A 115343-nucleotide genomic window follows, 5' to 3' on the forward strand; every position below is an offset into this window, starting at 1 on the left:
ATGCATTGGGTGGCTGAATTAGAGATCGGCGCCTGTTTTATCTATATATCTAAGAGTTGGAGTTCTATAATGTCTCTAAGTGTTGAAGCGAAAGCTAAAATTGTTGCTGATTATGGTCGTGGCGCAAACGACAGTGGTTCACCAGAAGTTCAGGTAGCCCTGCTGACTGCACAAATTAACCACCTGCAAGGCCATTTCTCCGAGCACAAAAAAGATCACCACAGCCGTCGTGGTCTGCTGCGTATGGTTTCTCAGCGTCGTAAGTTGCTGGATTATCTGAAGCGTAAAGACAGCTCACGTTATACTCAACTGATTGCAAGTTTGGGTCTGCGTCGCTAAGTCGATGAGTTTCAGGAGAAAGGGGCCAAATGTGGCCCCTTTCTTCTAGGATTAGACAATAAATAGCAGTATTATAGAACACTAGTTTTTGGGCCTTCTGGTGCAGAGGTTCGCGCGGCTAATGAAAGTATTGATGGGGTAGCGGTTGTTTTTCATGACTAATGCTTTGTTAAGTCAGGACTTTCATTAGTCGCGAGGATGCAGTTAGAAGAAAGTAAAAGTTAGTCCTTTGAAGCAAATGCTTGATGGACTCGTATGAAAATAAAGGAAAATAGCTTGCTAAATCCGATTGTTCGTAAATTTAAGTATGGTCAACATACCGTGACGTTAGAAACCGGTATGATGGCTCGTCAGGCAACGGCCGCTGTAATGGTAAACGTTGATGACACCGCAGTATTCGTTACCGTTGTGGGCGCAAAGAAAGCAAAAGAAGGTCAATCGTTCTTCCCATTAACCGTTAACTATCAAGAGCGTACCTACGCTGCTGGTCGTATCCCTGGTGGTTTTTTCCGTCGTGAAGGCCGTCCTAGCGAAGGCGAAACACTGATTGCTCGTCTGATTGACCGTCCGATTCGCCCTCTGTTCCCAGAAGGTTTCCTGAATGAAGTTCAGGTTATTGCGACCGTAGTTTCTGTAAATCCACAGGTTAGCCCGGATATCGTGGCAATGATTGGTACTTCTGCAGCATTAGTGCTGTCAGGTATTCCATTCAATGGCCCTATTGGTGCTGCACGTGTTGGTTTTATTAACGATCAATATGTTTTGAACCCAACCACTGACGAGCTGAAAGAGAGCCGTCTGGATCTGGTGGTTGCAGGTACCCAAAGTGCAGTACTGATGGTTGAGTCTGAAGCGGCATTACTGAGCGAAGAGCAAATGCTGGGCGCAGTAATGTTTGGTCATGAACAACAACAGGTTGTGATTGACAATATTAATTCGCTGGCGGCAGAAGCTGGTAAAGCCAAGTGGGTATGGCAAGCACCTGAGACTAATCAGGCGCTGTATGCTCAGGTTGAAGCATTAGCCTCTGCCCGTTTAGGTGATGCGTATCGTATTACTGATAAGCAAGAACGTTATGCTCAAATCGACGTGATTAAAGCTGACGTAGTTGCTGCCCTGTTAGCGCAAGATGCTGGCTTAAACCAAAGCGAAATTGGCGATATGTTGAGCAGCATCGAGAAGAACGTAGTTCGTAGTCGCGTATTGCGCGGTGAGCCGCGTATCGATGGCCGTGAAAAAGATATGATTCGTGGTCTGGATGTACGCACTGGCGTATTACCACGCACCCATGGTTCAGCACTGTTTACTCGTGGTGAAACTCAGGCTCTGGTTGTGGCAACGCTGGGTACAGCCCGTGATGCTCAAAACATTGATGAGTTAACCGGTGAGCGTACCGACAGCTTCCTGTTCCATTATAACTTCCCTCCGTACTCTGTAGGCGAAACCGGTATGGTTGGTTCACCTAAGCGTCGTGAGATTGGTCACGGTCGCCTAGCGAAGCGCGGCGTATTAGCCGTGATGCCTGACCAGACTGAATTCCCATATACTGTTCGTGTGGTATCAGAAATTACTGAATCTAACGGTTCATCTTCTATGGCTTCTGTTTGTGGTGCTTCATTAGCACTGATGGATGCAGGTGTGCCAATTAAAGCTGCCGTTGCGGGTATCGCAATGGGTCTGGTGAAAGATGATGAAAACTTTGTTGTTCTGTCAGATATCCTTGGTGACGAAGATCACCTAGGTGACATGGACTTTAAAGTAGCCGGTAGCCGCGAAGGTATCTCTGCACTGCAGATGGATATCAAAATTGAAGGTATTACCCGTGAGATCATGAAAGCGGCTCTGAATCAGGCTAAAGGTGCACGTCTGCACATTCTTGGCGTGATGGAACAGGCTATTTCTGCTCCACGTGGTGATATTTCTGAGTTTGCTCCACGTATTCACACCATCAAGATTAATCCTGAGAAAATTAAGGATGTCATCGGTAAAGGTGGTGCGGTAATCCGTGCTCTGACTGAAGAAACTGGTACGACTATCGAAATCGAAGATGACGGTACAGTGAAGATTGCAGCCGTTGACGGTGATAAAGCTAAACATGCTATTCGCCGCATCGAAGAGATCACTGCTGACGTTGAAGTCAATCGTGTTTATTCCGGTAAGGTTACTCGTATTGTTGACTTTGGTGCTTTCGTTTCTATCGTTGGCGGTAAAGAAGGTCTGGTGCATATTTCTCAAATCGCAGATAAGCGTGTAGAGAAAGTATCAGATTACCTGCAAATGGGTCAGGAAGTTCAGGTGAAAGTGATGGAAGTTGATCGTCAAGGCCGTATTCGCTTAAGTATTAAAGAAGCGACCGCGCCGAGTCAAGAAGCTCCTGCCGCATCTGAAGAGCAATAACGGTAATATTTATTATTACTGTAATTAATTACACGGTGTCTTGTTGTTGTATAATGACAAGTCACCATGTGTATGACTGGGACAGGGAGTTCTTGTGTAAAAGCAAGTGGATGGTAGGATACCTATCCCATGTTTGTCTCCGGGAGTTGAAATGAAGCCTATTTTGCGCTGGTGCTACATTGTGGCAGCAGTCATTCTGTTGACAGGCTGTAGTAGCCTTGAAGGGCGTAAATATGGCGTTTTGGCAATTCCATTGCAGCCAACGCTGCAACAGGAAGTGATGTTGGCACGCATGGAACAGATCCTTGCGAGCCAAGTCTTATCAGGTGATGAAAGAGCGCAGCTATTGTATGAGCGTGGCGTATTGTTCGACAGTCTTGGACTGCGGGCATTAGCACGTAATGACTTTTCGCAAGCGTTAATGATTCGTCCTGATATTCCAGAGGCATTCAATTACTTAGGAATATATCTGACGCAGGGCGGCAACTTTGATGCTGCTTATGATGCGTTTGATTCTGTATTAGAGCTTGATCCAACTTATAACTACGCGCGTTTAAACCGAGGGATTGCCTTGTATTATGGCGGTCGCTACATTTTAGCGCAGGATGATCTGCTGGCGTTTTATCATGACGACCCTAACGATCCTTTCCGGTCTCTGTGGCTATATTTAGCTGAAAAAGAGATTGATTCAGGCAAAGCAAAAAAGGCTCTTGAAGAGCATTATGCTAAGGCTGAACGAGGTGAGTGGGGCTGGAATATTGTGGAGTTCTACCTGGGTAACATCAGCGAAAAAACGCTGGTTAGCCGCTTACAGGCAGAAGCAACGGATAACACTTCGCTCGCTGAGCATCTCAGTGAAACTGACTTCTATTTAGGTAAACACTACCTGAGTCTGGGGGACAAGAACACCGCCGTGGCGTTGTTCAAACTGACGGTTGCCAATAATGTACATAACTTTGTTGAGCACCGCTATGCACTGTTGGAATTAGCCTTGTTCGGGCTAGAGCAAGACGACCTATCAGAATCGGATAAAAAATAGACTGACGATTAAGTAAAATTGGCCTTGCGTGTCTTGATGGCAAACGAGGGCGGTTTTTCTGTTCGTTTTTTAATCTAATTTGAGCTGGTTCACACTTTTAAATGAAAATGACTGAGTATTTTCTCAATAAGGTATGTAGACTGGCCGCCATTTTTAGTGAGGCACGTGTACATGTCTGAGATAGAAACCTCTTTTGCTGATTTAGGCTTATCAGCACCTTTATTAAAAGCATTGACCGATATGGGATATGAAAAACCATCCCCGATTCAGTCTGCTTGTATTCCACACCTGCTGGAAGGTCGCGATGTATTAGGCATGGCGCAAACCGGTAGCGGTAAAACGGCGGCGTTTGCATTGCCGTTTCTTAACAATATTCAAGCCGATATGGCCTGCCCACAGGTTCTGGTATTGGCACCAACCCGTGAATTAGCTGTTCAGGTGGCGGAAGCCTGTACTGAATACGCTAAAAATATGTCGGGTGTTCGCGTAGTTGCCCTGTACGGTGGTCAGCGCTATGACGTTCAACTGCGTGCTTTACGTCAGGGTCCACAAATTGTAGTAGGCACCCCAGGTCGTCTGTTAGATCACCTGAAACGCGGTACATTAGATTTATCTAAACTGAAAGGTTTAGTGCTGGATGAAGCTGATGAAATGTTACGCATGGGCTTTATTGAAGACGTTGAAACCATCATGGCGCAGATCCCGGCTGAACATCAGACCGCACTGTTCTCTGCTACCATGCCGGAAGCAATTCGTCGTATTACCCGTCGTTTCATGAAAGATCCGCAGGAAGTTCGCATTCAATCCAGCGTCGTGAATACGCCCGCTATCAGCCAGAGTTACTGGACGGTATTTGGTATGCGTAAAAACGAAGCGCTGGTTCGTTTTCTGGAATCTGAAGATTTTGACGCGGCGATTATCTTTGTTCGCACCAAAAATGCTACGTTGGAAGTTGCTGAAGCATTAGAGCGCAGCGGCTATAACAGCGCCGCGTTAAACGGCGATATGAATCAGGCTCTGCGTGAGCAAACTCTGGAGCGTCTGAAGAATGGTCGCCTGGATATTCTGATTGCTACTGATGTTGCTGCACGTGGTTTAGACGTCGAACGTATCAGCCTAGTTGTAAACTATGACATCCCAATGGATTCAGAGTCTTATGTTCACCGTATTGGTCGTACTGGCCGTGCGGGGCGTGCAGGCCGTGCATTACTGTTCGTTGAGAACCGTGAGCGTCGCTTACTACGCAATATTGAACGTACTATGAAAATTACTATTCCTGAAGTTGATTTGCCTTCAGGTGAGCTGTTAAGCAAGCGCCGTTTAGAGAAGTTTGCTACTCGCGTTAGCCAGCAACTGGAAAGCAGCGATTTGGATCAATATCGTGCGCTGTTGGCTAAATTACAGCCGACGGAAGAGCAGGACATTGAAACACTGGCAGCTGCACTGCTGAAGATGGCTCAGGGTGAACGTCCATTGATTCTGCCACCGGATGCGCCAGCCGATCGTCGTCCTCGCCGTGAAATGCGCGATCGTGACGATCGTGGTAGCAACGATCGTTTTGGTCGTCGTGAACGCGATAACAGCAACAGTAACAGCCGCGAGGCACCACCACGCCGCGAACGTCGTGACGTTGGCGAAATGGAGATGTATCGCATTGAAGTGGGTCGTGATGATGGTGTTGAAGTTCGCCATATCGTTGGTGCTATCGCCAATGAGGGAGATATCAGCAGCCGTTACATCGGTAACATCAAATTGTACGCCACTCATTCAACGATCGAGTTGCCAAAAGGGATGCCTGGAGAGCTGTTACAGCACTTCACCAAAACGCGTGTACTGAATAAACCATTAAATATGCAACTGATGGGTGATGCACCTGCCAGTGAGCCTCGCCGTGGTGGCGGTGGTCACCGTGATGGTGCCCCTGCTGGTGGTGGTGAGCGTCGTCCTTTTAATGGTGAACGTCGTTCTTCTGGCAATGGTGGCGCGGGTCGTGGTCGTGATGGTCAATCCCGAGGTCCACGCCGTGAGGCTGGTAACGGTAACCGTGAAGGTGGCAATAGCGCCCCACGTCGCCGTTCATATTCTAGTAATGAATAAGATGTAATGGTCTATGGGTAAAGGTTTGTAAGCCTTTATTCATTAAAAATTACATAAAAAGCACCAGTGATGACTCTCATCTGGTGCTTTTTTTTATTATGCTATTATATAAATAGGAGTATTCACCTATTGCCATTATTGATGGGTTTAATCTGATATTAAACTGAAGCCTGCATATAATGAGGTGAAAGGTTTTGTTTAATTTGTATTTAATTTACGGATAATTAACACATGAACATAGAAAAAAACATTTTAGCTATTCCTGCATTACCTATTATTCAAAGTACTGTTGTAGCATCAGCTCCGACCTTTGGCGGTGGACGTCATGATGGCCATATGAATATATTATGTGCATTAGTTCGTGGCGATAAGACACCAGAAGAAGTAGCTAACTACTTAAAAGACAATGTTATTGATACTTCTAACGATAAATCATTCTCGTTATTTGTTGGTGAGCGTCGTCCAGAGCAAGATGCGGCCTGTGCAGCGTATATTGCTTCAACCGTCTTAATCACGCCTAATTTTGCTGAATTTTTGGAGCCTACGTCAGATAAATCTGACGACAATAAAGATGGCAAGCAAGAGTTCGCCATTAACCAAGAACGTCTCAATGCGTCATTAACCACTAAGTTGGCCGTCGCTTTGGCTAACGTTGATATATTTTCTTTGATTGCCCGAATTTTACCGGAGAAACTTACGGTTGAAGCTTACCGTACTGAAATCGCTCGTCTGTTTGGTTTATTAGCGCCAGTATATATGGAGCGCGTTCAAGCTTATTTTCATAATGGCTTAACTTTCAACTTATTACAGATGCAGAACAACCAATTCACTTTTACCAGTTCAAATGGTTATGTGTTCAATTTTGATATTAACGGTTTGAGCCTGAAGTTAGGTGGAATCAACTGGTATGGTCGCGGTCAGTTAATGGGTCAGGATCACTTACTGAATGTGGATTACTTCACGCCAAAAGTAGCTGAGTTACTGAAATAATTTTTACGGTAACAATCGCAATAAAAAAACGGCCTTTGTGCCGTTTTTTATTGCGATAAACTTTGCTGAATTACACAAATACATCACAGTTTTTTTACATGTTATTGGGTAAAATAACGCGGCTCTGATGCTAACAGCTCAGCGTCTGTTCGTTACTTAATACTGCAATACATCAATTCTTATCTTGTTTGTCGCCTTCTGGCTGGCAAGTGCTGATACTGTTCCTGATTAAGATTGATTTATCACTATTGAGAACAATTATTTATTTAAAATAATTTTTTCAAGGATAAGAAATCTATGCGTTGGCAAGATTTTAAAACCCAGTACCTGATAAAGTTCTGGGCCCCTCTCCCTGCGGTTATTGCAGCGGGTATTCTTTCTACTTACTACTTTGGTTTAACCGGTACTTTTTGGGCGGTAACGGGTGAATTTACCCGCTGGGGTGGCCATATTGCTCAGCTATTTGGTGCCGATCCTCAACAATGGGGTTATTTCAAAGTGATTGGTCTTGAAGGAACACCGCTGGATCGAATTGATGGCATGATGATTATTGGTATGTTCGGTGGCTGTATTGCTGCTGCACTATGGGCCAATAATATTAAGCTGCGTTTACCACAACATCGGGTCCGTATTTTTCAGGCGGTACTGGGGGGCATTATTGCTGGTTTCGGCGCTCGTTTAGCGATGGGCTGTAATTTGGCTGCTTTCTTTACCGGTATTCCACAGTTTTCACTGCATGCCTGGTTTTTTGCGCTGGCGACGGCGGTGGGCTCTTACTTCGGCGCTCGTTTTACCTTGTTACCGATATTTCGGATACCGATCAAATTGCAAAAGGTCAGTGCTGCATCACCATTGACTCAAAAACCTGCTCAGGCTCGCCGTCGTTTTCGCATCGGTATGATTATTTTCCTGTTGATGGTTATCTGGGGAATGGTGGAGATGACCAGCAGCCCTAAACTGGGTATTGCGATGCTGTTTGGTCTGGGGTTTGGCTTACTGATTGAACGGGCTCAAATCTGTTTCACATCGGCTTTCCGCGACCTGTGGATCACCGGGCGTACTCATATGGCGAAAGCTATTATTATCGGTATGGCGGTAAGTGCCATTGGTATCTTCAGCTATGTACAGATGGGGGCTCATCCAAAAATTATGTGGGCTGGGCCAAATGCGGTATTGGGTGGCTTGCTGTTTGGTTTCGGTATTGTATTAGCGGGCGGCTGTGAAACTGGCTGGATGTATCGTGCCGTTGAAGGACAAGTTCATTATTGGTGGGTAGGTATAGGTAACGTTATCGGTGCAACTATTCTGGCCTATTATTGGGACGATATCGCCCCGGCGCTGGCGACCAACTATGACAAGGTAAATCTGCTTGATACTTTTGGTCCTTATGGTGGTCTGTTAGTTACCTATATTTTGTTAGCTTTAGTCTTTGCTGTCATGCTGTGGTGGGAAAAACACTTTTTTGCCAAAAAGAATGCCCAAAGCGCCATTTCTCTTGATACCAGTAAGGACGTCGCATGAGTCACGATAATCTAAATATAGTTCCGAATTACCGTTTAGATATGGTGGGTGAGCCTTGCCCTTATCCTGCGGTTGCAACATTAGAAGCGATGCCTCAGTTAAAGGCAGGGGAAATACTGGAAGTGATCAGTGATTGCCCGCAATCCATCAACAATATTCCTCTTGATGCCAAAAATCATGGCTATGAGGTGTTGGATATTCAGCAGGATGGGCCAACTATTCGTTATTTAATCAGAAAATAGTCGGAAACAACGGGGCAATGATGATGTTTCACATTGCCCCGTTAGTACGTCGGATTTAATTCACCACGTTTTGTGGTTTACTGGCGATGAAGTGCTTCAGGTTGTTGACCGTAATTTCCATCAGGCGCAGACGAGCTTCTTTTGGCGCCCAGGCAATATGAGGCGTAATAATGCAGTTACGGGCATTAAGCAGCGGGTTATTTTCTGACGGCGGTTCGACGGACAGTACATCCAACCCTGCACCGGCAACTTTTCCACTGTTCAATGCATCAGCCAGATCTTGTTCGACGATTAACCCACCACGCGAGGTGTTAAGCAGCATTACACCGTCTTTCATTTTGGCGATATTACTCTGATTAATCAGACCGGTGTTTTGTTCTGTCAGCGGGCAGTGCAAACTAATTACATCCGACTCCGCGAGCAAATGATCTAACGTAACGACGCGTAAATTAGGTTGTTCAATGCTTTTGTTCTGGCTCGGGGTGTACACCAGAACTTCCATGCCCATAGCCAGTGCTATTTTGGCAAAGGCCGACCCAATTCTACCATAGCCAATCAAACCTAATTTTTTACCCATCAGTTCTATTAACGGTGAATGCCAGTAGCAAAAGTCTATACTGTTTGACCAGCCACCGGAGCGTGCATCGCTGCTGTGTTCGCCAACGTGGTGACATAGTTCCAGTAATAGGGCTGTGCTTAACTGAGCAACTGCCATAGTGCTGTAACTTGGCACATTACATACCGGAATATCGTTTTGACGAGCCGCTTTAATATCTACAATGTTATAACCGGTAGCTAATACACCAATCATTTTAATCGAATGGCATTGTTCAATTGTCTGCTGGCTAATCGGTGTTTTATTGGTTAATACAATGTCAGCGTCACCAATTCGTTCGACAATCAGTTCTACGGGAGTGCGGTCGTAAACCGTTAACTGACCCAGTTGTTCAATATCAGTCCAAGAGATATCTCCTGGATTAAGCGTATGACCATCTAAGATAACTATTTTCATCATTTACCAGATACCAGAATGTCCATTAATATTGAAAGTGATAATAGTGTTTGCTCCTATTGTTGTCTATCCACGATTCCTGACGTTACTTAGATAAATCAACCGAGATTTCCGCAATGAGTTCAAAAGAATGCATACGTGCAGGGTGGTCGAATATCTGCCCGTTAATCATGATCTCATCTGCATTGGTCTCTTTTAGCAAGTTTTGCAATCCGGTACGCACACCATTTTTATCGCCGATAATCGACAGGCTCAGTGTATGGTTAGCGCTGTAGAGTTCATGTTTGGCCACTACTGAATTAATATCTTCTACCGGATGTGGCAATGGGCCCGGTGTCCCACGCAGCATATTGACAAAGTTTTGTTGTAAAGAGGTAAACATATACTCAGCCTCAGCACGGGTATCAGCTGCAATGGCATTAACGCAGACCATGGCGTAAGGTTTTTTCAGATCGGCGGATGGCTTGAACTCACGACGATATAGTTCCAGCGCCTGTAGCATCATCTCTGGAGCAAAGTGGGAGGCAAAAGCGTAAGGTAATCCCATGCGCGCAGCCAGTTGAGCGCCATACAAGCTTGAACCTAACAGCCAAACGGGAACTTGTAGTCCTTGGCCTGGAATCGCTTTTATGGTTTGAGTCGGCTTTTCATCGTCAAAATAGCTTTTCAACTCGGCAATATTAGCCGGAAAGTTCTCTGAAGCGTCATGATCGTTACGGCGCAGGGCTTGTGCGGTTTCCTGATTGGTACCGGGAGCTCGCCCTAAACCCAAATCAATACGGTCAGGATAGAGGGATGCTAAGGTGCCAAACTGTTCGGCAATCACCAACGGTGAATGGTTAGGTAACATCACTCCACCGGCACCGACGCGAATGGTTGACGTCGCTCCGGCAATATAACCGACCAGTACGGAGGTCGCTGAACTGGCAATACCGGCCATGTTATGGTGTTCGGCCATCCAGTAACGATGATAACCAAGACGTTCTGCCAGAATGGCCAGCTCTTTTGAGCGAGTGAATGCTTGAGGAATAGTGCCACCCTGAACAATGGGTGAAAGATCAAGCACTGAAAGTGGTATGCTGGAAGAATTAGACATGCTGGTAATCTCCGTTATCGCTATTATTTAATAGATTGTCTCGCCGGGTTATGCCAACTGAGAGTGATACGAACTGATTAGCTGTTCCAATTTGGCCCGATTAGTTTTACCCGAATCGATTTTTACGTAGGCAGACTGTTCTTCCGGCACAATGACCACATCATTCACGCCGGCAACCATTTTTAGATGGCTTTCTAGCAGACCGTCTTGTAACGCAGTTTCAGGTAATTCAATACGCAGGCTACTGACGTAAGGTGGTTGCTTCATTGTGGTGCTGAGTATCAACCACAACGCACAGAGTACAATGCAGCCAATAAATACGGTACTGGTTCCGTTAAGGCCAAATAACCATCCACCCAAACTTCCGCCGATAGCCACACCAATAAATTGACTGGTCGAATAGACACCCATCGCTGTCCCTTTATAACCCGCAGGCGCTTCTTTACTTATCAGCGAAGGTAAGATGGCTTCCATGATATTGAAAGCAATAAAAAATAGCTGAACACCGACAAAAATAGTCCACAGGTGTTGCCCGCTGGAAAAAAGTATAGACTCTGAAATAAGAAGCAGTGCGACGCAGGTTAAAAATACTTGCTTCATCTTACGTTTTTTTTCCGCAATTATGATGAAGGGCACAACTGCGACAAAAGAAACCAGCATAGTGACCAGATAAACCTTCCAGTGATCCGCAGGCATAAAACCAGCGTTTTCCATCGCGGCCGGTAGCGCGAGGAAGGTTGCCATTAGCAAGGTATGTAGGCAGAGAATGCCAATATTCAGTTTCAGTAAACGTTCGTTTCTGAGCACTTTACTAAAACTGCCTTTTACCATACCGGATTCCCGATTTAACACATGGCCGGAAGGATTGGGGATCAGGGTTAGTGTTAGTACTATTCCCGCCAGTGCCAGTATGGCGATGCCCCAGAACAGTGTATTAAGGCCGAAAGCATGAGTAACAATGGGGCCCAGTACCATTGCAATGGCAAAAGTAATTCCGAAGCTGACGCCGATAAACGCCATAGCTTTAGTGCGGTTTTGTTCTCTGGTCAGGTCAGAAAGCAGAGCCATAACGGCGGCGGCAATAGCGCCTGAGCCTTGTAGTGCACGCCCCAGAATTATGCCCCATATTGAATCACTCAAAGCAGCAATCATGCTGCCGATAGCAAAAATCAACAGTCCACCAACAATCAGAGGCTTACGGCCAACTCGATCGGAAATTAGGCCAAAAGGGATCTGGAAAATAGCCTGTGTCAGGCCGTAGATGCCAATGGCAAGGCCAATTAGCGGTTTGGTCGCTCCGGCCAGTGCCATACCGTAAGTGGTAAGAACTGGCAGTACCATAAACATTCCCAGCATACGCAAGGAGAATACTAACCCCAGACCAAAGGTTGCCCGGCGTTCTCCCGGAGTCATTGCATAATCGTTCATATCACCTCAAATCACTTCGCGTCCACTGCCGGAATTGTCTAACTGAAAACGAACAGCCTGTTGTTATTTTTATTCTGCTACTGATTAATTAATCCATTGGATTATAGCGTTGAATAGAATAGTGGTAAGCAGAATGAATTGCTTTATATTTCTGATAAAGATTGAGGTAACGACAAGATTTAAGATTAGATTAGCGACAGCACACTCAAGCAAGCGGCTGCCGCCATGTTACGGTAATTACGGCCAGACGAAGGTAATCAGAGACTCCGGTGCTGCCACCTGAGAATAGTCTACCGACATCATGATACTTAACGTGGTGATCGCCACAATGGAGAAGATGAACAGCTTTCTTGCCCAAATTTTGTTATCTGTCGTTTTATAACCGGTTAAAGCCATAATCAACCAGCCAAAGCCGACGACTGCCGCAACAAACAGATAGCTATAACCTGCATAACCGCTGATGGTTAACATCAGGGTCGCCACAATAAAACCGATGATATACAGCGTAATGTGATTTTTGGTCACGGAAATCCCGCGTTTTACCGGTAGAACCGGAATCGACGCCGCCAGATAATCTTTATAGCGGAAAATAGCGATAGCGTATGAGTGAGGCATTTGCCACAGGCTGAAGATCACCAGCAGAATTAATGCCCCGGTATCAAACTGATTGCTCACCGCACAGTAACCGATAACCGGCGGAGCGGCACCAGACAGACTTCCTACTAGAGTACCGTAAACAGACTTACGTTTCAGATACAGACTGTATAGCCCCACATAAACCACGAACCCTAACAGAGCAAACTCTACCGCCAGTAAATTGGTATAGACGTAGAGCAAGACAAAGCCAGCCATTCCCAGCAGACAAGCATAGAGAATAGTGATGGCAGGAGAGATTAACCCCTGAACCAGAACCCGGTTCTTGGTTCTTTCCATTAGGCAATCAATGTCTCGGTCAATATAGTTATTAAACACGCAGCCGGATGCTACCACCAGAGAAACGCCGATAATGGTGGCAAACAGCAGGGAGAAGTCCACATTGCCCTGAGAGGCGAGCAGGAACCCTCCAATGACTGAAATCATATTGCCAAAGATGATTCCCGGTTTGGTGACTAACAGATATTTCTTAATCATCTGAGTCGCTCTTAGTGAACCATCATGTTGATATTAAGGTTGTACATAATCCATAGTGAACCTACAACGACGATGGCGATTATCAATCCGGTGAATACCAGAGCGACAAAGTTCCAGCCGCCCTCTGATTTTGTGTTCATATGTAAGAAATAGACCAAATGAACCACAATCTGGACTACGGCAAACAGGGAGATAGCCACGGCAAGCGTTGCCGGAGTGGCTGCCTCCGTCATTACCATCCAGAAAGGAATTGCCGTCAGAATAACTGAGAGCACAAACCCGATAAGATAAGACTTAACTGAGCCGTGGCTTGCGCCGGAAGCGTCTACAGCGGTATGTTTCATTTAGATTGCTCCCATCAGATAAACCACGGTAAACACGCAGATCCAGATAACATCCAAGAAGTGCCAGAACAGGCTAAGGCACATTAAGCGCGCATTGTTTTTCGGTGTTAACCCCTTTTTGGCAACCTGAATCATCATGATGGCCATCCAGATCAGACCCAGCGTAACGTGCAGTCCGTGCGTACCAACCAGAGTAAAGAATCCTGATAAGAAGGCGCTGCGTGATGGGCCATAACCTTCACCGATCAGCAGATGGAATTCATTAATTTCCATGCCGATAAAGCCAAGACCGAACAGGAAAGTGATGGCTAACCAACCAATAACCTGACTCTTTTTACCCTTGTACATCGAAATGATAGCCATACCGTAAGTAAAACTACTTAATAACAGCAGGGCGGTTTCACCGATAACATAAGGTAGTTCAAAAATATCTTTGCCTGATGGACCATCGGCAATGCCGGTAGCCAGTACGGCATAGGTGGCAAATACCGAGGCAAACAGAATACAGTCGCTCATCAGGTAGATCCAAAAACCGAATACGGTCTTGGCTCCACTGTCGTGATCGTGGTGCTCATGCCCATTAACGTGAGCGTGAGAATTGATCAAGGTATCAGTTGCCATGATTTACCCCTGCCTGGCTTAATTGTTCAAAACGCTGATTTTCGATTTTTTCAATCTCTTCAACAGGTACGTAGTAGTCGGTATCATCGTTGAATGTATGAGCAATATAGACAACCGCCATACCGATCAGACCAACGATAGCCATCCACCAGATTTCCCAGACCATGGCAAAACCAAACACCACGCTAAAGGCTGCAATGATGACGCCAGTGCCGGTATTTCTTGGCATATGAATTGGCTCGTAGCTTGCCGGGCGCTTATAGGCAGTACCGTCATCTTTCATATCGGAGAAAGCGTCAATACCTTTAATCACCGGAAGATGCGCGAAGTTATAGAACGGTGCAGGAGAGGAGGTTGCCCACTCCAACGTACGGCCACCCCATGGATCGCCAGTGACATCTAGGTTTTTCTTACGGTCTTTGATACTAACCAGTAACTGCAGGATTTGGCAGCCAATACCCAAAGCAATCAATACTGCACCGAAGGCGGCTACGACAAGAAGTGACGTCCACTCAGGTTGCAGGCTGTAGTTCAGACGACGGGTCATACCCATAAAGCCCAGAATATACAGCGGCATAAAGGCAACGAAGAAGCCGATAATCCAGAACCAGAAGGCGTATTTCCCTAAAGTTTCGTTCAGTTTGAAACCAAAGGCTTTCGGGAACCAGTAGTTAAAGCCAGCCAGACAGCCAAACACCACACCACCAATAATAACGTTATGGAAGTGAGCAATCAGGAACAGGCTATTGTGTAGAACCATGTTGGCACCCGGTACCGCCAGCAGAACGCCGGTCATACCTCCTACGGTAAAGGTCACCAAGAAGCCCAAGGTCCACAGGATGGGGGTGGAGAACTTAATACGGCCCTGATACATGGTAAACAGCCAGTTGAAGATCTTCACACCGGTCGGTATGGAGATAATCATGGTGGCAATACCAAAGAAGGCATTCACATTGGCACCTGCACCCATAGTAAAGAAGTGGTGCAACCAAACGATAAAGGAGAGCAGGGTAATAGCGACTGTTGCCCATACCAGAGAAGTATAACCGAACAGTCGTTTTTTACTGAAGGTTGCCACTACTTCAGAGAAGATACCAAAGCAAGGCAGAATCAGAATATAGACTTCCGGGTGACCCCAAGCCCAGATCAGGTTGACGTACATCATCTGGTTACCACCGAGGTCATTGGTGAAGAAGTGGAAATCCAGATACCGGTCAAGGGTGAGCATAGCGATGGTGGCGGTCAGAATCGGGAACGCCGCAATAATCAGTATGTTGGCACACAGCGCAGTCCAAGTGAAAACCGGCATCTGCATCATCTTCATGCCAGGAGCGCGCATTTTTAGAATGGTCGCAAAGAAGTTAACCCCGGTAAGTAACGTACCGACCCCGGATATCTGTAGACTCCATATCCAGTAGTCGACCCCGACCCCCGGATTATAGACCTTACCCGAGAGCGGCGGATAAGCCAGCCAGCCGGTTTGTGCAAATTCACCCACGCCAAGAGAGATGTTAATTAACACCACACCAGCCACGAACAGCCAGAAACTCAGGGAGTTCAGGAATGGGAATGCCACGTCGCGGGCACCGATTTGCAGCGGAACCACAATGTTCATCAAACCAATAACGAACGGCATCGCCATGAAGAAGATCATGATCACGCCGTGAGCGGTAAAGATTTGGTCATAGTGATGCGGGGGGAGGAAACCTTCCCCACTGGTGGCCGCAGCCACGGCTAACTGGGTTCGCATCATAATGGCATCGGCAAAGCCACGCAGCAACATGACCATCGCTACCAGAATATACATGACACCAATTTTTTATGGTCCACGCTAGTGAGCCATTCGTTCCACAACCATTTCCATTTACCTGCCCAAGTAATCAGAGCGAGCAGGGCTATCCCACCAATAACGATGAGGCCAACGGCACCCATAATAATCGGCTCATGGTAAGGAATCGCTTCAAGTGTTAATTTTCCTAACATCGTTTATTCCTCGCCTCCAGAATGATGTGAGTGCTTGCTGGTATCCATTTTCATATATTTATTAATAATATCGAGATACAAACCAGACTTAACCGTTGAAAAATACTCAACAGCATTGTTTTCGCTTGGTTTAGCAAGTTGATTGTAATCTTCCCATTGAAGTTGATTCGGGGATTGTTTAACTTTTTCAACCCATTTATCAAAGTCTTCCTGAGAAGTAACAATAGCGTTGAACTTCATTCCGGAGAATCCTTTACCGCTATAGTTAGCTGACATGCCCGGATAAACGCCTTTTTCATTCGCGACCAGATGCAGGATATTTTGCATGCCGCCCATGGCGTAAATCTGGCTACCCAGACGAGGAATAAAGAAAGAGTTCATGACGGTATCGGAAGTAATTTTAAATTTTACCGGTACGTTCTCTGGGAAAGAGAGTTGGTTAACCGAGGCAATACCGAGATCAGGATAGATAAATAACCATTTCCAATCCATGGAGACCGCTTCAATGGTAATCGTTTGGGCTTCACTTGGAATCGCCTGACTCGGGTCAAGTGCATGGGTACTTTTCCACGTTAACGTCCCCAATACCAAGATGATGACGCAAGGAATACCCCAAACGACCATTTCAATTTTATTTGAATGGCTCCAGTTAGGCGTATATTTAGCCTCTTTGTTTGATTCGCGATATTTCCATGCAAATAGAAAAGTCATAATGATAACGGGAATTACAACGATCAGCATCAGAAGGGTAGCCGTGATGATCAGGGATTTTTGTTCCATCCCGATCTGGCCTTTAGGATTCATCAGCGCCATATCACAGCCGGTGAGCAGCAAAGCTACGAGGCCGAGCATTAACACTTTAGAAAACTTATTGCATTGTTTGAGTCTCATTGAACGACCTCATGACAAAGTACATAAGCGCTTTGTGGTATTGAGAACCGATAAAAATAGGTTCTGGGTGTGCGGCAATTTTATGGAAAAGTTACAAATATGTAAATATCATTAAATCGTTGTCATCAAATGATATGAGTTTGTTGTGGCCCAATTGAGCGAATGATGTGGATTTTTCTAATTAATTAGGAATAAAACCCTGTTTTAAAGAGGTGATTTGATCTATTTTCTATCAAAAATCGTTAAATATTATTTATTGCAGTTTTTTGTATTACAGACTAAAAGGTTATACCTAACGTGTTAAATTTGTTAAAAATAGATATGGCTGGTGGATCGCGATATCCTTCACCATAAAGCGCATTATCTTAGATTGAAAGTAAACACTATCAAATAGATAGTTTATATCTATGAGGATACTGTTGAATGGTTATTTATTCTTCTTAGCGCTATTAGCGCTAACATTATGACGACGCCCGGTAGCCAAACCCACCCTAGTTCTGACTGAATAACCGCAATGCCATTAGGCTTCAGGTACTGTGTCAGTTGGAATGGTGCAACCTTGATCACCTGAATCGGTGCAAAAAAACGCTCTTCTGACCAAGGCCATAACCAACCGACGCCCATTCCCCCGGTTGTGAGGGAATCCAGTACGCTGTGAGATAACAGCGAAACGGTTAGAAACCCCCAAATTCGTCGGTAGCCAACCTTAAAAACATTTTTGAATAACAGCGCAAGAGTCGGCAGAGTAAAAGCAAACAGCAGAGAGTGGGTAAAACCCCGATGGCCAAAAGCATTAGCGTAGGCGATACCAAATTTAAAGGCGAGTACATCCAGATCGGGAATCATTGAGAAGGCAATACCGGTCATAAGTAACGCCGGTGGAATTTTACGCGATCCTAATCCGATACCCAAACAGATAGGGACGGCGGCATGGGTGACAATCGTCGGCATATCAACATCCTGAAAAAACTTGTTACAAGCATAGGTAACTGAGGTTATGAGGCTCAGAATAAATACCTTATGTGAAGCAGAGATGAAGTGATTTGATTTTCTGCGTGTGTTTTTATGCGTTGTGTAGCACATTCGCAATAAATCGATTTCTTATTGGCGCACAGAAAAGGTAGTGCCGTTAGTCAGGCTGATGATTGATAGCGTATTAATCTGACAGCCAGACCTTACGCATTTCTCTGGCAAAGGTTTCTAGGTTTTTCGGTGTTCTGCCCGTAAGCAGCTCAACTTCATTGGTTAGTCGCGTTTCTGCGCCTCCGGCAATCATGGTATCCAGCGAAGCTAATGCGCGTGCGTAATTTTCATTCATTCCCTGAGCGACAAAACGTTTGGTCAGGCCGCCTTCTGTTAGTTTGATATGGTCTATCTTCAGCCCGATTGCCGAACTGATAATTTTTGCCACATCACAATAAGAAAGCGCTTTAGGGCCGGTAATAACTACATCCCGGTTTAATGAATCATGGCGTAGCAGCGCAGAACAGGCAACGGCAGCAATATCGCTGGTATCCACAAATGGAACTCGCCCATCAAAGGTGGCGGAATAGATACGGCTTTCATCCAGAATGGAGGACATATGATACTCCTCTGAAAAGTTCTGCATAAACCAGGTTGGACGCAAAACGGCCCATTCAGGCGTATTTTGTTTCAGATAGCTGTGCACCGTTCCAACCATTGGGCCTCCTTCTTCCAATAGGGAGGCGCTGAGTAATACAAAACGTCGGATACCCTGTTTAAGGGCAAGGTCAATAAAGGGTCGCATTGCGGTTAGCGGTTCAGCCACATTAGGCGGTGCCACCAGATAAACCGCATCAATACCCAGTAAAACATCAGCATGGTTAAGTCTGTTGCTCCAGTCAAAGCGTACCGCCTGATGCCCGTAAATTGATGAACCAGAACGTGAAGCAATGACGCAAGAATGTCCTGCATCTTTTAACTGTGCTGCGATACGCCGGCCGGTCTTACCCGTTCCGCCGGTAATAAGAATGGTAGGGTCAGTCATGATGAACGCTCTCTGTAACCTGAACTTATTGCCAGTGATTGGCCTAGTAAAGTATCGGAATGGTGAGTAGGCACGAAGCCAGCGCTAATTTGAACATAGCAGAAAAACAGGAAAGATCGACTCTGTAGCCCCATTATAGGGGGATATATACGTTAAGATTTGTGTCGATTATGTCTGTATTAGGGGTTATTCGACTGTAGAGTAACGAATATTACTTTCAGGATATCGGCAAACTTAACAAATCGACATCAATGAAGATTCCGACCGTCAAGACACGGTGTTTAAGTTGGCACTGAGAGCGGTCGGTAAACCGCCTGTACTCAATTCTGGAGAGTGTCGGCCTACCTTTCCTATGGGTTGTCATCAAACACTTTACGGGCCAGCGCGAGTGCTGTTGGATCTTAGTCTTCCATCAGCTCTAGCCCGGCAATGCGTTTCCAGTACCCATTACAGTCAGTATGATTTTGCAGTTGCAGCGGCGACTGACCCTGCCCGTTATTGCGAAACTGGGTAATAAGCTCTAGCGTATCGTGGCCCTGTGGTGATAGGCGAACGATATCGACTAGTCCATTCATCTCTTTCAAATTGTTGCCAAGGTTATAGCAATAGCCACTTTGCGTCTGAATGCCGTTTAGCACAAACACCTGCTGGTTTTCCTGAGAGATAACGTTGCGGCCTGTTGGGTAGTTAATACAGCAAGTCTCACATTCATCTTTCGGTCGGTTTTCTGAACGCGCGGTAAAGCAACGGGCAGAATAGGCCAAAGGCAGATGACCGTAGCTGAAAACCTCAACTTCAAATTGACGGCGAATACCCAATTCTTCGCATTGGTTCAGCAAATTGAATAGCCAATCACGAGAGAGTTCCACCGGCATACACCAACGAATCATTCCCTGTTTGAGCAGTGAACGTAGGGTATAGGCGTTATAACAGTTGAGTGCAGGGCCAGCGACGTAGGGTAATCCATACTCGGCAGCCATGTTGACGGCTCCAAGATCGTTAGCCTCAATCAGAAACTCACCATTTTCGATATAGCGTTTTAGCTCGGTTAATTCAGACGGTGCCTGAATAAGCGCCAGTGTGGATAACACGACTTGCTTACCTGACTGCGCCAGCGTTTTAGCCAGATCCAGCCAGTCATTAACCTTCATTTCACGACGTTTACTGCAAACAGACTCGCCTAAATAGATAATATCCGCGCTGCTTTCCATTGCTGCATGGTAGAACGCTTCGGTTTGGTTTTTAGGCCAGTAATAGAGCAGAGGCCCCAGAGAATATTTCATTGTTGCCTCCTATTATTGCCATTTACGGTGATAAGCACCTAGGGTTGTTTGGGTACCCTCGGACATAGAACCCAGGGTGTCCATCCAAGATTTTTCTACGCTGAAGTTCTGTGGATCTGCCAGACAGCGATCGATAGCCTGACGCCAAACTTTTGCTACCTGACTGACATAAGCCGGGCTGCGCTGACGCCCTTCAATTTTTACTGAAGCAATATTGGCGGCCAATAGATCGGGGAGTAGCTCCAGAGTATTTAAACTGGTTGGTTCTTCCAACGCATGATACATCTCATCGCCGACCTGATAGCGGCCTTTACACAGCGTAGGGTAACCAGCGTTTTCCCCTTCTTTATAGCGGTCGATCAGCACATCATTTAGACGGGATTCTAAACCCTGGGGCGTTTGTTGCCAGCGAACGAAACGGGCTGGGGAACAGGCACCTACGGTGTTAGGGGATTCACCCGTGAGATAAGATGAAAGATAACAGCGACCTTCAGCCATAATACATAGGCTGCCAAAGGCGAAAACCTCCAGCGGCACGGGGCTAGTACGGGCCAACTGTTTAACCTGATGCATGGAAAGCACTCGGGGCAAAACGACCCGTGCTACATCGAAATTTCGTTGGTAAAAACGAATGGCTTCTTCATTGGTGGCGGAAGCCTGAACCGAGACGTGACGTTCAAGATGAGGGTAACGTTCAGACGCATATTCCAGCATGGCGATATCTGCCAAAATTAGGGCATCGGCACCAATATTCGCAGCCAGATCTACCGCTCGTTGCCAGCGGCTATAACCGTCGGGATGGGCGAAGGTATTGATGGCAATATGCAGTTTGCGCCGATGGCGATGAACATAACTTACCGCTTCCTCAAGTTTTTTATCGGTAAAGTTCAGTCCGGCGAAATGACGGGCATTAGTATCATCTTTAAAGCCAATATAGACGGCATCAGCGCCGTTATCTACGGCTGCTTTCAACGCCGGTAAATTACCGGCAGGGCACAGCAGTTCCATCTTATCGTCCTGCACAAAGTAAGAAGGTTATTAAAGCGAGGCGTTTAATAGCCTATTGAAGTCGTCACCTAAATCTGTTGGCTGATTGTAGTTAACCTTCTGATAACGATTTTTGATTTGAGGCAGCTTATTGCTGATTGGTCAGTTAATTATAATGTTCCAAAGTATAGGGAGCGCAGGGAAAGATATTTTCATTCTGAGGTTAAGGTATTTAGCAGGAGATAATTTGACAATTTTTTTGACCTGACTCGATGATCTCGTGTCTCATTGTGGCAAAATAGCGTAATTATTTTTTTGCAGGAGTCAGCGAGTGTTTGAACAACTGAGAGCACGTTTGGTTCGGCAGGGGCCTTCCCTTCTACGTCTACCGATAAAGTTAACCCCGTTTGCATTGCAGAAGCAGGTTTTGCAACAGTTGCTGGGCTGGCAGTTTCGTCATGCATTGGTTGAAGGTGATCTCGACTTTCTTGAACAACGCTGGTTGAAAGTAGAAGTTCGCGATCTGGGCCTGCTTTGGTTTGTTACCGTGCGTGAAGGCATATTGTTAGTGAGTGATAATCAGCAGGAAGATGTCAGTTTTAGCGGTGATGCTAACGATCTGATTCTGATCGCTGCTCGTAAACAAGATCCGGATACACTATTTTTCCAACGTCGTTTGGTGATAGAAGGTGATACCGAACTGGGCCTGTATGTGAAAAATTTGATGGATTCGATTGAACTGGAAAATATGCCTACTCCTCTACGCATTGGGTTACAACAACTGGCTGATTTTGTTGAAGCGGGTCTAAAAGAGGGCGGTGAAGCACATTCGCGCGCACCGGCATCGTGTTAATTCGTGTTGAAATACCCGTTGATGCGGCAGGGATTAATAAGCTGTTGCGTAAGGCATTTTCCAGTGATGCTGAAGCCGAACTGGTCAATCATCTGCGTGAAGATGGCCTGATAACGCTAGGTATTGTTGCTACTGATGATTACGGCGGTGTGATTGGTTATGCGGCATTTAGCCCGGTAATGGTTAATGGTGAAGATCGCCAGTGGGTTGGTTTAGCGCCGTTAGCCGTGGCTGAGAAATACCGTGGAAAAGGTTTAGGCAAGGCATTGGTTTACGAAGGTTTGGATGCGCTTAATGAGTTTGGCTATGCCGCCGTTGCGGTGTTGGGAGATCCAGCCTATTACGGCGCTTTAGGTTTCAAAACCTCAGCAGAGTATGGCTTGCACTGCAAATGGCCAGATACCGCTTCAGCTTTCCAGATTTATCCTCTGGCTGAAGAGTCTTTGCAGGGTATTTCTGGATTGGTAGAGTACTCCGCACCGTTTGACCGTTTTTAGTGATTTAACAACGCGGTTAACTGTTCGATTGAAGGCTGGTCGTTGACCAGCTTTTCTTTTTTGGCTTTAGTTAGTTGCTTCACGCGGTATTCCAGCTTTAGCGCTTCAGAGTGCCCGGCGGTTTTAATCTGATAAACCAATGTCAGTTCTCCAGCATTTCTTAATGCCTTGGCACCGTTGCCGGATTGGTGTTGCTTGAAACGGCGTTCAATACTGGTCGTGATTCCAGTGTACAGGCGATTATCTGCGGTACGTAAGATATACAGATACCAGTCATTTTTTTCCGCCAAGGAGCCGCTTTGTTTCACGTCTGTTCCATTCTCAGTTGCTAAATCGAAATGCATCTTATCAATTTTATGGTTTGAAAACAGCGCAAGTCTTCCCTGATGCTTGAGGTTAGCCTTTGTGTTAGTTTGGTCGCAGAATTCTATTTTTATAGCGGGATATGAATCTGATGACCACTGACCCTAAATATAGTCTGAACGCCATTTGCCGCTATCTGAAAAGAAACCATGTTGTCAGCTTATGTACCACAAATTCTGGTGACCTGTGGTGTGCAAGCTGCTTTTATCTGTTTGATATGGAAGATATGGGGTTAATTATTATGTCTGAGTCCCATACCCGACACGGTAAGCAGGCACTGGCTAACCCTCAGGTAGCCGGAACGATCTCCGCGCAGACAAGAAATATTGCTTTAATTCAGGGTATTCAATATACCGGTCAGCTTCACTTGTTAACCGGCGAAGATGAGCAAAGAGCAAGGGAAAAATATATTCAGCATTTCCCCATTGCTAAATTAACCAGTGCGCCTCTGTGGCGGTTGAGTCTTGATGAAATCAAAATGACTGACAATAAACTTGGATTTGGTAAAAAGTTTTTCTGGCAGCGCAGTGAGTCTGAATAGTTAAAACAGCGCGGAATGGCTGCCAACCCGATATAGTCTCAATTCTGAATCAGTACGTTGATAAATCAATAGAATGTCTGGAGATCCATGACATTCTAGATAGCCAACATAGCTACCGGATAACTTATGCTCCCGGTAGCCAGCTGGTAGCGGTTGGCCTGTTTGTAGCATGGCGATTGTATTCAGGATGATCCTTTGCGCATTTCTATTATTTACATAGTGTTTAGCGTCTTTTTTAAATCGATTCTGATAAACAATCGTTAGCATTACTCACCATCCCAGATCTTTTTTCAGTTCATCTACCGAGTTAGCACGGTGTACTCCAATACCCAGTTCAAACTCTTTAATTGCCTGAAGAGTTTCTTTATTGGGGCTAATTAAACCTTCTGGTATTTTTCCCGTTGCCGCTAACTGTCTGACTACCAGTCGGATGACGGTAGATAAATCTAACCCCAGTGTTTTTGCATTTGCCATTGCTGCCGCCTTTATTTCTGGTGAAACTCGCGCTTTTACGATTGTATCATTCATGGTATTCCCCTTATTGGCATCTGATTTTTATGGGCTCATTGTGTCCACAATGAGTGCTCAGGTCAATAGAGGAAAATACTCTTGGTGGGGGAGATTACGCTTAATGGAGGTTAATAAAAGTCGGATCGAGCATGAAAGCTTACAGATTGCGGAGTGTATCGAAATCTAATTGCCATACTGAATGATAGATAAGCAGAACAATGCGATATTTATCGCAATTTATGTACGATCTGGTTACTGCTACCGCGCCACACCAATGATGGATCGGCTAATTCTTTGACGAATTTTCCGTCGATCAGAACATTGATTAAATCGACCACCTGTTGTTGTTCAGCGGTGAGTTCAGACAATAAATATCCAGTCCAAAGCCAGATATCCTTTCCCGGGCACTCTTGCCGTATGCGTTTTACCAGCTTGAGTATATCGGGAACATTCTGTGGATGTAGTGGATCGCCACCAGATAGGCTAAGGCCTTGACGGGAGATCCGAGTGTCGTTGAGATCGGCAATAATGCGATCTTCCATCTCTGCGGTAAACCGTACGCCCGAGTTCAAACTCCAAGTGCTTTTATTATAGCAACCGGGGCATTGATGAACACAGCCAGAGACAAACAGCGTACAGCGAGTGCCAGGGCCGTTAACGATATCGACGGGATAGTACTGATGGAAATTCATAGTTTAAATATCTATATCCGGAAAGCAGTCAACTGAGGGGTTAACTTCTCAGTTGACTGCTGGTTACCTTACAGCAGAGCCTGATAAGCTATCGGGTTCTATTGCTTGTCAGATTAAAGCGGCGTTTTTATTAACAGGCTGGACTCTCACTTTGGTCCAATTGTCCATTGCCTAAATGTTTCACGCGGCGCTTTACTTCTTCCTGTTTGCCGGTGTTAAACGGGCGGGCATCCGGGCTACCTAAATAGCCACATACGCGACGAGTTACCGACACTTTTGATGAGTCGTGATTGCCGCATTTCGGACAGGTAAAGCCTTTGCTGGTGCACTCAAACTCGCCGGAGAAACCACACTCGTAGCATTCATCAATTGGCGTGTTAGTACCATAATAAGGAACACGGCTGTAGCTATAGTCCCATACGTCTTCTAAGGCTTTCAGGTTATGTTGAATGTTGGGATATTCGCCGTAACAAATGAAACCACCGTTAGCCAATGGCGGGTAAGGGGCTTCAAAGTCCAGTTTGTCATACGGGTTAACTTTTTTCTCAACGTCTAGGTGGAAGCTGTTGGTGTAGTAACCTTTATCGGTCACATCTTCAAGAACGCCAAACTCAGCAGTATCTAAACGGCAGAAGCGGCTGCACAGGTTTTCACTTGGCGTGCTGTACAGGCTGAAACCGTAACCGGTCTCTTTTTTCCACTCTTCAGTCGCTACTTTTAGGCGCTGGACAATCTCGACACCTTTATCACGCAACTGCTGGCTGTCATAAGGGTGTACCTGATTACCAAACAGTGCGTTTACCGTTTCGTGAATACCTATATAACCTAATGAGATAGATGCGCGGCCGTTTTTAAAGATCTCAGAGATGTTGTCATCCGCCTTCAAACGTACACCACAGGCACCTTCCATATACAAAATTGGGGCAACGCGCGCTTTAATACCGTCAAGACGTTCAATGCGGGTCATCAGAGCACGTTTAGCCAGCGCCAGACGCTGCTCCAGGATCTGCCAGAAGCGAGCCTCGTCGCCACGCGCTTCCAGCGCAATGCGCGGCAGGTTAAGGCTGATAACGCCAATGTTGTTACGACCATCGTGGATTTGCTCGCCGTTCTCTTCATAAACGCCCAAGAAGCTACGGCAACCCATTGGCGTTTTAAATGAACCGGTGACTTTTACGACCTGATCGTAATTAAGAATATCTGGATACATGCGCTTAGAAGCGCATTCCAATGCTAATTGCTTAATATCGTAGTTATCGTCACCGAATCTATGGTTAATCCCGTCTTTAATCGCAAATACCAGTTTAGGGAACACGGCAGTTTTATGGTTTTTACCTAATCCGGCAATGCGGTTTTTCAGAATAGATTGTTGAATCATTCGTGATTGCCAACTGGTGCCCAGTCCAAAACCGAAGGTAACAAATGGCGTTTGACCATTGGCGGTATGAAGGGTATTCACCTCATATTCCAGCGACTGGAAAGCATCGTAGCACTCTTTTTCCGTTCTGGACTGAGCATACTCTTCCGCATTAGCGATGTTCCATTCCAGAGCGACTTCTTTATGTTTGTTATAGCTTTCTGTAACGAACGGCGCGAGAACTTCATCAATTCGGTTGATGGTGGTGCCACCATAAATATGGCTGGCGACTTGAGCAATGATTTGAGCCGTTACAGCCGTAGCGGTAGAAATGGATTTTGGCGGCTCAATCTCCGCATTACCCATTTTAAACCCGTTGGTTAACATGCCTTTCAGATCGATAAGCATACAGTTAAACATTGGGAAGAATGGGGAGTAATCCAAATCGTGATAGTGGATTTCACCACGCTCATGGGCCATGACAATATCACGCGGTAGCAGATGCTGTTTGGCATAGTGTTTAGCCACGATACCCGCTAACAGATCGCGTTGGGTTGGAATGACTTTGCTATCTTTATTGGCATTCTCATTGAGCAGGGCAATATCACTTTGCTCAACCAGACCTTGAATCTCTTGGTTCAGGCGACCGCGCTTCTCCCGTGAAATGTCACGGTCGTGGCGGTATTCGATGTAGGTGCGAGCCAGCGTCTTGTAGTTACCGCTCATCAACTGGTTTTCTACGGCTTGCTGGATCTCATTGATATCAACAGCGGTTCGGCCTTCCATTTGCTTCGAAACTGTTTTTGCTACGTCAGCACAATAGTCGTCGTCATAGATATTGGCGGCGGTGGCTGCACGTACAATCGCTTCCTTGATTCGTACTTCATCAAAAGGCACTTTGCATCCATCACGTTTAATCACAACTGGTTTCACTATTGACTCCTTCACTAGCTGACTGTTTAGTCTTCTTTATTCGTAGTTATCCACAAGAAATACCCTCCTCGGAGAGGCTGTTCTTGTGGATGGAATGTGGATAAATTACTATATATAGGTGTGCTGGGAATTGAGTGCACTATATATTGTATCTGGCATAAATGAAAGCCGGTTTATTTGACGAAGAACAAGGAATTGATTACTTGCTCATTCTTCATGCAAAAACAGTCGGGGAAAGCGTGTTTTTTCATCAAATGTATTGTTATTAATTTCAGCACATTGGTAATAATTCCGCCCGTGAAAGCTATTTATCCGTGATTCAGCGTCATAAAGCGGTATAATTCCCGGCCTGCCGTATCATCGGTTCCCCAATAACGTTTAAATGAGTTTTCTATGAGTAGCAGCATTAGTCTGATCCAGCCTGAACGCGACCTGTTTTCCTACACGCCTTATTGGGCTGAGTGTTTTGGCACGGCGCCTTTTTTGCCGATGTCCCGTAAGGAGATGGATACATTAGGTTGGGACAGCTGTGACATTATTATCGTGACCGGTGATGCTTATGTTGACCATCCCAGTTTTGGTATGGCGATTGTTGGTCGGATGTTGGAAGCGCAGGGGTTTCGCGTGGGCATCATTGCCCAGCCCGACTGGACCAACAAAGATGATTTTATGCGGCTTGGAAAACCCAATTTGTTTTTCGGGGTAACCGCCGGAAACATGGATTCCATGATTAACCGTTATACCGCCGATCGACGTATGCGTCATGATGATGCCTATACGCCGGATAATATCGGCGGTAAGCGACCGGATCGCGCCACATTGGTGTATAGCCAACGCTGTAAAGAAGCCTACAAAGATGTGCCGGTGATTCTGGGAGGTATTGAAGCCAGCCTACGCCGTATTGCCCATTATGACTATTGGTCTGATACCGTGCGTCGCTCTGTTTTAGTGGATTCAAAGGCAGACATGTTGGTTTACGGTAATGGTGAGCGACCCATGGTTGAATTGGCCCACCGTCTGGCCGCCGGAGAATCCATTGCCGATATTCAGGACGTGCGTAACACCGCCCTGATGTGCAAAGGCGCGCTGCCGGGTTGGTCTGGGGTAGACTCTACTCGATTGGATAAGCCGGGACGTATCGATCCTATTCCTCATCCCTATGGTGATGACCTGCCTTGCGTCGATGAAAACAGCCCATTTTCTCCCGAAAAACAGCCGACGGAAAAAGAGATTGTTGTTCAACCAGCCAAACCAAAGCCGTGGGAAAAGACTTACGTTTTGCTGCCATCTTATGAAAAGGTGAAGGCAGATAAAATCATGTATGCCCATGCTTCGCGTATTTTGCATCATGAGACTAACCCCGGCTGTGCTCGGGCATTACTACAGAAACATGGGGATCGCTACGTGTGGATTAATCCACCCGCTATTCCATTATCTACGGAAGAAATGGACAGCGTATTTGCTCTGCCATATCAGCGCGTTCCTCATCCTGCCTATAACGGTCAAAAACTGCCTGCGTATGAGATGATTCGTTTCTCAGTTAATATCATGCGCGGCTGTTATGGTGGCTGCTCGTTCTGTTCAATTACCGAACACGAAGGGCGTATTATCCAGAGCCGTTCAGAAGATTCGATCATCCGTGAAATTGAAGAGATCCGCGATAGCGTGCCGGGTTTCACCGGTATTATTTCTGACCTCGGCGGGCCAACGGCCAATATGTATATGTTGCGTTGTCAGTCGCCAAGGGCAGAGCAGACCTGCCGTCGGGCTTCCTGTGTTTATCCTGAAATTTGTCAGCATATGGATACTAACCATGAGCCGACCATCAAACTCTATCGTCGAGCCAGAGATTTAAAAGGCATCAAGAAGATCCTGATTGCTTCTGGCGTTCGTTACGATTTAGCCGTGCAGGATCCTCGCTATATTAAGGAACTGGCAACCCATCACGTTGGCGGCTATTTGAAGATAGCGCCAGAACATACGGAAAAAGGGCCGCTATCCAAAATGATGAAGCCCGGCATGGGCAGTTACGATCGCTTTAAAGAGCTGTTTGATACCTACTCTAAACAAGCAGGAAAAGAGCAGTATCTTATTCCTTATTTCATTTCGGCCCATCCGGGCACTGAAGATGAGGACATGGTTAATCTGGCTCTATGGCTGAAGAAGAACCGCTTCCGTTTGGATCAGGTGCAAAACTTCTATCCGTCACCGCTGGCCAACTCAACCACCATGTACTACACCGGTAAGAATCCGTTGTCGAAAGTGGATTATAAAAGTGAGGACGTAACCATTCCAAAAGGGGATCGTCAGCGCCGGTTACAAAAAGCACTCCTGCGTTACCACGATCCGGCGAACTGGCCGTTGATTCGCACTGCGTTGGAAGAGATGGGATTAAAACATCTGATAGGTAGCCGTCGTGACTGTCTGGTACCTGCGGCAAGTATTGAAGAACAAAGAGCCGCTAAACGTAATTTGCGTCAGACGCGTCCTGCGTTAACCAAACATACGGATATTACGCGTCAAAGAGATCCTGCAAAAGGGTCGGGACGTCAGGCCGCAGAAACGGCCCGTAAGCCAGATAATAAAGCAAAAAATGTGAAGCCACAAAGCGGTAAACAGGAAACGGAACATTCAGTAAAAAGTGGAAAAGCGAAAGGTCCCGCTAGGAAGAAAACGTCTTTTTGAGTGTTGAAAATGTTTTAAACGGGTGAATAGATTATTCACCCGTTTAAATGAAAGATGACCCAACTGGGTGAATTCGGTCATTTTTATGGTTTTCAACTTTTCGTTCATTTTGTGATCTCTCACGAATAACGCAATGAAAAAATTTTCATTATAAATATATTAAAATATATAAGGGATAGTTCGGACTTATCTACCTTATTGACTTATTTATGCAATTTTTTTCAAAAAAATCCGTTGAGGCATAACTTTTTTTATCGTTAGCTAGCGTGAACTACCTGTGATTATTGCTAACTATAAAGACGAACATCATGAAAACACTAAAGAACTGGACGTTGCAGCAACAGCTTTCCGACCGTATCGAACTTAATGTTGATAACCGCCATTGCTTTTGTTTGTATGTGTTGGAGCCGGATCTATTTCGGGTTCTGATCAAACAAAATAACCAATTAGCTCTGGATCGTACCTGGACGATTGCACCGGATAACGATACACCTTGGGAAGGGCGCTCCAGATTGAGTTGTGAGGGATTCTCTCAGCCCGGCTATCAGTTGGAACAGCAGGATGAATGGTTACGTGTGAGTACCGATAAACTGCGGGTTACTATTCATCAACCGCTATGGCTGGAGTGGGAATACAAAACCCAAAACGGCGACTGGCAACTGCTAACTGCCGATCGTCCCACCAGCGCTTATTTATTAAATACTCACGGTGATGGCGTGGCTCACTATCAACGTCGTTATGGCAATGAGCAGTTTTATGGATTGGGAGAGAAGGCCGGTGACCTGAACCGCAACGGTCGTCGGTTTGAAATGCGTAATCTGGACGCGATGGGTTATAACGCGGCCTCTACCGATCCGCTGTATAAACATATTCCGTTTACTATCACGCGTCGTAACGAAGTTAGTTTTGGTTTGTTTTACGATAACCTGAGCAGCTGTTGGTTGGACTTGGGTAACGAGTTGGATAACTACCATCTACCGTATCGTCGCTATCAGGCTGAGGCGGGAGATCTGGATTACTATCTATTTCTTGGCCCAAAAGTATTGGATGTCACTAAAAAGTTTGTCCAGTTGACAGGAAAAACCTTCTTTGGACCAAAATGGAGCTTGGGTTATAGCGGCTCAACTATGCACTACACTGATGCGCCGGATGCTCAGCAACAGCTGCAAAAGTTCATTACGTTATGCAGTGAACACCAAATCCCTTGCGATTCTTTCCAGCTTTCATCCGGCTATACTTCCATCAATAACAAGCGCTACGTATTTAACTGGAATTACGACAAAGTACCTCAGCCAAAAATGCTGAGTCAGGCATTTCATCAAGCCGGGCTAAAACTGGCGGCGAATATCAAACCTTGTCTGCTACAGGACCATCCAAAATATCAGGAAGTGGCGAAAGCCGGGTTATTTATTCGTGACTCTGAGTCCGGTTCACCGGAACGTTCAGTTTTTTGGGATGATGAAGGCTCCCATCTTGATTTTACCAATCCACAGACTATTCAATGGTGGCAGGGCAACGTCACTCAGCAATTGCTGGAAATGGGTATCGACTCAACGTGGAACGACAATAACGAGTATGAGGTGTGGGATGGCGAAGCGGTTTGTCATGGTTTTGGTCGCCCGATTGCGATTAAACATATCCGTCCGGTAATGCCGCTGTTGATGTGCCGCTCTTCCATGGAGGCTCAGCAGAAATTTGCTCCAGAAAAACGACCTTATTTGATCTCTCGTTCTGGCTGTGCCGGTATGCAACGTTATGTGCAGACGTGGAGTGGAGATAACCGCACCAACTGGCAAACCTTACGCTATAACACCCGCATGGGGGTGGGTATGAGTTTGTCCGGGTTATATAACGTAGGGCACGATGTCGGGGGATTTTCAGGCGATCGTCCAGATGCTGAACTGTTTGTCCGTTGGGTACAAAATGGCGTGATGCATCCGCGTTTTACCATCCACTCATGGAATGACGATCGTACGGTTAATGAACCTTGGATGTATCCGGAAGCTACGCCTGCTATTCGCGACGCGATCAACTTGCGTTATCGCCTGCTACCGTACTTCTATAACTTGCTGTGGCAAGCTCACCGTGACGATGAGCCGATGCTTCGTCCGACTTTTCTAGATCATGAACATGACAGCAATACTTTCAGTGAAACCGATGATTTCCTGATTGGTAAAGATCTGCTGGTCGCCAGCGTCGTGGAGCAAGGTCAGCGTGAACGTCCGGTGTATTTACCTGATAATCAGAATGGCTGGTATTGCTTCCATTCCGGCCAGTGGTATAAAGGCGGGCAAAAAATTGTGCTGCCAGCACCGCTGGAGCGCCTACCGCTGTTAGTGAAAGCCGGTGCAGTATTGCCGCTATCAACCCATATTGGTTCTACACAATTGGTTAAGGAAGACGTTCGCGAACTGCATGTTTTCCCTCTGGTAGCCGCAGGAGAAACCTGTGGAGAAATTTTCGAAGATGATGGTGACAGTTTTGGCTATCGTGACGGTAATGCGCTGTGGCTAAACTGGACATTAACCAGCGATGTAAATCGTATCGATTTGAAAATTGAGGCTAAAGGCAGCTATGTTCCCGTGTGGAATACTCTGAAGATGGTATTACCACAGGGAGAAAAGCGTAGTTTATATATTAATGGATTGGCGGCAAGTCAAATTACATTGTCATTATTATAGTGATATAGGGCAATACCAGTCATTTAATCAATTGATTGGTATTGCTTTATGCGTATCTGAGCATTTTCTTTTGTTGTGTCAGTCTATTTTGATACAAAGATATTGATTTCATAATGATATTATTTTCAATAATATCATTAGCTAGTTAAGAATAATGACGCTGTCTCGATGGTATCAACGTTCTGACAGTATCAATGTGGATACAGTATCGGTTGAGCATACATTCTGTGTTCAACAATACATTTCTGAAACTAGCGAAAGAATGAAAGGAAGTGCTTTAATGAAAAGTGACAATAAAATTGTTATTAAAGGAAGCGTTGAAAAAGTTTTCGACTTGATAACACAAGTGAGATTCTGGCCTGAATGGCACTTGGCTACACGTGCAGTATCAGGTGTAACCGAGCGTCCCTTTCGTCCTGGTGATGTTTTTTACGAATTTGTTCGTACCAACAATGGCCCTCGTGAGATAGAGTGGCATGTCGCCGAGTACGATCGTCCACGCAGTGCCAGCATACAGCTCAAAGATTCTTCACTGAAAATTACTTATACATTCGAACAGACAGCAGAAGGTACCGTATTCGGCCGTACTCTGACTAAAGATAAAGAGGTCGGTATTGAATTAGGAAAAGACAACGCGGAAGCCTTGCGAATTGAAACACAATCTGTCGAGAATTTGGTTCGTTTGGTTGAGCGAATCATTGAATGTGAAAATGTTGGGCCAAGCTACCCTTGATTTTTCAGATTGTTAAAAAGCGCCCATCTTTAATATAAGTATGGGCGCTTTGTTAATTAACCCGATAGTTTAGCCTTTCGGCGTTATGCTCAATAGTTAATTGAAAATCACTTCAGATCGCTAAAAAAGGTGCGTTTCAGCGCTAATTCAACACCACGGATTTCTGCCAAACCTTTCAAACGACCAATCGCAGAATAACCCGGATTGGTTTTCTTCTTTAGGTCATCCAACATCTGGTGGCCATGATCAGGGCGCATTGGAATCTTACGCATATCTCCTGCTTTCTGGCGGCGAGACTCTTCTCCCAGAATCGCTTTCACCACCGAATACATATCCACATCGCCATCTAAATGGGCCCCTTCATGGAAGGTTTTTGGGTTTCCTTCACGACAGGTTGAACGCAGATGGGTGAAGTGAATACGGTCGCCAAAGGTTTCGATCATTCTGACTAAATCGTTATCAGCCCGTACACCGTAGGAACCGGTACACATGGTGAAACCATTATGAATGCTGTCGACGGTCTCTTTTAGCCACTGCATATCTTCGATAGTGGAAACAATACGCGGCAGGCCCAGAATCGGACGCGGCGGATCGTCAGGATGTACCGCCAGACGTAAACCGCAGGCTTCAGCTACCGGAACAATCTGCTTCAGGAAATACGCCATGTGCTCACGCAGTTTGGCCTTATCAATACCATCATAAGTAGAGAGGTGCTTACGGAACTGCTCTAGAGTATAACCCTCTTCAGCACCCGGCAGGCCAGCAATAATATTGCGTACCAGCTTATCAATGTCAGCCTGACTCATGGCGTCATAATAAGTCTTAGCTTGGGCAACTTCCTCTGCGGTGTAGTCAGCTTCTGCGCCAGGGCGTTTTAACATATGCAGTTCAAAGGCAGCAAAAGCAATTTGGTCGAAACGCAGGGCTTTGGAACCATCGGGTAACACATATTCCAGATCGGTACGAGTCCAGTCTAATACCGGCATAAAGTTGTAGCACACGGTATCAATGCCGCAGGCGGCCAGATTACGGATCGATTGCTGATAATTAGCGATATGCTGCTTATAGTTACCGGTCTGAGTTTTGATTTCTTCATGGACAGGAATACTTTCTACCACTGACCAGACTAGTCCTTTCTCTTCAATCACTTTTTTGCGTTTTTCGATCTCTTCGACACTCCAGACGTCACCGTTTGGAATATGATGCAATGCCGTGACAATACCGGTAGCACCAGCTTGGCGAATATCATCTAAAGAGACTAGGTCATTAGGACCATACCAACGCCATGTTTGTTCCATATATAAATACCTTAAATCAAGGGTGTTAAAGACAGCCGCAACCCCGCCATAAATAGCGTATAAACATAAAATTATATTTATCGACTAAACAGCGTTGCGCTATATGTCGCTTATCTGACCATGACAGGGGAAACTACCATGGCGGTTATCGTTTTTTCTCGCGATATCAGGAATCCTGATTTTCAACGGGAACTGATTCAAAAAGATAACCATCAAAAGAGGGGTCATCTGAATCAGAAAGTTCCATCAACTTTTGTTTCACATTCTCTAAGTGCTGCCACATTGCCTGGCGGGCACCCTGAGGATCTCTGCGTTGTAATGCCTGTAAGATCTTGTTGTGATCGTTCAGCCAAGCTCGTCGGTAGTCTTGATTAGAGATATGGGTATGTAGCTTTTGCCACATGGCGCTATCTCGGCGGCGACGCCACAGGTCTTGCACCATATCTTCTAACAGCGAGTTTTGGGTAGCTTTAGCGATCAGCGTATGGAACAGCTCATCACTGTCATAATTGGTTTGCCCGCTTTCCAGTGCGGAACGCTCCTGTTCGAGAGCTTGGCGGAGTTCGGCAATATCTGATTTAACCAATTGCGTGGCCGCAAAGGCGGCAATATTGCTTTCTAGCAATTGTCGCGCCTGTAGCATTTCAAAAGGACCGATATCATCACTGTTCTGTTGCGGAGCTTGTTTAACACTGTCAGGTAGGTTTATTACGTAAACCCCAGAGCCTTTACGCACATCAATCAGATTCTCTAATTCCAGCATGATTAATGCTTCACGTATTACTGCTCGACTAACGCTGAACTGGGCAGCAATATCCCTTTCTGGCGGTAGGCGTGAACCTACGGGAAAATTACCTGAGCTCAACATGGCTTTTAGCGCTTTACCAATTTCTTGATAGGAGCGTTTAGCACCTGACATGTTATTTCCTTAGCGTTAGATGGTCTTGATTAGTATCAAGCTAATTGTAGCAATATACAACACAAGATCAATTAACTGGTTGACCAATTATACGATTCATTCCATTAAAGTTTTTTCATAGAATCAACCAGTTGATAAACTTCAGGATTACTCTTCTGTAAGTTGTCATACATTGGTTGAACAGCCTGCTGGAAGCTGGCTTTTTCCGGGTAGCTAAACTGAACGCCCATATTTTCGGCTTTTACTTTTTCTTCCGCGTTAGACTGAGCCCATAACTCTTTCATATACATCATGGATTCGTCAGCCGCTTGTTGTAAGGCCTTTTGATCTTTTTCAGATAGCCCATCCCAAACTTTGGCTGAAATGACCAAAACATCAGGAATAGAGGTGTGTTCATCTACGCTGTAGAACTTAGTCACTTCACCATGACGGTTCAACGTCAGTGCCGTCAGATTGTTTTCAGCGGCGTCAACGACACCTTGTTGCAATGCGGTATATAACTCACCATACGCCAGTGGTGTAGGGTTGCCCCCTAGTAGTTTAATCATTTCAACCGCACTTGGGCTAGGTTGAACACGCACTTTTAATCCTTTCAGATCCGCGGGTGAATTGATGGGTTTTTTAGCATAGAAGCTACGAGAGCCAGCATCATAGTAAGTCAAACCAATAAAGCCATTCGGTCGGGAAGATTGCAAAATTGACTTGCCTGATTCACTTAACATGGCGCGGTAGTAGTGTTCACGATCGGTGAACAGGTAAGGCATGTTAAATGCGCCATAGTTTTTGGAGAAAGCTTCCAGTTCGGCGGCATTGGATTTTGCCATTGCCAGCGCACCGTTTTGTACCAGCTCTAGTGATTCTCTTTGGTCGCCCAATTGAGCATCCGGATAAATGCGGATAACCAGATTTCCATCGGACAGCTCTTTCGCTCGACTGGCCATTTTTTCCATGGCTTTTTGTACGGGATGGTTGCGGTTGTGGTTATGGCTAAGTTTCATGGTAACCGCAGAGTAAACCGGTGCTGCCACCAGCATGATGGAACCAATAATCAGAGGCAATAAGCCCTTCTTTAATGACATATAACTCTCCTTCTGTCGTTGTTGTATTTTTAGAGTGAATGTAAGGGTACGCTCAGCAGGCTGACCACTTTGAGGCAAAAAGTCAAAATAAAAAGCAATAATAATGTTAATTGGTTGACCAATATCTCAAAAATGCAATAAGGTCGTTTGAATTTATTGATCGAGAAACAGAAAGAATGTCTTATAGCACAGACTAATTTTGTGTGGAATTTAGATTAAATAACATCAATTATATTTAAATCATGTGGTTGTGGCTAAATAAATAGAAGAAATTTGTTAGTCCTGCTAAATCAGCAATAGCCAGTCGGGAGTTAAACTTGATGAATACACTTAAGAAAATGGTTGACCAATTTCTTGCGTGGGCGGTAATTTTTATTTCCAGTGTTCTTGTTCTTTGCGTTTTGTGGCAGGTTTTTTCACGTTACTGCCTAGGAACGCCAAGCGTAGCAACGGATGAAATAGCTCGATTTATGTTTATGTGGGTAGGGTTGGTAGGGGCAGCCTATGCGGTAAGCCTGAAGCGCCATTTGGCGATAGATCTGCTGACGCAAAAATTAACCGGTACACGCAAGCTGGTTTCCGAAGTTGTCATCATTTTAATGACGCTACTGTTTGCCGGGCTGGTTATGGTTTACGGTGGCCTTGGATTAGTTCAGAAGACCCTGAGTACTCAGCAGCTCTCTCCGGCTTTAGGTATTCCTATGGGATATGTCTATTTCGCCATTCCTTTCAGTGGATTCGCCATTATTTTTTATTCGTTGGTTGATTTACTGAACAAGTTTACGCCGAATTCCTCTGTACATACGGCAGGGTAACTGTGCTTTACCGATAGTAGCCTGAGGCAGGATAGCTCACGGGTCTAATAACTAAATACTGATAAAAGGTAACTTAATCATGGAATGGGATATTATTTTAACGCTGTTTGGCGTTTTCGCTTTCCTACTAATCATTGGTGTACCGATCTCTTTTTCTATTGGTCTGGCTTCTTTGGCGACCATTATGCTGTCGTTGCCCTTCGATCCGGCGATTGCCGTTATTGCTCAAAAGATGGCTACCGGATTGGATAGTTTTGCGCTGCTAGCCATTCCATTTTTTATTTTGGCGGGGAATATCATGAACCGGGGGGGAATAGCGCTGCGGCTGATTAACTTTGCTAAAGTGCTGGGAGGGCGGCTCCCCGGCCCGTTGGCTCATTGTAACGTATTAGCCAATATGATGTTTGGTGCACTGTCCGGCTCTGCGGTAGCATCGGCAGCGGCGGTCGGGGGTGTTATGTCACCTATGCAGAAAAAAGAGGGGTACGATCCGGCGTTTTCGGCGGCGGTGAATATAACTTCTTGTCCTACCGGTTTACTGATCCCGCCTTCTAATACGCTGATTGTTTATTCTCTGATTTCGGGTGGTACATCTATCTCGGCCCTATTTTTAGCCGGTTATTTGCCCGGTATTTTGATGGGTGTCGGTTTGATGGTTGTGGCGGGAATTATCGCCAAGCGTAAAGGATATGGCCGCCCGGAAAAGGCTACCTGCTCAGAAGCCTTCTATCGAATGTTGGATGCATTACCTTCTCTGGCCCTGATCGTGGTGATTATGGGGGGAATTATTGCCGGTATTTTTACCGCAACTGAAGCCTCCGCGGTGGCCGTGGTGTATACCATTGGATTATCAATGATCTACGGTGAAATGAAGCTGACGGATCTACCGAAGGTTATTCTGGATTCAGCGATAACTACTTCTATCGTATTGCTGCTCATCGGGACTTCGATGGGGATGTCATGGGCGATGGCAAATGCCGATATCCCTTATATGATCAGCGATGGTTTGAATGCAGTATCAGAAAATCCAATTGTTATTTTACTGATGATTAACGTCATATTGCTCATTATCGGCGTGTTTATGGATATGACGCCAGCTCTACTGATTTTTACGCCAATCTTCCTGCCGTTGGCCAACCAGATGGGTATTGATCCCGTGCATTTTGGCATCATTATGACCTTTAATTTGTGTATTGGTATCTGTACCCCGCCGGTGGGTAGTGCGCTGTTTGTTGGCTGTAGCGTAGGTGATGTACCGATTGATAAGGTACTGAAACCGTTACTGCCATTTTTTGTCATGTTGTTATTTACGCTGATGATGGTGACCTATATTCCAGAGATCAGCCTGTATTTACCAAGAACTATTCTAGGATATGGCGGTTAATTATCGGCATTTAACCTGAAATAAATAGTACAAGGCGGTTTCCGGTAACAGGTTGACCGCCGTTTCTACGTCATTCGATAAATTATGAGATGTAACATGAAAACCATTGATAACAGCCCGTTACCTACTTCAGTACAAAGACCGACATACGACCGCCACCAGCTAAAAAGCCGTATTGTACATTTAGGATTTGGTGCATTTCATCGCGCCCATCAGGCCTTGTTAACTAACCGAGTATTGCAACAGTCTGGTGGCGACTGGGGAATCTGTGAGGTGAATCTGTTTGGGGGAGAAGCGTTAATTGAGGCACTTCGTCAGCAGAATCACTTATATAGCGTATTGGAAAAAGGGGCTGAAAGTAATCAGGCATTGGTTATTGGTTCCGTTACTGAATCTTTGCACTCTGAACTGGATGGAATAGAAAGCGTTATCGAAAAAATGGCGGAGCCTCAGGTAGCGATTGTGTCTATGACTATCACGGAAAAAGGCTATTGTGTACTGCCGGGTGGGGGTGGTTTGGATCTTACTAACCCAACGATTAAGGCCGATTTGGCGCAACCGCACCAACCGAAATCTGCTATTGGCGTTATTGTGGAGGCTTTATACCGCCGCCGTGAACGAGGTCTGGCACCTTTCACTGTACTGTCTTGTGATAACATTCCAGAGAATGGGCATATTGTTAAGCAGGCGGTGATTGGATTAGCCCAAACCAGTCATCCTGAACTGGCGGACTGGATAAATCAGAATGTCCCTTTCCCTAGCACCATGGTTGACCGAATTGTTCCTGCTATCACGGATGAAACACTGGCGGAAATAGAACAAGCGCTAGGAGTAAGCGACCCGTGTGGCATTGCCTGTGAACCTTTTATCCAGTGGGTGGTGGAAGATAACTTTATTGCTGGCCGCCCTCAGTGGGAAACCATTGGCGCAGAGCTGGTAGACAATGTGCTGCCTTATGAAGAGATGAAGTTGCGTATGTTAAACGGCAGCCACTCCTTCTTGGCCTATTTGGGGTATCTGGCAGGTTATCAGCACATTAACGACTGTATGACTGACGGTGCTTATCGTACTGCTGCTCACCGATTGATGCTGCAAGAGCAAGCACCAACACTGAGCCTGAAGAATGTCGATTTAGCCGGTTATGCTGACCGTCTGATTGAGCGTTATAGTAACCCTTCGTTGAAACACCGTACTTGGCAAATTGCGATGGATGGTACCCAGAAATTACCGCAGAGAATGTTGGATTCTGTACGTTGGCATCTGGCACACAACAGTAACTTCGACTGTCTGGCGTTGGGTATTGCAGGATGGATGCGCTACGTTGGCGGGGTTGATGATACCGGTGCGGTTATCGATGTTCGTGATCCCATGGTCGAGCGTCTTAAGCAAGTATGTATGTCAACTGAAGATGGCATTGAAAGAGTCAATGGATTACTGGCAGTGGAAGCGATTTTTGGCACAGCTTTGCCGCTGGAGCCTCGCTTTGTCGAAGCGGTGACTCGCAGTTACCTCGCCCTGATGGGGCAAGGGGCCAAAAATACCGTTCATCAGTTGGCTAGCCAAGGGAGTATTTAATGATGAAAGACTTTTTAGCGGATAATTTCCTATTATCTACTGATGCGGCTCAGCGTCTCTATTTTGACTATGCTGCACCTCAACCTATTTTTGATTATCACTGTCATCTGCCGCCGAAAGATATTATGGAGAATCGCCGCTTTGGCAATTTGTCAGAAATCTGGCTAGCAGGGGATCATTACAAATGGCGGGTACTCAGAACCGCAGGTATTGATGAACGTCTTATTACCGGCGATGCCAGCGATTATGAGAAATATTTGGCTTGGGCATCGGTGGTACCTAAAACTTTAGGAAACCCAATCTATCACTGGACTCATCTGGAGTTAAAACGCCCATTTGGCATCAGCAATATTTGTTTGAGTTCTGATACCGCAGAGCAAGTCTGGCAACAGGCTAATGGATTACTGGCACAACCCCAGTTCTCTGCCCGCGGCATTATGCAGCAGATGAATGTGAAAATGGTCGGTACGACGGACGACCCTATTGATTCTCTGGAATACCATCGCGGTATTGCAGCTGACGACAGTTTTGATATCCGTGTGTGCCCAAGCTGGCGGCCGGATCGCGCTTTCAAAATTGATCTACCTGGTTTTGCTGATTATCTTCCGCAGTTAGAAAAGGCCGCAGATATCAGTATTCTTGGTTTTGCTGATTTATTGGCGGCACTGGAAAAACGTTTGGATCACTTTGCCGCTCATGGCTGCGTTGCCGCCGACCACGGCGTGGAAATCGTGCGTTTTGCTGAAATACCGGCAGTCACAGAGCTGGATCGCATTTTACGTCAGCGCATGTTGGGTCAGACGTTAAGTGAATTAGAGATTGCACAATTCAGCACGGCAGTTCAGGTCTGGTTGGGGCGCCAATATCATCAGCGTGGCTGGGTAATGCAACTGCATATTGGTGCGCTACGTAATAATAGCCAGCGTATGTTTGCCCGATTGGGTGCAGATGCCGGATTTGATTCCATTGGCGATCGTCCGGTTGCAGAGGCCCTGTCTCGTTTGCTTAATGCGTTAGACAAAGATGACAATCTGCCGAAAACCATTCTCTATTGCCTGAATCCATCAGACAACGAAGTGCTGGCTACGATGTGCGGTAATTTCCAAGGCGGCGGTATTGCTGGGAAAATACAGTTTGGCTCAGGCTGGTGGTTTAACGATCAGAAAGATGGCATGCAGCGTCAGATGATGCAGCTATCACAACTGGGTTTGTTGAGCCAGTTTGTTGGTATGTTGACCGATTCGAGAAGCTTCCTCTCTTATACCCGCCATGAATATTTCCGCCGCATTCTGTGCGATATGGTAGGTGGCTGGATGGATAACGGTGAAATCCCACATGACTATCAATTAGTGGGAAATATGATTGAAGACATCTGTTATGGAAATGCAGAGCGTTACTTTAAGCTGAAGTAAGCATATTATCTTAATCAATAATAAACAGCCCGCTCGATGGCGGGCTGTTTATCGCTATAACCAGACGCAGAAAAAGGGTCTGCAATAGAGACTTTAGGTCGCGCAATAGAATATCTAGTCAGCGCGGAGACCAAAAGGTTTGATCAAACCGCTTTCTCCCTCATTCCCTTAACCCTCTTTTTTGGTGGGGCTGAAAAAATTAATCTGACTTTTCAATCGGATTAATCCTAATCATTCACTACTCTTTATATTGAAAAGCGTCATGGTTATGCACTATTGACCGCCCAACCCGATAACAATGGCTTAATAGCAACGTTCCGGGCGATGAATTTACAGCAACAGAGTCACCATTTTTATGATGCAGAATGAAATCAATAATGACGTACAGAATGAAAAGATGACTGGTTCAAAACTGGAACATAATCGCCAGCGGATTATGCATTTGTTGTCTGACCATTTGCTGGTGGCGGCAATAGACTACGGTAAACAATCATCCAGCCTGTCCGATCCTTCATTGATGAAGGGAGTGCATGAGCTTCGACAACTGGTCAATAAACTACATGCCGCTGATCTTGCGGATTTGCTGGAGTCGTTGCCAAAGGGAAAACGGCAGGCTATCTGGTCTTTACTGAGTGATAAAAAACGCGGTAAAACGCTGATTGAGGTATCGGATTTCGTTTGGGATAGCCTGATTGAGGATATGAGCGATCGTCAGTTGCTATCGGCGTTGCAACATCTGGATTTGAATGAACAGGCCTATCTGGCAGGCCATCTCCCACGCGATCTGGTTGAACAACTGCTGGCATCTCTGGATGCGCATCAGCGAGCCAGAATCAGTGAAGTGATTCATTTGGGCAGGGATAAGGTGGGTGCCCTGATGGATTTTGAGCTGATCGCCATTCGTGATGATATTTCTCTGGCTACGGTTTTACGCTTTTTGCAAAAGCGTAAAACTATCGCGGATTCTACCGACAAACTATTTGTTATCGATAGAGAAAATCGCCTGATGGGGGAGTTACTGATTACCGATATTTTATTGCATACGCCGGAAACCAGCGTATCCGCACTGATGCATACAGAACCACTCACCTTTTTACCTGACGATAATGCTGAAGAGGCTGCCAGTGCTTTCGAACGTTATAACCTGATCAGTGCAGCGGTTGTGAACCATCAAAAAAAATTGATTGGTCGTTTGACTGTAGAGGATGTGGTGAACGTGGTGATTGAAGAAAGCGATAATGATTTACGTCGTATGGGGGGATTAAGTGAGAAGGAAGATATTTTTGCCCCCATTTTGACTTCAGTCCGCCAGCGTTCAGCTTGGTTAGCAATTAATCTGTGCACTGCCTTTATCGCATCACGGGTTATTGGATTATTTGAAGGGACAATCTCTGAACTGGTGGCTCTGGCAACGTTAATGCCGATTGTTGCTGGCATCGGTGGCAATACCGGCAACCAGACAATTACCATGATTGTGCGGGCATTGGCTTTGCATCATATCCGTTCCGAAGATATGCCATTTATGCTGATGCGTGAGTTAGGCGTTGCTGTGATTAATGGCATCGTCTGGGGGGGCGCGATGGGGGGAATAACGTGGTTGTTATATGGTAACCCCTTAATGGGGGGCGTAATGACACTGGCGATGTTATTGAACCTGCTGCTGGCCGCGTTGATGGGGGTCATTATTCCAATTACCATGGATCGGCTGGGGAGAGATCCGGCCATCGGCTCCAGCGTGATGATTACCGCCATTACGGATACAGGCGGCTTTTTTATTTTTCTTGGGCTGGCGACGCTATTTCTTGTTTAGCAACGAGCAGGGATGAATTTGCTTAAAACAGTATTCTGGTCGTGCAGCGATAATTATTTTCTAGACCGGCAACCGATTAATGTTTATACCAATATCACCTGTACACACTGAGCTTTAAGCTGCTCAATAACATCATGGTTGGCTTCTTTACCGGTGATCACAATATCAATTTGCTCTGCCCGGCTAAACAGCATTCCCGCACGTTGCCCCACTTTGCTGCTGTCCACCAGTACCACTAATTTACCGACATAGTTCAGCATTTTTTGCTCAGCCATAGCGGTTAACATATCTGTTTTATACAGGCCTTCTGCGGTTAATCCTTTACCGCTGGTAAACATCCAGTGGCCCGCATACAGCGATGCATCACCATCCTGAGGGGCAAGAGTAATTGCTTGGCTTTTGTTGTACTGACCACCCATGATAACCACGCTATCGTGCTCTTGTTCAATCAGAAAGTTTGCCAATGGTAGATAGTTGGTGATGATTTGCGCATCTTTACCGCAAATTTCACGCCCCAGTAAAAAAGCGGTAGAGCCACAGCTAATCACTACGCTCTCTCCCGGCTGAACTAAACGGGAAGCGGCCTTAGCTATGCGAACTTTCTCTTCATGATTTTGTGCCTGATGAATGTTCATTGGCGTCCAAGCCACGCGATTTTGATTGATAACTTCGGCACCCTTACGCACTTTCTTCAGTTTGCCGCTATCGCCCAGTTTATTGATATCCCGGCGCGCAGTTGCAGGAGAAATGCTTAAACGTTCGATAACTTGCTCAACGGTAACAAAGCCAGTTTGTTGTAGCATTTCCAGTAAAATCTGATGTCGTTGTGATTCTGTCATGAAAAATCCAGATGTCTGATGACGATTTGATGATTATATTTGAAAAAAACATTTTATCCTATCGCCAACAGGATGAAAGCCGGACATAGCCCGGCTACTGAAAGCAGAATCACTACAGAAATGATTTGAAAGGTAAATCTGGCTCTATGGTAAAGCAGTCATCAAAACCGCGTGGGTAGTGATATTCAAAATCGTCTTTATCTTGTGGCCAGATGAATTTTCCGCCCACCTGCCAGATATAAGGCTTAAAGCCATACTTTAACCGATCTTTTTTCATATCCCACAACACGCGAATTTCTTGCGGGTCGGCCTGAAAGTTAGACCAGATATCATGGTGAAAAGGGATAACCACTTTAGTATTTAGCGATTCGGCCATGCGTAGAATATCGGCACTGGTCATTTTATCCGTTACACCTCGAGGGTTTTCACCATAAGAACCCAGCGCTACATCGATCTGATGATCATTACCGTGTTTGGCATAATAGTTTGAATAATGTGAGTCACCACTGTGGTACAGATTGCCCCCAGGTGTCTTAAACAGGTAGTTAACGGCGCGTTTATCCATGCCATCCGGCAGCACACCGGCCGCTTTTTCATCTGCCGGGAGGGTAATGAGTGCGGTTCTGTCAAACGCATCAAGCGCATGAATCTCAGTATCTTTTATTTTTATAACATCACCCGGTTTTACCACGATGCAACGTTCGCGTGGTACACCCCATCCAGTCCAAATATCAACGCAGGTTTGTGGGCCGATAAATGGAATTGAACTATCACAGTTTTGTATGACGGCAGCTGCAACATTGACATCAATATGATCATTATGATCGTGGGTAGATAAAACCGCATCAATCTTACGAATCGCGAAGGGATCGAGTACAAACGGGGTAGTACGCAGGTTTGGCTGTAGTTTTTTTACTCCCGCCATCCGCTGCATTTGATGGCCTGTTTTCATCAGTGGGCTACTGTGATTTTGCTTACCTGTACCGCACCAGAAATCGACACAAATATTAGCGCCTCCTTGAGATTTCAACCATATACCGGTACAGCCCAACCACCACATAGCAAACGTTCCAGGAACGACAATTTCTTGTTCAATTTCTTCATTCAGCCAAGTCCCCCATTCTGGAAAAGTACTCAGAACCCAGGATTCACGGGTGATGTTTTCAATTTTACTCATAGTTATGACTCCCAATAATGATTGATGTATGTTGGTTTCTTTAGTAATCAAAATTAATCATAAAAAGATTATTAAAGATTGTTTGTGAGGAATCTAACATTAACTAATGAGAATGAAAACAATGTTTTTTTATGGCTCCCATCTTAAATGAGCTCATTTTATTTATCTGTTTTTATTCTATTCCTGATGATTATTTTTCTATTTACATGTAATTAAAAAGGAAAGTTATTTTTTAATATTATAGTTAAATGAAATGATTACTGTATAAAACTAAGTTGCGATCTTATTCACAAATAATCAAATTTAATCTTTGTGTGATTAAATTTGATTGCTAGAGTGGGGTCGCATTATAAACACAGCTCGTCATATCACACCTTAATTTAAAAATATTAAAGGGTGACGAGTATGCCAAAAGCCGTATGGAGTGCTTTATGGAAACTTTTTATAACGTTTTTACCATCTTTTTTAATCAGGTTATGACTAATGCCCCGTTGCTGCTGGGTATTGTGACTTGTCTTGGCTACTTGCTGCTGCGTAAAAGCGCAACGGTGATCGTCAAAGGAACAATCAAAACCATCATTGGCTTCATGTTATTACAGGCTGGGTCAGGTATTTTGACTAGCACCTTTAAGCCAGTAGTGGCAAAAATGTCAGAGGTTTATGGAATTAACGGTGCGATTTCTGATACCTATGCTTCAATGATGGCGACAGTAGAGCGCATGGGGGATGCCTATAGCTGGGTTGGTTATGCAGTACTGCTGGCGCTGGCACTCAATATTATCTATGTCTTACTGCGTCGGGTAACGGGTATTCGCACTATCATGCTAACTGGGCATATCATGTTTCAGCAGGCGGGGCTGATTGCCGTATTTTTCTATATTCTTGGTTATCCGATGTGGACCACCATTCTCTGTACTGCGGTGTTAGTTTCTCTGTATTGGGGTATCACCTCTAATATGATGTTCAAACCAACTCAGGAAGTTACCGATAACTGCGGATTTTCTATCGGTCATCAGCAGCAGTTTGCTTCTTGGATTGCCTATAAAATAGCCCCCTATCTGGGTAAGAAAGGCGAGAGCGTTGAAGACTTGAAACTTCCGGGCTGGCTGAATATTTTCCACGATAATATCGTCTCTACGGCAATCGTGATGACGTTGTTCTTCGGCGCCATTCTCTGTTCCTTTGGTATCGATACCGTGCAAAAAATGGCAGGAAAGGTCCACTGGAGCATCTATATCCTGCAAACCGGTTTTCAGTTTGCCGTCGCCATTTTCATTATTGTTCAAGGCGTTAGGATGTTTGTGGCTGAGCTGTCTGAAGCCTTTAATGGAATCTCTCAACGTTTAATTCCCGGTGCCGTACTGGCCATCGATTGTGCTGCAATTTATAGCTTTGCACCTAATGCTGTGGTTTGGGGCTTCCTGTGGGGAACGATTGGTCAACTGATTGCGGTAGCCATTCTGATTGTTGTGGGCTCTTCCATCATGATTATTCCCGGCTTTATTCCCATGTTCTTTTCTAATGCCACTATCGGCGTATTTGCCAACCACTTTGGTGGATGGCGTGCTGCGCTGAAGATCTGTTTGGTGATGGGCATGATTGAGATTTTCGGCTGCGTATGGGCTGTTAAGTTGACGGGGCTGAGCGCATGGATGGGGATGGCTGACTGGTCTATTTTGGCTCCTCCTCTAATGCAGGGATTAACACTGGGCCTGTGGTTTATGGGGGTCGTTATTGTTATCGCTCTGATTTACATGTTTTTTGCCGGTCGCAGCCTGCGGGCTGAAGAAGATGCAGAGAAACGTTTGACAGAATCTTCATTAAATTCTGCCAGTTAACTGATAGGGGAACCAATTATGACGGTACGCATTCTTGCAGTATGTGGTTGTGGGCAAGGTAGCTCGATGATCATGAAAATGAAAGTTGATCAATTTTTGACACAACAGGGCGTTAATCATTCGGTCAATAGCTGTGCGGTAGGTGAATATAAATCGGAGTTAGGCGGTGCTGACATTATTGTTGCTTCTACTCATGTAGCCGGTGAAATCACGGTGAGTGGTAATAAGTATGTGGTTGGCGTGCGAAACATGCTATCGGCCGCTGATTTTGGACCAAAACTGATGGAAGTGATTCAGGCTCATTTTCCGCAGGATATGAAGTAGGGAGTAAATATGAAACTGCGAGACTCTTTGGCTGAGAATAACTCCATTTGTTTGCAGGCTGAGGCTGGTGATTGGCAAGAGGCGGTGAAGATTGGCGTCGATTTGCTGGTGAAGGCTGATGTGGTAGAGCCTCAGTATTATCAGGCTATTTTGGATGGTGTAGCGCGTTTCGGCCCCTATTTTGTTATTGCACCCGGTCTGGCGATGCCGCATGGCCGTCCGGAAGAGGGGGTGAAGAAAACGGGTTTTGCCTTAGTGACTTTAAAAACACCACTGGTTTTTCATCATGAAGATAACGACCCGGTTGATATTTTGATCACTTTAGCTGCTGTTGACGCACATACCCACCAAGAGGTGGGAATTATGCAGGTGGTTAATCTGTTTGAAGATGAAGCTAATTTTGATCATTTACGGGCTTGCCGAACGTCTGAAGAGGTGCTGGCGCTGATCGACAGGGTAAATGCTTAGCTCACTATGGTGATGACATTAAATTTATTGATCTAAAAGGAAAAAATATGACTCATCCTTTACCTATGCTACAGGTTGCGTTAGATAACCAGACGTTGGACCATGCCTACCAAACGACCCGCCTGATTGCTGAAGAGGTTGATATCATTGAGGTAGGAACCATTTTATGTGTCGGCGAGGGGGTTCGTGCTGTACGCGATCTTAAGGCGCTTTACCCTCATAAAATTGTGTTGGCCGATGCCAAAATTGCTGATGCCGGAAAAATCCTCTCTCGTATGTGTTTTGAAGCTAATGCTGATTGGGTTACGGTCATTTGTTGTGCAGATATTAATACCGCCAAAGGGGCTCTGGAAGTTGCTAAAGAGTTCAGTGGCGATGTTCAGATCGAGTTGACCGGATATTGGACTTGGGAGCAGGCACAGGAATGGTATCAGGCAGGGATTCAACAAGTGGTATATCACCGCAGTCGTGATGCCCAGGCTGCTGGTGTGGCATGGGGGCAAGCAGATATTCAAGCAGTTCAGCGGTTGTCTGATATGGGCTTTAAAGTGACAGTGACCGGAGGATTGGCACTAGAGGATTTACCCCTGTTTAAAGGGATACCGATCCATGTCTTTATTGCTGGTCGTAGCATTCGTGATGCAGCAGATCCGGTAGAGGCTGCTCGTCAGTTTAAACGTTCAATCGCTCAGATCTGGAGTTAAGGAAACGCTATGCTGCAAAAAGCCGTGCCTTTAGGGATTTACGAAAAAGCCTTGCCGGCGGGTGAGGACTGGCTAAGTCGCCTGCAGTTAGCGGCAGAGCTGGAGTTCGACTTTGTTGAAATGTCAGTAGATGAAAGTGATATCCGACTGGCTCGGCTTGACTGGAACAGCGAGCAGCGTTTGTCGTTGGTTAATGCTATTGCCATGACGGGAATACGAGTTCCCTCTATGTGCTTGAGTGCTCACCGTCGTTTTCCTCTTGGTTCAGAAGATGATGCTATACGCAATCAAGGGTTAGAAATCATGAGTAAGGCGATACGGCTGGCTCAAGATGTCGGTATTCGGGTGATTCAACTGGCTGGTTATGATGTTTATTACCAACAAGCTAATAATGAAACCCGTGAGCGCTTTAGGGATGGGCTGAAACTGGCTGTAGACATGGCTAGTCGTGCTCAGGTGACATTGGCAATGGAGATAATGGATTATCCGTTGATGAACTCCATCAGCAAAGCGATGGGATATGCCCATTATCTAAATAACCCTTGGTTTCAACTCTATCCAGATATTGGGAATCTATCTGCTTGGGATAATGATGTGCAGATGGAGCTGAAAGCAGGAAGTGGTCATATTGTTGCGGTACATATTAAAGATACTTTGCCGGGGGTATTTAAGAATGTCCCTTTTGGTACGGGTGTTGTTGATTTTGAAAGCTGTTTTAGGACGTTGAAGGAAAGTGGTTACAGTGGGCCATACTTGATAGAGATGTGGAGTGAGACTGCTGTCGATCCTGTGAAAGAGGTAAAGGCTGCGCGAGATTGGGTTAAGCAACGAATGCTAAATGCGGGTTTACTGATGGAGGCAACCGTCTGATGAAACGGCTAAAACAGCAGGTATATGAAGCGAATATGGATTTGCCTCGTTATGGTCTGGTGACATTTACTTGGGGAAATGTCAGTGCTATCGATCGTGAGCGGCAACTGGTCGTTATTAAGCCCAGCGGTATAGCCTATGAACAGATGAAAGTTGAGGATATGGTAACGGTTAATCTTCATGGAGAGGTTGTGGAAGGGGGCTATAAACCCTCTTCCGATACAGTGACTCACCTTGAGCTTTATCGTTGCTATGACCAACTCGGGGGGATTGTTCATACTCATTCTACTTATGCAACAGCTTGGGCGCAGGCGGGAATGCCAATACCTGCTTTGGGTACAACACATGCTGATTACTTTTCTGGTGATATCCCCTGTACCCGGGCATTAACCGCCGATGAGGTCAATAGTGAGTATGAACTTAACACAGGAAAGGTCATTGCTGAGACGGTAGGGAAAGTTAATCCTTTATACATTCCGGGTATCGTTGTTTATCAACACGGGCCTTTTACTTGGGGAAAAGATGCCGATGAAGCGGTGCATAATGCTGTCGTTATGGAAGAAGTGGCAAAAATGGCTTGGATAGCCAGTAGTATTAATCCTCATAGACGAAAAATAGATAACTATTTATTAAATAAACATTTTTTAAGAAAGCATGGTCCAAGTGCTTATTATGGTCAGTCAAAGTAGGCCATCTATTTTTCAGTGTGTGGAATGAGCATTTTCCGATCGAAATAAGTTGAGTATCTTTATTGATACTATCAATGAGTTCGGTCGGAATTTTTTTGATTAATATGATTTTGGTTTATACAGTTCGTTGAGTTTGCCAGCCCTAAATCTTTATCAAGATAGCGTCAGATTCATACGAAATTTGACTGCTGCGATATGCTTCTAAAAGAAATGTAAGTTATATCATCAGATCTCTTTTCTGAGCGAAACATATTCCACCCGTATAATCGGTCTCTTCTTATTTATCCGCTTATGTCATTAGATTACACAGGGCTTGTGGTAACTGTGTTTAATTATTTTTACACACAGATACATACAAGCATTGTTTTTGTGTGTATCTGTGTGTATATTGATATGGAAGTGATAAATGAAATCATCGGATTTGATTAAAGAACTTCGGGCTGCTGGGTGTGAATGGCGGCGGCATAATGGAGGAAGCCACCAGATATGGTGGTCTCCGATAACGAAAAAAACATTTCCAGTCCCTCATCCTAAAAAGAATTTGCCTGAGGGCACCGTTAGATCGATCAAAAGAGCGGCTGGAATTTAGGTTTTATCAGGAGGCTATATGTTATTTTCTATTGCTGTTGAAGTACCACAAGATGAGCAGACGGCTTATGGTCTAACTGTGCCTGCTTTATGTAACGAAGATTATGGCTGTTTTTCTGCGGCAGACTGCGTAGAAGATGTGGCCGGAATGGCCCGGGAGGCCATTTTACTCACCATCACTGATATGATTGAATCAGGGCGCTATTCTTTAGCGCAAATTAAAGATCTTGGTCCGTTGGTTTATCAGAAAACCCATACTGAATTTGATGGACAACAATGGTTTGTGATTGAGGTTGATTTGTCGGAGCTGGAAGGAAAACCACAGCGGATTAATATTTCGCTACCGGATGTGTTAATTCGTCGAATTGATTCACGTGTTAAAACTCAGGATGATTACCGCGACCGTAGCCATTTTCTGGCCGTTGCGGCAAAAAATGAATTATTAAGGATGGAAGGGTAATCCTCCCCAGTCATATTCCCGGGGAGGAGACTTACTCATTAGCTTAAACTGCGGAACGTTGTAACTCATAAGATTTCAAGTGAGTGTAAGCCGCTCGCAGGCGTATCAGGCTATTTGGATCGATACCGGACTGTTGAGCGCGGAACAATAGATCGCCAACAATATGGTCAGCTTCAATACGTGAGCCATTTTGTAAATCACGATACATTGATGCGGTTAGCTTAGAGCCTGGTTCTGTTAACATCTTATGGGCTCGTTCTACGTCGGGAGCATAGCCCGCTTTGAGCGCTATGTTTCTTATTTCTTCAATCAACATGAGAATAAATGTCTTACCATCCGGTGAGGCAATAATATCGCCAATGGGTGCGCGCATTAAACAAGTACTGGATGCCAGAGAGGCAAGGAACAGCCACTTCTCCCACATTGCCAGTAGAATATTCTCGCTATGCTCAGACTGAAAATCAGTTTGTTTGAAAATGTGAGCAATCCGGCTGGTTCTATCACTTTTGGTGCCGTTTAATTCACCAAAAATGATGTTATGGATAGGCGTCATGCGATAGATAGTGCCATCGGCTTCAACGGTAGAAACGATATTACATAATCCACCCAGAACTTTTTTGCTACCAAAAGCCTGTTCTAACACTTGAATGTGACGCATCCCATTGAGTAGCGGTAGGATAGCGGTATCAGGACCTACTGCTGGGGAAAAAGAATCAATGGCATTCTCCAGATCGTAGGCCTTGCAACTAAGCAGGATGAGGTCGTAAGGATGGCTAATTTCCTCCGTGGTAACTAATTGAGGAGAAGGGAACGAGATTAGCTGATTTCCCGGATTTTTAATGATTAATCCACTTTGTTTTAATTTTTGTGCTCGGGCAGGTCGAACCAAAAAGGTCACATCTTGCCCTGATTCCAGCAGTTTACCGCCAAAGTACCCACCAACGGCTCCGGCCCCTACGATAAGAATTCGCATATAACATCCTCGGTCTGATAGATGATTAATCATGTTGTGAAATGAGAATAGCGTGTCAGGTATTTAGAATAGATCGAAAAAACATTTCGTGACATCACTTCTATAAGATATTCGAACAATATAAATAGTGAATTCTGGTCAAAGAGTTAACGCTTAATAATTTACTAAGAATTACTCCCTACACTTTACGATCATATAGATAAAAATCGCTTCACACTCTCTACCGGATAATTTAATGGCAGCCAGCAAACAGACTCAGGTCATCCATGGCGGTACTCAGATATTGCCATCTTCTTTTTATATACGTCAGGTTCTATTTCTGTTGGCAGCAGCCGTACTTTTTTTAGGGCTCTCTTGGCACGATAGGCTCGATTTTTGGATCACTGGTCAGTGGTATCAGGTTGAAACGCACTCATTTCCTATGAAAGACAACGCCTGGTTGGAGTTGATTAATCATAAATTGCTTAAATTTTCGATTATTGCATCTGCCGTTGTTGCTCTGTTTTGGGGGATATACCGTAAAAATCCTCGTTTAATTGTGGCGATGATATTACTTGGTATTGGGACTGCCGTGGTTGGTATTTTAAAAGCATCGAGTATTCATTCATGTCCCTGGAGTCTAAGTGAGTTTGGTGGGCAGGCGGCCTACCTTCATTTGTTTGAATCTGTTTCTAGCGGAGTGAATCCCGGACCAGGAAAATGTTTTCCTGGAGGTCACTCATCGTGTGGATTTGCCGTTATGGCGCTGTTTTTTTTGTTTTATCCAGAACGGCCCAAATTGGCATGGTGTTGTTGGTGGCTGGGTATTTTTCTTGGGATGGTTATGGGGTACGGGCAAGTTATGAGAGGTGCCCATTTTCTTTCTCATAACCTTTGGGCGGGCTGGTGGGTGTGGTTAAGCCAACTTGTGTGCTATTGGTTGGTTGAGCGCATTACGTTATGGCGAAAATAGTGCCATTAAGAGCGAGTGTGATGTATGGAAAATTTTAACTATCAATTATTTATGATGATAAATGTCACGCCAAATTCTCCCTTTTGGCTGATTAATGTCGCTGAGTTTTTGGCGAAACAGGCGATAGATATTATACCGATTGTATTGTTGATTGCATGGCTATGGGTACCTCGCCGTGAACTGGTGATAAAAACGCTTATTGCGCTGGCATTCGGTGTCATATTAGCCAAAGCGCTGGGAACAATTTTTCCGCACGTTCGCCCGTTTATTCAGGGAGTTGGCTATCAGCTACTGGACCATAGTAATACGCCCTCTTTTCCAAGTAACCACGGTACGGGAGCGTTTACATTTGCGTTGGCATTTCTGTTTTGGGGTCGTCTAGGTATTGGCATGTTCTTTATGGCATGGGCATTGGGTATTGCATGGTCTCGGGTCTATTTAGGTGTTCATTGGCCTATGGATATGGCTGGTGCGCTTATAGTGGGGTTGATTTCTTGCTTCCTGACGCAATGGGTTTGGTCGCTGTGGGGAAAGCCATTTTTGACCAATTTAGAGAAGATATATCATCGAATCTTTATCTTACCAATCAAAAAAAGTTGGGTTAAATATTAGTTAGCCAATGAGCATTAAAACAGGGCCAAGTATGGCCCTGAAAATAGCTGATGTATTGTTAATAGATTAACCTCGATTTAATTAACAAATGATATCCTCGTATATTTAAATACCCCCACTTTATGCAAGATGACTATAATAAAGTCTAATCTTATTTGAATGTTTTTGTGGCATTAAACATTCATTATCAATGCATATATCATTATTGCTATAAATTAATTTAATTAATTGATATTTAATAATTAAATAATTTAACAGTTATTTCATGACGTAATTTTAAATATATTTGTATGTATATTATCATATATTAATTTCGAATTATAAAAATATAAAAATTTACTATTAACCAGTCTGATTTATATCGATAAATATATCTACTCTATTCTGGAATAAATATAAACCGCCCCTACAATTATAATTACGTCATCGGACGTTTTCTAATAAGAGGTTATTTATATGAGACGGACAAATATTGGCCGCCTGAGCAGAATTGCATTAACCATTATGCTTGTCTGTTCTCTCGCGGCGTGTAGTGGGGGTGGAGGAGGATCGCTTAGCTCTGCATTTAAAGATAAAGGAAACCAGAACGTTGGCAATAATGGTAGTTCTGGTAGTGATGATAATAGTAGTGCAAATAATGATGGTGGCAGCACTGGCAATGGCGGTGCTGGAGATAGTGGTGGTAATAACGGAGGAAACAACGGCGGTGGCAATAGTGGAGATAACGGTGGAAATAATGGTGGAGGCGGTTCTGATATAGCTTCTCCGGCTACCGCTACCGGAAATGTGCTGAATGATGTGGGTGGTGCCGTCAATGGCGTGGGTGACACAGTAAAAAGTGTTGGTGATGTCGTTAGTAATGTGACGTTACCGGATGCCGGGGGAGTCGCTGTTCAGGGTACCGTATCGTTGGTTGATTCCGCAGGCAATGCCATTAATGATGTGGGTAGCGGTATTCAGAATGGCGTTGCCCAGTTAGGTTCAAATCCAAATGCCATCGGCGATACCGTAGCTGGCGTACCAAAAGCAGTCAGTTCATTAGGGGATGGGGTTTCTGGCTTAGGTGATACCGTTGCCGCTTTAGGTGAGACCAAATTATTAGGGAATGTTGGTAAAACCGGTGCGTTGGATGTCACTGGTGGCGTGGTTAATAAGGTTGGTGGTGTCGTTTCTGATGTTGGTGATGGATTAGCGCAAGATCTGACTTCGGGTACTACGGCTAAAGTGACAACCGCATTAACGGGCGTTGTTACTCCGGTTGTTATCACGACAGAGAATATCACCCAGAAAGTGGGCGATACCACAGGATTAGGTGCCCCTGTTAACACGGTGCTTGGTCAGGTTGGTACTGCGGTTGCCAATTTGGGTAATCAGGTCGGTAATACTGCGCCAGCACTAAATGGGATAGGGGATACCGTAGCTAATGTAGGGAAAGCGGTGGGAGATACCGGTGGTCTGGTGACTTCAGGATCCGCGCCCTCTAACGGTGGTGTCGTGGGTAATGTGGTTAATACATTGACCAATGCGACATCCGGTGCAACCGGTTCTGCTGGCGGTGCTTCATCGGGTAACACGGGCAGCGTAGGTGGCTTGGTTGGTGGTGTAGTTAGCGGTGTAACCAATACGGTTAGCGGTATCACTTCGGGTAATGCCACCGGTGGTACCAATACGAATCCCGTTGGAAGTCTGATTGGGAATGTTACAACAGGGATTGGTGCTGGCGCGGGTATCAGTATCGGTGGAACACTAAATAAGTCAGGTAAATAATCATTTTTAATCATCATGCTTAGTGCCCCCTTTTGCGGGGCACTTTAATATCTGGGTATGCCACGAGAAATCGATTATGAAAATAAGACAAATTGGCCTGTTGTGTGTATTCACTTCTAGCGTGGGCAGCGTCTGGGCTGACGTTTTGCCAACGCTGATTGACCCCAATAATCCGGCAAAATTAGCCAGTGAAGTTGCTAAACCTACCGCACCACGAGAGAGAGGCGCGCAGGCTACCATTCCCTCTTCATCTGACGAGGCTGTGACTACCGGGCTAACGCTGGAAACATTAATCGAAGTTAAGCACCTGAAGTTTATTGGCGGAACGCGTTATACCAATGAAACCTTAATCAAACCCTATGCTGATTTTATTGATAAAAAAATTCCTCTGAAGAAACTGATCGAAGCAACGCAGACCATTACCGAAAGATATCATCAGGATGGCTATATCCTTTCTTATGTTTATTTGCCATCCAAAAATTTTCAACAGGGCACGTTAAGTGTGGAATTGGTGGAAGGCTATATTGCTAATAGTCGAGTACAAAGCGATAACACGGCGGTTGCCCATCGATTAGAAAGGCTGTCGCGTAAAATTATGGAGCAAAAGCCGCTGACGCAAGAGTGGTTTGAACGCTACAGCATTTTAATGAACCGAACACCGGATACCACTGTCAGCGCATCGGCAAAAAATCCGGATAATATTTATGGCGCGACTCAACTAGATGTAAAAGCAGACCATCCTCACTATTGGAATCTGAGTTCAACGGTCGATAGTCGGAAAGACCAACAGAAGGCGGTGATTAACGGCACGCTGAGCGGTTTGACTTCTTATGGTGAGCAGTTTGGTATTGCCACTCTGGTTCCTTTGGGAAGCAATGACAATAAAGAGAACTATGTTGGTATGAACTACCAACAGTATTTAAATGATGACGGCTTGCAGATGCAACTGAAAGGGAGTTACTACAATAAGAAACCGAAGAAGGATACGCCAGTACTGGTGTTGCCCCAATTGGATGTTGATATTGGGAGCAAGACAGAGGAAACCCAATATACCAGTGGTATCCAATTTAATTACCCTCTGCGGTTAACCAGACAGAATCAATGGACCTTAAGTGGTGGTCTGGACTATCTGGATAAGCAATATGATGTTTCTTATCACGGTCGCCTGCTGGGAGATCCTTTCTCTGCAAAGGAAGGATTTAAACTACGATATCCGGCTGCCGATTTATCGTTAGCGCGTTACCGAGAATATACCCAAGGCGTCTGGTCTACCCGGCTGAATTTACGGCAAGGTATTGAAGGTTCAATGGCTAGCAGTGATTTACCGTATACCGATCTCGCCTTTACCCGCTGGCGGTTGAATAACGATGCGGCTTATCTTTTGGCTGAAAAGTGGCGTCTGAGCGCCAGCCTTGAGGGGGACTGGTCAGATAACGATTTACCAGAGCCGGAACGCGTCAGTTTTGGTGGTTTACGCTATGGTCGGGGATATCCGGATGGTGATGCTAGCGGTGACTATGGCTATGGTGGGCAGCTTGAAATGCGGTATATGTATAGCCGCGAAAGCCGTTGGCTCAATACTATTCAGCCCTATGCATTAGTCGATACCGCCAGAAGTTACTTCAATCAACGAGTGTTGGATGACCGAAAGTTGGCATCTTACGCGGCGGGCGTCACGATCGGGGACAGTAAACACTACTCCCTGTCTCTGGAAGGTGCGCGACCAGTGGGCGATGTCCCTAGCGACAGTGATAAACGTGGCTTTCGCTTTAATGCCACCTTTACTTATAATTTCAACAATTAGCATCAGGCCGGGATATCCCGGCCTGATTGTTTGGTAATGAACCTCATTAACTACGCAGGCGTTGGGTCAGACCTTTCAGGAAATAGCGTAATAGTTGGTCGCCACACTCACGGTAATTTTTATGTCCCGGTTTGCGGAAAACGGCGCTCAGTTCAGGTTTAGATACGCGGAAATCTACAGATTTATAAATATCCAGCAGATCGGTATCTTTCAGCTCAAAAGCGATACGCAGTTTTTTTAATACAATGTTGTTGGTTATCCGAGGCTCAATTTCAGGAGCGGGGAAATTTTCGTCTTTACCGCGTCTAAAAAAGATCAGGCCGTTAAGAAAATGGCCCATTACCCTATCGTCGCACTCCTTGTAGCTAGGTTCGTCTTCTTTTTTTAGCCAGCAAGCCATGTCAGCAACAGAGACCTCCAGATCGGCCAGTTTGATGATTTGGACCATCTGAGCATCACTGAGATCCAGCATGTAACGTACACTTCGTAAGGTATAAGTATTAATCATTGATTATCATCCACGTTTTTTCGTTTCGGCCCGAACTTTGCTGTTGGTGCCGGCTTTATTATTGTTCAGTGGATAATCTTTTACCGCTGACATTAACGGCAGCATAGTAGGCATTAATCTGTGGTTTCTCAATATTTAATCGAGATTATTTTATTGCGTGCTCATTGTGCAACGCCTTAAAGAGGCTGTTTATCCAAGTCTAATAGCTGATCCAAAAACCATCGCCCGGCAGGGCCTGGTGGTGAATTTTTTGACCAAACGGCATCAACGGAAATGGTTTTTGGCCAGCCCCGGGCGTTGAGTTCAATGAGTGGACGTTGGCTAAACTGACGAACCAACCAGCGGGGAAGCATCGTCCAGCCAAAGCCCTGTTCGGCCATTTCCAACAGCATTAAGTAGCTGGGTGCTGACCAGATAAGCCCTTGAGGTATTCGTTCCTGAGTGCGCTGATAGGTATTGAGACAGAGTTGTCGTGAACTTGCCAACTGCTCTTTAGTAACCTGCTTGAGTGATGCCAATGGGTGTTGCTTTGCGACAAACAAACTCATTTCTGTTTGTTCCAGCAGCCGGGAGAAGCCAATGTCTTGGGGATAGCTGCTTTGTACTTCAATCAGTCCAATATGAGCCCGCCCGGTTTGCAGTAGGTTAATTACATCTTCATCTTCGGCAATCAGGCATTCGAACTCGATATCGGGATAGCGGCGCTCAAAATTTTGCATGATCTCTTCATGACGGGTTGGTTGATAGGTATCAGACAAGACAAAACTGAGCCGTGGCTCAATGTGAGTAGAGAGCCGGATAGCCAACTCATCAAGGCGCTGACTGGCATTCAAAATTTCTTTTACCTGATTTAATACTCTGAGGCCCTGAGGTGTAAGTACCGGATGGCGGCTATTGCGGTCAAACAGCATAAGTCCGAGGTCAACTTCGAGGTTAGCAATGGCGGTGCTGATGGTGGACTGACTTTTGTGTAGCTTACGGGCTGCGGCAGAGAAGGAACCTAGTGCAGCGGCTTCAACAAAGGCGACTAATGCTTCAGGAGAGTAGTTCATAATGTATCGATTTTTTAGATGGTATCTATTTTTAATATATCTCAAAAAACGATGATAATCGATAATTCCGAATCGTTCGGAATTTTATCACTTAAAGTAATAAGCAGGTCATTTATGCAGAAGAAAACATTAGCAGAGCGTATTTTTCACGCGCTCTGCTTTGAGGTGATTGCCATTATGATTACGGCACCACTTTTTTCGTGGTTGATGGATCGTTCCATCTTTCAGATGGGAACGTTGGCCATTGTGCTTTCGACGACCGCAATGATCTGGAACGTCATTTATAACGCACTGTTCGATCGTTTGTGGCCTTCAAATCGGATGACTCGCAACGCAAAAGTGCGTATTTTTCATGCTCTGGGTTTTGAAGGTGGATTTATTATCATCGGCTTGGGACTGGTGGTGGCAATATTAGGGGTGAGTGTTAAAACGGCATTCCTGATGGAGATTGGTTTCTTTCTCTTCTTTCTACCTTATACCTACATCTACAATCTGGTTTATGACATCTTGAGAGAGAAGGTGATTAAACACCGGGCCAGAAAGATGGAAATACGATTGGCTGGAAATTATAAGAAGTAAAATTAATCGGGGAAATCGAGAGCAGTTTCCCCTATGACGATTCCGTTTCCGTTAGCGCTCTACGGATGGCTCTTTTCCTCCGCCGCTTTGCCAACGGTGCTATAATCGACAATAGAATTAACCCTGTCCAAATTTAATAAAGGCACCATCAAATCATGGAACAAACCAGCCTTGGTTTTCCTCCGTTAACCGTAACGGTTTTTATTGTGCTTGCCATTTCCGCCTTGGCTATCGACCTGATCGCACATCGTAAGGATAAGCCCATCAGTCTGAAAAACGCCTCAATTTGGTGCCTATTTTGGCTGTCTATAGGCTTGGGATTCGGTGGTTTTCTTTATGTTCAACACGGTGTAGAAATTGCCAGCCTGTACCTGACGGGGTATGCGCTAGAAGAAGTGCTGTCCGTTGATAATCTGTTTGTCATCATGGCTATTTTTGCCTGGTTTAAGATCCCGCATGGTTATCGCCATCGCGTGCTCTATTGGGGCATTATTGGTGCCATTGTTTTTCGTGGCATTTTTGTGGTGATTGGTACCGGGTTATTAGCATTAGGGCCTTGGGTAGAGATGTTATTTGCCGTCATCGTGTTCTTCACGGCCGTCATGATGTTGCGCGCTAATCATGACGGTGAAGAGATTGAAGATTATTCTCGTCATCCAGCAAACCGCTTAGTGCGGCGTTTTTTCCCAGTTTATCCAAAGTTGGTGGGTAATCACTTCTTGTTGAGTGCCAAGGAAGTAAAGGTCGATTTATCCCGTCCTGAAAATAAAGATTTTGTTTTTCACGTGAAGAAAAATGTACGTTACGCCACGCCACTATTTTTGTGTGTGGCAGTGGTGGAACTTTCTGATGTGATGTTCGCTTTTGACAGCGTTCCTGCGGTGATTGCGGTTAGCCGTGAACCGCTGATTGTTTACTCTGCCATGATGTTTGCCGTATTGGGTTTGAGAACGATCTACTTTGTGCTGGAGGCGTTACGTAACCATCTGGTTCATCTGGAAAAGGCGGTTATCTTCTTACTGTTCTTTGTCAGCTTTAAGCTGGGACTCAATGCCAGTGAGCATATATGGCATCACGGATATGAGATCGGTGCGACAGCTAGTCTTGGCGTGGTGTTGACGGCATTAGCGGTGGGCATCCTGAGCAGTTTTATTTTTCCTGCGAAAGACGATAAATAGCAATATGCCGGTAACCCCTGACAGGCGGTTATCGGCATATTGTCTATCAGCAGATATGGTTACTGATTGATGATAACTTTATGATAGTTATCGTTATCCAGATTACCCACCTCTAACGTAATTTCTGTTTCCACCCCATTTGGTGATGAAAAGGTATTTCTTGCCAGCAGCAGAATGGTTTTTGCCACTTCTTGTTTGATGGCGGCACTGCGTCCGGTAAACATTCTGAAATCAATGTGCATCACCGCTTTTTCTTTATCTGCCAGACCAATTACCGATCTCTCTATCGGCATAAGGTAGGTCTTAAAGTTAGAGGTATCCGATGAAATTAGCGGCGCTACTGCGTTATGTATCTGAATAACAAAAGGCTCTAACTGCGGCTGTGATGGCAGGTTGGGGGTATAAGTGATATGAATTTGAGGCATTGGGTAAGGTTCCATCATTAGGTTTTGTTTATATATACCGGATAACGTGGTATTTGGCACGAATAAATCCAATGAAAACATAGCGTAGGGTGCTGATATGAGCATCCCGAGAAATATTCGATAAGGTTGGCTACTTCTGTAATTTCGCCAACAGCGTTTTTCGGGTAATACCGAGCTGTTTGGCGGCTTCGGTTTTATTGCCGCCGGTTTTTTCCAGCGCGGTTAAAATGGCTTCTTTTTCTACCTGCTCTAGCGGCTGAATGGGTTTATCTAAATCGAGGTTGTGAGCGTGTTCTTCCGCGAACTGGTTAATGCTTAGCGGCAGCTCTTTTTCGCTGATAAAGTCACCGGTCAGCAAAATAACGGCTCGTTCGATAGTATTTTCCAACTCGCGAACATTACCTGGCCAGTTGTATTTCAAGAGCATATCCATAGCCTGTGGGGTAAAACCTTTAACCGATTTACGGTTGCGTTGGGCAAATTTTGTTAGAAAGTGCATGGTCAGCGGGGGAATATCTTCTCGTCGTTCTCTTAATGCCGGAGTATCGACGGTGACCACATTGAGGCGATAGTAGAGATCTTGGCGAAATTTACCGGTTTCTACATCGGCCTTAAGGTCGCGGTTGGTGGCGGCAATCAGCCGTACATCTACCGATAGGGTTTGGTTGCTGCCAACCCGCTGAATTTCCCGTTCCTGAATCGCCCGTAGCAGCTTAGCCTGCATCAACAGAGAGACCTCGCCAATTTCATCCAGAAACAGCGTACCTTTATCAGCCTCCATAAAACGGCCTTCCCGACGCTTATCCGCACCGGTAAACGCGCCTTTTTCATGACCAAATAGCTCTGATTCCAGCAGAGATTCACTTAAAGCCGCACAGTTGACGATGACCATTGGCCGGTCTTTACGCAAGCTATAGGCGTGAACTGAACGAGCAATGAGTTCTTTACCGGTTCCTGATTCTCCGCATATCAGCACCGTGGCTTCTGAGGGGGCGATCATCATCACCATTTCCATCAAGCGTCGCATTTGCGGGCTGCGGCCGATTAGATCCGGGTTCTCTACTGTTAGCTGTTGGCGTAGCTGCTGGTTTTCGGTTTTGAGATTGGTATGTTCCAGCGCCCGTTCGACGGTCAACTGCAACATATCAAAATCCAGTGGCTTAGTGAGATAGTCGTATGCGCCAGCTTTGATGGCTTCCACGGCGGACTCTACGTTTGAATAGGCGGTCATAATCAGAATTGGGATCGCCGGATTGTAGGCTTTGATGGCTTTCAATGCTTCGATGCCGTCCATTTCAGACATACGAACATCAGTTAAAATCAGGTCAAATGGCGTTTGTCTGACCTGCTCCCGTGCTTCAATACCGTTATGAGCCAGCGTAACCTGATAGCCCCAGCCTTTCATCAATGCCTGAATAATAGTGCAGTGGCTCAGGTCGTCATCAACGACCAGAATATGCGCTTTATGGGTGGTCATGGTCAGAAGCCTCCTGTATTGATGGGCTATGTTTGATTGGAATAGTCAGCTCAAAGCGAGTACCCGTTGAGCGTTGGCTGGTAACGCCTATTTTCCCTTGATGCTCTTCCACTACTTTTTGAACCACGGTCAGGCCAAGGCCAGTGCCAGATGCTTTGGTGGTAAAGTACGGATTAAAAATCTTGGTCAGATCGTCAGCGGGAATGCCTTTACCTGAATCCTTAACCACGATCTGTAGCTCTGAAGTTGCATTGATGCTCAGGCGAACTTCCACAGTACCCGTGCTGCCAATGGCCTGAATCGCATTCAGATAAAGATTTAACAGGGCCTGAGTAAAGCGATCCGGGTCAATATCAACCAGCGGTAACTTGGGCTCAGCTTTAAACAGAATGTTGATATGTCTTGCTTCCGCATCCTGACGTATCAGATGAAGTGAGTGCTCAATCACATCACAAATATTCACCGGTTGAATTCTTAAGTCAGATGGGCGAACCAGCTCCAGCAGTTCAGTAATGACGCGATTTAAACGGTCGACCTCTTTTGCCATGACCTTTGCTAGTTCTTGTTCTTCACTCCCTTGCTCTGAACGACCTTCAAAGTATTTGGCAAACCCTTTGATAGAAGAGAGCGGGTTTCTGATCTCATGGGCAACGCCCGCTGCCAGATTACCGATGGCTGCCATCTTCTCTTTACGTCGAACCTCTTCCTGTAGCTGACGGACTTCGCGCATATCTTTGAAGATAAAGACATTACCTAAAAAGTTTCCGCTGCTATTAATGATGTTGGCTACGCTGATGCTGAGAGGAATGGTCTGGCCTGAGGTTAGGGTATAGTCAATTTCACGCTCTATCACCGGTTGATGGTTATGATCACTGCCAGCCAGTTGATTCCAGCTATCGGGAAGCGCCTGTTTGATATTACGGCCAAACAGCCCTACCGCGTCGAGCCCCAGAATTTTTTCTGCGGTGTGGTTTATCACGCTAATTTGTCGATGCTCATTGGTGGTAATTAATCCAATTGGTAAATTAGTGATAATTTCTGATGAGAACGCTTTAGAGTCCTGCAACTGGCGGCTGGAGTGCTGATAACGTTTGGCCCAAAACAGTGACAAGATGCTGGCTAAGGCCAATAGGCCAAGAATAGAGAGAAAAATTAACGTATTGCGAATATCTTTTGCCTGTGAGGCTTCTAATGTGGAAGTATCAAAGGCAGTAAAGATCACATTGTGATCCCGATCTTCATCTTCGATATCGTTAGACCAGTAAGCATCAAGCCTTTGTCTTCCCAGATGCATGCGGCGGCCTGCCATACGCTTCAACGGTTTGAAAAAACGATAAACTTCAAACGCACTTTGGTGTTTGTCTTGCTCGTCAGCAAAGGGAGTAATGCGCCACTGTTCCGTTTGGGAAACGTGTAGATTTTGCATTTCCTGTGGGGTGTAAAGCTGTGAACCGACTTTATCCGGGTCGCTGTGAGCCAGAACCCTGCCTGAGGTATCCGTAATGGCGATATACAGAATACCTGGCTGATAGGCCATCTCTTCTAGCAGGGTTTGCCGCTGGTCGTGACGCCAGCGCATTCCCATTCCGGTACGGGTACCAGACTCAAAAGCGCGTATTAAGACGGTGCTTTTTTCCAGCAGCGTTTGAGTTTCAATATCGCGACCCCGGTTCAGATCTTTGATGGTCACAGTAATAATGACGGCGATCAGAATAACGACGGAACCGATAAAAAACCACGAGGGTAAGATGGCGGGTAAACCCGGTCTCCACTTAAGCGCTTTCATTACAGGTATCCTTATCGTTGTCGTGAGGAAGATCATAACCAGACGCGGCTAACGTATCATGCGGGTAGTAATTACTCACACTATAAGCCGAACGAGTAATAATTACCCGATCTTCCCGATCATATCCCATCATTTAAACCTCAAATTGCGCGTGACTACCATTGATTACTTAACCGATAAAAGTGCAGCCGTTGGGGATAATGCCTGTGCTAATCAGCCCTGACCGCTATCTTAAATTGTGCTTATAACTATTCAATTTTCGTGCCAGATAAGAAGTGGCACGGTAGTTGCAATATTCAGATTAAACCACAGAGTGACATTTCACTTATTTATTGATACACCAACAGAAGGAAATTAATTATGACTCTGAATAAAACAGCTATTGCTGCGGTGTTTTCTCTTGCAGCCCTGACTGGGTTTGGTGGTGTCGCTATGGCACAAAACGAAACCGTACCTCAGTCGGGTATGAATAGTCAGCCGGTGATGGAACATAGCGGTATGAAGCAGGGGAAGGGGCATCACCGCAGTTTTATGGCGAATTTGACGCCTGAACAGCAAGCAACCAGCCAGAAAATATTCAATGAGTTTCAGACTAAAAGTGCTGACTTGCGTCAGAAAATGATGTCTAAAAACTACGAGTATAAAGCGCTGTTAACCAGCAAGCCGCTGGATGAGCAGAAGGTTCAGGCGGTAAGTAAAGAAATCGATGAGTTGCGTAATGTCCTTCACCAGAACCGCGTTGTCATGGATATTGAAATGGCTAAAGCCGGACTACCAATGACAGGTCGCCACATGGGAATGGGTGACGATATGGGTGGCAAAGGTATGCATGGTGGTAGAGGTTGTCGCTAATTATTGTTGTTTGATGGGCATGGTTTAGGACTGAAAATGCCGCGATGAATTTTACCCTAGCCGTTGGACACCCAACAAGATAAGGGAGCCGTGCATTATTCTGGATTCTTGTTCACAATTAGAGAGATGACAGCAGAGCGAATTATTCGCTCTGCTGTTAATGGGGGATTTCTTGGTCAGTATTTAACGGTTATTGATACTAAACTGATGAACAGTTTCACCGTTAATATCTAAAAAGGCATCGCGCAATATGTGTTGAGAATTTAATTGTTCAAATTTACGGTAATAAAGCGCTTCAAGTTCTGCCTGAGTGAGGTCTTGTTTAAACCCACTTTCTAAATTGGTTTGCCAGAACACCTCTCCCGAATTGTTCCGGTAGTGACCCCTTAGCATTCCTTTCCACTGTGTGCCTAAACGGGAAGAGAGTAAACTTCCTGTGTTATGGGATAAGGGACTAAAATCAGAACGTTTTCCTTTGGCGAAAAATATTAAATTATTGCACTGAGGACACTGATAGATTTCCCGACAATATTCAGATAAGCAGTGGGCATTTTTCTCCCATGCCTGAGCGGGTTCCAGTGTATCTAACAGATCCCAATAATCCTGATCGGCAATATAGTGAGCCATGTTGCTCATGTAGTCAGCGCTATCAGAAATGGTATAGCCACAAAGACAATCAAATTTTGCCATAGTCGTTGTCTAATCACCCATTCAACTGCGACAACCGATTAAGATGGTCAAACGACGCGGTGATCGTTTCATCATTATTGCGAATCGCGGTAAGTTGGGCACCGTCTTCTGTGATTTGATAACCCTTTTGCTTTAAATAGCTGATTAAAGTACGACGATGGTTAATATCGTAAAGGGCGATCATTCGGGGAAAAGTACTTATTACATCAAGATGACTGTTGTGATAATCCAGATCGATATCTTTAGATTTGATCGTGACACACATGATACCGCGCCCGTAATCCGCCAGATAATAACCGCTGTTATTGAACATACCTGAAGCAATCATGCCGATGACATGCAAATCGCGATCGTCTGCGGTAAATTCTGGGTTAGTGAATATATCAATACCGTTATCTTCACCGTACTGCTTCAGGATTATTGATTGCTGCAATAAATTTTGTGGAATATCTGACTTAGCGTTAGCCCATGCCCACATCCATGTTCCAGAAGAGTGGGACAACGTTCCCAGCACTTGCATAGGGAATGTCGCCTTACCGGCGAACTTAATGGTACCTTTTTCTAGGTCCGTTTCCCAAGATAGGTCTTCCACGATATTGTTAAGCGTATTCTGCTTTTCTAACGCAATGGTGCCGTATCTTTCCAGCAATTCCTGCTGGTTTTTACAGGCTGTTTCATCTTCAAATTGGCATATTTGATATGCGGTTGACTTTTCTCTGTTGCCGAAAAGCTTTCTGAGGAAATTCATTCTGACGTCCGTATAAAATGGTTATGTAAATATTCTAATAATAATCCATTTAGCTGACATCATTTATTCACGCGAGTGGCTTGCACAGGTATTTTTTACTCGTTTCAGGGTATCGATCGCGGTGTTAGACCGGAGGAAAAATACTTTTACTTAATGGATTGATTTTATTTGTTTTTACCACTCTTTCAGGTCACTCACCTTACGACAGTGAGAGCCGCCATTTTTTAGTGACATCTTACTGAATTGGCCCCAACACTAAGTTCTTTTTCACCTTCACTAGTTGCGACCAGAACATCAATTGAATTTTACGCCATAGACATCATCCGTTTTAACTGGCTGAGGGTGTTAACTTCACTGGCTTTTGGGTCGTCATCAAGGGCAAAAATACTTGCTGCCTGATAGCGTTGTTTTAGGCTCTCGATGACGTCTCTATCGGTAATATAGTTTGGCAAAAATATTTTTATGAAATCTTATTTCTATTGTGATGTTTCTAATGTAAATCGTGGGTGACAGGGGGGTTGTGCCTCTCTTGATTAAATTATTTGATTTTTATAGTAATTATATGTGAGGGCGTTATTTTATTTTATTTTTTATGATTGATTGTCTTTTGAAATGGTTAACGTGTGGTTTTTGCAAAATAAATGATTAAAATTTCAACTATATCAAGTCATTATGATCGCTATTATTTAGTTATCCGAAATAACAAGGCTATTTTGGGCGAAATTTGGTTCTGTTGCGTTGTTATATCACGTAAGTACAGTACGTTATTTAAATTGAAACGACTAAAATAGGTTTAAAGTTTTGTTGCGTGATAATAACGGGTATTGATTTGGAGCAGGGATGTTGTAATAAGCCCCATCTATAACACAATACGTTATTCACTTTATTTCAGGCCGATGGAACCAGCCATTATGAGTGATAATTCCTTACCCAGACTGAGTCGTTTTTTCATCATATTCGTCTGCATATTGCAGGGTTTTTTAACCTACATTTCCCACCATAGCAGTAGTGGTTCGCTGCTATTGCAACCGAGCACCTTCTTATATTGGCAAGCGCTACTGCTGGTGTTACCTCTGGTGTTTGCTTTTACTATAGTGAGACTGAAAGATCGGTTTTTATGGCAGAACCTGGCAATTTGTTTACTGGTTATTTTATTGACTACCACTTGGGTCTATTGGAATGTAGAAGGGGTAGATAACGTTAGCCAATATGATGGCGTTGTGGTGCCTTATCTCTGTTCATTGTGTGTACTGGTGTTTATTGCTTTACCTTGGTTACAGACGCGTATTAAGAATAAACAGTGGAACGTCAGCTATGCCACTATTTATGATCATCTATGCATTAATGCCATTACTGTTATTCTCACGCTATTGCTGATTATTCTCTTTTGGGGCATTTTGTGGTTATGCGTTGAGTTGTTTAAACAACTGAATATTCACTTTTTTCATCATCTGTTTTTCAGAAATAATCTGTTTATTTATACCATTAATGGTTTTCTTATCGGGGTGGGGATTAGAACCTGCCGTCTTCAGACCCATCTGATGAAAGCCTTACGCAATCTTTTAACGATCATGGTTAAAGGATTGCTCCCTGTGCTTTCCTTTGTGGCGTTAATTTTTATCACTACATTGCCGTTTGTTGGTCTTAATGCATTATCCAGTGCCTGGTCACCTTCGGCGCTGTTAATGACGATGGTTGTTCTGCTGATTACTGCAACAAATATCGTTTATAAAAGCGGATTAAAAGTACAGCCATACCCAACCCCAGTCAGGTTTATGGTCAATGCTTCTCTATTGGTTTTACCTTTGTATGCGGGTTTGGCGCTGTATGCCATCTCCATCCGTGTGAATGAGTATGGCTGGACACCTGTACGAGTATGGGGCTATTTGGTGATAATCATGTCGGTTCTTTTCTCGTGCAGTTATGCCATTGCGGTGACTCGTAGTCGGCGGACTTGGCTGCATCCATTGGGCATGATTAATCGGGTTTTGCTCCCGGGCTGTGTGGCTCTGCTGATTTTGGCTAATACTCCATTGATTGATCCTTACCGCATTAGTGTCAATGACCAAATGAACCGCTATTTGGCGAGTAAAGTTGACGCAGATAATCTGGATTTGTCCCTGTTACGTTTTAAGACCGGAAAACGTGGTCAAGAGGCGTTGATGTTTCTCTATCAGGACGCTTCATTTATCAGTAATACGCAACGTAAGCAGAGATTGGAAAAAATAATGGCAGAACATAATCGCTGGGAAGTCAATAGGGCGGTTGACGATCTGAAAGATATACACCCCAAATTAACGTTAGACTATGTTCAGAAAAAGTTGGTGTTAGCGAAAAATACATTAAAACCAGAAGCGGCTTGGTGGGCTATTTTACAGAGTAATCCACAGGTTGATATTGATTTATGCTTGCGTGATAGCGATGTGTGTATCATCAATTCGTTGGATTTAAATCAGGATGGTATATATGAATACTTACTATGCCATATTGAGCGAGGCTCAGATATCAGTTGTCATGTTTTTGCTAAACAAGGTGAAGAATGGAAAAATATCGGTCATGCCTACTTCCCTCCAAAAACGGTAAATGTAGCCTATTTTGAGCGGGCGCTGAGGGAGGGAAATGTGAAGACAAGGCATAAACCATGGCTCGATGCAGAAGTCGGCCATGAACCCGTTAAAATCTACTATCCCGAGGCAGAGTGAAGGTAATTACATTTATTGATTATTCGTTTTTGACAGGATTAATTATATGAAAATCGTGGTTTGGTAGGAATATCTTGAGAATTTACTAAATTATTACAATTTTATGAGATTATCTGATCTGTTTGAGCGTCTATTGCTGTTGAAAACCGACGCTATGATGAAATTTTTTATTAGAAATAGAGATGAAGCTATTATTTGATCTGTATAAAAAATTTATTATCACCTTCTTTCTAACTTCAAATTTTTTTGGCGTTATTCCTGATATTTACAAAATTATACGCAAATCTTGAGTTAGATAGTGCACAATACGCGCTTAGTTTGTTACTTATTCGGAATCCACAACAGAAAATGGATGTTTTTAGTGGGGTACAGGTACAATGTCAGTGGGATTTAATATAATAAAGAAAGTGTCTAATAAGCGATTTTATCAAGCTGTTGGATGCTGCCTGTTATTGGTTGCAAGCAGTTCTTATGCTTCTAAGGGTAGTAGTTCAAGCAGTAAAACGAATAAAGCTTCCACGGCGAAAGTTTCTGTTAAGTCATCAAATAGCAAAGCATCTACTGCTAAAACATCAAAGACCAAAACTTCGGGTACTAAAACGGCGTCTACCGTTAAGTCGCTAGGTATCAAGAGTGCAAAAGCAGCAGGTAAAAACGTTTCTGTGGCTAAACTGGCAAAAGTTAAATTCTCTGGTACTAAAATGGCTAAAACTAAAACAGCCAAAGTATCAGGAGACCTTTCAGCCAAAGTAGTTGATGTTAACTCGTACCGTTTAGCGACTGGCCCTAGTAGTAGCGCTATGTTCCGCTACCCGACGGCTGAGCCTTTTAAAGTAACATCTCAGTTTGACCCTTATCGTTTAAATCCAGTTACACGTAAGTACACTCCACACGACGGAATTGATTTCTCAATGCCCATTGGCTCGGCCGTAGTATCTACGGGTGAGGGTGAAGTGATCACTGCTAAATACAGTTCTACTGCTGGCAATTACATTGTGATTCGCCATAAGAACAGCTACGAAACGTACTACATGCATTTGAGTAAGCTGATGGTAGCGCCTGGACAAAAAGTGAGTCGTGGTCAGCAAATTGCATTGTCCGGCAATACCGGTCGTAGTACCGGCGCTCACTTGCACTATGAATTGTGGGTGAACGATCGTCCTGTCGATCCACTTTCCAATGATTTGGTTCTGGTGAATAACTTCAATTTACCGGGCGGTGGTTATGATAATACGCGTCTTGCGGATAACCGCGGTAGTGTAGGAAGAAATCCATTTGGTAATTCGAGGACTCGCGATATCCAGTCTGCCAGCTATCAAGGGCAGGAAGGTGGTTTTGCTCAACCTCGAGGCAATATTGAATACCGTGCACTGGGTGAAGGGCGTATTCGGTATACCAAAAGAATACAGAAGTCAGTGGATTAAAACCGCTTGATTTATTTTGATAGAAAACCAGCGTAATGCTGGTTTTTTGCTATTTGAGCATAGCTATCCTGATGAACAATGAGTGATATTCATCTCAGGCTTATTCCCTCGTTTTTATTTTCGGATCGAATTTCAACCAGGCTATACCGTTGTCTGAAACATAGTGAGAGACAATGATGGCGTTACGCATTGCTGTCAGTGGGTCTATTGTTTTGGTCTGATGTTTGTCTGTTCAACCGTATTGACAGCGCGGTTGGCTGGTTTTCTGATATGGATGGAAAAGCTTAAACAATCTGAACGGGAACGTGCAGAAGTTTAACGGTTAGTTGATCAGCTCAACGTTCAGTGTTCTGGAGTCTGCTCGTCCTCGATCGTCGATAGCGCGTATGCGATAGTGCCCACTGGTCGCTGGTCGCCACTCAATGGTGCGTTTATTGGCGGTATTCCCCAAGTAGATATCATCAACAAACCAGTAAACAACTTTGGTATCGGCATCGGTAATAGCGCTAAAAACGATAGGATCGTTACGTTGCTTAACATTTCGCAGCGTGTAGGTGGTGTTCCGTAATGGAGAAGTAATGCGTGGCGCTTGCCCGGTGGTAACGGTTCCTCCTATTTTACAATGGGCGGAAGAGGGAGGAGTACGTTTGGGCAAGCCTGCCAGCGCAAATACGTTGGCTAAATCAGAAGGCCAAAATTCAAAAATTTCGGTGGTGACATCCTCATCCCGATAAGGCGGGCAGGCAACTTGACCGGTGGCTTTATCAATAACGACAGGTCGATAAACCGAATCCACTTTAATGGGCGACTTACCGGGGATAAACCAAGTTTTTCCTTTGCGCTGGCACCAAGACGTGGGTAAATCACCGCTGGCTAAACAAATTTCCACCTGTTTGATATTCGGTGGTAATCCTCGGTTGGGTTCTTTTAGCATCGGATAGTCAGCCCGTATGCTATCGATAATATTAAAAAACAGCGGTGCTGCTGCATCTGCCCCGATAAAAGCATTATTGCCTTTACCATCAAAATTACCCTGCCAGACAATCAAAACATAGGGACCGAAAATCCCGGCGCTCCATGCATCACGAAACCCCCATGAGGTACCGGTCTTCCAGTAAATCGGCAGCGAGGTAGGCTGTTGGGCCAGCGTATCACCCGGCCTGCGGTGTTGGCTCAGCATATCCAGCGTGATAAAACTGGCCTCATTACTTATCAGACGCACTGATGAAGCGATGGGGGCGGATTGTTCCAGACGCAAAGGCTTTAGCTCACCGCGATTTGCCAGCATGGAATACAATCTGGCCAGTTCCTGCGGGGTAATTTCGCCACCACCGAGAATCAAAGATAAGCCATAGTGTTTTTCACTGGCTAGATTCGACACACCAGCCAACTGTAGAAATTGGTAGAGGTTAGGCTGTTTCAGGCGTGAAGAGATATAAACGGCGGGTATATTGCGGCTGTAGTTTAGTGCATCCGTGGCTGAAATCGGTCCAAGAAAGCGGCGATCGAAATTTTCCGGTGTATAAGCGCCAAAAGATGAGGGTACATCTTTCAGTATGGTCATCGGCTGGAGAATGCCTTGTTCCAGACCGAGGGCATAAATAAACGGTTTGAGCGTTGAGCCGGGGGAGCGTTTGGCGCTGGTTCCATTGACCTGCCCCTGAATTTTTCGGTTGTGGTAATCAGCTGATCCAACCATGGCTCTGATCCCCATATCCCGCGTATCAACCAGCAGAACGGCGCTATTGTGTATCCCTTTACTCTGATTGCGCTCAATAAAGGCGTTAACCTGCTTTTCTACCAGCAGCTGTAAATTGCTGTCCAGTGTGGTAATAATCCTTTGATCGACCATTGCCCGATATTGTTTATCCTGCTGTATTTGCTCGACAAAATGAGGTGCGATAAAGGGCAGTTTTTCTGGTTGGCGCAAAGATAGAGGCAACAGAAACAGGGCTGACATCGTGTTATCTGGATGATGCTCTAATTGCCAACGCTGATAAAGCTGGTTACGTGCTTTGGTTAATGCCTCGCCAACAATGCCAGTGTTGATATTAATACGATAACTGGGAGACTGGGGTAACACGGCAAGGGTCAGCGCTTCTGGTAGCGTCAGGTTATTTGGTTGTTTATCAAAGTAGATAAGGCTTGCAGCACCGATGCTCTCAATATTGCGGCCATAGGGAGCGTAGTTCAGATAGGCTTCCAGAATATCGCGTTTTGAATAGCTGAGTTCTAACTGAATGGCACGCACAATCTGCACCAGCTTACCCTGTGGGGTTTTCGTGTTGAGCTGCCAGTGCATGCGGGCCAACTGCATGGTTAGCGTAGAGCCACCCTGCTGCCGTCCTCCGCTGATATAGCTGATCCAAAAACCACGGATCAGACTGTAAGGGTTAAACCCCGGATGGTAATTAAACCAGCGGTCTTCATGAAGTTGAATGCCTTCAACCACCAACGGTGAAATATCTTCCAGCTTAGTCCACAGGCGATAGCGGTCATCATTAGCCAAAGAAAAACGCAGTAGCGTCCCCTGACGGTCGTAATAGGCGGTAGAAAGCGGTAAGCCTTGGGAAAGGGGGGGATGAGGCCAAAGGCGAAAACCGATACAAAACAGCGCCAACAGAAACACGCCCATCAGAAGGTTTTGCAGGTGGCGCTTAAGGGTAGCCGGTTGTAGTTGCCTGCGTATGGCATCGACTACTCGGCTACCCATTGTGCTGCATAAGCGGCTCACGGTCAGCGTTTAATCCTCTTAGCGTGAGGGCTGACTGGCGGCATTTTTTGCAACCGGCGGGATAACGGTCAGCGTAGTGCCACCAGAGGAAAGCGCCTGAATTTCACGGTCATACATGGCTTCACCATAAGCCGGTGGCACAGTAAAGACACCGGTATTGGTTGGCTTAATCTGATAGATGAATTCCTGTACTTTATTGGTTGCACTACCGTAAATCAGCACGCGATCTTCACGAATATCACTGTATTCCGGCTGCCAACTGGAGCCGCTTACGCTGATTGGCGATAGCCATACATCAGCAGTACTTTCACCGTCTTCATTTTCTCTACTGTTTGAAGCCTGTGGCGTTTGTTGGACCACCTCAAACCCACCCGGTAGCAAGTCGACAATCGCCAGATTGTCCAGACCCTCTGCGGAGTTAGCCCGAATTTTCAGGTGAACATACAGATTCTGTCCTAGAGTGACTTGAGCGACCGGCTGGCCTTTCTCATCGGTATAATCGCGGGTGATTTCTAACCCACGAGAGATAGCCTCTTTTGGTGTCTGTAAGTCATAGCCTGATTGCGTGACCACGTACCAGGCCGGTGCTTTCGCCGGATTATTGAACAGAATCTCTTGTGTACCGTCAGCAAACTGGGCTTTAGTTATAAAGCCCATCAGGGTCGAGGTAACTTGTGGCAGAACGCCACTCTGACCGTTGTTGGTGCTGATAGTTAATCCACCTGCCGCATCGGTATTGGTTGCCACTAGGGCTGAGTATTGCTCCAACGCCAAAATGCTCATGGCTGAAGAGAGGGTGGTATAACGCTCCGCTTTGAGCATCAGTACCATATTCTCCAGCAGTTGTGGTGGAATCTGTGCCGCCTTTTCCGGGAAATGGCGGGTAATCAGATACAGACGGGTACTGTCTTGAACTAGCGGATCCAGATAGCTTTGTGTCCACCAAGCCTTATCATAGGCATTACTGAGTTGCTTCCAGGTTGGTTGTAGCAGCTCATCGGCCTGTTGGTCCATTTTCAACATCTTGTAAGCACTGGCCAGATACAACGCACTGAGATCCTGCTGCCAATGTTCCGGATAGTTAGCTTGTAGCTGTCCCTGAATAGCCGCTAATTCATTAGTGGTGATTTCGCCCTGTCTGGTGAGTAGGTAAGCGGAAAAAGCGCGTAAACGCAATTCACTAAGACTGTCGAAAGCGTCACTTGCTGCCAGAAAGCGCAGATAAACGTTAGCTGACTTCAGCAGATCTTCAGGAACCGGATAGCCAGCGGCTTCGGCTTCCAGCATGTACTGTACGGCATAAGGGGTAATAAATGCCTCTGGATTTGGCGTAGATCGCCATTCACCAATCGCTCCCCGCATGTTCTGCCGCGATAGCAGTACCGACATAGTTTGTTGAACTTGATTGCTAACTTCAGCCTGACTTAGTGTGCCTTTCATTTCCAGATGGTTATTCTGGAACAGCAGAGGAACGGCTCGGCTGATGATTTGCTCTGAGCAACTATTTGGATAATCGATCAGGTACTTCGTCAGACCGTTAGTCAGCACCAATGGTGAATGACTAACGCTGGCATCACGCTGGGCGAATGCCGGGAACATGTGACGAATATCCTTCACGCTCTGTTGTGAACCATCCATACGGCCCATCAAGGTTTGTGTGCGATATGGCATCGCCGGGCGCAGAGAGAGGCTAACCGTGCGTTGTGCTGACTTATCAGCATAAGCTGCCTTAAACACGACGGAGGCGTCACCGAGGTTATCTTGAGCACGCAGACGGAAGGTGACCAGACCTTCCTGCTTCTCTGCCAGCGTCAATACGCGTTCTGCATCACCCACAATTTGTAGTTGAGGCGGCGGCGTAATCGAAACTTTCACATCGGCTTTTGCACCATTGAGATCCGTCAGATTATTGGCTACGCCTAGGCTGACATCAAACTCATCGCCCGGTGAAACCATCGTTGGCAGATTTGGCGTTAGCACAAAGTCATCGCGAACGGTGGTGTAGCTCATGGCTCGTCCAATGCGTTCAGGGGTAACGGAAATAGCCATTACCCGAATCTTACCGTTGAAATAGTCTGGTACCTGATAGTTAAAGGTCGCCTCACCGTTGACATCAGTAACACCGGACCAATAGGCCACGGGCTTATCTCGCTTGCGTTTAAATGGATTAAGATGCAGGTCTAAACCCCCACCAGCGTCACCGCCCGGCGCCGAGGTCAGGGACATCATCTTGCTGAATTCCGGCAGGATCAGATCCAATATTTGGGCACTTTCAACGGTCAGAACGCGCTTACGGAAGAAATAATCCAGCGGATCTTTTAACTGATAGCGAGCAACTTGCAGAATACCCTCGTCAACGGCAAATACGGCAACGCGCTGTGGTGTATCCGTTGTGACTTTAATCCCCAGCGTTTCGCCTGGTTTAATCATATTTGGCGAGTCGATAGTTATTTTCGCCTGACGAGCCTGATGGCTGATTTTAAACGGCATGACGCTATAGCTGAGCGGACTCATAAAGATTTCGTCAGAGTTAATATCGCGAATAAACTGCACGTTAATGTAACCGTTACCTTCCATCTCTGCTGGCACGCGAATTTTCTGAATAGAGCTGGTGGTGGAAGCATGGAACCACTGCCAGCTATAGACTTTGTCGCGCTCAATGGTAATGATACCGCTACCGGTATAAGGCGCATTGATAGCAATTTCTATCTCTTCGCCCGGCAGGTATTCCTCTTTATTTAGCTTCATTTTCAGTTCAGCATCACGGTCAAGAGATCGAGAAATGTTGGCATTCCCCGCAACCGTATAATCAACCCGATTAAGCACTTTACCGCTGGCATCTTTAATCACTAATACAAAACTGCCCGGTTTACTGGTATCGAGCGTAAAGTCAGAACCTTGGGCCGCGATAGACATTGCCTGCTCTGAAATAGTCTCTTCTTTCAGCTTGGACTGATACTTGTACACACCGGAATCTTGTTTGGTGAGTACCGACAGATATTTTTGCTCAACCAGCGAAATCTTGACATCCGTTAGCGGAATAGAGGCCAACTGAGGATCAATCGCGATGATGTTCAGGTGGCGTACCGCATTGTGATGAATGTAGTCGAGATCGCCATCGGCTTTTACGCCCACCAGATAATCATAAGGTGAAACGATGACCCGAGCGGCGGCGCTGACGGAGCGACCGCTACCGGCTTCAAATGCTTCAGAAACTAGCTGTAACTGATAAGTTGCATCGGCATAGGAATTAATGCCTAACGGAATGTCTGCGTTACCCTCTTTGTCAGTGGTCTGTTCTTCCAGCTCGGTATCAAACCCTTCATCGCTGTGGCGATTCTCATAGAACATATAGTCCGGGAACTGATTAAAGCTCGGATAAATAGGGCGTAGCGTCAGTTTTGAGGTTACCCGGCGATCTTGAGCCGGGGTTCCAAACAGATTCTGTACGTTAATTGCCGCTTTTAGCTCTTGTGGCTTAACCCAGCCTTGGTGGCGGTCTGGCGTCAGTTTCAGCTCAACTTTCAGTTTGTCTGGCTCAAACTCTTTCACTTTAACCGTGGTGCTGCCTAACAGTTGGGAAGTGCTGTTATCTTTGCCAACCAGATACAGATAGATGCTCCAGTCACCGGTTGGTGAGTTTTCACTGGTGGTATAGCTGAGTTCGTTCAATCCGGCTTTATCCAGCGTCAGTGGAATAGTGCTCATCACGGTATCGCGTGGATCGCGAATTTCTGCCCGCAGAGGAATACCTTCTACCGAGGTTTTCCAGTCGACGGTGCGGGTAATCAAACCAATATTAAAGGTATCACCCGGACGATATACGCCACGGTCAGAGAACAGATAGCTGTTTAAAGTTCGTGGGTCGGTGGGGTTTTCTTCGCCATATATATCGAAGCGGGAGAAGTCCAGGACACGATCGTAATAAGCCGTCGTTGGTAGGAAGGAAACATCGCCTTCTTTTTCCACTAAGAACATGACCGGTGAACGCTCATTGACAAACTCTTCCAGTGACGGGAAGTGGGCATGCCCATCGTTACTGGTCGTCTGGCTCAGCAGAACGATACCATTTTTGCCTACTACCGAGACTGTAGCTCCGTTAACCGGGCTGCCGGAATAAATAGACTGAACGAATACATCGCGGGAACCGTCCAGCGATTTCTTGGTGATAATACCCAAGTCGGTAACCACGACAAAGCGCGAGTCCAGAGTGGTATCCGCTTCATGCTCTTCATCCAACGTCTCGGTAACCGCATCAGGATCGTTCCCGTCATATGCAGCATCCTCTTTTTTAGCCTTTTTCGCCGGGTCCCACTTTGTTAGGGTTAGCAGGAAAATACCCCGTTTGGCATTAGGATCATTGGACAGATAGCGGGAAAGGTCGATGCCCTGATAGTTAATTTCACCCGGCCGCTCGTTTTTCAACGCGGTTTGATAAGTAAAGTGTTCGGTAAAATATTCACTGTTTAAATAATGGAAATCTGTAGCGGTAAACTCGTGGTATTTCCATGAGACGATGTGCTGTAGCTGGCTGGGAATAACTCGTTTAATATCCAACTGTAGTCCAGGCATATTACGAGCGGCAACGGTGATGCGCTTTTCCCCGCGCATAGAAAGTAGCGAGCCTTTAGACATAAAACGTAAGGTTTTAGGGTAATCAGGTACGGTAATGACCCGATACTGTTTCTCTTTAAGCTTATAACCCCCGGTAGAGGTTATATTGTTTTCAACTTCTACCAATAACGAGCGATTAGCCGGTGCATCGAAAGTAAAATTGAATGCGGATTGGTTTTCCTGTTCGGCATCATTCATAGTGAGCGTCAAAGCGTTAGATTGCGCCATGACTTTTTCATCAATCGCCTCAAGGTTCCAGTCGTAAAAATCGGTTGGCGTCAGATTTTGATTATCATCTTGCGGGTTATGTTGTGGCAATAACCAAGCGGTTACTGCTTTTTTAAGCGCTTTATCGTTTACATTATCGTTAGTTTCAATAATCAGTGCCTTGGCGCTTTTACCGTTATCTGTATCGACTAAGACGGCATCTACGCCGGTCACTTGAAGGCTATACAGGCCGGGAACATTCACTAAATTACTTTGTGCTTGCTCGACCTGATTAGCGGTAACGGTAGATTTCACCCCTTTACCCACCAGCAATTTTACCTGACCGGCATTATCCGGCAGAGACAGCGACTCTGAGTGTACCCAGGCCTTCATTTTTTTATCGTCGTAAACCACTGAGTATTTCAACGGTTGGGAAGGTAACAGAGATAAAGAGAGCTGTTTTTCGAAGCTGACTACATCAACCGGAGCATTGAAACTCACGGCGAAGATAGCGCTTTTTTTCTGTGAGTCATGTGGATCGCGATAAAACTCAGCCTGACCGAGGCTGTAGTTAAAGGGTTCCGTAGTGAAATCGTAGCGGGTGTTATTCAGCTTAATTTGTGGAGCAACCAAGGTGTTGGCATCCAGTTTAATTTGATATTTCTGGCCCATTGGAAGGATTTTTCTGGTGGTAAAGGCCAGTGTTTTCTCGTCTTCCCATTTCCATTCACCCTCTATGGCTGGCGTTATGCTGATGCCCTGTGACAGGGGCTTGCCAACCAGCGTAATTGGGGCGGATGAGTGTGAAAAACGTAAAGTAACGCGCTGAGGCAAAGGGTTAGACGACGAATAGTTATAAGCGCTAGGGGGAAGAACGTGAATATCGGTTTGCTGGTAAACCATTGGTGCCGGTTCTATCGGCTTAGGGCGATTAAGATTCCAGTGATAGCCATAAATAGATGCACCTCCCACGGCGGCAAGCAGAACGATGGCCAAAGATATTCCTTTAGGATGGCGATTTACCCAGGCTTCCGCAGCTATAAATGTCTGAGCAACAAATTTAGACCAGCGTGGCAGTTGCCAGTGAAGATGCCCAATAACAGGGGATAGGATCTTACTGGCAAGGCGAAAGATAGCACTGATGATCCACCAAACGGCACGCAGAAGTGTGAAGGGAAGCCGTAATATAAACCGTAGCAAATCCATAGAGATAATCCTTTAAATATTGTGGGAGTGGCGTCTTTGAGTAAGGATCCATCCTGTTTATTAGTGATATGTTATCCCAGAATGGTCACACACAATAGTGGCTGAATGATATAAATATGAGGCACAGCAAGGGATCTATGGCGAATGGCTATGGCGGTATTGAGATATCAGGATGAAAAACAGACAGATAATTAACCCGCTTTTTTAGCGCTTTTATATTTTATTTAATTCAGTTAAATTGAGATTGAGTATATGCAGATAAATATATTTATTACGGCTGTTATAGCATTATGAAAAATACTTTATTTAGGGAAAATAGTGATGTTTCCTATGCCAGAAAGACCCGAAGAGACCATTGCTGAACTTATATCCTTAGTGCAAGGAATGGGAAAAAGAGAGCTTATTAAACCAGGGGCGATAATTCCCAGTGATGGGCCTTGTATTATTATTTCGTATGAGGGTGAGGTTGAATTAAGAAGAAAGTCTGATGAGCTGTTATTATTCTCAAGCGAAAATAATCAACTTATTGGTTTGCCAATGAATTATACCTATCAACAGTTTTGTTATTTGCGAGCTAACAGTATTTGCGATATTGAGCTTGTTGATCGTGACATATTTTTCCAACTGGTTGAAAAAAATCATCGTTGGCTGGATGTCCTCGAGGTATTGTCGTTTTACCACGCCGTTCTTTTGTGGCGTGATAGTTACGCCCATACCAAGAGCTCATATCTGATGGTTCGTCACTTATTGTTACAGATTAACTTACTGCCCGAAGAGAAGCGCCATAGTATTAATATTACGGAATTTATTCAAGAACGTACTAATTTGTCTCGCAGTTACATCATGAAGGTATTATCAGATTTAAAACTTGGTGGTTATATCACTTTGAAAAAAGGGCGATTAATTGAGTTAAATCATTTACCAGCCAAATATTAATTTTTTGTCTTGAGTGGGTGTCTTATATAAGGCGCTTACTTCTTGATTTTTATTTAAATATATATTCCCTCTTATTTATCAGCATATTCATTATTTATCGTCAGATGTTTATTCTTTGTATCTTACAAAGAAAGGTTATTCAATCTAATTATTAAATTATCGTTAATTTAAACGATCTCCTCATTAAGATGCATTGTTAAAATAATAATTCTATTAGACTGGAAGTGATTGATTCAGTGATATATTCCCGTTGATCGCTGGGATGATGGCGTTAATGTTGTTTTGCTCAATTATAGTCTGGCGGGGGCATCATATTATCAGCCCCGTGAGCAGAAGTTTGTCTGACTTTCCCTGCTCTGATGGCTTGGAGGTCTATGCAGTGATAGATACTTCCGGCGGTACATCCGTTGATGCACATGAATGTGCTATTGACCGTATGATTCAGGCTGGTGCCACTCCGGTGACTTAGTAGCAAGTTCTTCTGGAGTACCAACGTGATTGGGCTCGTAAAAAGACTTATGACGTTGTGATCAATTTGGGACGTAAATAGCTAATTGATAAACATTAAATAACTATTTAAACTGATAGTCTTAAAAGATTTTCTATAGATGTTGATCTTTTATTCTATGATGAATTTTATATAAAATATGAATTTATTTTCTTAATAAATTATTGAGGATGTATATATGGCTATAGCAAGGGATATTGAACTTACTGGTAATGCTGAAATTGATCAATTTTTTCATAAAGGAGGCACGAGATTGTTACCAGTTGAAGGAAATACATATTATTGGGGTTTTTCAAATTATGCAACTGGACCTAAAGATACTTTTGAGTCTGTAAATAATGAGTCAGCAAAAAATATGGTTCGCGGGGTACTAGAGCAATTTACTCATGTCGTTAATATAAGCTTCAAGGAGATTGATTATTCTGTAGGGAATGCCAGCAATATGGGAGGATTTAATGTTGTTTCAGGTAAAATAGATGGCGGTACTGGAGGTGCTTCAGCTCATGATAATGCTGCCAGTTTTTTTGTAAGAAACCTCAACGATTATTCAGATTCCGATTATCATAAAGGTAATAATATGACTGTAGCACATGAAGTGTTACACCTATTGGGTTTTGTGGATATTGGTTATAAACCTGGATATACAGAAGTAGACACTGTAATGTCATATAATAAAATGGTCAATGACGCTTATGGCGAAAAAGTCAGGATCTATGAGTATGATAAAAATGGACAACCTATAATTGTTGCAGGAAAAGTTATTTATGCCATAAATGAAACACTTGGTATTTATGATATACAGGCCTTGCAAAGTATATACGGAGCTAACCACAGTTATAATGCAGGGGATACTGTATACAAATATACCCCAGATACATTAAAAAGTTTTCAAACCATCTGGGATGGTGGTGGTATAGATACCATTGATGTCAGTGAGTTTGTATTAGGCGTAGAGCTCAATTTGAATGGCGGAACGCGAAGCAATCTGTTTACCAAAGACTTTTCCTTGTCGGGTACAGAATTTGATGGTACTCGTGCAATTGGTATTGCTTATGGGGCTAATATAGAAAATGCCTTTGGAGGTAAAGGCAATGACATCATCCATGGCAATGAACTGGATAACGTTATTAGTGGTAACGAAGGTAATGACACACTATATGGTGGTGCTGGTAATGATACGTTAAACGGCGGCGATGGTGATGATATTCTGTATGGCGATGAAGGCGATGACATTCTTTCTGGTGGCGCTGGTACCAATATTCTTTATGGTGGTACAGGTAATGACACTTTAATCTCCCATGGTAAAGATACGCTATACGGTGGCGAGGGTAATGACTGGTATCAGATATATAGTACTGAAAACGTCCGCATTGTTGAGAATAGGGATGGCGGAACTGACAGGGTCAGCATTTATACCAAGGATATTACTAACTATGTAGCGGCAGAAAATATTGAAGATATCAATCTTGCGACCAACCTTACTTATAATTCCAGTATTACCGGGAACGATCAGGACAACAAAATTTTGGGTAACAATGGCGACAATATCCTGATTGGTAAAAAAGGTAATGATGTACTGCAAGGGTATAAAGGCAGTGATACTTACATTTTTAGCAAAGGCGATGGGCAAGATGTTATTGCGGAATCATCAAATAATAAAGTACCAGTAACCGATAAAGATGTTTTATTGTTTACTGATATTTCATCCAGCCAATTATGGTTTACTAAAACCTCATACAAGGGTCTTGAATCATTAAAAATTAAGGTGTTGGGTACTACAGATGAAATCTCTGTTGATACTTGGTATAGCGATAACTCCAAATTGGAACAAATAAAAACCCAGGATGGGGTTGTGTTGTCGATAGCTCAGGTAGAGGCTCTGGTTGATATTATGGCTACGCAGAGCATGCCAAGCGGAAGTAGTACAGGTGTTATCAATAATTATCTGATCCAAACGGGTGCTAATAGTAATCAGGATAGCAGTACTATTTATGGTGATGCACAGAATAATGTAATCAATGGTGGCGCAGATAATGACACCATATATGGCGGAGCTGGAAATGATACGATTTCAGGTGGAGAAGGAACTAATATTCTTATTGGTGGTGCTGGTAATGATAAGTTGATCTCCCGTGGTAATGATACATTATATGGCGGAGATGGCAGTGATACTTATGAAATATGGGGTACTCAATTCCGTATTATTGAGCAACATAATAGCAATGATATCGACACAATGAATATTTATACGCAAAGTGTAACACACTTTACAGCGTCTAATAATATTGAGAATATCGCGTTACGTGCTACTGATATACATAATTCCAGCCTTACTGGTAACGATCTTGATAATTATGTTGGTGGTAATTTTGGTGATAACGTTCTGACTGGTGGCAAAGGAAATGATACATTAGTGGGATACAAGGGAAGCGACACCTATATATTTAATAAAGGAGATGGACAGGATAGTATCTGGGAATACAACAATAATAATGTTCCACTAACCGATAAAGATGTCTTAATTTTTACGGATATTTCAGCGGAGCAGTTGTGGTTTACTAAAGATGTCGTTTTTAACCGGGAATCTCTGTTGATCAAGGTTCTTGGTACCAACGATCAGATTTTAGTAAATAACTGGTATTCTGATAACGACAAACTGGAACAAATCAAAACCCAGGACGGCGTTACACTTTCCATCAATCAAGTTGAATCTTTAGCCGACATCATGTCCACCCAAACCATGCCAACAGGAAGTCATTCCACCATCATCGATGACTACTTAGCCCAGGCATCTATTATGGCCGCTTAATAGCCATTCTGACGGATAAAGCAATTTGTTTTATTCGTTTACCAAACAAGCAGCGCACCTCTAAAACGAGCGCTGCTTTTTTGTTTCACCGTATTGGCCGCAGAATAGATATACCAACCGATAATCTCCTGCAAACCCCATCTAAATTTTCAAACTCTTGCGGCATAGCGTGGAAAGTTTTCATTTACTGACTAATTTCGGTGATTGTGCATTGATCCTTTCGCTGTGGATATATACCGTATTGTTACTGTCTGTTGATAAACGCAGACGGGTTTAAAATAGCGAAACCCCGCAGTGATGCAACACATACGGGGTTTCTGACCACAACGTTATACAAGGTAACAATCATGGCTATTGAGAAGCATACCCAAACTCACCCTGAATTTATATATCACCTTCTATCCAGTTTCAGATCCGGATCGGAAAAACGATCTTCCGTTTCAGCAAGTTGCCTGAAAAGTGGGGGTGTCATCATGTTTGATCTTGTCGATATCACACCAAACGATCCGTTGGAGCTGGCGGAGCAGTGCATGGCGCTTGCCAGCGTGGTAATTCATATTGATCAGTTGCCGGTAAAAGAGTCATTGCAGTTTATTTTGCATGAAAAGATGGCGGCCTTGTTCAATGCGCTTTACCTGCTTGAGAAGTGATAGTGTAAGCACACCCATTTTAGTACCACATATTTTTTGAGATTTCTGGGTTTTCAGCCATCAGCCGGTATTCTTCCGGTGTCAGGTTATTCAGGGATTCATGAGGTCGCTCACTGTTGTATTTATTCAGCCAGCGATCTGTGATCTCCCGTACTTCATTCAGCGTTTTGAACAGGTAAAAATCCAGTATTTCTGTCCGATACGTCCGATTAAACCGTTCGATATACGCATTCTGCGTCGGCTTGCCCGGCTTGATAAATTCTAGCTTCACACCATGATCTTCAGCCCATTGTGCCAGCGTCAGTGATATCAGTTCCGGCCCATTATCCATTCGCATCTTCAGCGGATATCCCCGGTTTTCCACTATCCTCTCCAGTACTCGAACGACGCGCTGTGCCGGGATATTCAGATCAATTTCTATGGCCAGAGCCTCACGATTAAAATCATCCACAACGTTGAAGGTCCGAAAACGTCGGCCACAGACCAATGCGTCGTGCATAAAATCGATGGACCCGCTCTGGTTAAGTGCGTCCGGCGTTGCCAGCGGAGCCGGATTGCGCACCGGCAGGCGTTGCTTACCTTTACGACGAAAATTCAGTTTTAGCAGGCAGTAAATCCGATGCACACGTTTGTGGTTCCAGACATGCCCCTGCCTGCGAAGCACCTGAAAAAGTTTCTTAAATCCGTAGCGTGGATAACGCTCAGCCGCTTCAGTCAGCGCCTGGATCACCGGTTCATCACGTCTCGTATCCGGTTGGTAGCGAAACACTGTCCTGCTCAGCGATAACGTCCTGCATGCCTGGCGTATGCTCATCGTAAACTGTGTAGTCAGATAGCCGACGAGTTCACGCTTTATCGCTGGTTTTAAAGCTTTTTTTCGATGACATCCTTCAGCGCTCGGCATTCCAAACTCAGATCGGCAAACATCTGTTTCAGGCGACGATTCTCGTCCTCAAGATCTTTGATTTTTTTGATATCAGCAGCTTCCATACCGCCATACTTCGCCTTCCAGTTGTAATAGCTGGCTTCAGAAATAGCGGCCTCACGGCAGACATCTTTCACCGTTCGCCCTGCTTCAACGGATTTAAGAACGGCGATTATCTGGTGCTCTGTGAATCGGATTTTACGCATGGTGATCTCCTCTGGGGACATAATTAGTATGTCAGAAGATCTCTAAAAGAGAATGGGTCGTTTTGATGGGGCACTTACAGTAGCTTTTGCTGGAAATTAGGTACGGTTTTTTGATTGGACAGGATTGATTCAATTATCAGATTTTTTATATATCGGCTATCGATGTTGGTCATTACTTTAGTGGCTAAATAAGTTATTAAATTTAATAAATCTAGATAAATTATAAATTATTTTTATAATAGACTGTTGTACCAAAATTTATATTCTATAAATTTTGGTGTTTATACTATTTTTTTTAATCAATTTTAAATATTCATTATTTCTATGTATACCTTTGCTTTGATTTTAACTGTATGATATTAATGTAAATTAAAGTATTTAAATTATTTTAACCTTACTTTTTGAAACATGTTTTTATAAATTAAATAAGAGTGCTTACATGATGTTTATATCAATTTTAATATTTTTGATTAATTGATTTTTATATAATAAATAAAATTATTTTTGATAGTATCGTCTGGGATTAGATTTTACTAATCAAAATATATGGATTTTTTAGCACTGAATGATTTTATCCAGTAACGGATTAGTTGTCTGGTGATTTTAAATTTAATAACAATTATATTCTTACATAACGGGGTTTCTATGGCACTTTATCTGAGAGATATTGAACACACGGGCAATAAAGATATTGATTTTTTATTCCATAATTCTGCAACAACAATTATGCCTGTTGATGGGGGAAATACGTATACATGGAGTTTTATTCTACTCGACACAGCGCCTACATATGAGAATCATGGTGGTATTATCTCAAAACCTTTTCAGGACTATATGCGATATGCGACACAGCAGATGAGTAATATTATCAACGTAAACTTCGTAGAAATTGATGGGACAAAAAATCCACCCGGAGATATTCAGGTTTATTCTCCTGCCTATAAACAAGACTATGAAGGTGTCATTGAAAAAAGTTTTTCATCGAGTATTGTTGGGCTGCAATATAAGGACTGGGGCAGAGCAGAGTTAATCTATAATTGGAATACTGCAGGCCATGAACTTGCACATTTAATGGGGTTATCTCATCCATATAAGTGGATAGATGGTAAGAAAGTCTATGATTCGCATTACGAGAATTACAACAAAATAGATACGCTTATGTCATATAACGATACATCGTACTTTGGTAATCGAACATTAGTTTTTGATGATGCAGGAAATAATATAGCTGTAGCTTATAATAGAACTTATGGCATTCACGATATTCTTGTACTGCAATATATTCAGGGCGCTAATAATAATTATAACTCAGGGGATACGATATATACCTATAATCCAAATGATTTAAATTTCTTTGAGACTATTTGGGATGGTGGTGGTAACGATACGATTGATATTTCTGCTTTCAGTAACGGTGCAGAATTGAATCTTAATGGTGGAACACGCAGTTCTATCTATAAAGAAATGAGCGCAGTACAGGAAACACTGAATGCTTATAACGGTAAAAATGCTATTGGTATTGCCTATGGTGCCAATATCGAAAATGCCAACGGTACCCAAGGTAACGATGTCATCTACGGTAATGAACTGAATAATATTATTAATGGTAATCAGGGTAATGACACGCTGTATGGTGGTGATGGTGATGACAGGCTTTCCGGTGGCTCCGGCACCAATGTACTCTATGGTGGTGCTGGTAATGACTATTTGACTTCCCATGGTAAAGATACGCTATACGGTGGCGAAGGCAATGATCGCTACGGGATATATGGTACTGAAAGTGTACGTATTGTTGAGGGTATAAATGATGGAATTGATTCCGTTAATATTTATACCAAAGGTGTTACTAACTTTGTTGCAGCAGAAAACATTGAGAATGTTATTCTTGATACCAGCCTTACTTATAATTCGAGTATTACTGGAAATGACCTTGATAACCAAATTTTAGGTAATAACGGTGACAACATTCTGAATGGTCGAAAGGGGAATGATCGGTTACAGGGGTATAAAGGCAGTGATACCTATATTTTTAGTAAAGGGGATGGGCAAGACTCTATAAGTGAATCACCTAATGATAAAGTATCGGTAACTGATAAAGATATTTTATTGTTTACTGATATTTCATCCAGTCAACTATGGTTTATTAAAACTTCATACAAGGGTTTAGAATCATTAAATATTAAAGTTTTGGGCACCACTGACCAGATTTCTATTGATAATTGGTATAGTGATAATGCCAAGTTGGAACAAATAAAAACTCAGGATGGAGTTATTTTATCAATTGCCCAGATTGAAGCATTAGTTGATATTATGGCGAAGCAGGCCATACCAACCGGAAGTAGTTCCCGCGTTATTAATGATTACCTGATTCAGACTGGTGCTAATAGTAACCAATATACTAATACCATTTATGGTGATGCACAAAATAATATCATTAATGGTGGCGCAGGTGATGACACTATATATGGTGGTGCTGGAAATGATACCATCTCTGGTGGTGCTGGTATTAATATTCTTATTGGAGGTGCAGGTAATGATACATTTATCTCAACTGGTAATGATCAGTTATTTGGTGGTGATGGTGATGATACCTATGAGATATATGGTCCAGAAATCCCAACTATTATCGAGGATGTTAATAGTGGACACGATAGAATAATTCTTAACGTATCAAAAGCTATCGATTTTGTTATGCCTGATAATATTGAAGATCTTAACCAGAATATCTATCAGACCGCCGGTATTAATATTGAAGGCAATAGTCTGAATAACTTTATCAATGGTAATAATGGTAATAATATTCTGATTGGTGGCAAAGGTAACGATGCATTACAAGGCTACCGCGGTAGTGATACCTATATATTTAATAAAGGGGACGGTAAAGATACTATCTATGAATACAACAATAATAATGTACCTGTAACAGATACTGATATTTTGTTATTCAAAGATATTTCAGCTAACCAACTATGGTTTACTAAAAAAACATCTTGGGGAATCACTTCGTTATTTATCAAGGTATTGGGTACTGCCGATGAGATCGGGATAGATGGCTGGTATTCCAATAATGCTAAACTGGAACAAATAAAAACTCAGGATGGTATTGTCCTATCTATTACTCAGGTTGAAGCTCTAGTCGATATCATGGCAACAAAAACTGTGCCTGTCGGAAACAGTTCTTCTGTGATTAGTGATTATTTGGCCCAAACTCATGTCATTTATGGTACTGAAGGTGATGATACGCTGACTAGCCATACTATAGCTAGCACCCTCTACGGTGGTGCAGGTAACGATAAGTTGATCTCCAAAGGTGACGACAAGTTATATGGCGGTGCTGGAAATGATATCTACGAAGTCGTGTATGGATCTAATGTCCAAATTATCGAGGAGCAAAATAGCGGGATCGATACAATACGCTTATTTGCCACCGGACCAATTAATTACATCATGTCGGATAATGTTGAAAGTATAGAGCTGGCAAATGTTCTGAACCGTTATGACACTCAGATCACTGGAAATGCACTAGATAATTTTATCCATGGAGATAACGGTAATAATGTATTTATTGGTGGAAAAGGAAATGATGTATTTTGGGCTGTAGGGGGAAGTGATACCTATATATTCAGTAAAGGCGATGGTCAGGACATCATTAAGGATTATAATGCTTCAGCTGATGATGTTGATGTGTTGTTGTTTACTGATATTTCTGCGAAGCAGTTGTGGTTCACCAAAGATCTGGATCAGGGTATTGGTTCACTGACGATTAAGGTCTTGGGTACAACGGATCAAATCTTGGTAAATAAATGGTATGGACTAAAGTCTAACAATGGTGTGGATTATGACGGAACCAAACTGGAACAAATCAAAACCCAGGACGGTACGGTTCTTACTTCCAAGCAGGTTGAGGCATTGGCCGACATCATGTCCACCCAAACCATGCCAACAGGAAGTCATTCCACCATCATCGATGACTACTTAGCCCAGGCATCTATTATGGCCGCTTAATAGCCATTCTAGCGGATAAAGCAATTTGTTTTATTCGTTTACCAAACAAGCAGCGCACCTCTAAAACGAGCGCTGCTTTTTTGTTTCACCGTATTGGCCGCAGAATAGATATATCAACCGATAATCTCCTGCAAACCCCATCTAAATTTTCAAACTTTTGCGGCATAGCGTGGAAAGTTTTCATTTACTGACTAATTTCGGTGATTGTGCATTGATCCTTTCGCTGTGGATATATACCGTATTGTTACTGTCTGTTGATAAACGCAGACGGGTTTAAAATAGCGAAACCCCGCAGTGGTGGAACACATACGGGGTTTCTGACCACAACGTTATACAAGGTAACAATCATGGCTATTGAGAAGCATACCCAAACTCACCCTGAATTTATATATCACCTTCGATCCAGTTTCAGATCCGGATCGGAAAAACGATCTCCCGTTTCAGCAAGTTGCCTGAAAAGTGGGGGGTGTCATCATGTTTGATCTTGTCGATATCACACCAAACGATCCGTTGGAGTTGGCGGAGCAGTGCATGGCGCTTGCCAGCGCGGTAATTCATATTGATCAGTTGCCGGTAAAAGAGTCATTGCAGTTTATTTTGCATGAAAAGATGGTGGCCTTGTTCAATGCGCTTTACCTGCTTGAGAAGTGATAGCTTCAGATAAGAAAACGGCTTCCTGTTGAGGAAGCCGTCAGCGTTGAGCGGTAGTTATTCAGCTAGTCTGGTGTTACAGCAACAAACTCTTCTACAGGATCCAAATTAATCACCCGATCGGCGCTTTCAATGGTTGAAAGACGATGAGCAATAAAGATGCGCGTGACTTTTAGCGCCGAGATTGCTGCATTAATATGCGCTTCGTTGGCGGTATCAAGATGGCTGGTAGCCTCATCAAGAAATAGCAAACTTGGGCGACGATACAGTGCTCGAGCGATCAGCAGGCGCTGTTTTTGCCCGCCGGACAAACTGCCGCCCAACTCAGTGATCAGTGTTTCGTATCCCATTGGCATACGCATGATCTCTTCATGAATATTGCAATGTTTAGCACACTCAACCACCCAGGCTGAATCTTTTTGCGCTTCAAAACTGGCGATGTTGTCGGCAATGGAGCCAGCAAAAAGCTTGTCATCTTGTAATACACAGGCGATATATCTGCGGTAATTGTTGACGCCGATTTTGTTGATATCAATACCGTTGGCAAGGACTTCCCCCTGAGACGGCAGCAGTAATCCCGCCATCACTTTCATCAGCGTGGTTTTACCAATACCTGACGGGCCAATAATGGCGACGTTTTCTCCTGGTTCTATTTTCAAATTCAAATTAGAAAAGATGGGGGCCGAAAGATTGTCATAACGGAATTCCACATGGCGAACTTCAAAGCCCAGAGGCTGATCCTCAGGGAATACCATATTATTAGGTAAGGTATTCTCTGGTTCAGAGAAGACAATATCCGTTAATCGCTCACTGTGCAGCGACAACATTTTCAGTTCTAACGCCAGATTAATCAGATTGGCAGAACGTTCAGAAAACTGGCCGCGATACGCGTTAAATGCGACGAACATCCCTAGAGTCATATGTCCGTCAATGACCATCGATGCGCCCAGCCACAGGATGACGATCTGATCCACCATGCCCAGCAGGGTATTCATACCGCCAAATACCATATCTAACTTGGTGAGTCGGATATTCGCATTGGTGGTGTCGATATTCAGATTGAGCCAGTATTGTCCCCGGGTTGCGGTCAGGCCAAGGGCTTTCAGGGTGCTGATACCATATAGCGTCTCCATAAAGTGGGAGTTGGCTTTCGCACCTTTAATGATTTGCTCTTCTGATGCCTGCCGATAGTGTTGATAGGTAGAAAGGCGCAGGATCATATACAGTACGGTAAAGCCCAGCACCACCCAGACTAGCCAGCCGCCGTACAGCAACATCATAATAAATACGCCGATGGCCATCAGACTGTCGATAATACTGCTGACTAAATTACTGGTTAGTGTGGTACGAATAGTATCCAGAGAGATAAAACGGGATTGAATATCACCCAGCTTACGTTTTTCAAAGTAAGAGAGGGGAAGTTTCATCAAATGGTCGAACAGACCGGCTTTCCACTGCACACCAACCAGTGCTTCCATCACTAAAGACGTCCAAGAGCGAAGCATACCAACAAAGGTTCGGAACAGAATAAAAAACAGTAAACCCAGACAAATCAGTCCTAGTAGGTCGTGGTCTTCCGCCAGTATGACATGGTCCATGACTAACTGAGTCCCTACGGGGATCAGCAAATTTACCGTTTCGATAACGATGGACAGCGCAAACACCTTAACAAGGAATCCTTTCAGACCCTCGATATGGCTCATCATGCTCCACAGACTTAAACGGCTTGTTTCATTGTAAGGAACAAACTCATTGCCCGGCCAAACTTCTAATGCGACACCGGTGAAATGCTGTGACATCTCTTGTTCACTGACAACTCGACGGCCAAATGCCGGGTCGTGCAGAACAAACTTATTGCGTTTAACCTCAACCAAAACAACGAAGTGGTTTAAATCCCAGTGCAGAATACACGGGGTTTTTAGCTGATTGATCTCGTTAAGATCCAGCGTTAACGCCCGGCTTTTCAGATTAATCTCGGAAGCCGTATTGATCACTACTCCCAGTGTGGCACCGTGGGATGAAATACCAAAGCGACGGCGTAAATTAAACAGGTCGACGTTCATACCATAATAGCGGCTAATCATAGCCAGACAGGCAAGTCCGCACTCAGCCGCTTCGGTTTGCAGAATCTGAGGTACTTTTTTTCGCATGCCAAAATTCAGGCTTTCTAACAGATGGGTGAAAGTTGCCTTATCCATTTACGGGCCCCGTTATACTCTTTTTGATGTCGTAAAAAGGTGAAAGCATCCATTGGTACAGGGGGCGTTTCTCCAGAAACAGGGTGGTTTGCGCTTTCATTCCGCTGGTTAAACGCAGCTCTTTGTTGGCTAACATAAAGTGGTGGCTGTCCAGAGCGACGATAACTTTATAGTAAGACTGATCGGTGCCACCGCCTGCGGCACGAGGCGCGCTGTTGTAGGTGGACATTTCCTGAATGGAGGCAGGTACAGCCGAAACTGTTTGGACAGTTCCCGGAAATTGACCAAATTTCTGATAGGGGAAGGCATCATAGCGAATATTAATGCGGTCGCCAGGCGATACATAAGGCAGACTGTTGTTAGGCAACCAAAGCACTAAATAATAGGCGTTAATACTGGTTGGAATTAATTGTGCCAAGCTATCACCCGGGTTAACCATTTGCCCTTCGGTGACGCTCAGTGACTCTATTTTACCGTCGCTGGGAGCATTAATAATTAACATCCCAGCCGCGTCGGCCTCGGTAAGCTGGCGCTGTAATTCATTAAGTTGATATTGGTATTGTGCAATTTGGTTATCAAAGTCTGCTGCACTGGTGGTGAGTTCACTTTGCAGATTGCTGATCTTCAGGTTTTCCTGAATGATTTGGGTATTTAATGCTTGATATGAGCTTTGCTGTTGGTAATAGAGATAACGCTGGTTGTTAAACTGCTCTTTATTCACCAGACCTTGCCGCTGATATTCCTCATAGTTTTTCATGCTTTGGCGCATCTCTTCCACGCCCTTGGCGGCATTATTGACCAGAGATTGTGACTTCTTATTGGCGTCTTCGGATTGAGCTATTTGCTGTTTTATATTTTCTTGCGTTGCCTGCTTATTTTTTTCCAGCTTGGCAATAATGCCTTCAACGTGAACGAGTTGTTTTTCAATAGCCTCTGTTGTGTGAATAGTGACATTACCCGAACGAGCAATACGACTCACATCCAACTGATATAGGGCCGTACCTTTAGTGACTTCAACGCCAGCATCAACCAACAGCTTTGAAATAAACCCTTGCTGTGGCGCAAAGATATTAATGGCCCGAGGTTGAGTGACTATCTCACCATTAACGTTGATACGGCGAGTATAGTTGCCGAAGGTTAATGATATGATTAAAACGATGACGAAGAATGCGGAGGCACAGGCAATAATCCATGCGGGATAGCCGGTAATCAGTAGTGCGGTACCTGCCCACTTGGCTTTTTGATGTTCTATCGCTTCCTGGCGAAATAAACGACGTTTATCCATGTCTGTGTATCCTGATTGTCGTTTAAGACATCATGGTGATTTAGGCGAAGAAAATAAAAAGTAAAAATGAGAGGCAATAGTGCCTCTCATTGTACTGTAAATAATAACGATTACTTACGAGCGAACAGGCTGCTGATGTTCTTCAGAAAGCTGCCGAATACGCTAATGCTAGCTTCAACAACTTGACCGATACCAGCGCCTAATTTGGTGCCAGCAGCAGTTGCTGTGTTGCCTTTAGTTGCTGCATCAACAACAGCACCGATACCTGTACCTAAAGCTGCACCAGCATCAATAATGAAACCAGCACCAGATACTTCTTCTACTTCATGGTTGTGTAATTCACGCATTGTAAAAATCCTTATTTAAAAGCGATAAGTAAATACTTATTGTTTAATTGATGAGCTAATGCTTATAAATAAGTTTATTAACTAAATCTATAAGATATTGCTTATCGACGGTGATGCTAATAGCTAAAAAGAGGAATGTCAATTAACTGAATTAATTACACGTTCTATTCTAATTCATTTAATTTATTGGTTTTTTTAGAATGTCAATTACATTATTTTTTTATTTTATATATGTCGATTATTCTAATTGCTCATTTGTTTCTTTATATATTTATCATGATGATTTTAATCATAATATTTTATCAATTTTTTCTGTTAATGTTTATTAATGTCTTATGTTAATTTGAAGTCGTTTTATTATCGAGTTAGAAGACCGACTAATTGGCCATATTTAATAAAATGGCAGTTACACCGAATTATTTACAGGGTTCGGGACGGGAATATAAATGTTGTATCGGATTGATGAAATATTGGGATATTTGAATCGTTGTGTGAGCGTACTACATCAAATCAGACTGACCCGTTAGAGGCTCTAGCGAACAAGCGCGCTTTGGATGGGCTGATTATTAGTTTTATTTTTCTGTTGTTAATGTTGTTTCTGCTTGGGGACTACGCGCTTTTTTCTGAGAAAATGTTTATTTTAGCGAGTATAGATGGGATGCTCTATTCATCGAACTGAAAGATCCGTAATCGGCCCCAAATTTTCTGGATATATAGAGGTAAATCAAAACGCATTAAGAAAGGTTTTTACGCCAATCTGCTAAATTCAATATAAATATAGATTCATAAGGAAGCATAAAAAAGGAAAAATGGTGCCCGGACTCGGAATCGAACCAAGGACACGGGGATTTTCAATCCCCTGCTCTACCGACTGAGCTATCCGGGCAGTGGAGCGACATTAAACCGGATTACGTGTCGAAGGTCAAATACTTTAAACCAGTAAGGCTATAAAACTGAGCTAACTGTTTTTTTTTCCACCAGTTCTGTTATTAACTTGATGATTTAGTCAATGTCAGTGAAGCAACATTCGCCATATTTCAGGCTCGGGTTGCTAATCATAATTGGTCAGTAGCCTGTATACTGCACAATCAGAATGATAACAGTAAGTTATTATTGGTGGTGGTTGACGCCTGATTAGCACATTGATGTTAATGCAATATCCGCTAATCTAATCATAATGAAACATCAACAGGCATTTGTCCTGCGCGATATAAGATGGAAACCCATAACATATGACTGATGTACTGCAAATTTTGCACTTGATTGGGCTTGGCCTAGTGTTGCTACTCCCATTAACCAATCCTTTAACGTCGGTGGCACTGTTTCTCAGCTTGAGCGGAGATATGAGCCGTGAAGAGCGTCATCATCAGGCGATGATGGCCTCATTCTATGTGTTTTTGATTCTGGTGATCTCGTTTTTCTGCGGTGAGTTGGTGATGCGGCTGTTTGGTATCTCGATTCCCGGTTTGCGTATTGCCGGTGGGTTAATCGTGGCCTACATCGGTTTCAGAATGCTGTTTCCTCCAGCGCATCAGCCTACGCCAGAAAAGATAGAGGGTGAAGAGGCAAAGGTATTGAAGCCCACCGCTCAAAGTATCGCTTTTGTTCCTATTGCGATGCCGAGCACCGCCGGGCCGGGTACCATTGCGATGATTATCTCTGCGGCATCAACCTGGCATCAGGCTGGTAACTATAGCGCGTGGGTGGTTTATATTACCGTTGTGTTAACGGCTGTCATATTATCTTTGGTACTGTGGGGCTGCTTACGAAGCTCTGATTTGATTATGAAAGTCGTAGGTAAAAGCGGTATCGAAGCTATCTCTCGGGTTATGGGTTTCCTGCTGGTATGTATGGGAATACAGTTTATGATCAATGGTGTATTTGAGCTGATTAAAACCTATCCGGGGACATAATCTATTTAATCCCAAAGAGTTAATTTGTTACATGAGTAACTAATTTGTTTGTTACGGTAAAGGCGCGTTGAAAGCCCCTTTCATGAGCGATACTATAGGCTCACTTTAATCATATTTGTCGATCGGAACGACAAAATAGACCTCAGATAAATACGGGAAGATGTCATGGAGAAGTGTCAACAGTGTGGGAATATGTCGGTAAATGACAACAATGATTGCGTTGTCTGTGATGAGTCGGCATCAGTAAACCCTTATGCAGTTTCTACCGCGATTACCGATAGTTTTCCTATCGATGATATTTCCTCTTCCCCTGAAGCAGAGGAATATTCAAAAATATTTGTTGGTAACAGATACTACTCTTTCTTTCCCTATGGTCGTGACATACCTAAACGCTGGAACTGGGCGGCATTCTTTATCGGCGTATTCTGGTTTATTTATCGCAAAATGTATCTGTATGCTGCGATTTATCTGGGGCTTGGCTTACTGTTGACTGGCATTCAGTCAATGTTGGGCGTATCCGAGATTATTGCTAACGTTATTAGTATTGGAATGGGCGTTGGGGCAGGTATTTGGGCGAATCGTTTGTATAAACAACATATGGATAAGAAGATTGCCGAAACGTTAGCCGTAGCCCAAAAATCAGAAATTATCCCGGCGCTGAAAGCCAGCGGTGGTACCAATCTTGTTGGGGCACTGGTTGCGCTTGGTATTCTGTGTGCCATTATCGCTATGTTGATGTAGGTGATGGGAATTTAACCGATACAGTTCCATCATATTAAAAATGCCGCATACGCGCTGAGGGATCCCCACAAAATCAGCGCTAATAAACCAACACCATACTCTGGTAGGTTTTGGCGAGATGATTAAGAACAGTGCTCAGTACTGTTCGTCTTAAAATTAGCGGTGAGTGTCGCAAGACATTCTCCGCTAATGTCAGATAAGAAATTACCCGCCGCGATTTAATACTGTTGGCCTGGTATCTCAGATGTAACCCTCTATTTTCAGCGTGATAGCCAATAAGCCACAACACTATTGTGCTCAGTGTTGCCAGCAGGCTCAGTACCCTCATTCTGCCCGCCGAACGGCTGTAACTGGCTCGCAGGCCGAACCCAAAGCGTTCGCTTTTCTCATCCCGAAAGTTCTGCTCTATCTGCATACGACGACTGTATAACTTCATGATTTCACGTGGCTTAAAATCATTCGTGTTGCTGAAAATAAGCCAAGGTTCTCTTGCTGCGTTACGGGCGTCATTTACCTGTGAAAGCCTTGTGGGTCGGCAACGGGAACGTTTGTAGTGCCTCCCTTTTGACGCTTTTTTATGAAGGTAAAAATGACCGTCACACCGGGCATATTCGGCCCGCGCAAGCGTACCCGGCCCCAGATATTCTGGTTTGCTGCTGGCCTGTAATTCCTGACGCCTGAACCAGTATTCTCCTTTGCTGTCTAGGCGCATCTGAATATTGCCTCTGACACGGCCGATAAAATCCCATCCGAGTGACTGGATATGCCGGAACCATGCATTCTGAAAGCCTGCATCTGTAACGATAATAACCCTGGCCTTTGGGTTCACGGCTCCGGCAAGGGCATCAAGGAAAGCTTTCTGTATCTGTGAGTTCTGCTGTTTTTCTGAGGAAACAATCCAGCTTAACAGGGGAAGTGAACGTCCGTCACAAAGCAGACTGGCACGAAGCACATGATATTGCTGAGAAGGATAACCGCTCCAGTCAACCGCAATAACACACAGCGATAATTTTTGGGTCAGCATGGTGATAATACCTTTGAAAATAAGAGGGATATCACGATGAAGTGATTCATTACCCAGCAGACGGTCAACTCGTTTGATTTTATTTTTGACCTGAGCCGCACCGGGTAAATAACGGCCAATACTGGTCAGCGTCAGTGATGCACCGCTGATTAAGGCAATAGTGGCATCCAGCAGAGCATTTTGTCGGTATTTGTGAGATGGGGATAGAGCATCGCGGAAAAACTTCTGACATACTTGGTAAACAGGCATAGAGGTGATCTCATTGAATTGATAGCACAATCAGTAGATCACAAAACTCTATGCCTGTCTTTTTTTACCTGCTCATTACTGGGGATTCCTCAGCGCATACGCGGCATTTTTAATGGTAGCGATATCTTTAGATCAGAAAAAATATCACCGTCAGTATCAGGAACAGTGGTATCAGAATACCGAACGACCACTTCATGTAGCCAAAAAAGCTTGGCATCGCGATACCGCTTTGAGTGGCAATACTCTTCACCATAAAGTTTGGTGCATTACCAATGTAGGTTAGCGCACCCATAAACACAGAACCCATCGAGATTGCCAGCAGCGTTTGCTGTAGTGGCCCCATGAGTGTAGTGGCATCACCGGCGGCCAGATTAAAGAACACCAGATAGGTCGGTGCATTATCCAGAAATCCAGACAGTGCACCGGACAGCCAGAAGTACATAGCGTTGATGGGTGCGCCCTCGGGATCGGAAACGATGGCAACCAACCCGGCCATATGGCCTTCTTGTCCTGCCCGCAGGATAGCCAATACCGGGCCGATAGTAATAAAGATACCGGCGAACAGCTTGCCGACTTCCAGAATCGGTTCCCAGCTAAACTGATTGGCAGAACGAACCTGCTTCGCGGTTAATATCATCGACAGTGCGGCAATCACCAATAGCAGAATGTCACGAGTGATGTTCTGCAATTCTATATGTACACCCAGCACGGAGAACGCCACGGCAGATTTCCAGAAACCGGAGAGTAAAACGCTGCCAACTACCGCTAACAGCAGAATAAAATTAAATTTACCGTACAGGCGTAATTTAGAATCAGGCGTTGGATCGTGCGCTTCAATCTCGTCTTCACGCTTGTAATAGTGGCTGTCTACCAGATAGAACAGCGTAAGCAATACCAGCGTACTGATTAAAACTGGCAGCAGCATATGCTTGGCAGTCCAGAAAAAATCGACGCCTTTCAGAAAACCGATAAACAGTGGAGGATCGCCTAGCGGTGTAAGCCCTCCGCCAATATTCGCCACCAGAAAAATGAAGAAAATAATCACGTGCACTCGATGTTTGCGATTATCGTTTGCTCTGATAAGAGGGCGGATCAGCAGCATGGCTGCACCCGTGGTTCCCATCAGCGAGGCAAGAATCGCCCCAATGGCGAGTAGAGCCGTATTTAGCTTAGGCGAACCGTGCAGGTTACCTTTAACTAAAATGCCGCCAGACACGGTAAACAGGGCGAACAGCAAGATAATAAAAGGAATATATTCTGCCAGAATGGCGTGGGACACTAATCCTATACTGGTGCCCATGCCGAAAGTGATGGTAAATGGAATAAGAAACAGCGCTGACCATAAGGCGGTGATTTTACCGAAATGGTGATGCCAAATAGTTGGGATCAGCAATGGACACAGTGCAATCGACAACAGAATACCAACAAATGGAATACCCCATCCCAGACTCAGTGTTGAACCATCAATATCTGCAGCAAAACTGGCGGCAGGTATCATCAAGCCAGACAAAAGGCATAATAGTTTGAATAATAGTGGACGGGACATTAGCGGTTGCTCCGGTAACCAACATATCAAAGTGAAAAAAAGTTTCAGTATTTGAGCAAATATCAGGTGCTCATGTCAAAGTACGTGATACTCCCGGCGTTTACTGGTGAAGGATATAGTTCGTTAATCATAACAATTGGTAAAATATATGACTTGATGAGATGAACGCTTTGGAATAATTCGATCTCTACCTGTTAGAGATAATCTATTTACAACGCGTTCCCGTGATTTCTTATAAATAAAAAGCAATGCGTGAATGAACGCTCTGTTGGGTTTATATCAATCAATGATATTGATATCGATAGCGCTATAAGAGCCGTCTGGCAACATTATCAGTGTCATATCCGCTTGTTGACTATTATTTAACACGCGTTGAACATTAAGACCGTCTGAATTTTCAAAGAAGTTTTCTGCATCCTGATAGCTTAACCCACCTTTCATCTTTCGCTCAATCAGACGCTGCTTCAGGCTCTCTATTGGGCTACCAATAAAAATACTGTAATCGCACAGGGTAATCAGTTCCTGCCAGCCGGGCTCTTTGAGTAATAACCAACTGCCTTCAATGACCAGAATAGGGGATATAACTTCAATGGCGTTATGTACCGGATCGTGGAGATTCCGGTCGTAAGCTGGCCAACGGGCATCAGATTGCTGCAATGTCGCTATATAATCTTTCAGCAAACCCAGATCGAAGGTTTCTGGTGCACCCTTACGGGCCCGAAGATTATGCTCATCCAGATAGCTGTTATAGCGATGAAAACCGTCCATTGGCAGACCTTGCAGGTCTTTTAGTGACATATCCTGACGGGATAGGATTTGCCAAAAGCTGGTTAGGGTTGACTTACCAACGCCGGGTGGCGCAGCAAGAAAAACGATCAGACGTTGTTTTTTGCGTCGTTGGAATTCAGTCAGCATCCGCAGCAAAGGCAGATGAAGATCCCGTATATCCTTATCAGGAAATGTGGCGATATAGCTAAGGCCATTAACATCCAATTCCACATTCATCAGTATATTCCTTTAATACTGTTGTGACGGAGAGCATTCTAGCGTCACGGGTTTGGTTGTTGAGTGATGGATAAAACTTAAATAGAGTAATATCAGGTTTGCGCGGCTAGTGATGATGGCACGAACCTATTCAAAAAAACCGGCAATATTTATTATCCACCGGTTTTATGCAACATCGCTTAGTCGCCTGAGATTACTCTTGATTGTTTTGTTGCTGATTTTCTAATTCTTGTCGCTGTACGGCCATTTTTTCACGCAGACGCTTTTGCCAGAAAATAACGACAGCCACGGCGACAACGATGCAAATAATCTGCGGTAAGCTGATCCCACCCATAATACGATTCCTTATTGTTGAATTTATGCCGCTGCCAGCCTTAACTGACAGCGACATGAGCGGATTATCTCCGATAGTTCTTTTGTGCCGAATTCACTTTATTCAGATAATTCCGTGATTCAGCCGATGGATGCTTGGTGGTCAGTGTTTCATATACATCACCCGGCGACATACGGTTAATCACATCCGGCGCTTTATTTCGATCGCTGGAGAAGACGCGCAATACGCTACCAGCACCGCCATTGTAGGCGGTAATAACCGCATAACGGCGCGATGTTGGGTTAGTAATTCCACCCAGATAGCTGTTTTGCAGAATCGACAGATAAGCCGTACCGGTATCAATATTACTTTCTGGATCGAACAGGAAATTACGGCTTGGTTGCCCTGATTTACCCTGCATTTTGAATACGTCACGACCCGCCGTGTGCTGCATGACTTGCATCAGACCCAGCGCGTCAGAACGGCTGACAGCATAAGGGTTAAAGCTGGACTCGGTCTGCATAATGGCCAGAATCAGTGACTCTTCAACATTATATTTATGGGCGGCTTTACGCACCAAAGGCAGGTATTTATGCGCCCGCTTATCCAGATGGTTTGCTACCAGTGGGATGTCCACTGACCAAATTACCCGCAGCCCGGATGAACGCTTCTTCAGTCTCGTCTGGATGATGTAGTCAGCAAAATGCGCGGCGCGCCATTGCCAGCGAATGGTATTGCCATCCTGATCCAATACTTGACCATACAGGAAAGGTTCTTTACTAATCTGAATATCGTTAGCATCGGAATAGAGGTCGGTAGTTTGTGGATCTTCGCCCATCAATAACGTTGTAATAATGGCCTGACGCAGGCTATCCTCAGGGTTCTCTGCTGCCAGAGTTTCCACAGTGATAACACCGGCATCGAAGTTGATATGGCTACGAGTACGGTACTGATCGGTATATTTCACATAGTCTTTAGGACCCGCGATCAGGACCTCATGCATACCCCAAATGTTTTCGACGTTATGGGCAAACTGACCCATCAGAATATCAAACGCATTGGTATCTTTAATATATTGATCGTCGTCTTTAGGGTTTTTCTTACTGCCGCCTCCACACGAGACTAGCAAAGGCGCAACTAACAGCAACGCACAGATTTTTTTTAAATTAATGATCATTTTTTAATGGCGCATTATTCAAAACAAAGATTATTGGCTTGGTGGTGTATAACCATCGATGTGGACATCTTTACCTTCAAACAGGAAATTTACCATTTCTTGTTCCAGTAGTTTGCGATGTTCTGGGTCCATCATATTCAATTTTTTTTCATTGATTAGCATGGTTTGTTTACTCATCCATAGCGCCCATGCTTCTTTAGAAATCTCGTTAAAAATTCGTTTGCCTAATTCACCAGGATAAAGCTGGAAGTCTTGCCCTTCGGCTTCTTTTTGCAGGTAAGTACAGAAAATGGTTCTGCTCATGCTAATCCTCGTGTTCATTTTTAAGCTGATTAAGTAATCGTTCAACTGGCGTTGCCAGCCCGACGGATGGCGGTTGGGTCAGGTTGTACCACATCCCCAAACTCGCTTCCTGACAGCACTGACCGGGCACCATATTAAGCAACATCGGCGTAATATCCAGATGGAAATGGCTGAAGGTATGGCGGAAAGCCGTCTGTTGTTTTAAATCATCGGCAGACATTCCCCGCTGTTCCAACCAGTGGTTCAGTGAGGCCCGGTCGCTAAACTGAGGGAAACAGTAAAGTCCTCCCCAGAGCCCGACATCGGGTCGTTGTTCCAGCCAGACTTTATCATTGTTCTTAAGTAACAGGAACCATGCGTTTTTTTCCGGTATTTTTTGTTTTGGTTTTTTCCCCGGATAGTCGGCCCAGCTCTGATTGGCATAGGCGATACAGCCTGAATTGAGAGGGCACAGTTCGCATTTAGGGCGGGAGCGGGTACAAACCAACGCACCGAGGTCCATCATGGCCTGATTGAATTGAGCGACGCCCTCTGCCGGGGTGACCTCACTGCTGAGATCCCAAAGGCGTTTTTCCACCTCTTTCTTACCCGGCCAGCCCTCTACGGCATAGCAACGAGCGATTACCCGTTTTACATTGCCATCAAGAATCGGATAGTGCTGGTTAAGGGAGAGAGAGAGGATGGCGCCAGCGGTAGAGCGGCCAATACCGGGAAGATTGAGCACGGTGTCAAAATCTGTCGGAAAAATCCCTTGATGCTGTTGGGCAATGTCTTTTGCTGCTTTATGCAGATTGCGTGCTCTGGCGTAATAGCCGAGTCCGGTCCAGAGGTGTAACACCTCGTCCGTTGGCGCTGCCGCCAGTGAGTTAATATCGGGAAACTGGGCAATAAATCGCTGAAAATAAGGGATTACGGTAGTGACCTGCGTTTGTTGCAGCATGACTTCCGAAAGCCAGACATGATACGGCGTTTTTTCGATTTGCCAAGGGAGGGTCTTACGGCCAAATTTTTGGTACCAGTTCAAAACAGCCTGTGCAAATGGTTTTGCTTGCATCATATAAATGTGACATTTCACGAAGAATAAAACAGATAGCGTGATTCCAGCACAGACACCAACCAGAGTAAACCTTAACCTGAGATATTCGTGCAGAATAACCAAGGTGGTTTGTCGCGGATTGTTTAAGGATTAAGGCAATATAGGGTATGATGCCCGCCTGAAATTTTTATCTTCATCATTAACAGCGACCGGTATAAACAGAATTTTTTATGATTAACGATGTTATTTCCCCTGAATTTAATGAAGACGGTCGTGTGATGCGCCGCATTCGTAGCTTTGTTCGCCGTCAGGGGCGGCTAACAAAAGGTCAGCAATATGCGCTGGATAACTACTGGCCTGTCATGGGCGTAGAGTTTCAACCAGAACCGCTAAACCTGTCGGAACTGTTTGGTCGAGAAGCGCCGATTACGCTGGAAATTGGCTTTGGTATGGGCATGTCGCTGGTTAAGATGGCGCAAGATAACCCACAGCAGGATTTTCTGGGGATCGAAGTGCATAGTCCGGGAGTCGGCGCCTGTCTCTCTTCTGCTCATGAAGCTGGAGTCGGTAACCTGCGGGTGATGTGCCATGATGCAGTTGAAGTGCTGGACAAGATGATCCCTGAGGCTTCTCTGGATATGGTGCAACTGTTCTTCCCTGACCCGTGGCATAAAGCGCGCCATCATAAGCGCCGAATTCTTCAGACGCCGTTTGCTATGGCGATATTGAAAAAATTAAAAGTGGGTGGTGTTTTTCATATGGCCACCGACTGGGAAAATTATGCAGAGCATATGTTAGAAGTGATGAACGCGGTTCCGGCATATCGTAATCTGTCGGTTGATGGTACTTATGTGCCGCGTCCTGACTCTCGTCCGTTAACCAAATTTGAGTTACGCGGCCATCGGTTAGGACATGGCGTATGGGATTTGATGTTTGAGAGGAGTGAATAATGGCACATCAACGTAGTCGTCGTTTACGTAAAAAAATGCGTATCGATGAGTTTCAGGAAATCGGATTTTTAATCAATTGGGCATTTCCTGAAGGAACAGCGATTGAGAAGATCGACGCAACAATTGATAACTTTATCAACGAAGTGTTTGAAGCCCACGACCTCTCCTTTGAGGGCGGCGGCTATCTGAAGTGGGATGGTCTGGTATGCCAGCAAAAGATCGGTAAATGCACCGAAGAGCATCGCGGCATCGTGACTAACTGGCTGGAAGATAAAGGCATGTTGGATGTAAAAGCCAGCGAGCTGATGGATATTAACTATTACGAAGAGTAATGGTTAAGTCAGGGGGAATTATTTCCCCCTGATATTTTTCAGTTTTGGGTAGCATTGACTATTCGGGGTATTGAATGGTTTTGACTAATCCTGCTATTTCTTCCGTTAATTCCCCCGATGTGATGAACACCTGACGGACTCTGATGTCTATAGTCGGGTTGAACCAACAAAAGTACGATTTCGCATTAACCATTGAGGAATAATTATGTTACGAAAAACCGGCGCGGCCCTATTGCTGTTGATGGCCTGGCAGGCGCAAGCGGCTTATGAATGTAATGTAAAACCGCAGGATGATATTTTTATTAACCAAGATACGGTTAAAGTTGCTGGTGCCAGCGGTGAGTTGGTCATTGGCAAAAATGGTGATGTGACCCGTAATGGTAAAGTATTAACCCTTTCTGATGCAGCCCGCGCCCAGGCGGTGAGCTATCAAACCAATTTGCGTACCGATTTGCCTTATGTTAACGACGGAGTTCGTTCACGCCTGAAAACTGCTCAGGGTGTACTGGATAACGTGATTGTTAAGCAACTGGGTACCGAGAGTAATGTGCGTAAACGTTTAGTCACTTTGAGTTCACAACTGACTAAAGAGATGGAAAAAGTTCTGGAGCCCCGTGCGGAAGGTTTAGCTTTCCACCATCAGGCCGTTTCACAAGTTGAAGCAAATGGTCAGGTGATTATGCAAAATACGATGGGTGCAGTGCTACAGGATAGCATTAATGAACTGGGTATCCAGCAAGTGGCTAAAGCCGGTAAATCAGGTAATCCTCTACAGGCAGTATTAGGTAGCTTGGGTGGTTTACAGCAGCAAATTAGAGACGAGTGGAAGAAACAAGAGAAAGACTTCGAACAGTTCGGGAAAGAAGCATGTGGTAGGGTTACGGTGCTTGAACAGCAGCGGGCCGATTTGCTGAAGGCTCTACCGCAGTAATTATCTTGTCAGTATAAATGTAGTTCAGCGTAAGTTTCGTCTGCTAAACCTTCAGTGTTTTGTTTGACTTAGGTGCAGGCAACTGAGCAGAGGGAATTAGGGCGAATTCCCTCTGCACTCCCGCGCCTTCGCACACGAATTCAGGCCGCTTTATGAATACATCATTTCATGATGTATTCACCCTTTCGGGCCAGCGCAAGCGCCGTTCAACGCGGTTTACCGCGTTGTGGCGACGACCCTCTGTCTTCATTCGGACTTACGCGCAGAGCCGCTCCCGACGTTGCTGCGCCTCGGCAGGCATTCATGCCAGCCGTGCTACCTTTATTCAGTTGTCGGCTGAATTCCAGTGCTCTATCAGGTCAAAAGAGAATAACAAGACAAGAGACCTAGGGACTAAGGGCGAACTACAAAAATAATTCGAGTAAAGAGTTCAGGAATAATTTTCCCTTCTCGGTAACCTGCCAGTACTCACTGGTTTCCGTCAGATACCCCAGCTTCAACGCACTATCAATATTTTGCCGAATAGCGCTTTCATCCAGCCCTGTAAGACGACTGAAGTCTTTTCGCGGTGCGGCTTCCAGCAGTCGGAAGCGATTCATAAAAAACTCAAAGGGCCGTTCATCGGTTTCAACGTTGTACTGTTTATCTAGATATTTACCGTTCATATAACCACGAGGATGGCGGGTTTTTACCGTACGTATAATTCGGCCATCGCTAAAGCTCAATTTACCGTGGGCTCCGCAGCCAATGCCTAGATAGTCACCAAAGCGCCAGTAGTTCAGATTGTGTTGACACTGATAGCCGGGTTTGGCATAGGCTGAGGTTTCATATTGTTGATAACCGGCAGCGCTAAGTAATTCATGACCACGCTGGTAGATATCCCACAGGGCGTCATCGTCCGGTAACACGGGAGGGCGTGAACCAAACAGCGTATTGGGTTCAATGGTTAGCTGATACCAAGATAAATGGGGAGGGTCTAACTCAATGGCCTGCCGCAGGTCATCCAGTGCTTCCTCCAGCGATTGATCGGGCAAACCGTGCATTAAATCCAGATTAAAGCTGCGTAAACCAAGGCTTTGTGCGAAGTGTGCCGCACGCTTTGCCTCTTCCGGCCCGTGTATCCGCCCCAGACGCTCTAGTTTATGTTGGCTAAAGCTCTGAACGCCGATAGAGATACGGTTAACCCCTGCCTGTTGATAAGCTCTAAAGCGATCGGCTTCCACCGTACCCGGATTGGCCTCCATCGTAATTTCAGCGTTATCTTCCAGCGTTAGCCGACTACGAACTCCGTCCAATAATCTCTGCATGGCCTCAGCGCCCAGCAGGCTTGGGGTTCCACCGCCAATAAAGACGGTACTGATGGACCTGCCGCTGGTGAGTGGCAAATCGTTATCCAGATCGGTTAGTAAATGTTCCACGTAATCCCTATCCGGAATATCCCCCTTTAAGGCATGTGAATTGAAGTCACAGTAGGGGCACTTCTGTACACACCAGGGGATATGAATATAGAGACTCAGCGGTGGGGGATTAATCATGACGCAGCGCATCCAACAGCATGGTCAAGGCCTGACCACGGTGAGAAATCTTACTTTTGTGTTCTCGGGTTAATTCAGCGGCGGTATAGCCCAGTTCCGGAATATAGAAAATAGGATCGTAGCCAAATCCCCCTTCACCTGAAGGACTGAACAGCACTTCACCCGGCCAACTGGCGTGGAAAACTAATGGAATAGGGTCGTTGGCATGGCGCATATAAACCAGCACACAGTGGAACTGCGCCTGGCGCTGCTCTTGTGGAACATCTTTCAATGTTTCCAGCAGTTTGTTCAGATTGTCCCGATCGCTGGCATCAGCACCGGCATAGCGGGCGGAATAGATACCGGGTGCCCCACCCAGAACATCAACGGCAATACCGGAGTCATCAGCGATAGCCGGTAGGCCAGTAACCAGAGCGGCATGGCGTGCCTTGATGATGGCATTTTCAATAAAGGTTAACCCGGTTTCTTCAGCCGAATCGACGCCGAGGTCGGTTTGAGCAATTACTTCAAAGCCAAAATCAGCCAGAAGGTTCGCCAGCTCATGCACTTTACCGGGGTTACCGGTTGCAAGTACCAGTTTCTGCATTGTGAAATCCACCTGTTACTTAGAGTTTTAATCAGGGCAGGGTATACCTGCAATAGAATAGAGTGTCATTTTTTAATGCGACATAGCATAACTCAAACTGCCGTAGGTGAATGAGCGAAAATGGTAAGGGGGAGTGTTTTCTTAACGATTAAATGAACCTGTCTTGATTTTTTATTCAATATTATCAATTGGTTTTTCATCAATTGATAATGAGAAACATAATTTATTGAATTAAAATCAATTGTTACATGTGTGTTATAATAAATGACAGAGACTATTAATCAACACTCTGAATATGAGAATGAAACGAAAAAAACGATTGCCTAAATTACTGAAATGGTTGTTCGCGATTATTATCGTCGCGCTGATAATTTTAGCTATCTGGTGGGGTTGGGTACGTAGTCACTCAAATGAATTATGGAAGATTGTTAGTGAGCAATGTATTCCTCATCAGCAATTAAGTATATCAACCGCATCTCCCTGTATTGATGTGGTTCTGACCCCAGAGACTAAACGAGGGTATGCCATATTTAAAGATCGTAAGGGGCCTTTGCATTTCCTGCTAATCCCTACGGCAAAAATTGATGGTATTGAGAGCAAGGAATTACAGCAACCGGATTCTACGGATTACCTGTATCAGGCATGGATGGCTCGTTATTATTTGGCTCAACAGGTTGGTAAACCTATCTCTCGAGAGATGGTTTCATTAGCGGTTAATTCTGCCTATGGGCGGAGTCAGGAGCAATTGCATATTCATATTGCTTGTATTAAACCGGAAATTCAGGCGCAGTTGGGAAGCCAGATGGATACATTCAGTGAGAAATGGTCATCGGTTCCTTACGGCATCAATAATCATCACTATATTGCCCGAACATTAACGGAATCTCAGTTGCGTGAAGTCAGTCCGTTTCAACGAGTAGCGATGGAAGTTTCGGATGCCGCAGATAATATGGAAAAATATGGTTTAGCGCTGGTGGCTTATACCGGCCATAACAACATGCCAATGTATTTATTATTGGCAAATCGGTTGGATATTTTCGGTATGAATGTAGGGCATACGAGCGATATACAAGACTATCAGTGTGATTTGCTAAAGACTGAAAATTTGTTTTAGTTATGGCGCGTGAGAAAGAAGAGAAGTAAAGAAGAAAAGTAAAGAAGAGACGTGTTGAAGGACGCCTGAGGGATCAGGCATCCGGTAACAGCGATTGCACTTCAGCAGGAATTTGCTGTGGATTATCGATTTTTACCTGCTTATGACGCCCCAGTTCCCCTTTTTCAATCGTCACCATACCTTTGGCAACGCGAAATTGTTTAGCCAGAAACTTGACCAAATGTGCATTGGCCTGCCCATCAACCGGTGGGGCAGTAATTGCCACTTTTAACTCTTCGCCATGCAGTCCAACAATTTGATCGCGACTGGCCTTCGGCTGAATATACAGCCGAAGGATAATGGCATCGGATTGCTGTTCTACGGCGCTCATTACAGAATCAGAGCCAGAACATCTGCTTTCAGGTAATCCAGCGCATAAAGGATCAGGATCAACACCATCGGCGACAGATCGATACCCCCCATTGAAGGCAGCAGACGGCGAATCGGTGACAGTAGTGGTTCTGTTAATTGAATCAGTAATTGATCCACCGGGTTACGGCCCTGACTAATCCAGCTCATCAGCGAGCGGATAATGATAACCCAGAACACTAGCTTACCGGCAGCCGTGAGTAGCTCTAACAAAGAGAGCGGTAGGTAAACAGGGAAGAATAATAGAACTTGATTAATCAGCCATAATCCAACGACATACTTCAGTAAGATAAGGATGTAAGCAACCAGCAGTGAAGCAGTATCAATGGGGCCAATGGATGGAATAACACGACGTAATGGCCCAATTATCGGCTGGGTGATTTTCACCACAAACTGAGAGAATGGATTATAAAAGTCGGCTCTTGCCCATTGCATCCATACCCGCAGCAATAGCACTGATACATAAAGATCGAGCACGGTTACAATAAGAAAAGATAAAAATTGCATGGTTAACCCTTGGTTATTGTCTGCTCTGGTTTAGCCAGACTGAGATCCGAAAAACAGCATTATGCTACAACGATACCCATCTATTTGGGGGCTAGCATATAGTAAATCAAGAAAAAATGGCAATGACCTCGAGACTTCATTGCCGGAGCCTTATTTTAAAGTGATTTTTCCATCTCATTGGCCCGTTTAATGGCGGCCTGCATGGCTGATGCTACAGTTTCACTTAAACCTTGTTCATGAAAGACGCGCAGTGCTTCGGCCGTAGTGCCACCTTTTGAGGTGACCTGCTGGCGCAGTGTACCGATGTCTAACTGTGGATTATTAACCACCATTTGCGCTGCGCCTAAAGCCGCTTGTTGAACCAGTAAACGAGCCGTTTCTGGTTTGAATCCAAGACGTTCGGACTCATTTTGCATTGCTTCCATAAACAGGAAAAAATAGGCCGGAGCACTGCCTGCGGCAGCAATGATGTTATTTATCCCACTTTCCTCATTTACCCAGCAGATTTCGCCGACTGATTGCATAAGGCATGCGGTAAATTCTCTATCCTGTGCGCTAACTTGTGGTGGCGCGTACAGACCGCTCATTCCCAAACCAATCAGTGATGGGGTATTGGGCATAATGCGGATAAGGTCAACGGGCCCCAACAGTTGGGAAAAGCGGCCAACGCTAATACCTGCGGCGATGGATAAAATCAATTTTCCGCTGAGGTTCACCTGCTGATATAGCGGTGCACAGACGTCAGCCATCATTTGAGGCTTAACCGCCAGCACAACGACATCGGCCTGACGGGCGCTTTCGAGGTTATCATTACTGCAGCGAATGCCGTATTGGGCATGCAGCGGGCTATCCTGCGTCATTGATGGAGATGTCGCGGTAATTAGCTGGGCAGGGTAACCGCCGTTGACTAATCCAGCAATAATCGCTTTAGCCATATTACCGGCACCAATAAACGCAATTTTACGATGTTGCATAACAGGTCTCACTTTGTCAGTTTAAAGCGCAGGTAATCGGAATCATGCCCTGATTACCGAGCAGATTACAGGGTATAGTCACGCGTGCCAAAAATAGCGGTACCAATACGCACCATGGTACTGCCGGCGCGAATGGCATTATCCATATCGTCGGTCATTCCCATTGAGAGCGTATCGATTTGTGGGTAGGCCGTTTTAAGCTGATTAAAAGCCTGTGTCATTGTTTGAAATACCGCAAGTTGACGGGCAGGATCGTTTTCAGGTGCAGGAATGGTCATCAATCCACGCAGCTTTAGATTGGGTAGATGGTGGATTTGCGCTGCCAACTCGGGTAATTCCACCAGCTTAATACCCGACTTACTTTGTTCGTCACTGATATTAATCTGAATAAGAACATTCAGCGGCGGCATCGTTGCTGGCCGCTGTTCGCTTAAACGTCGGGCAATCTTTTCTCTGTCTAGGGTGTGCATCCAATGAAAGTGCTCCGCAACCAATCGGCTTTTATTTGACTGGAGTGGCCCAATGAAATGCCATTCTAACCATTCTCCATCAGGGGTGGTGTCAAAATATTTAATCTTATCGACCCCTTCCTGTACATAGTTCTCACCGAACAGGCATTGACCAGTTTCAATAGCTTTCTGAATCGCCTCTACAGGTTTTGTTTTACTGACTGCAAGTAACCGAATTTCTTTTGGAGAACGGCCGCATTGTTGTGCTGTTTCGGCGATACGACGCCTGATCGCATCTATATTTTGTTGGATAGTTGTCATATGTCTTATTCAGGGAGCCTGCTATGAATGTATGCCAATTAATAACCGATAGTGTAAAGCAAAATGCTTCCGATCTGCATCTTTCTGCCGGTCATTTACCCGTATTGCGCGTGAACGGGGATTTACGCTACGTTGGTGAAAGTTTACTGCAGCCAGAATGGTTGTCAGAACAACTGTTAGCCTGCTTAACTAGCGAACAGCGTACGCTGTTCCAACAGTTAGGACAGTTAGATTTTGCTTTGACTATTGAGGGGGTGCGTCTTCGAGTGAACCTTTTTCAACAGTGTGAGGGCGTATCCGCCGCTTTTCGATTTATTCAAAACGTTATACCGCCACCAGAATCGTTAGGTATTCCTGATTCGCTGATCGCAATGAGCCGCTGTCTTGATGGTTTAGTCATTGTTGCCGGAGCGACAGGAAGTGGAAAATCAACGACTCTAGCGGCCTTGATAGGCATGATTAACCAGCAGTCAGCTCATCACATTATTACCCTAGAAGATCCCATCGAGTTTATACATCACAGCAACCGTTGTCTTATTCAGCAACGAGAGATTGGCAGGCATGTTGATAGTTTTTCTCAAGGGCTGCGCGCAGCACTGCGACAGGATCCGGATATTATTTTGTTAGGTGAGTTGAGGGATGCAGAAACTATCCATATGGCGTTAACCGCAGCGGAGACTGGGCATCTGGTATTTGCTACGTTGCATACTCGTTCTGCTGTGCAATCTATTGAGCGGATTATTGATGTGTTTCCGGCTGAAGAGAAACGCTTTGTCAGTACCCAACTGGCAAATAGTTTACAAACGGTAGTCTGCCAACAGCTTTTACCCTGTACCAAAGGTGGGCGTATTGCTGCCTACGAAGTGCTGGTGAATACACCTGCGGTGAGCAATATGATTCGGGAAGGTAAACACCATCAGTTATTAACGCAACTACAAACTGGAGCGGTTAACGGTATGCAAACGATGGAACAGAGCAAAACCCATTTATTATCAGAGGGATTAATTGTCGGGTCATAAATATAAAGGCTTTGCTAATCACTTTATATTGGTGGTTACGTTCAATCATCTCATCGTCGGGCTTGGCCCGACGTACACCTAAGCCAAGTAAATGCTGGCACTTGGGGGAGTTAGTCCGTCGTTTTTACGTCCATAATATTCATTGAAATTGAAACTGACGATTTTGTTAGGATTCTGAAAATTTTGCCTAAACCCCTTTTCTATTTTACCCAAGTATGGTGAACTTCCCTTTGCTTAACGACTTGTATTGTAAATAAAAAGGAAAAGTAAACGTTGAACTTATTTAAATGGCTTTTAGTGGTTGTTTTGTTGGTAATCATTGGTGGCGGCGGTTACTGGTATTATAAAAATACATTACCAACCTATGGTTCTGAAGGTGCATTTGAGGTTACGGTGAGTTTGTTAGAGCCTAAGACAAACCAGCCAATGACCGATACACCATTTTATCTGGTGGTGACGAAGGATGTGGAGACCGATCCGGCATTTAAGAAGCCGCTGTTTGGCGTTACTGATTCGACTGGCCGTGCGGCAAAGATCGTCAGTAAAACGCAATTGAACGCCAACGATTATGTATTGGTGCAAAAAGTAGGTCAGGGTGAATATGGTAAGTATTTTGCGCTGCTGGGAACCGGTAACGCTATTCCATTGCCAAATACTGATTATGTGATTACGGGGTGTGGGGATATTCCAGAGTATAAAGGTAGATCAAACCGTCAGGGATATACCATTTATTATGCGGCGAACCAGGCCTGTAATATAAAAATGAGTATTAACTGGGGCAGTACGCTGGATAATCTGCTGCACTAAATTAACCGTGCTGCTGTTCAAACCAGCTTTCTAGAATGATGACCGCAGAGGCAGCGTCTACGCTGCCTTTGTCCAGTGCGCGAAAACCGCCACGGGAAAACAGGTCAGCTTTAGCTTCTACCGTACTTAAACGTTCATCGTGCAATTGGATTTGCACACCAAATCTGCCGTGAAGGCGATTGGCAAATTTTTTTGCCTGAGCCGTGACCGGTTGCTCAGTGCCATCCATATTTAATGGCAGCCCAACTACCACTAAATCGGGTTGCCATTCTTTCAGCAATTTTTCGATTTGTTGCCAGTCGGGGTTGCCATCCTTGGCTTTAAATGAAGCCAGAGGACGAGCGGTACCGGTAATTTCTTGGCCGATAGCTGCGCCAATACTCTTAGTGCCAAAATCAAATCCTAATACAGTACGGTTAGACATTTATGCGTGACCTGCTTGTGTGGCAATAGTATGAATGTTTATACCTAGCTTTCTTGCTGCCGTTTGCCAGCGAAGATTGACCGGAACGTGAAATAAAATGTTGGTATCTGCCTCAACGGTTAGCCAGCTGTTTTCCAGTAGTTCCTGTTCCAACTGACCTGCTTCCCACCCGGCATAACCTAAAGCAACCAGTGCTTCGGATGGTTGAGAAGCCGTACCCAAGGTTTCCAATACATCTTTTGATGAGGTGATCATAACATGTTCATTAATTTGAATACTGGATGAAAATTTCTGGCGTGGGGTATGTAAAATGAATCCCCGATCGTCAGCCAGCGGCCCGCCGTCCAGTACTGGGTTGTTCAAATGAATATTGGATACCTTTGGCGTTGGGTAGATACCCAGCTTGGTGAGCACTTCTTCGACAGTTAGCTCGCCGAGAGGTTTGTTAATAACTAGCCCCATAGTGCCATTTTGGTTGTGTTCGCAAATATACACAACAGAATGGTTAAAACAGGGATCTTCCAGAGTAGGCATCGCAATAAGAAAATGGTGTTGTAAGTTCATGGAATTAAACCGTTGGCTGAATGGAAGTGTAGCTGATGTAACCTATTTATAATTATAGCAAATTTATCATATTGATGCTTAGCATGATAACTATAGCGGTAAAAAATTGACTCTGTCCCTTAAATTACAAGTGACAGAGTCATTTGAGTTAAACAGGTTTATTGCTCAAGCGTGACAGCATTATTTAATGCGACGCTCAATGGCATCCATTAACATACCGGTGATAGAAACATCCGGGAAGGCTGCTTCAATTTCACGGATACAGGTTGGGCTGGTAACATTAATTTCTGTAAGCTTGTCGCCAATGATATCCAGACCAACAAACACTAACCCTTTTTCTTTTAGAACTGGCGCTACGCTACGGGCAATTTTCCAGTCACTTTCACTTAAGGGGCGCGCTTCACCTCGCCCACCAGCAGCCAGATTACCACGGGTTTCCCCCTGCTTTGGAATACGAGCCAAACAGTAAGGAACCGGTTCACCATCGACGACCAGAACGCGCTTATCACCCTCAGAGATCTGCGGAACAAAGTTTTGTGCCATACAGTAACGGGTACCCAATTCGGTTAATGTTTCAATGATTACCGACAGGTTCGGGTCGTTTGGCTTCACGCGGAAAATAGAGGCCCCTCCCATTCCGTCCAATGGCTTGAGAATAATATCACCATGCTCTCCATAGAAACGGCGAATATGCTCTGCACTGCGGGAAACCAGCGTTGATGGTGTGAGCTCAGGGAACCAAGCGGTAAACAGTTTTTCATTGCAGTCGCGCAAGCTCTGAGGTTTGTTGACGATCAGCGTT

General features: G+C 44.7%; 102 protein-coding genes, 1 tRNA gene and 2 pseudogenes (1 of these 105 only partly in view). 50 read left to right on the top strand and 55 right to left on the bottom strand.

The features are described 5' to 3' along the window. Window positions 1–69 precede the first annotated feature (69 nt). From rpsO to yedF, 8 genes are all read left to right on the top strand, one after another. Window positions 70–339 (top strand): 30S ribosomal protein S15, encoded by a 270-nt coding sequence (gene rpsO, locus HYN51_RS01975; protein ID WP_108901304.1) that lies wholly within the window; start codon window positions 70–72, stop codon window positions 337–339. A 276-nt stretch (window positions 340–615) separates the two neighbouring features. Beyond that, window positions 616–2736 (top strand): polyribonucleotide nucleotidyltransferase, encoded by a 2121-nt coding sequence (pnp, locus tag HYN51_RS01980; protein ID WP_108901305.1) that lies wholly within the window; start codon window positions 616–618, stop codon window positions 2734–2736. A 151-nt stretch (window positions 2737–2887) separates the two neighbouring features. After that, complete coding sequence (gene nlpI, locus HYN51_RS01985; protein ID WP_108901306.1) at window positions 2888–3775, top strand: lipoprotein NlpI; 888 nt, start codon at window positions 2888–2890, stop codon at window positions 3773–3775. A 107-nt stretch (window positions 3776–3882) separates the two neighbouring features. Continuing rightward, on the top strand, window positions 3883–3954 hold the full coding sequence (gene yrbN, locus HYN51_RS16765) for a protein YrbN (RefSeq protein ID WP_407656544.1): 72 nt from the start codon (window positions 3883–3885) through the stop codon (window positions 3952–3954). Beyond that, window positions 3947–5872: a DEAD/DEAH family ATP-dependent RNA helicase gene (locus HYN51_RS01995; protein ID WP_108901307.1), complete on the top strand. Its 1926-nt coding sequence runs from the start codon at window positions 3947–3949 to the stop codon at window positions 5870–5872. Before yrbN ends, HYN51_RS01995 begins: the two co-directional genes overlap by 8 nt. A gap of 231 nt (window positions 5873–6103) precedes the next feature. Continuing rightward, the gene (locus HYN51_RS02000) at window positions 6104–6862 is read left to right on the top strand and encodes a hypothetical protein (protein ID WP_108901308.1); all 759 of its coding nucleotides are present in this window, start codon (window positions 6104–6106) and stop codon (window positions 6860–6862) included. A gap of 297 nt (window positions 6863–7159) precedes the next feature. After that, on the top strand, window positions 7160–8383 hold the full coding sequence (yedE, locus tag HYN51_RS02005; protein WP_108901309.1) for a selenium metabolism membrane protein YedE/FdhT: 1224 nt from the start codon (window positions 7160–7162) through the stop codon (window positions 8381–8383). Next, on the top strand, window positions 8380–8625 hold the full coding sequence (yedF, locus tag HYN51_RS02010; protein ID WP_108901310.1) for a sulfurtransferase-like selenium metabolism protein YedF: 246 nt from the start codon (window positions 8380–8382) through the stop codon (window positions 8623–8625). Before yedE ends, yedF begins: the two co-directional genes overlap by 4 nt. Before the next feature lie 55 nt (window positions 8626–8680). Here yedF and HYN51_RS02015 read toward each other — a convergent pair whose 3' ends face one another. The 12 genes and pseudogenes from HYN51_RS02015 to ubiU all read right to left on the bottom strand — a co-directional run bounded on the left by HYN51_RS02015 (window position 8681) and on the right by ubiU (window position 21430). Next, window positions 8681–9640 (bottom strand): D-2-hydroxyacid dehydrogenase, encoded by a 960-nt coding sequence (locus HYN51_RS02015; protein ID WP_230514006.1) that lies wholly within the window; start codon window positions 9638–9640, stop codon window positions 8681–8683. An 82-nt stretch (window positions 9641–9722) separates the two neighbouring features. After that, window positions 9723–10733, bottom strand: a complete 1011-nt coding sequence (locus HYN51_RS02020; RefSeq protein WP_108901311.1) for a luciferase-like monooxygenase — start codon at window positions 10731–10733, stop codon at window positions 9723–9725. 48 nt (window positions 10734–10781) lie between these two features. Then, a complete protein-coding gene (locus tag HYN51_RS02025; protein WP_108901312.1) occupies window positions 10782–12161 on the bottom strand; it encodes an MFS transporter in 1380 nt (459 codons plus the stop codon). Between the two features lie 237 nt (window positions 12162–12398). After that, a complete protein-coding gene (gene cyoE / locus HYN51_RS02030) occupies window positions 12399–13292 on the bottom strand; it encodes a heme o synthase (RefSeq protein WP_108901313.1) in 894 nt (297 codons plus the stop codon). Window positions 13293–13303: 11 nt separating this feature from the next. Continuing rightward, complete coding sequence (locus HYN51_RS02035) at window positions 13304–13636, bottom strand: cytochrome o ubiquinol oxidase subunit IV (RefSeq protein ID WP_108901314.1); 333 nt, start codon at window positions 13634–13636, stop codon at window positions 13304–13306. After that, window positions 13637–14257, bottom strand: coding sequence for a cytochrome o ubiquinol oxidase subunit III (locus HYN51_RS02040; RefSeq protein ID WP_108901315.1), 621 nt, complete (start codon window positions 14255–14257; stop codon window positions 13637–13639). After that, window positions 14247–16240: pseudogene (cyoB, locus tag HYN51_RS02045) on the bottom strand (cytochrome o ubiquinol oxidase subunit I). Before cyoB ends, HYN51_RS02040 begins: the two are co-directional and overlap by 11 nt. Window positions 16241–16243: 3 nt before the next feature. After that, complete coding sequence (cyoA, locus tag HYN51_RS02050) at window positions 16244–17131, bottom strand: ubiquinol oxidase subunit II (protein ID WP_108901316.1); 888 nt, start codon at window positions 17129–17131, stop codon at window positions 16244–16246. Window positions 17132–17536: 405 nt separating this feature from the next. Next, a complete protein-coding gene (locus HYN51_RS02055; protein WP_108901317.1) occupies window positions 17537–18082 on the bottom strand; it encodes a metal-dependent hydrolase in 546 nt (181 codons plus the stop codon). 205 nt (window positions 18083–18287) lie between these two features. Continuing rightward, entirely contained in the window at window positions 18288–19139 is an 852-nt protein-coding gene (locus tag HYN51_RS02060; RefSeq protein ID WP_108901318.1) for an ergot alkaloid biosynthesis protein, read from the bottom strand. A 401-nt stretch (window positions 19140–19540) separates the two neighbouring features. Further along, window positions 19541–20422: a U32 family peptidase gene (locus tag HYN51_RS02065; RefSeq protein WP_108901319.1), complete on the bottom strand. Its 882-nt coding sequence runs from the start codon at window positions 20420–20422 to the stop codon at window positions 19541–19543. A 12-nt stretch (window positions 20423–20434) separates the two neighbouring features. Further along, on the bottom strand, window positions 20435–21430 hold the full coding sequence (ubiU, locus tag HYN51_RS02070) for a ubiquinone anaerobic biosynthesis protein UbiU (RefSeq protein WP_108901320.1): 996 nt from the start codon (window positions 21428–21430) through the stop codon (window positions 20435–20437). A gap of 310 nt (window positions 21431–21740) precedes the next feature. Here ubiU and ubiT point away from each other — a divergent pair, with 310 nt between their 5' ends. Together ubiT and HYN51_RS02080 are read left to right on the top strand one after the other, a co-directional pair. Next, a complete protein-coding gene (ubiT, locus tag HYN51_RS02075) occupies window positions 21741–22262 on the top strand; it encodes a ubiquinone anaerobic biosynthesis accessory factor UbiT (RefSeq protein WP_108901321.1) in 522 nt (173 codons plus the stop codon). Next, entirely contained in the window at window positions 22256–22759 is a 504-nt protein-coding gene (locus tag HYN51_RS02080; protein ID WP_108901322.1) for a GNAT family N-acetyltransferase, read from the top strand. The genes ubiT and HYN51_RS02080 overlap by 7 nt, the downstream gene beginning before the upstream one ends. Here HYN51_RS02080 and HYN51_RS02085 read toward each other — a convergent pair. Further along, window positions 22756–23067 carry a GIY-YIG nuclease family protein gene (locus HYN51_RS02085; protein WP_230514007.1) on the bottom strand — a complete coding sequence of 104 codons (312 nt, stop codon included), beginning with the start codon at window positions 23065–23067 and terminating at the stop codon, window positions 22756–22758. The two genes, HYN51_RS02080 and HYN51_RS02085, sit on opposite strands and share 4 nt — an antisense overlap. 146 nt (window positions 23068–23213) lie before the next feature. Here HYN51_RS02085 and HYN51_RS02090 point away from each other — a divergent pair, with 146 nt between their 5' ends. Then, window positions 23214–23663 (top strand): YhbP family protein, encoded by a 450-nt coding sequence (locus tag HYN51_RS02090; protein ID WP_108902126.1) that lies wholly within the window; start codon window positions 23214–23216, stop codon window positions 23661–23663. Here HYN51_RS02090 and HYN51_RS02095 read toward each other — a convergent pair whose 3' ends face one another. The 4 genes from HYN51_RS02095 to nrdD all read right to left on the bottom strand — a co-directional run bounded on the left by HYN51_RS02095 (window position 23664) and on the right by nrdD (window position 27155). Further along, on the bottom strand, window positions 23664–23930 hold the full coding sequence (locus tag HYN51_RS02095; RefSeq protein WP_108901324.1) for a type II toxin-antitoxin system RelE/ParE family toxin: 267 nt from the start codon (window positions 23928–23930) through the stop codon (window positions 23664–23666). Window positions 23931–23933: 3 nt separating this feature from the next. Beyond that, window positions 23934–24191, bottom strand: a complete 258-nt coding sequence (locus HYN51_RS02100) for a type II toxin-antitoxin system RelB/DinJ family antitoxin (protein ID WP_108901325.1) — start codon at window positions 24189–24191, stop codon at window positions 23934–23936. A gap of 209 nt (window positions 24192–24400) precedes the next feature. After that, entirely contained in the window at window positions 24401–24865 is a 465-nt protein-coding gene (nrdG, locus tag HYN51_RS02105) for an anaerobic ribonucleoside-triphosphate reductase-activating protein (protein ID WP_108901326.1), read from the bottom strand. 130 nt (window positions 24866–24995) lie between these two features. Continuing rightward, window positions 24996–27155 (bottom strand): anaerobic ribonucleoside-triphosphate reductase, encoded by a 2160-nt coding sequence (gene nrdD / locus HYN51_RS02110; RefSeq protein ID WP_108901327.1) that lies wholly within the window; start codon window positions 27153–27155, stop codon window positions 24996–24998. A gap of 393 nt (window positions 27156–27548) precedes the next feature. On the opposite strand from nrdD, the gene HYN51_RS02115 reads away from it, so the two are divergent. The 3 genes from HYN51_RS02115 (at window position 27549) to HYN51_RS02125 (ending at window position 33254) form a co-directional block, all read left to right on the top strand. Beyond that, complete coding sequence (locus tag HYN51_RS02115; protein ID WP_108901328.1) at window positions 27549–29840, top strand: YgiQ family radical SAM protein; 2292 nt, start codon at window positions 27549–27551, stop codon at window positions 29838–29840. A gap of 308 nt (window positions 29841–30148) precedes the next feature. Beyond that, window positions 30149–32521 carry a glycoside hydrolase family 31 protein gene (locus HYN51_RS02120; protein ID WP_108901329.1) on the top strand — a complete coding sequence of 791 codons (2373 nt, stop codon included), beginning with the start codon at window positions 30149–30151 and terminating at the stop codon, window positions 32519–32521. A 280-nt stretch (window positions 32522–32801) separates the two neighbouring features. Next, a complete protein-coding gene (locus HYN51_RS02125) occupies window positions 32802–33254 on the top strand; it encodes an SRPBCC family protein (RefSeq protein ID WP_192878433.1) in 453 nt (150 codons plus the stop codon). Window positions 33255–33361: 107 nt separating this feature from the next. Here HYN51_RS02125 and uxuA read toward each other — a convergent pair whose 3' ends face one another. From uxuA to HYN51_RS02140, 3 genes are all read right to left on the bottom strand, one after another. Further along, window positions 33362–34552, bottom strand: coding sequence for a mannonate dehydratase (gene uxuA, locus HYN51_RS02130; protein ID WP_108901331.1), 1191 nt, complete (start codon window positions 34550–34552; stop codon window positions 33362–33364). A 166-nt stretch (window positions 34553–34718) separates the two neighbouring features. Further along, complete coding sequence (locus HYN51_RS02135; protein ID WP_108901332.1) at window positions 34719–35471, bottom strand: FCD domain-containing protein; 753 nt, start codon at window positions 35469–35471, stop codon at window positions 34719–34721. 104 nt (window positions 35472–35575) lie between these two features. Then, on the bottom strand, window positions 35576–36550 hold the full coding sequence (locus HYN51_RS02140) for a TRAP transporter substrate-binding protein (RefSeq protein ID WP_108901333.1): 975 nt from the start codon (window positions 36548–36550) through the stop codon (window positions 35576–35578). A 320-nt stretch (window positions 36551–36870) separates the two neighbouring features. Between HYN51_RS02140 and HYN51_RS02145 the strand changes: the two genes are divergently transcribed. From HYN51_RS02145 to mgtE, 5 genes are all read left to right on the top strand, one after another. Then, window positions 36871–37365 (top strand): TRAP transporter small permease, encoded by a 495-nt coding sequence (locus HYN51_RS02145; protein ID WP_108901334.1) that lies wholly within the window; start codon window positions 36871–36873, stop codon window positions 37363–37365. 79 nt (window positions 37366–37444) lie between these two features. Beyond that, window positions 37445–38749, top strand: a complete 1305-nt coding sequence (locus tag HYN51_RS02150) for a TRAP transporter large permease (RefSeq protein ID WP_108901335.1) — start codon at window positions 37445–37447, stop codon at window positions 38747–38749. Between the two features lie 96 nt (window positions 38750–38845). Next, entirely contained in the window at window positions 38846–40324 is a 1479-nt protein-coding gene (locus HYN51_RS02155; protein ID WP_108901336.1) for a mannitol dehydrogenase family protein, read from the top strand. 2 nt (window positions 40325–40326) lie between these two features. Then, window positions 40327–41736: a glucuronate isomerase gene (uxaC, locus tag HYN51_RS02160; protein ID WP_108902127.1), complete on the top strand. Its 1410-nt coding sequence runs from the start codon at window positions 40327–40329 to the stop codon at window positions 41734–41736. Between the two features lie 355 nt (window positions 41737–42091). Continuing rightward, window positions 42092–43546: a magnesium transporter gene (gene mgtE / locus HYN51_RS02165; RefSeq protein ID WP_108901337.1), complete on the top strand. Its 1455-nt coding sequence runs from the start codon at window positions 42092–42094 to the stop codon at window positions 43544–43546. A gap of 83 nt (window positions 43547–43629) precedes the next feature. Here the strand turns inward: mgtE and ulaR are convergent, their stop codons facing one another. Next, window positions 43630–44385: an HTH-type transcriptional regulator UlaR gene (ulaR, locus tag HYN51_RS02170; protein WP_108901338.1), complete on the bottom strand. Its 756-nt coding sequence runs from the start codon at window positions 44383–44385 to the stop codon at window positions 43630–43632. Window positions 44386–44497: 112 nt separating this feature from the next. After that, on the bottom strand, window positions 44498–45562 hold the full coding sequence (gene ulaG / locus HYN51_RS02175) for an L-ascorbate 6-phosphate lactonase (protein WP_108901339.1): 1065 nt from the start codon (window positions 45560–45562) through the stop codon (window positions 44498–44500). 431 nt (window positions 45563–45993) lie between these two features. Here ulaG and ulaA point away from each other — a divergent pair, with 431 nt between their 5' ends. The 8 genes from ulaA to HYN51_RS02215 all read left to right on the top strand — a co-directional run bounded on the left by ulaA (window position 45994) and on the right by HYN51_RS02215 (window position 51503). Continuing rightward, entirely contained in the window at window positions 45994–47400 is a 1407-nt protein-coding gene (gene ulaA, locus HYN51_RS02180) for a PTS ascorbate transporter subunit IIC (RefSeq protein WP_108901340.1), read from the top strand. An 18-nt stretch (window positions 47401–47418) separates the two neighbouring features. Further along, complete coding sequence (gene ulaB / locus HYN51_RS02185) at window positions 47419–47724, top strand: PTS ascorbate transporter subunit IIB (RefSeq protein WP_108901341.1); 306 nt, start codon at window positions 47419–47421, stop codon at window positions 47722–47724. 9 nt (window positions 47725–47733) lie between these two features. Then, window positions 47734–48192 (top strand): PTS ascorbate transporter subunit IIA, encoded by a 459-nt coding sequence (gene ulaC, locus HYN51_RS02190; protein ID WP_108901342.1) that lies wholly within the window; start codon window positions 47734–47736, stop codon window positions 48190–48192. Between the two features lie 47 nt (window positions 48193–48239). Continuing rightward, window positions 48240–48896, top strand: a complete 657-nt coding sequence (locus HYN51_RS02195; protein ID WP_108901343.1) for a 3-keto-L-gulonate-6-phosphate decarboxylase UlaD — start codon at window positions 48240–48242, stop codon at window positions 48894–48896. Window positions 48897–48905: 9 nt separating this feature from the next. Continuing rightward, window positions 48906–49766, top strand: coding sequence for an L-ribulose-5-phosphate 3-epimerase (locus HYN51_RS02200; RefSeq protein ID WP_108901344.1), 861 nt, complete (start codon window positions 48906–48908; stop codon window positions 49764–49766). Next, window positions 49766–50455 (top strand): L-ribulose-5-phosphate 4-epimerase, encoded by a 690-nt coding sequence (locus tag HYN51_RS02205; RefSeq protein ID WP_108901345.1) that lies wholly within the window; start codon window positions 49766–49768, stop codon window positions 50453–50455. Before HYN51_RS02200 ends, HYN51_RS02205 begins: the two co-directional genes overlap by 1 nt. A 406-nt stretch (window positions 50456–50861) precedes the next feature. Further along, window positions 50862–51044 carry a type II toxin-antitoxin system HicA family toxin gene (locus tag HYN51_RS02210; protein WP_108901346.1) on the top strand — a complete coding sequence of 61 codons (183 nt, stop codon included), beginning with the start codon at window positions 50862–50864 and terminating at the stop codon, window positions 51042–51044. 18 nt (window positions 51045–51062) lie between these two features. After that, a complete protein-coding gene (locus tag HYN51_RS02215) occupies window positions 51063–51503 on the top strand; it encodes a type II toxin-antitoxin system HicB family antitoxin (RefSeq protein WP_108901347.1) in 441 nt (146 codons plus the stop codon). A 43-nt stretch (window positions 51504–51546) separates the two neighbouring features. On the opposite strand, the gene panE is transcribed toward HYN51_RS02215, so the two are convergent. Next, window positions 51547–52476: a 2-dehydropantoate 2-reductase gene (gene panE, locus HYN51_RS02220; RefSeq protein WP_108901348.1), complete on the bottom strand. Its 930-nt coding sequence runs from the start codon at window positions 52474–52476 to the stop codon at window positions 51547–51549. 283 nt (window positions 52477–52759) lie between these two features. Between panE and HYN51_RS02225 the strand changes: the two genes are divergently transcribed. From HYN51_RS02225 to HYN51_RS02240, 4 genes are all read left to right on the top strand, one after another. Beyond that, complete coding sequence (locus HYN51_RS02225) at window positions 52760–53428, top strand: phosphatase PAP2 family protein (protein WP_230514046.1); 669 nt, start codon at window positions 52760–52762, stop codon at window positions 53426–53428. 24 nt (window positions 53429–53452) lie between these two features. Continuing rightward, window positions 53453–54040 carry an undecaprenyl-diphosphate phosphatase gene (gene ybjG, locus HYN51_RS02230; protein WP_108901350.1) on the top strand — a complete coding sequence of 196 codons (588 nt, stop codon included), beginning with the start codon at window positions 53453–53455 and terminating at the stop codon, window positions 54038–54040. A 456-nt stretch (window positions 54041–54496) separates the two neighbouring features. Next, the gene (locus tag HYN51_RS02235) at window positions 54497–55807 is read left to right on the top strand and encodes a collagen-like triple helix repeat-containing protein (RefSeq protein ID WP_108901351.1); all 1311 of its coding nucleotides are present in this window, start codon (window positions 54497–54499) and stop codon (window positions 55805–55807) included. Window positions 55808–55883: 76 nt separating this feature from the next. Beyond that, window positions 55884–57611: a ShlB/FhaC/HecB family hemolysin secretion/activation protein gene (locus HYN51_RS02240; protein ID WP_108901352.1), complete on the top strand. Its 1728-nt coding sequence runs from the start codon at window positions 55884–55886 to the stop codon at window positions 57609–57611. Between the two features lie 46 nt (window positions 57612–57657). Here HYN51_RS02240 and HYN51_RS02245 read toward each other — a convergent pair whose 3' ends face one another. Further along, complete coding sequence (locus HYN51_RS02245) at window positions 57658–58119, bottom strand: YehS family protein (protein ID WP_108901353.1); 462 nt, start codon at window positions 58117–58119, stop codon at window positions 57658–57660. 176 nt (window positions 58120–58295) lie between these two features. Then, a complete protein-coding gene (locus tag HYN51_RS02250; protein ID WP_108901354.1) occupies window positions 58296–59171 on the bottom strand; it encodes a LysR family transcriptional regulator in 876 nt (291 codons plus the stop codon). Between the two features lie 99 nt (window positions 59172–59270). Here HYN51_RS02250 and HYN51_RS02255 point away from each other — a divergent pair, with 99 nt between their 5' ends. Then, complete coding sequence (locus tag HYN51_RS02255) at window positions 59271–59750, top strand: multidrug/biocide efflux PACE transporter (protein ID WP_407936341.1); 480 nt, start codon at window positions 59271–59273, stop codon at window positions 59748–59750. Between the two features lie 155 nt (window positions 59751–59905). After that, window positions 59906–60928 carry a TerC/Alx family metal homeostasis membrane protein gene (locus HYN51_RS02260; RefSeq protein WP_108901355.1) on the top strand — a complete coding sequence of 341 codons (1023 nt, stop codon included), beginning with the start codon at window positions 59906–59908 and terminating at the stop codon, window positions 60926–60928. 59 nt (window positions 60929–60987) lie between these two features. Here the strand turns inward: HYN51_RS02260 and HYN51_RS02265 are convergent, their stop codons facing one another. The 4 genes from HYN51_RS02265 to HYN51_RS16235 all read right to left on the bottom strand — a co-directional run bounded on the left by HYN51_RS02265 (window position 60988) and on the right by HYN51_RS16235 (window position 64749). Beyond that, window positions 60988–61413: a 5-carboxymethyl-2-hydroxymuconate Delta-isomerase gene (locus tag HYN51_RS02265; protein WP_157952955.1), complete on the bottom strand. Its 426-nt coding sequence runs from the start codon at window positions 61411–61413 to the stop codon at window positions 60988–60990. Window positions 61414–61483: 70 nt separating this feature from the next. Then, entirely contained in the window at window positions 61484–62830 is a 1347-nt protein-coding gene (locus HYN51_RS02270) for a sigma 54-interacting transcriptional regulator (protein WP_108901357.1), read from the bottom strand. Next, window positions 62817–64616 (bottom strand): ATP-binding protein, encoded by a 1800-nt coding sequence (locus tag HYN51_RS02275; RefSeq protein ID WP_108901358.1) that lies wholly within the window; start codon window positions 64614–64616, stop codon window positions 62817–62819. Before HYN51_RS02275 ends, HYN51_RS02270 begins: the two co-directional genes overlap by 14 nt. Then, window positions 64603–64749, bottom strand: a complete 147-nt coding sequence (locus HYN51_RS16235; protein WP_157952956.1) for a hypothetical protein — start codon at window positions 64747–64749, stop codon at window positions 64603–64605. The genes HYN51_RS02275 and HYN51_RS16235 overlap by 14 nt, the downstream gene beginning before the upstream one ends. Before the next feature lie 227 nt (window positions 64750–64976). On the opposite strand from HYN51_RS16235, the gene HYN51_RS02280 reads away from it, so the two are divergent. Continuing rightward, window positions 64977–65468, top strand: a complete 492-nt coding sequence (locus HYN51_RS02280; RefSeq protein ID WP_108901359.1) for a periplasmic heavy metal sensor — start codon at window positions 64977–64979, stop codon at window positions 65466–65468. A 183-nt stretch (window positions 65469–65651) separates the two neighbouring features. Here HYN51_RS02280 and HYN51_RS02285 read toward each other — a convergent pair whose 3' ends face one another. The 3 genes from HYN51_RS02285 to HYN51_RS16240 all read right to left on the bottom strand — a co-directional run bounded on the left by HYN51_RS02285 (window position 65652) and on the right by HYN51_RS16240 (window position 67358). Further along, entirely contained in the window at window positions 65652–66158 is a 507-nt protein-coding gene (locus tag HYN51_RS02285; RefSeq protein WP_108901360.1) for a hypothetical protein, read from the bottom strand. A gap of 13 nt (window positions 66159–66171) precedes the next feature. Beyond that, a complete protein-coding gene (locus HYN51_RS02290) occupies window positions 66172–66906 on the bottom strand; it encodes a DUF6882 domain-containing protein (RefSeq protein ID WP_108901361.1) in 735 nt (244 codons plus the stop codon). 305 nt (window positions 66907–67211) lie between these two features. Continuing rightward, on the bottom strand, window positions 67212–67358 hold the full coding sequence (locus HYN51_RS16240) for a hypothetical protein (protein ID WP_157952957.1): 147 nt from the start codon (window positions 67356–67358) through the stop codon (window positions 67212–67214). 459 nt (window positions 67359–67817) lie between these two features. Here HYN51_RS16240 and HYN51_RS02295 point away from each other — a divergent pair, with 459 nt between their 5' ends. Together HYN51_RS02295 and HYN51_RS16770 are read left to right on the top strand one after the other, a co-directional pair. Next, complete coding sequence (locus tag HYN51_RS02295) at window positions 67818–69608, top strand: DUF4153 domain-containing protein (RefSeq protein ID WP_157952958.1); 1791 nt, start codon at window positions 67818–67820, stop codon at window positions 69606–69608. 452 nt (window positions 69609–70060) lie between these two features. Further along, window positions 70061–71032 carry a peptidoglycan DD-metalloendopeptidase family protein gene (locus HYN51_RS16770; protein ID WP_407936329.1) on the top strand — a complete coding sequence of 324 codons (972 nt, stop codon included), beginning with the start codon at window positions 70061–70063 and terminating at the stop codon, window positions 71030–71032. Window positions 71033–71354: 322 nt separating this feature from the next. On the opposite strand, the gene pbpC is transcribed toward HYN51_RS16770, so the two are convergent. Continuing rightward, the gene (pbpC, locus tag HYN51_RS02305; RefSeq protein ID WP_108901364.1) at window positions 71355–73745 is read right to left on the bottom strand and encodes a penicillin-binding protein 1C; all 2391 of its coding nucleotides are present in this window, start codon (window positions 73743–73745) and stop codon (window positions 71355–71357) included. 39 nt (window positions 73746–73784) lie between these two features. Continuing rightward, window positions 73785–79793, bottom strand: a complete 6009-nt coding sequence (locus HYN51_RS02310) for an alpha-2-macroglobulin family protein (RefSeq protein ID WP_108901365.1) — start codon at window positions 79791–79793, stop codon at window positions 73785–73787. A gap of 321 nt (window positions 79794–80114) precedes the next feature. Between HYN51_RS02310 and HYN51_RS02315 the strand changes: the two genes are divergently transcribed. The 4 genes and pseudogenes from HYN51_RS02315 to HYN51_RS16250 all read left to right on the top strand — a co-directional run bounded on the left by HYN51_RS02315 (window position 80115) and on the right by HYN51_RS16250 (window position 84696). Beyond that, window positions 80115–80729 (top strand): helix-turn-helix domain-containing protein, encoded by a 615-nt coding sequence (locus tag HYN51_RS02315; protein ID WP_108901366.1) that lies wholly within the window; start codon window positions 80115–80117, stop codon window positions 80727–80729. A gap of 332 nt (window positions 80730–81061) precedes the next feature. Then, window positions 81062–81276 (top strand): annotated as a pseudogene (locus HYN51_RS02320) (hydrolase); the annotation flags it as partial. 139 nt (window positions 81277–81415) lie between these two features. Beyond that, window positions 81416–84046 carry a calcium-binding protein gene (locus HYN51_RS02325; RefSeq protein WP_108901367.1) on the top strand — a complete coding sequence of 877 codons (2631 nt, stop codon included), beginning with the start codon at window positions 81416–81418 and terminating at the stop codon, window positions 84044–84046. Window positions 84047–84519: 473 nt separating this feature from the next. Continuing rightward, complete coding sequence (locus tag HYN51_RS16250; RefSeq protein WP_157952960.1) at window positions 84520–84696, top strand: hypothetical protein; 177 nt, start codon at window positions 84520–84522, stop codon at window positions 84694–84696. A gap of 19 nt (window positions 84697–84715) precedes the next feature. Here the strand turns inward: HYN51_RS16250 and HYN51_RS02330 are convergent. After that, a protein-coding gene (locus HYN51_RS02330) for an IS3 family transposase (protein ID WP_407936330.1) occupies window positions 84716–85827 on the bottom strand; the annotation gives its coding sequence in 2 pieces (ribosomal slippage) (window positions 84716–85575 and window positions 85575–85827; 1113 coding nt in all). Between the two features lie 645 nt (window positions 85828–86472). Between HYN51_RS02330 and HYN51_RS02335 the strand changes: the two genes are divergently transcribed. Both HYN51_RS02335 and HYN51_RS16255 read left to right on the top strand, forming a co-directional pair. After that, a complete protein-coding gene (locus HYN51_RS02335) occupies window positions 86473–89832 on the top strand; it encodes a calcium-binding protein (protein ID WP_108901369.1) in 3360 nt (1119 codons plus the stop codon). A 474-nt stretch (window positions 89833–90306) separates the two neighbouring features. Further along, window positions 90307–90483: a hypothetical protein gene (locus HYN51_RS16255; RefSeq protein ID WP_157952961.1), complete on the top strand. Its 177-nt coding sequence runs from the start codon at window positions 90307–90309 to the stop codon at window positions 90481–90483. A gap of 65 nt (window positions 90484–90548) precedes the next feature. Here HYN51_RS16255 and HYN51_RS02340 read toward each other — a convergent pair whose 3' ends face one another. The 4 genes from HYN51_RS02340 to HYN51_RS02355 form a co-directional block, all read right to left on the bottom strand. Further along, window positions 90549–92681 (bottom strand): peptidase domain-containing ABC transporter, encoded by a 2133-nt coding sequence (locus HYN51_RS02340; RefSeq protein WP_108901370.1) that lies wholly within the window; start codon window positions 92679–92681, stop codon window positions 90549–90551. Beyond that, entirely contained in the window at window positions 92674–93966 is a 1293-nt protein-coding gene (locus tag HYN51_RS02345) for an HlyD family secretion protein (protein WP_108901371.1), read from the bottom strand. Before HYN51_RS02345 ends, HYN51_RS02340 begins: the two co-directional genes overlap by 8 nt. 110 nt (window positions 93967–94076) lie before the next feature. Beyond that, window positions 94077–94313: a hypothetical protein gene (locus HYN51_RS02350; RefSeq protein WP_108901372.1), complete on the bottom strand. Its 237-nt coding sequence runs from the start codon at window positions 94311–94313 to the stop codon at window positions 94077–94079. Between the two features lie 810 nt (window positions 94314–95123). Next, a tRNA-Phe gene (locus HYN51_RS02355) sits at window positions 95124–95199 on the bottom strand. Between the two features lie 346 nt (window positions 95200–95545). Between HYN51_RS02355 and HYN51_RS02360 the strand changes: the two genes are divergently transcribed. Both HYN51_RS02360 and HYN51_RS02365 read left to right on the top strand, forming a co-directional pair. Next, window positions 95546–96226, top strand: a complete 681-nt coding sequence (locus tag HYN51_RS02360; RefSeq protein ID WP_108901373.1) for a MarC family NAAT transporter — start codon at window positions 95546–95548, stop codon at window positions 96224–96226. Window positions 96227–96391: 165 nt separating this feature from the next. Continuing rightward, the gene (locus HYN51_RS02365; protein WP_108901374.1) at window positions 96392–96967 is read left to right on the top strand and encodes a DUF2628 domain-containing protein; all 576 of its coding nucleotides are present in this window, start codon (window positions 96392–96394) and stop codon (window positions 96965–96967) included. A 79-nt stretch (window positions 96968–97046) separates the two neighbouring features. On the opposite strand, the gene HYN51_RS02370 is transcribed toward HYN51_RS02365, so the two are convergent. From HYN51_RS02370 to mutY, 7 genes are all read right to left on the bottom strand, one after another. After that, complete coding sequence (locus HYN51_RS02370) at window positions 97047–98240, bottom strand: IS4 family transposase (protein WP_108899754.1); 1194 nt, start codon at window positions 98238–98240, stop codon at window positions 97047–97049. 127 nt (window positions 98241–98367) lie between these two features. Further along, complete coding sequence (locus tag HYN51_RS02375) at window positions 98368–99786, bottom strand: sodium:proton antiporter (RefSeq protein ID WP_108901375.1); 1419 nt, start codon at window positions 99784–99786, stop codon at window positions 98368–98370. A 279-nt stretch (window positions 99787–100065) separates the two neighbouring features. After that, the gene (locus HYN51_RS02380) at window positions 100066–100791 is read right to left on the bottom strand and encodes a nucleoside/nucleotide kinase family protein (protein WP_108901376.1); all 726 of its coding nucleotides are present in this window, start codon (window positions 100789–100791) and stop codon (window positions 100066–100068) included. 193 nt (window positions 100792–100984) lie between these two features. Continuing rightward, entirely contained in the window at window positions 100985–101125 is a 141-nt protein-coding gene (locus tag HYN51_RS16260) for a hypothetical protein (RefSeq protein WP_157952962.1), read from the bottom strand. Between the two features lie 64 nt (window positions 101126–101189). Then, window positions 101190–102281, bottom strand: coding sequence for a membrane-bound lytic murein transglycosylase MltC (mltC, locus tag HYN51_RS02385; protein ID WP_108901377.1), 1092 nt, complete (start codon window positions 102279–102281; stop codon window positions 101190–101192). Between the two features lie 30 nt (window positions 102282–102311). Continuing rightward, window positions 102312–102584, bottom strand: a complete 273-nt coding sequence (locus HYN51_RS02390; protein ID WP_108901378.1) for an oxidative damage protection protein — start codon at window positions 102582–102584, stop codon at window positions 102312–102314. Window position 102585: 1 nt separating this feature from the next. Then, complete coding sequence (mutY, locus tag HYN51_RS02395) at window positions 102586–103641, bottom strand: A/G-specific adenine glycosylase (protein WP_192878437.1); 1056 nt, start codon at window positions 103639–103641, stop codon at window positions 102586–102588. Window positions 103642–103850: 209 nt separating this feature from the next. On the opposite strand from mutY, the gene trmB reads away from it, so the two are divergent. The 3 genes from trmB (at window position 103851) to HYN51_RS02410 (ending at window position 105833) form a co-directional block, all read left to right on the top strand. After that, on the top strand, window positions 103851–104570 hold the full coding sequence (gene trmB, locus HYN51_RS02400; RefSeq protein WP_108901379.1) for a tRNA (guanosine(46)-N7)-methyltransferase TrmB: 720 nt from the start codon (window positions 103851–103853) through the stop codon (window positions 104568–104570). Then, the gene (locus HYN51_RS02405) at window positions 104570–104902 is read left to right on the top strand and encodes a YggL family protein (RefSeq protein ID WP_108901380.1); all 333 of its coding nucleotides are present in this window, start codon (window positions 104570–104572) and stop codon (window positions 104900–104902) included. Before trmB ends, HYN51_RS02405 begins: the two co-directional genes overlap by 1 nt. 205 nt (window positions 104903–105107) lie before the next feature. After that, entirely contained in the window at window positions 105108–105833 is a 726-nt protein-coding gene (locus HYN51_RS02410; protein WP_108901381.1) for a DUF2884 family protein, read from the top strand. Window positions 105834–106237: 404 nt separating this feature from the next. On the opposite strand, the gene hemW is transcribed toward HYN51_RS02410, so the two are convergent. Then, entirely contained in the window at window positions 106238–107368 is a 1131-nt protein-coding gene (gene hemW / locus HYN51_RS02415; protein ID WP_108901382.1) for a radical SAM family heme chaperone HemW, read from the bottom strand. Next, window positions 107361–107954 (bottom strand): RdgB/HAM1 family non-canonical purine NTP pyrophosphatase, encoded by a 594-nt coding sequence (gene rdgB / locus HYN51_RS02420; protein WP_108901383.1) that lies wholly within the window; start codon window positions 107952–107954, stop codon window positions 107361–107363. Before rdgB ends, hemW begins: the two co-directional genes overlap by 8 nt. Window positions 107955–108255: 301 nt before the next feature. Here rdgB and HYN51_RS02425 point away from each other — a divergent pair, with 301 nt between their 5' ends. Continuing rightward, window positions 108256–109068 carry a CDP-diacylglycerol diphosphatase gene (locus HYN51_RS02425; protein WP_157952963.1) on the top strand — a complete coding sequence of 271 codons (813 nt, stop codon included), beginning with the start codon at window positions 108256–108258 and terminating at the stop codon, window positions 109066–109068. A gap of 73 nt (window positions 109069–109141) precedes the next feature. Here the strand turns inward: HYN51_RS02425 and yggU are convergent, their stop codons facing one another. From yggU to HYN51_RS02445, 4 genes are all read right to left on the bottom strand, one after another. After that, window positions 109142–109438, bottom strand: coding sequence for a DUF167 family protein YggU (gene yggU, locus HYN51_RS02430; RefSeq protein ID WP_108901385.1), 297 nt, complete (start codon window positions 109436–109438; stop codon window positions 109142–109144). Then, the gene (locus HYN51_RS02435; RefSeq protein WP_108901386.1) at window positions 109438–109983 is read right to left on the bottom strand and encodes a YggT family protein; all 546 of its coding nucleotides are present in this window, start codon (window positions 109981–109983) and stop codon (window positions 109438–109440) included. The genes yggU and HYN51_RS02435 overlap by 1 nt, the downstream gene beginning before the upstream one ends. Before the next feature lie 155 nt (window positions 109984–110138). Beyond that, the gene (gene proC / locus HYN51_RS02440) at window positions 110139–110957 is read right to left on the bottom strand and encodes a pyrroline-5-carboxylate reductase (RefSeq protein WP_108901387.1); all 819 of its coding nucleotides are present in this window, start codon (window positions 110955–110957) and stop codon (window positions 110139–110141) included. A 65-nt stretch (window positions 110958–111022) separates the two neighbouring features. After that, window positions 111023–111727 carry a YggS family pyridoxal phosphate-dependent enzyme gene (locus HYN51_RS02445; RefSeq protein WP_108901388.1) on the bottom strand — a complete coding sequence of 235 codons (705 nt, stop codon included), beginning with the start codon at window positions 111725–111727 and terminating at the stop codon, window positions 111023–111025. Window positions 111728–111750: 23 nt separating this feature from the next. On the opposite strand from HYN51_RS02445, the gene HYN51_RS02450 reads away from it, so the two are divergent. Then, window positions 111751–112746: a type IV pilus twitching motility protein PilT gene (locus tag HYN51_RS02450; RefSeq protein ID WP_108901389.1), complete on the top strand. Its 996-nt coding sequence runs from the start codon at window positions 111751–111753 to the stop codon at window positions 112744–112746. A gap of 273 nt (window positions 112747–113019) precedes the next feature. After that, on the top strand, window positions 113020–113553 hold the full coding sequence (locus HYN51_RS02455) for a hypothetical protein (RefSeq protein ID WP_108901390.1): 534 nt from the start codon (window positions 113020–113022) through the stop codon (window positions 113551–113553). A 1-nt stretch (window position 113554) separates the two neighbouring features. Here the strand turns inward: HYN51_RS02455 and ruvX are convergent, their stop codons facing one another. From ruvX to gshB, 3 genes are all read right to left on the bottom strand, one after another. After that, complete coding sequence (ruvX, locus tag HYN51_RS02460) at window positions 113555–113977, bottom strand: Holliday junction resolvase RuvX (RefSeq protein WP_108901391.1); 423 nt, start codon at window positions 113975–113977, stop codon at window positions 113555–113557. Next, a complete protein-coding gene (locus HYN51_RS02465; RefSeq protein ID WP_108901392.1) occupies window positions 113978–114541 on the bottom strand; it encodes a YqgE/AlgH family protein in 564 nt (187 codons plus the stop codon). A gap of 180 nt (window positions 114542–114721) precedes the next feature. Beyond that, window positions 114722–115343, bottom strand: the 3' portion of a protein-coding gene (gene gshB / locus HYN51_RS02470; RefSeq protein ID WP_108901393.1) for a glutathione synthase. 326 nt of this gene lie beyond the right edge of the window; only the last 622 of its 948 coding nucleotides appear in the window; its start codon lies beyond the right edge, outside the window; it ends in the stop codon at window positions 114722–114724.

Source organism: Limnobaculum parvum (assembly GCF_003096015.2).
Taxonomy (GTDB): Bacteria; Pseudomonadota; Gammaproteobacteria; order Enterobacterales; family Enterobacteriaceae; genus Limnobaculum; species Limnobaculum parvum.

What these genes read in the sequence shown, in the direction of transcription:
- rpsO (WP_108901304.1), top strand. Translation starts at nt 70, where the DNA reads ATGTCTCTAAGTGTTGAAGCGAAAGCTAAAATTGTTGCTGATTATGGT.
- nlpI (WP_108901306.1), top strand. Translation starts at nt 2,888, where the DNA reads ATGAAGCCTATTTTGCGCTGGTGCTACATTGTGGCAGCAGTCATTCTG.
- HYN51_RS01995 (WP_108901307.1), top strand. Translation starts at nt 3,947, where the DNA reads ATGTCTGAGATAGAAACCTCTTTTGCTGATTTAGGCTTATCAGCACCT.
- HYN51_RS02000 (WP_108901308.1), top strand. Translation starts at nt 6,104, where the DNA reads ATGAACATAGAAAAAAACATTTTAGCTATTCCTGCATTACCTATTATT.
- yedE (WP_108901309.1), top strand. Translation starts at nt 7,160, where the DNA reads ATGCGTTGGCAAGATTTTAAAACCCAGTACCTGATAAAGTTCTGGGCC.
- yedF (WP_108901310.1), top strand. Translation starts at nt 8,380, where the DNA reads ATGAGTCACGATAATCTAAATATAGTTCCGAATTACCGTTTAGATATG.
- HYN51_RS02015 (WP_230514006.1), bottom strand. Translation starts at nt 9,640, where the DNA reads ATGATGAAAATAGTTATCTTAGATGGTCATACGCTTAATCCAGGAGAT.
- HYN51_RS02020 (WP_108901311.1), bottom strand. Translation starts at nt 10,733, where the DNA reads ATGTCTAATTCTTCCAGCATACCACTTTCAGTGCTTGATCTTTCACCC.
- HYN51_RS02025 (WP_108901312.1), bottom strand. Translation starts at nt 12,161, where the DNA reads ATGAACGATTATGCAATGACTCCGGGAGAACGCCGGGCAACCTTTGGT.
- cyoE (WP_108901313.1), bottom strand. Translation starts at nt 13,292, where the DNA reads ATGATTAAGAAATATCTGTTAGTCACCAAACCGGGAATCATCTTTGGC.
- HYN51_RS02035 (WP_108901314.1), bottom strand. Translation starts at nt 13,636, where the DNA reads ATGAAACATACCGCTGTAGACGCTTCCGGCGCAAGCCACGGCTCAGTT.
- HYN51_RS02040 (WP_108901315.1), bottom strand. Translation starts at nt 14,257, where the DNA reads ATGGCAACTGATACCTTGATCAATTCTCACGCTCACGTTAATGGGCAT.
- cyoA (WP_108901316.1), bottom strand. Translation starts at nt 17,131, where the DNA reads ATGAGACTCAAACAATGCAATAAGTTTTCTAAAGTGTTAATGCTCGGC.
- HYN51_RS02055 (WP_108901317.1), bottom strand. Translation starts at nt 18,082, where the DNA reads ATGCCGACGATTGTCACCCATGCCGCCGTCCCTATCTGTTTGGGTATC.
- HYN51_RS02060 (WP_108901318.1), bottom strand. Translation starts at nt 19,139, where the DNA reads ATGACTGACCCTACCATTCTTATTACCGGCGGAACGGGTAAGACCGGC.
- HYN51_RS02065 (WP_108901319.1), bottom strand. Translation starts at nt 20,422, where the DNA reads ATGAAATATTCTCTGGGGCCTCTGCTCTATTACTGGCCTAAAAACCAA.
- ubiU (WP_108901320.1), bottom strand. Translation starts at nt 21,430, where the DNA reads ATGGAACTGCTGTGCCCTGCCGGTAATTTACCGGCGTTGAAAGCAGCC.
- HYN51_RS02090 (WP_108902126.1), top strand. Translation starts at nt 23,214, where the DNA reads ATGACCACTGACCCTAAATATAGTCTGAACGCCATTTGCCGCTATCTG.
- HYN51_RS02095 (WP_108901324.1), bottom strand. Translation starts at nt 23,930, where the DNA reads ATGCTAACGATTGTTTATCAGAATCGATTTAAAAAAGACGCTAAACAC.
- HYN51_RS02100 (WP_108901325.1), bottom strand. Translation starts at nt 24,191, where the DNA reads ATGAATGATACAATCGTAAAAGCGCGAGTTTCACCAGAAATAAAGGCG.
- nrdG (WP_108901326.1), bottom strand. Translation starts at nt 24,865, where the DNA reads ATGAATTTCCATCAGTACTATCCCGTCGATATCGTTAACGGCCCTGGC.
- HYN51_RS02115 (WP_108901328.1), top strand. Translation starts at nt 27,549, where the DNA reads ATGAGTAGCAGCATTAGTCTGATCCAGCCTGAACGCGACCTGTTTTCC.
- HYN51_RS02120 (WP_108901329.1), top strand. Translation starts at nt 30,149, where the DNA reads ATGAAAACACTAAAGAACTGGACGTTGCAGCAACAGCTTTCCGACCGT.
- HYN51_RS02125 (WP_192878433.1), top strand. Translation starts at nt 32,802, where the DNA reads ATGAAAAGTGACAATAAAATTGTTATTAAAGGAAGCGTTGAAAAAGTT.
- uxuA (WP_108901331.1), bottom strand. Translation starts at nt 34,552, where the DNA reads ATGGAACAAACATGGCGTTGGTATGGTCCTAATGACCTAGTCTCTTTA.
- HYN51_RS02135 (WP_108901332.1), bottom strand. Translation starts at nt 35,471, where the DNA reads ATGTCAGGTGCTAAACGCTCCTATCAAGAAATTGGTAAAGCGCTAAAA.
- HYN51_RS02140 (WP_108901333.1), bottom strand. Translation starts at nt 36,550, where the DNA reads ATGTCATTAAAGAAGGGCTTATTGCCTCTGATTATTGGTTCCATCATG.
- HYN51_RS02145 (WP_108901334.1), top strand. Translation starts at nt 36,871, where the DNA reads ATGAATACACTTAAGAAAATGGTTGACCAATTTCTTGCGTGGGCGGTA.
- HYN51_RS02150 (WP_108901335.1), top strand. Translation starts at nt 37,445, where the DNA reads ATGGAATGGGATATTATTTTAACGCTGTTTGGCGTTTTCGCTTTCCTA.
- HYN51_RS02155 (WP_108901336.1), top strand. Translation starts at nt 38,846, where the DNA reads ATGAAAACCATTGATAACAGCCCGTTACCTACTTCAGTACAAAGACCG.
- uxaC (WP_108902127.1), top strand. Translation starts at nt 40,327, where the DNA reads ATGAAAGACTTTTTAGCGGATAATTTCCTATTATCTACTGATGCGGCT.
- mgtE (WP_108901337.1), top strand. Translation starts at nt 42,092, where the DNA reads ATGATGCAGAATGAAATCAATAATGACGTACAGAATGAAAAGATGACT.
- ulaR (WP_108901338.1), bottom strand. Translation starts at nt 44,385, where the DNA reads ATGACAGAATCACAACGACATCAGATTTTACTGGAAATGCTACAACAA.
- ulaG (WP_108901339.1), bottom strand. Translation starts at nt 45,562, where the DNA reads ATGAGTAAAATTGAAAACATCACCCGTGAATCCTGGGTTCTGAGTACT.
- ulaA (WP_108901340.1), top strand. Translation starts at nt 45,994, where the DNA reads ATGGAAACTTTTTATAACGTTTTTACCATCTTTTTTAATCAGGTTATG.
- ulaB (WP_108901341.1), top strand. Translation starts at nt 47,419, where the DNA reads ATGACGGTACGCATTCTTGCAGTATGTGGTTGTGGGCAAGGTAGCTCG.
- ulaC (WP_108901342.1), top strand. Translation starts at nt 47,734, where the DNA reads ATGAAACTGCGAGACTCTTTGGCTGAGAATAACTCCATTTGTTTGCAG.
- HYN51_RS02195 (WP_108901343.1), top strand. Translation starts at nt 48,240, where the DNA reads ATGACTCATCCTTTACCTATGCTACAGGTTGCGTTAGATAACCAGACG.
- HYN51_RS02200 (WP_108901344.1), top strand. Translation starts at nt 48,906, where the DNA reads ATGCTGCAAAAAGCCGTGCCTTTAGGGATTTACGAAAAAGCCTTGCCG.
- HYN51_RS02205 (WP_108901345.1), top strand. Translation starts at nt 49,766, where the DNA reads ATGAAACGGCTAAAACAGCAGGTATATGAAGCGAATATGGATTTGCCT.
- HYN51_RS02210 (WP_108901346.1), top strand. Translation starts at nt 50,862, where the DNA reads ATGAAATCATCGGATTTGATTAAAGAACTTCGGGCTGCTGGGTGTGAA.
- HYN51_RS02215 (WP_108901347.1), top strand. Translation starts at nt 51,063, where the DNA reads ATGTTATTTTCTATTGCTGTTGAAGTACCACAAGATGAGCAGACGGCT.
- panE (WP_108901348.1), bottom strand. Translation starts at nt 52,476, where the DNA reads ATGCGAATTCTTATCGTAGGGGCCGGAGCCGTTGGTGGGTACTTTGGC.
- ybjG (WP_108901350.1), top strand. Translation starts at nt 53,453, where the DNA reads ATGGAAAATTTTAACTATCAATTATTTATGATGATAAATGTCACGCCA.
- HYN51_RS02235 (WP_108901351.1), top strand. Translation starts at nt 54,497, where the DNA reads ATGAGACGGACAAATATTGGCCGCCTGAGCAGAATTGCATTAACCATT.
- HYN51_RS02240 (WP_108901352.1), top strand. Translation starts at nt 55,884, where the DNA reads ATGAAAATAAGACAAATTGGCCTGTTGTGTGTATTCACTTCTAGCGTG.
- HYN51_RS02245 (WP_108901353.1), bottom strand. Translation starts at nt 58,119, where the DNA reads ATGATTAATACTTATACCTTACGAAGTGTACGTTACATGCTGGATCTC.
- HYN51_RS02250 (WP_108901354.1), bottom strand. Translation starts at nt 59,171, where the DNA reads ATGAACTACTCTCCTGAAGCATTAGTCGCCTTTGTTGAAGCCGCTGCA.
- HYN51_RS02260 (WP_108901355.1), top strand. Translation starts at nt 59,906, where the DNA reads ATGGAACAAACCAGCCTTGGTTTTCCTCCGTTAACCGTAACGGTTTTT.
- HYN51_RS02270 (WP_108901357.1), bottom strand. Translation starts at nt 62,830, where the DNA reads ATGACCACCCATAAAGCGCATATTCTGGTCGTTGATGACGACCTGAGC.
- HYN51_RS02275 (WP_108901358.1), bottom strand. Translation starts at nt 64,616, where the DNA reads ATGAAAGCGCTTAAGTGGAGACCGGGTTTACCCGCCATCTTACCCTCG.
- HYN51_RS16235 (WP_157952956.1), bottom strand. Translation starts at nt 64,749, where the DNA reads ATGATGGGATATGATCGGGAAGATCGGGTAATTATTACTCGTTCGGCT.
- HYN51_RS02280 (WP_108901359.1), top strand. Translation starts at nt 64,977, where the DNA reads ATGACTCTGAATAAAACAGCTATTGCTGCGGTGTTTTCTCTTGCAGCC.
- HYN51_RS02285 (WP_108901360.1), bottom strand. Translation starts at nt 66,158, where the DNA reads ATGGCAAAATTTGATTGTCTTTGTGGCTATACCATTTCTGATAGCGCT.
- HYN51_RS02290 (WP_108901361.1), bottom strand. Translation starts at nt 66,906, where the DNA reads ATGAATTTCCTCAGAAAGCTTTTCGGCAACAGAGAAAAGTCAACCGCA.
- HYN51_RS02295 (WP_157952958.1), top strand. Translation starts at nt 67,818, where the DNA reads ATGAGTGATAATTCCTTACCCAGACTGAGTCGTTTTTTCATCATATTC.
- pbpC (WP_108901364.1), bottom strand. Translation starts at nt 73,745, where the DNA reads ATGGGTAGCCGAGTAGTCGATGCCATACGCAGGCAACTACAACCGGCT.
- HYN51_RS02310 (WP_108901365.1), bottom strand. Translation starts at nt 79,793, where the DNA reads ATGGATTTGCTACGGTTTATATTACGGCTTCCCTTCACACTTCTGCGT.
- HYN51_RS02315 (WP_108901366.1), top strand. Translation starts at nt 80,115, where the DNA reads ATGTTTCCTATGCCAGAAAGACCCGAAGAGACCATTGCTGAACTTATA.
- HYN51_RS02325 (WP_108901367.1), top strand. Translation starts at nt 81,416, where the DNA reads ATGGCTATAGCAAGGGATATTGAACTTACTGGTAATGCTGAAATTGAT.
- HYN51_RS16250 (WP_157952960.1), top strand. Translation starts at nt 84,520, where the DNA reads ATGTTTGATCTTGTCGATATCACACCAAACGATCCGTTGGAGCTGGCG.
- HYN51_RS02335 (WP_108901369.1), top strand. Translation starts at nt 86,473, where the DNA reads ATGGCACTTTATCTGAGAGATATTGAACACACGGGCAATAAAGATATT.
- HYN51_RS16255 (WP_157952961.1), top strand. Translation starts at nt 90,307, where the DNA reads ATGTTTGATCTTGTCGATATCACACCAAACGATCCGTTGGAGTTGGCG.
- HYN51_RS02340 (WP_108901370.1), bottom strand. Translation starts at nt 92,681, where the DNA reads ATGGATAAGGCAACTTTCACCCATCTGTTAGAAAGCCTGAATTTTGGC.
- HYN51_RS02345 (WP_108901371.1), bottom strand. Translation starts at nt 93,966, where the DNA reads ATGGATAAACGTCGTTTATTTCGCCAGGAAGCGATAGAACATCAAAAA.
- HYN51_RS02350 (WP_108901372.1), bottom strand. Translation starts at nt 94,313, where the DNA reads ATGCGTGAATTACACAACCATGAAGTAGAAGAAGTATCTGGTGCTGGT.
- HYN51_RS02360 (WP_108901373.1), top strand. Translation starts at nt 95,546, where the DNA reads ATGACTGATGTACTGCAAATTTTGCACTTGATTGGGCTTGGCCTAGTG.
- HYN51_RS02365 (WP_108901374.1), top strand. Translation starts at nt 96,392, where the DNA reads ATGGAGAAGTGTCAACAGTGTGGGAATATGTCGGTAAATGACAACAAT.
- HYN51_RS02370 (WP_108899754.1), bottom strand. Translation starts at nt 98,240, where the DNA reads ATGCCTGTTTACCAAGTATGTCAGAAGTTTTTCCGCGATGCTCTATCC.
- HYN51_RS02375 (WP_108901375.1), bottom strand. Translation starts at nt 99,786, where the DNA reads ATGTCCCGTCCACTATTATTCAAACTATTATGCCTTTTGTCTGGCTTG.
- HYN51_RS02380 (WP_108901376.1), bottom strand. Translation starts at nt 100,791, where the DNA reads ATGAATGTGGAATTGGATGTTAATGGCCTTAGCTATATCGCCACATTT.
- HYN51_RS16260 (WP_157952962.1), bottom strand. Translation starts at nt 101,125, where the DNA reads ATGGGTGGGATCAGCTTACCGCAGATTATTTGCATCGTTGTCGCCGTG.
- mltC (WP_108901377.1), bottom strand. Translation starts at nt 102,281, where the DNA reads ATGATCATTAATTTAAAAAAAATCTGTGCGTTGCTGTTAGTTGCGCCT.
- HYN51_RS02390 (WP_108901378.1), bottom strand. Translation starts at nt 102,584, where the DNA reads ATGAGCAGAACCATTTTCTGTACTTACCTGCAAAAAGAAGCCGAAGGG.
- mutY (WP_192878437.1), bottom strand. Translation starts at nt 103,641, where the DNA reads ATGATGCAAGCAAAACCATTTGCACAGGCTGTTTTGAACTGGTACCAA.
- trmB (WP_108901379.1), top strand. Translation starts at nt 103,851, where the DNA reads ATGATTAACGATGTTATTTCCCCTGAATTTAATGAAGACGGTCGTGTG.
- HYN51_RS02405 (WP_108901380.1), top strand. Translation starts at nt 104,570, where the DNA reads ATGGCACATCAACGTAGTCGTCGTTTACGTAAAAAAATGCGTATCGAT.
- HYN51_RS02410 (WP_108901381.1), top strand. Translation starts at nt 105,108, where the DNA reads ATGTTACGAAAAACCGGCGCGGCCCTATTGCTGTTGATGGCCTGGCAG.
- hemW (WP_108901382.1), bottom strand. Translation starts at nt 107,368, where the DNA reads ATGATTAATCCCCCACCGCTGAGTCTCTATATTCATATCCCCTGGTGT.
- rdgB (WP_108901383.1), bottom strand. Translation starts at nt 107,954, where the DNA reads ATGCAGAAACTGGTACTTGCAACCGGTAACCCCGGTAAAGTGCATGAG.
- HYN51_RS02425 (WP_157952963.1), top strand. Translation starts at nt 108,256, where the DNA reads ATGAAACGAAAAAAACGATTGCCTAAATTACTGAAATGGTTGTTCGCG.
- yggU (WP_108901385.1), bottom strand. Translation starts at nt 109,438, where the DNA reads ATGAGCGCCGTAGAACAGCAATCCGATGCCATTATCCTTCGGCTGTAT.
- HYN51_RS02435 (WP_108901386.1), bottom strand. Translation starts at nt 109,983, where the DNA reads ATGCAATTTTTATCTTTTCTTATTGTAACCGTGCTCGATCTTTATGTA.
- proC (WP_108901387.1), bottom strand. Translation starts at nt 110,957, where the DNA reads ATGCAACATCGTAAAATTGCGTTTATTGGTGCCGGTAATATGGCTAAA.
- HYN51_RS02445 (WP_108901388.1), bottom strand. Translation starts at nt 111,727, where the DNA reads ATGACAACTATCCAACAAAATATAGATGCGATCAGGCGTCGTATCGCC.
- HYN51_RS02450 (WP_108901389.1), top strand. Translation starts at nt 111,751, where the DNA reads ATGAATGTATGCCAATTAATAACCGATAGTGTAAAGCAAAATGCTTCC.
- ruvX (WP_108901391.1), bottom strand. Translation starts at nt 113,977, where the DNA reads ATGTCTAACCGTACTGTATTAGGATTTGATTTTGGCACTAAGAGTATT.
- HYN51_RS02465 (WP_108901392.1), bottom strand. Translation starts at nt 114,541, where the DNA reads ATGAACTTACAACACCATTTTCTTATTGCGATGCCTACTCTGGAAGAT.